Here is a 110,535-nt window from a genome sequence, read left to right as displayed (position 1 = left end):
GTGGCGCGCTCTTCAACGCTGAGTTCGGTATAAGACATAGGGGCAGCACCGTACCGGAAAGGTCAGGTGTTGCACTCAGTTTTTGCCGCCGCCGAGTGTTACGGTGACTCCAGCGTATACTGTACCAGGTGTCATTTTCCCGGTACGAATGTAATGAACACCAAAGAGTTTACTGATAGTTCCACCCTGAACCCCCATAGCCCCCAATTCACCTTTGACTGTAGAAGTCGAAGTTTGAGACCCATAGACCACAGGCGTCTCGCCATCAAGCACTTGCAGCGACACACCCGAGGCCGAGTTGACTGCTGAATTCAGCGTTAGGTTTGAAGTCGTATTGCCCGGAGCGTTCACATCCACCAACGAATAAAGAATTTTGTACGGCGCGTAGGAGGCGGCACACGTTACGCCAAGCGAGAAATTTACTCTTCCAGCCGTATCACCGACTAACGAGAGCGACGATAAGTTAGTCTTTTTTAGACTCACCTCGGACGGCGCGCTTAGCGTGCAGGACGTATTATTCACGGAAAGACTAACTGAAGCCAAGCCTCCATCACTGTCCATAATTTGAGTTGAATGTTCAAACATTCGATTATGAAAAAAAGACCTACTAGCAGGCACTACTAGCTGACCAACTGGCAATCGAGCTAGAGAAACATAACGAAATCGATATTTGTAACCTTTTTTCAAAACCCCACCAACACCTAAACCAACACCCAATAAGTCAATGACCCCATTAGTAGAATAGATTACGGGAGTGTAATCCCCATCGAAAAAAGCATGCTCGTAAATCACACCAATATTGGGATCACTTGTAGGCTGCAGATCATAAGCCTTCCCATCAAAATTATACACACCAACTCTAGACTTATAAAAAATCATAGCCATATGAATATGGCTCATCGAGAGTAGTGTTGGTGCAACTTACATAATCAGCAATAGATCTTTCATGCCACACATCTGAAATCATCTGTGTCCCAGCCTGCCCCTTGGCTTGCTGCACCTTTAAAGTCACACTCGTTCCTGACGCCACATAAGGAGTACGACACACACTACTAGCCCAAACATGACCATTTACAAGAAAAAGAATGAACAGACACCCCCACTTCAAAAATACGATCACCTGTCAACCCCTCTCACAGACAGCATCAAAAGCCTCATACATTAGCTCTTTTTTTGCAGGCGGCACATCATAACTAAAACTACATTTCCCACCATTCCACACAACATCGAACACGCCTTTATCCTTGACTCCAAAAACCAGTAATCTTGATACATTATCAACCACGCCTAGCACACTTCCGTTTTCCCCATAAACTTGAGCACCAAACGGAATTTTTTCACCATTACTCAACTGCAATGAAAACTGCAACCTGCGCCCCGACTCAACCTCAAACCGACGCTTAACCACAGCGCCACGCGTCGGCACCACCCGCTGCGAACTTTCTGCGACTTCAATATCGCTACCAAAGGTATTGGTATCCAGGTTGATCCAGTTGTAACGATAGGGTTGCGCATAGGGGACCACCGCATAGCCTTTTTTATCGGTACGCACCGCAGTCCCACTTTCGACGCCGACGCCCTTGGTATCGGGTACTTCAACCAATGCGAAGGTCTCACCGACCGGTTGCCCCAACGTCAACCCGCCGCTATGCACCACTACCGATCCACTTGCCCCGACGTCAAAATGCTTGTTATCCCGACCCTGCCCATAGTTGCCACTGACTTTCGCGTTCGGCGTGTCCCAGTTCATACCGACGCTGCCGGAGGCACCGCTGGTTTTGCTTTTGCTGCCTTGTACCGAATAACTCAAGGTGTTCTGTTCGTCGATGTTGCCGGACAGGCCCGTTTGAATCGACGTCTCGCCCTGAGACGACGAAGTAGCGCTGGTATACAGGCGCTGCGCGCGACGATTGTCACCGAACGGAATGCTGAAGGATGCGGACACCTGGTTATCGATCCGTTGGCTGCCCCCCTGCCCCTCTGTACGGGACACGGCAAAGCTGTAGCTGGTGTCGGCATAGCTGCCGTTGTAGCCGAACTGCCAACGCCGCGTGCTGCCCTGGCCGTTCCAGTAACTGGTTTCGCCCAAACTCAGAAACAGCGACCCACGCCCTTCCAGGGACTGGTTGACGTTCATGTCAAACCGGCTTTTTTGTCGACCGTAATAAGGGGTGGCGAAGTAATCCTGCTCATCCACATGCTGGCTGAACGTGCGATAGGACTCGGTGGAATAGCGATAGCCGACCATGGTGAAGGTGGTATCGGTGCTGCTCAATGTTTTGGAATACAAAAAACGCGCACTTTGGCCCACGTTCTTGCGCCCGGATACATCCTTGGAGTTGCTGTTGGTGACGTCAAACGACACGCCACCCCACGGCGAGTTAACTCCCACGCCCAGGTTCAACGCGTTATAGCCTTGGGACGCGAGCAACCCGCCGTAGCCGGTGAAGTTGTCGGTCACGCCATACACCAGCGTGCCTTGGGTAAACTTCGGCGCAGCCTGCCCTTCAGTCTGGTATTGGCCAGCGGCCAGGCTGTAGCGAGTGCTACCTCGACGTGTCATCACCGGCAGGTAGGAGTAGGCCTGGGTGTATTGACGCTCGCGCCCATCGGCCTCGATGATCTTGACGCTCAAGTCACCGTTGGAACCACTGGGGTAGATGTCGCTGATCTCGAAGGCGCCCGCAGGCACGCTAGCCGAATAGATCACATAGTTGTTCTGGCTGATCTCCACCGTTGCGTTGGTTTCAGCGATACCGCGCACCACGGGTGCGAAACCGACTTCATCATCGGTCAGCATGCCGAGCTCCGACGTCAATTGCGCGCCGCGAAAACGCACACTGTCGAAGATATCGCCCTGGGTGTACAACTCGCCTCCGGCCAGTTTGCTCTTTAGGCTGACGATGTCACGCTCGGCATAGGTACGGTTGCTGTTGAATGTATCGCGCATACCGGTACCCCCGGAAATCGACGACTCGTTGCGAAAGCGCCAGGCTCCCAGATTGAAGCCGTTACGCAAACCTATGTAGCGGTAGTCGCTACTGTAACCACGGCTGATATTGCGACTGAAGTTAGTCTGGTAATTGGTGTACAGGGCGGTGATGCCGTTATCCCATAACGACGGATCGACATAACCACTGGACTGTCGCTTTATGTAAGCTTGAGGCATGCTGATCTGCAACGCCAGCGCGGTTACATCAAACTCGATATCGGCACCTGGTACCAGAGCCGGCAGATCGATCAGGGTATCGTCGGCACTGCCCGCAGTAATGACACCTTCTTGTTCCAGCCGTGCAGTGTTCACCCCAATCGCCTTGAGCAGGCCCAGGTGTATGATCGGTTTGACTTCCGATCCGTCCTGCACGGCGAACTTGATGGTTTCACGCAGTATCAAGACTTGATTGAGGTATATATCGACATTGTAAGTGCCAGGGGCGATAGTACTTCCTTGTTCAAAGTACTTCAGTTCGGCCGTGGCGCCATGCTTATTCAAGAAGGCATCATTGAATTCAACAGCATAAGCGGCCAAAGGCAAAGAGGCGCTCGCCAGCACTAAACCAGAGGCGCCAATACGACCAAACAGACGGGTACCAGAGTAACTCCTAAAACAAAGCGCCCACATAAAAATCTTGCCTCATTACTCGATCGTTTACTACACAGCTTATTTCAGAGACAGTATTACCTGCTTTCTTTAAAAGGCCGTTAGTTTGAAATATTGACGAGGTGCTTGACCGGAACGCCATAATCATTGATCGCATTAAACTCAATGACGGCTTGAGCATTGGCAGGTACTGCCCCCGCGCCTTCTACTAAAAACTTAGCGGTCGTACCAGGCGCCACCATTTCCGCTTTGGCTGGATGACGCCCCCCTTTATACTCAAGAAAAACAGAGCCAAAGGATGCGTAATAAACGGATTCATTGGAGACCAACAACCACTGCTTGCCGGCCTCACTCACTAACTTCCACTTCAACGACTTAACAGATTCTTCAGGCGTACCTGACAAACCTGTCGGCCGATAAAACAACTTGATCCGTTGGCGCACTGCAATTTGCAACGTGTTATCGGTTTCGGACTTTTGCGGAATCTCTTGCACGCTCAGCCAGAACACCGATTCTTTGTCTGGAGGCAAGCCTTTCCCTGCATAAAAGATGCGCAGACTTTGTTGCTTGTTGCCGCCCAGACGACTTAACGAAGGGGTCAATGCAAAAGGCACATCCTGCCCCGGATTTTTAAGGTCCGGCTCCAACCAGGACTGAATCATGATGTCCCTGTCGGCGTCATTCTTGACCATGATCGACGCCTCCTTGAGCTTCTGCGGATAGATAACCCGCGTACCGCCCAATGTAATTCCGGCGTGCGCAATACCACTGAAGAGCAATACGATCCCCACCAGCCAATACCTGGAGTACACGTTCTTCATTTAATTACCTGCGGTAAAGTAGAGAAGCATGAATATGCTTCTCTAAGGAGAGACTTATTGGTAAGTCAGGGTAAATGGCAACGTACCATTGGCCGGGCCCGGCACAATTGGGGTAACACCGTTAGCCACATAGGAGGCACGCATATTCAAATTGGCGGTATAAGTGAAGGCTGGGTCAGTACCGGCCTTGACCAACGGCGCATCAAAAGAGCCGTTACCTGCCAGATTGATCAGGTTGTTGCTGCTGTCGTAAATACCAATACCCACGCCCACTGCCGCACCGGTGGTTTTGAGCAAGTTATTATTCGACCCATCCACACCCGAACCAGAGCTTGGGTCGAACATTACTTTAACAGTGGTCAATCCAGCAGCGGTATTACCACAGTCCAGATTAATATTAATCGCCGCACCCGAAACAATCCCGGGATTTTTGGTGCTCAGGGAGTCGATACTGACCTTACCCATCGGCACTTCAATTATCTGTGCACCGGCGACACCACCAACACTAGTACCTGCACCGGAAGAGGCTTTGCAGGAAGCGGCAGTAATTTCACCGGTAAAGTTGATAGTGCCGTCTGCCGCCAAAGCGGAAGTTGTAATCAATGCGGTGATAGCCGCTGCCAGAATATGCCTTTTTTGGATAGCCACAATCAATTTCCTTTAGGTTGTTTAGGTTGCACAGGAGGTTAACGCTTGTAATCGACCCTATAAAAAGAGTCGACAAAGTTTACCCAATACACCCTCAGCAACAATCACAGGAATCCATACCTAGCTCTAGACGAATCCGTACAAGTCATCAGATAAATCCTACAAAGTTGACGAGTACTCAAATAACGTTTGATACAACGGCGAATACGGTCTGTAGACTGGCCCTTCTTACACGAGATATACGCACGTGACACGAGCCAGCGGCGCACGGCCAAGGGCAAGCAGTAACGTCGAAAGGAGCCCCGATGGGCAGTGAAACGAACCTGACATTGCAGGATGTAGCGTGGCATGACGCGGTCGGCAAGCTGATCGAGGCCCTGGACCACCAGGACTTCTGGCGATCGTTGACGCGTTTGCTGGGGCGCTACGTACCGGTGGATAACTGGGTGGTGCTGATATTCAGCACGGGCAGGCCACAGGTGCTCGCCGAGTCTGCCGCAGAGGGTAACGAGTCCGACTCACTCTTCCAAGATTACCTCAGGGCTCTGTACCTGCTAGACCCGTTCTACCTGGCCAACCGCGAGTTACCACAAAGCGGCCTGTTCCAGTTGGACGACGTCGCCCCAGAGTGCTTTGAGCAGACAGAGTATTACCAGCGCTACTTTCGATTGAATGTCGTCGCCGACGAGATTCATATCAATGTGCAACTGGATACCAGCCGCACTTTGAGCTTGTCGCTAGGCAGTAGTAGCCGCTTCAGCCAGCAGCAGATCGCGTTGCTGGGTCTGGTACAGCCATGGATCGCCGGCTTGATGCGCCAACGGTGCACGTTCGAACAGAGTTTGAAGGACACACCGGAGCAGGCACCTGACTGGCAGGAGCGCCTCCACGCAACCACGCGACAGATCAGCGCGTCATTGTCTGCCCGTGAAATGGAAGTGGGCCAACTGATGCTCAGCGGCTGCTCAAACAAAGAGATCGCCCGCAAGCTGGCGATCTCTGCCGAGACGGTTAAGGTTCACCGCAAGCATATGTACAACAAGCTGGGGATCAAATCCCAGTCCGAGCTGTTTCTGTTGTTCCTTCAAGCTCAGGAGTGAACCGAGGCCGTCCAACCCACCTTTGCCATCGCTGCCAGCAGTTGTTCCGGCCTGAGCGCCAGCGCTTGTCGACCGCGGCCCTGAAGGTCGTTGGCGGCCACCAGAGCGTTGAGGATTGCCTCTTCGACGGCGTCCGCTGCGGCCACAAACAATGCGGAGATGTAGTCGTTGTTGACCATCTGCAAGACCGTGGTCGGCGAGCCGGGTTGCCCGAGATTGGCAACCGGCAAGCCGGTATTGCCCACCGAAAACGCGATAAAGATGTCACCGCTGTCGTCCTCGGTGCCGCCACCGACCCGTGCCAAGCCGATACTCGCGCGCTGTGCCAGACGTGTGCATTGATGGGGCAGCAAGGGCGCATCGGTGGCGATGGTGATCACGATGGAACCCATGCCTGGCACGCCGACATTCACCGACCCGTCATAAGGTGAAGGCGTGTCCTGCAATACGCTGCCCACCGGGTAACCCGCCACGCGCAAGGCGCTGCGTACGCCGTAGTTGGCCTGCACCAATGCACCTACGGTCCAGCCGCCCTCCTCTGCAGTCAAGACGCGAGACGACGTACCAATCCCACCTTTGAACTCATGGCAGATCATGCCGTTGCCACCGCCCACACAACCTTCCTGCACGGGGCCGCTGCGTGCATCCGCCAGCGCTGCGTGTACATGCTTGGCTGTGACGTGCTGGTCCCAGATATCGCTCAAAATGCCGTCGTAGGTTTCCAGCACTACCGGCATGCACCAGTAAGTGTGCTGCTTACCCATTTCACGCTCGGCGGTCACCAGCGCATCACGCACAACGCCAACGCTATGGGTGTTGGTGTAGGCGATGGGTGTGGTCAGCAAACCGGCTTCGCGAATCCACTCCAGACCGGTGGCGTCACCGTTGCCGTTGAGTACGTGAACGCCGGCAAAACACGGCGCCAGATGAGCTGCGACCGCCCGCGGTTCGATGATGGTCACGCCGGTATGCATCGAGCCGTCGGTGCTTTCGGCATTGAGGGTGTGATGGCCGACGCGTACGCCGGGCACGTCGGTGATGGCGTTGAACATTCCGGGGGTGCCAGTGCCAATGGTGATGCCCAGGTCTCGTAAGCGCATGTTTTAACTCTCAATAGTCGAGTGAAGAACGTGCGTGAAGTTTAGGTTGGCGGCGGATGCGTGACGATAACCTCCTGTGGTTACCCTCGGGACGTTAGGCTATTCGTACGATTTATCGCAGAACTTATACGATCGCACCCGCCCCTTTGTGCGCAATCTCCTTGAACCGCCGAGCTTCATCTTATTTTTTCTTGCGCTCGGCCTTCTTAGCATAGGCGGATGAAATCAACGCCCGGCAAGCTCGGCCTCCACGCCTGTATCACAACCATCCTGTATGTAACGACGCTATGGCTGTTTACGGCGATTCAGGTCGTGCGCGCGGCCAGCTCGATCGATACCGTCACCAGCACTCAACGCCTGCAAGACCACCAACTGAAAAACTTACAAGCTCAGGCACTTGGAAAGCCGGATGCACTGACCGCAACGCCCCTGCCCTTCGCCAATGCGCTTAAGCTGCCGGAAGAATCACCCTGTTTCGTTATCCGCACTGTGGAGTGGAAAGGTGCAGATGATTTCGACTGGCTGGAGCGCGCGCCAGCGATCCTGGGGCACTGTGTGGGTGGCGAAGGGTTGACGGTTTATCGCCGTTGGTTAGCAGCACAACTGATGGCGCGCGGATACATCACTACCCAGGTGTTGATACCGGCTCAAGACCTGAGCAGCGGGCACTTGATCGTCCAACTTATCCCTGGGCGCATGGGCAAGATTGATCAGCAACCGGAATCGCTTGGCTGGCCAGGCATGGCCTTTCCCGCAGCCAAAGGCGAACTACTGAACGTACGTGACCTGGACCAGGCGTTGGAAAATGTGCGCCGTCTGCCAGGCCAGGCAGCGACGGCGCTGAATCTGATTCCGGGCGCCGACGTGGGTGAAAGCGATGTGATCATCCAGCAACCGCCGCAGGCACGTCGGGTGTTTGGCTTGCTGACCGTCGATAACAGCGGTATCGACGCCACGGGCCGTCACCAACTCGGTGGGATTGTGGCCATCGACTCGCCGGCCGGGCTTTACGACCAGCTGTTGCTGACCTACAGCACCGACACCGACCTCAATAACCACACCCGTGGGTCTTCGGCTAAAAGCCTGGCCTGGAACGTACCCGCAGGCTATGCCCTGCTGTCGTTCGGTGCCAGCGAGTGGACCAGCAAGCAAGCCATATTCAAAGACCCCGGCGAACGAAGCATTACATTCAGCTCCCGCACCCGACGTATAGATGCCGGGCTGGACTACGTGGTGAGTCGCTCCAATCACAGCAAAAGTGTGCTCAACGCTCGCCTGGTCAATCGTGAGGATCGCGCCTGGGTAGCCTCCACCGAACTGCAGCAATTGCACCGGCAGATCACCAGCTATGAACTTGGCCTGACCCACCGATCCAACCTGCGCTTTGGCAAGTCAACGGTGCAGGCTGGTGTGCGCGGCTCACTGCCCGGACTCAGCAAAACGCCCGGCGCGCTCTATGAGCAACAGGACTGGAACGGTCGCTATCACCTGTTCACTGCCAAGGCGGCGTTTGAGATTCCGTTTGACCTGGGCGCAATGCGTTTGGGCTATCGCAACGCGCTGGTCTACCAATATGCGCCGGTGCCAGTGCCGTCGACCGAATACATGCAGATCGGCGGCCGCTACAGCGTGCGCGGCTTTGACGGTAACACCACCCTCGCCGGCCCCACTGGCTGGACCCTGCGTAATGAGCTGTCCATCACCGCCTTCAGTGGCAGCCAGGCGTATGCGGCACTCGATGCCGGTGCGGTGTCGCCGGTGGGCGGCCAGCGGCGAGGTCGGCAGCCATTGATCGGCGCAGCTGTCGGCTTGCGCGGCAATGTCAGTCGCTTTGGTTACGACCTGGCCCTGGGCATGCCGATCAAGAGCACCGACGAGATGAACACCGCCACGCCCACCGTCGATTTCTCTCTGAGCAGCCGTTTCTAGGCGAACGCTTTTTCCCAGGGATGGGAATCCGAGTGCCACCCAGTGCACTCACCCGGCGCCCGCAGTCACTGCTGCGGGACGCCTCTTTAACCTTCAACCCTCGAGGTTTGTATGAACCCAATGATTCAACCCACTCGGCGCCCGTCCAAGCGCACGCTGCTGGCCCTCGCCCTAATGGGCAGCCTGCCGCTGCTGCAACATAATGCGCAAGCGCAACCCGCCCTGACGTTGGACCCGAGCGCTGCACGTAATGCAGCACTGTCGCAGATCAAAGACACCCCAGTGGTCAACATTGCCGCGCCGAATGCCGCAGGTGTTTCCCACAACCGCTTCACCGAGTTCAATGTCGGCCCTGCCGGGCTGATCCTCAACAACAGCACCGCAGGCGCCCAAACCACGCTGGGCGGCGCCATTGCCGGTAACAGCCTGCTCAACGGAACCTCGGCCGGCGTCATTCTCAATGAAGTCACCGGTAAAACCGCCTCAAGTCTCAATGGCTTGATTGAAGTCGCAGGGCCGAGCGCCCGCGTGATCATCGCCAACCCCAATGGCATCACCGCCAGCGGCGCTGGCTTTATCAACGCCAATCGCGTGTCGTTGGTAGCGGGCACGGCGGTATTGGACGCCAACGGCCAAGTGGCTCGATTGCAAACCGACCACGGCCAGATCCGCGTGGAAGGTGCTGGCCTTGACGCGTCCGGTGCCAACGAAGTCGACCTGGTCGCACGTACCCTGCAGATCAATGCGCAGTTGCAAGCCAAAAAGCTCAACGCCGTGGCCTTGAAAGGCGAAGTCGACGCGATGGACCCAACCACTGTGCTCAAGCACCTGGGTTCGGATGGCAAAGCCGACATCGCCATCGATGTGGCCCAGCTGGGGAGCATGCACGCCGACTCGATTCGCCTGGTCGGCAAGTCGACTGGCGTAGGCGTGAACGTTCAAGGCAACGTCAAAGCGCTGACCGGCGACTTGAAAGTCACGGCCGACGGCAAGGTACAAATCGCTTCCACAGGCGTGTTGGACGCCAAGCAGGCATTGTCGATCGCTGGCGATCTGAACAATCAGGGCGTTCTGCGTAATGGAGGCCCGTTGAGTCTGGTCGGCAATATCGACATCCAGGGCCCGATCCACTTCGGCGGTACGGCTGGGTCTGGTAGCAGCCTCAAGCCTGGCACCATTGTGACGGGTGGAGCCGCCGCAAGCGCTCAAAATAGTGTGGGTGTGGTGATCAATCGCCCGGTCACTTCGCGCCCTTCCTATGTCGTCGCGCCGCCAGTATGGAGCAGGCCGGTAGTGAGCTACCCAGCGTTCAACTGGAGCGCCTATCCGTCGTTCGCCTTTAACACTGCAACAAGCCTGAAACAACCGACCCGCATCCTCCCGCAACCACGCTACTGGTAAACCGCTCCAGCCGGGCGCGGTGGTCCACACCCGCCCGGTCACTTCTCAAGCGTTGCTGACGCTGCTCCCTGGACGATGACGAATGAAGCCTGGGGTTTCGGGCATGGTGCCAATCGCACCGGTCCGTATCATTTGCCAATGGGCAAAGCCCTCTAAACCGCATTCACATCCCGCTTGCAACCATTCACTCGGCAAAAGCCCTGAGCGCTGGGCTGGGAGACTCATGTCCGTCGATATCACTAAACACAGCTCAAAAGGCTTGTTGTTTTTTCTCGCGCTGTCACTGACTGCAGCGCTCATGAACAGCAGCGCACCCACGCCGCTGTACCCGTTTTACCAAGAACATCTGCAGATCAACGCTGTGGACCTGACGTTTATATTCGGCGCCTACGGTGCCGGTGTTTTGCTGGCTTTGATGACCCTGGCGCGCATCGCCGGCCATGTCAAAGACCAGCGTTTTTTGCTGCTCCCAGCCATTGCACTGGTGCTGATCGGCGCCTGGTTGTGCGCCGAATGCGATTCGTTGTGGGCCCTATGTGCGGCCCGCGCCATCTCGGGGCTTGGCGCAGGGATCATGACCACCGCGGTGAACGTGACGTTGGTGCGGTTCGGTCCGCTCGACAACGGCAAGCTGGCGGCGACGCTGGCCACCTTGGCAATGATCCTGGGGTTGGCCCTCGGCCCAGTGCTCAGCGGCGTGGCACTGCAACTGAACCTGTATCCGGCCAGCCTGCCTTTCTGGTCGATCATGGCCCTGGTCATTATCGCCGCCCTCGGCGTACTGACGCTCTGGCCGCGCCACGCCCTTCAGGCCCACATCGCCGCTCACACTGCACAAGCGTCCCTACGTGAAGGCCTGCGCGGTATTGGTCGGCCCTTCCACTTGTGCGCGTGGTCGGTGTTTTTCAGTTGGTCGTTCACGGCCTGCGTTTTCGTGATTGGCCCTGGCGCAGCCGAACAGCAACTGGGCTTGAGTAACCGTGGGATGTTTGGCTACAGCATGGCGGTGTACCTGTTGATCGCCGGGGCCAGCCAGCTGTATTGCAAACGCCTGGATGCAGCGCGTGCATTGCGTTCTGGGCTGCTCGCCCAGTGTGCGGCCTTCCTGCTCCTGCTGACGGCCTTCTCGGTCCATTCGCTGACACTTGCCGCGTTGGCCTTGGTAATCGGCGGCTACGCCTATGGCGCCATTTTTGTCGGCAGTGCGCGGCTGATCAATCAGCTGGCTCCCGCCAACTGCCACGCCAAGTTGGTGGCGTATTTCTATATGACCATCTACCTGTTCAACGCTGTGCCTATTCCGCTTGGGCTACTGGTGGATTCGATTGGGCTCTCCCCGAGCGTGCTCGCCGCCTTGGTCTTTTTTCTGGGGTTCGGTGCCGTGCTGGCGATTCTGGCTACACGGGTCCGACTCCCTCATGCGCATCAACAACCCGGTTGAGCGCTCGTCACCGTTGAACCCTCAGGGTTCTTAACTTTTTGCCTTACGTCAGTACCGGAATCATGCATAAAAAACTCAAAGTGTGCGTCACGATTGCCGCGGTGCTCGCCATTGGCGGCGCCGTCGGCCTGTATCGGCAGTCCAGCTCCGTCCGACCTGCCCAAACGTCGGCCGGAACAGCCGCGCCGGCGATCCAGGTGGCCGTCGCCACCGCTACGCAAGCCGATATGCCCAACACCTTGGCGGGTATCGGCGAGCTGGAAGCCACCCGCCAAGTCATGGTCACCGCCGAAAGCGGCGGCCTGGTACGTTCCATTGCATTCCAGCCCGGCAAGCGGGTGAAAGCCGGGCAAACCCTGGTGCAGCTCAACGATGCGCCGGAACAAGGCGAACTGGCCAGGCTTCAGGCCCAGGCCGCCAACGCCAAGGCCCAGTTACTGCGAACCCAGCGTTTGCTGCCTCAGCAGGCGGCGACGCAAGAGGAACTGGATCAAGTGCAGTCCGCCTACTCCCAGGCGCTGGCCGATATCGTGCGGATCAAGGCGCTGATCGATCAAAAACGCATCAAGGCGCCCTTCACCGGCGTGCTGGGTGTACGCAAGGTCAACCTGGGTCAGTTCGTGCAGGCCGGCGATGCCATGGTGTCGCTGACCGACGCACAGACGCTGTACGCCAACATCACCCTGCCCGAACGTGCCCTGGCACAGCTCAAAACGGGCCAGGAGATGAGCGTCAGCGTAGACGCGTACCCACAGCGCTTGTTCAAGGGCCACGTCAGTACCCTCGAACCGCGTATCGACCCGGGCACCCGCACGATGCTGGTCCAGGCCACGGTTCCGAATCCGGACAACCTGTTGTCACCCGGCATGTACGCCAATGGCGAAGTCCATCTGTCAGCCAAAAAAGATGTCATCAGCGTGCCCGAAACGGCTGTGAGCTACAGCGCCTACGGTGACTTTGTGTACGTGGTCGAGGGCGCCGATACGCAGCTGACCAACACGGTACGCCAGGTCTACGTGAAGACCGGCGAACGCTCCGAAGGCCGGGTCGTGCTGCTTGACGGCGTGAAGGCCGGTGATCGCGTGGTCACCTCCGGTCAGTTGCGCTTGAGCAGCGGCGCCCTGGTACGCATCGCGCTCAAGGACACCGTCGGGCTCGATCAGGCCGCAAGCCGCTGATACATCAAGGATCTGAAAAATGAAATTCACCGACTTGTTCGTGCGGCGCCCGGTGTTGGCGCTGGTGGTCAGCACCCTGATTTTATTGATGGGGCTGCTGGCCATAAACAACCTGCCGATTCGTCAGTACCCCCTGACGGAAAGCTCCACGCTGACGATCACCACCCAGTACCCCGGTGCTTCGCCGCAACTGATGCAGGGTTTCGTCACCCAGGCCATCGCTCAATCTGTCGCTACGGTGGAAGACGTCGATTACATGAGCTCGACGTCGACCCAGGGCAAAAGCGTGATCACCGTGCGCATGAAGCTCAACGCCGACTCCAACAAGGCCATGACCCAGGTGATGGCCAAGGTCAACGAGGTCAAATACCGCTTGCCGGAGCAGGCTTACGACCCGGTGATTGTGAAATCCTCCGGTGAAGCTACAGCCGTGGCCTATGTGGGTTTTTCCAGCCCGACCCTGTCCACTGCAGCCCTCTCGGACTACCTGCAGCGCGTGGTGCAACCGCAACTGTCTTCCATCGAAGGGGTCGGCAGCATTGACCTCAACGGCGGGCAGAAAATGGCCATGCGTATCTGGCTGGATGCCAATCGCATGGCCGCCCATGGCGTTTCCGGCAGCGATGTGGCCCAGGCCCTGTTGAATAACAACGTGCAGGCTGCGCCCGGCCAGGCCAAGGGTTTGTATGTGGTATCGGATATCCAGATCAACACCGACCTGGTGGATGTCGCCGAGTTTCGCCAATTGGTGGTCAAGTCCAGCGCTGCCGGGGTGGTGCACCTGAACGATATCGCCACGGTGGAACTGGGCGCGGCGTCGACCGACACCAGCGCCACCATGGATGGCGTGCAAGCGGTGTTTTTCGGTTTGAATGCCGCACCTAATGCCAACCCGCTGGTGATCGTTAAAAAGCTCAACGAACTGTTGCCGGGCATTCGCGCCAACCTGCCGCCGGACGTGAAAGTCGCTGTGCCGTTTGAGCTGGCACGTTTTATCAGCGCATCGATTGATGAGGTACTCGGTACGCTGGGCGAAGCCATCGCCATCGTAGTGCTGGTGATTTTCTTAAGCCTCGGCTCGGCGCGGGCAGTGATCATTCCGGTGGTCACCATTCCCCTGTCGATGTTGGGTGCAGCCGCGTTCATGTCGATGTTCGGGTTCAGCATCAACTTGCTGACCTTGCTGGCGATGGTATTGGCCATCGGCCTGGTGGTGGATGACGCGATCATTGTGGTGGAGAACGTGCACCGCCATATCGAAGAAGGCAAGTCACCGACGTACGCTGCGCTGCTGGGGGCGCGTGAAGTGGCAGCGCCGGTGATTGCGATGACCCTGACGCTGGCGGCGGTGTATGCCCCCATCGGCCTCATGGGCGGGCTGACCGGCTCGCTGTTCAAGGAGTTTGCCTTCACCCTGGCTGGCTCGGTGGTAGTCTCCGGCATCATCGCGCTGACGCTGTCGCCGGTCATGAGCTCACTGCTGCTTAACAGCCAGATGAACGAAGGCTGGATGGCGCGCAAGGCCGAGAGCTTCTTCCATCGCCTCGGCAGCGCTTACGGACGCGTGCTGGATCTGTCGCTGCATCACCGTTGGGTCACGTTCACCATTGCGATCGTCGTGCTGATCAGCGTGCCCTGGCTGTACAGCCGTGCCCAAACCGAACTTGCGCCCACCGAAGACCAGTCCACCGTGCTGACCGCAATCAAGTCACCACAGAACGCCAACATTGATTACGTCGAGAAGTTCGGCAAGCAATGGAACGACGTCATGGTGACCTTGCCCGAGCAGAGCAACCTGTGGCTGATCAACGGCAGCAACGGCGTATCCAATAGCATTGGCGGGGTCAACTTCGTCGACTGGGAACAACGCGAACGCAATGCCGACCAGATCCAGGGCGATATGCAGAACCGCGCCAACACCATCGAGGGCAGCAACGTCTTTGCCTTCCAGTTGCCTTCATTGCCAGGCTCGACCGGTGGCCTGCCGGTACAGATGGTGATCAAGAGCGCCGGTGACTACAGCGTGGTCTATGAGGCGATGGAAGCACTCAAGCACGCTGCACGTGAAAGCGGCTTGTTCATGGTGGTCGACAGTGACCTGGACTACAACAACTCGGTGATCAAGATCAAAGTCGACCGCACCAAAGCCAATAGCCTAGGCGTGACCATGAAGGATCTGGGCGACACCCTGGCGGTGCTGGTGGGCGAAAACTACGTCAACCGCTTTGCCATGGACGGTCGCTCCTATGATGTGATCCCGCAGAGCCTGCGTGGTGAACGGCTTACGCCAGAAGCACTGTCGCGCTTTTATGTGACCAGCGCCACGGGTGGGCAAGTACCGCTGTCCAACCTGGTCAGCGTCTCGACCGGGGTCGAGCCCAATCAATTGACCCAGTTCGACCAGCTCAATTCGGCGATCTTCCAGGCGATTCCTGCCCCAGGCGTGGCCATGGGCGACGCGGTGAAGTTCCTCGAGGCGCGAGCCAAACTGCTGCCGCCGGGTTTCACCTACGACTGGCTTTCGGATGCTCGCCAATACCATCAGGAAAGTGGCGCGTTGGTCATGGCGTTCCTGTTCGCAATCATCGTGATCTACCTGGTACTCGCTGCGCAGTATGAAAGCCTGCGTGACCCGTTGATCATTCTGATCAGCGTGCCGATGTCGATATGCGGTGCATTGATTCCACTGGCCCTGGGCATGGCGACCATCAATATCTACACGCAGATCGGCCTGGTGACCCTGATCGGCCTGATCAGCAAGCACGGCATCCTGATGGTGGAGTTTGCCAATGAGATGCAGGTCAAGCAGGGCCTGGACCGGCGTGAGGCGATTCTGCACTCGGCGAAGATGCGCTTGCGGCCGATCCTGATGACCACGGCGGCGATGGTGGCGGGCTTGATTCCCCTGCTGTTCGCCTCCGGTGCCGGTGCCCATAGCCGTTATGACCTGGGCCTGGTGATCGTGGTGGGCATGTTGGTGGGTACGCTGTTCACTTTGCTGGTTTTGCCGACCATGTATTCGTTCATTGCCGTCGACCATCGTACGGCGGCCACCACACCGCGCGCCCGTGCGCTGGCCGCTGCCGATGCAGCCGACGCCGCCACGGCTCAGTCGGTGTAAGGAGACACACATGCACCCCTTTAATACCTTCGTGATTCGTCCGCTCGCGCTGCTGGTCTGCTCGGCCTGGATGACGGGCTGTACCGTCGGCCCAGACTACCGGGCCAGTAACGAGCCCGCAGTAGAGCTGACTCAAAGCCCCGACACCGCGCTGTATAGCAGCACCCGCGTGCAACAGGATTGGTGGCGACAATTCCAGGACCCACAACTGGATGCGCTGATCGATCAAGCGCTGGCACGCAACCATGACCTGCGCATCGCCCAGGCCCGGCTGCTGGAGGCACGTGCGGTGCTGGATCAGCGTCAGTTGGACCAACTGCCAACGGTGACCGCCAGCGGGGCTTATTCCCGTAGCCTGTCCCAGGCCAACCCCGGTCCGAGCAGTGAGCGCAACCTGGCCAAGACCTATCAGGCAGGCCTGGATGCGCAGTGGGAGCTGGACCTGTTCGGCAGGCTGCAGCGCCTGTCGCAGGCCTCTTCGGCACGCGCCGAGGCCGTCGCGGCAGACCTGGCGCAAACCCGCATCGTAGTGACCGCCGACGTGGCGCGTCACTACTTCGAACTGCGCGGCGCACAACGGCAGTTAGCGGTGGCCCAGGCCAACCTGAGTAATCAGGAAAAAACCGTGGTGCTGGTCCAGGGCCGCGTGGATGCCGGGCGCGGCACCGCCGACGAGCTGGCCAGCGCCCTGGCCGAGCGCGCACGGGTGCAAGCCACACTGCCGAGTTTGGAAACCCGTCAAGCGCTCAGCCGTTATCGGCTCGCCGTACTCACGGGCTCGCGGCCCAATGAGCTGCAAGCGCTGACCGACCTGAAAGCACTGCCGGCATTGGTCACGCGCTTGCCGATTGGCCAGGTCAGCGACTTGCTGCGACAGCGTCCCGATGTCGCCAGCGCCGAACGCGATTTGGCGGCCTCGAATGCCGACATTGGTGCAGTGACGGCCGAGCTTTACCCACGGATCGACCTGGGCGGCTTTCTCGGCTTTGTGGCCTTGCGCGGTGGGGATTTGGGCAACAGCGGCAGCCGCGCGTTCAGCGTAATGCCCTCGGTCAGTTGGCCGGCGCTGCATTTGGCCAGTGTCAAGGCTAGGCAGCGAGAGGCGCAGGCGCGTGAGGTGGGTAGCCGAGCGCGCTATGAGCAAGTGGTGTTGAATGCGATTGAGGAAACCGAGGGTGCGCTGACGACCTATAGCCTGTCGCAGCAACGGGTTCGCAGCCTGGCTGAGGCTGCCGCGCAAAGTGAGCGTGCGGCTCGACTGGCACATGCGCGTTATGAAGCAGGTAGCGCGGCGTATCTGGTAGAGCTGGATGCTCAACGTACGCAACTGAATGCGCAGGATGCGCTGACGCAGGCGGAGACCGCGTCGTATCTCGATGTGGTGCAACTCTACAAAGCGTTGGGTGGGGGATGGCGTGCGCAGGAGCCGCTTGTATCCAAGTAACCCAGGCCGCCCCAAGCGGGGCGGCATATCAGCTTATAAGCCCGCAATAGCGCGTTCGACGCGCTGGATAAACGCTGCAACGTCTGCATGGGTGTGGTCAATCCCATCCCGTGCGACAGCGGCCTCCAATTCGCGACACTGTTGGATCAAGCTCTTAGCCTTGCCTACCGCCAACGCGCCGCGAATACGGTGCAGCAAACGCGTCGCCTCGTGAGCGCCTAGCCCAGCGCTCAACGTTTTGAGCTCACCCAAATCCTGGGCAATAGTCTCAAGGAAAAGCTCCAGCATGCGCTCTGGCACGTTTATCTCGTCTACATCGTTTACCTGTACAGCGCCCTCGGAAGCCTGGACCAGTGCAGGATCAAGCACACTGCGCAGACACAGATAAAGCCCCTGAATGTCCATCGGCTTGGATAACCAACTGTTCATGCCCACACGGATGCAATGCTCGCCCTCCTCGCGCAACGCATTAGCGGTGACGCCGATAATCGGCATATCCACGTCACGCTGGCGCAGTGTGTCAGCCAACTCATAGCCATCCATGAGCGGCATGTTCACGTCGGTCAGCAGCACGTCATAGACTTTCAGTTCCAACTGCTGCAACGCCTGCACCCCATTAGCCACTACATCCACCGTACAGCCGATACGCTCCAGTTGCTCCTTGATCAGCGCTTGATTGACCGGGTTGTCTTCGGCCACCAGCACATTCAGGCCCAGGTGCAGCTGCGTCACCGGTGTTTGCTGCAACGGTGTCTCCGGTTCACCACTGATCGCCATCACCACTGCACGGCAGATGGACCCGACACTGTTCTGGTTCACCATCAGGTCTTGGCCGATGAACTGCGGCGTGCTGCTGAAATCATGCTGGGCAAAGACGTTGGTCGCGCCTGAGCGTCCCACCTCCACCTGTTGCGGCATGACCGTCAAGATGGCATCAGGTTCTGCGCCAGCGTCATCGCCCATGACGGTAGTGTGTGCACCGTGCCATTCCAGCCAGTCGCACAGGTTATCGGTCAAGGTTGCATAGGGCGTACGAACATCGATGCACTTGCCTGATAACTGGGGCAATAAAGATCGGGGGGCCTCTAGCGTTTCAAGGCTCAACTCAAATATGAATGTACTGCCCTCACCCGGCGCACTGTCCACGGTCAACGCACCTCCCATCATCTGGCTGAGGTGGGCGCAGATAGGCAGCCCAAGCCCGGTGCCTGCGACGGTGTGATGTTTGCTGTCGGCCTGGTAAAAACGCTCGAACAGTTGCGCCTGCACCGCTTCGCACATCCCTGGGCCGCTATCGATCACGCGCCATTGCAGGCTCACCTCGCCTGCGCAGACTCCGATAGGCGACAGGAAGACTGCGACATGCCCGCTCTGGGTGAACTTGATCGCATTATTGAGCAGGTTGCCGACGATCTGCTGAATACGCAGGCGGTCGCCCTGCACCAGGTTCGGCACGCGAGGGCCAACACAGCAGTAAAGCGCCAGCCCTTTATTCGCAGCCATCGCCGAGAACCCGCGCACAGTTTCTTCGAGCATTTCCAGTGGCTGGAACACGACGGACTCCAGGACCAACTGGCCCGCCTCGATCTTGGACAGGTCCAGCACATCGCTGATCAAGTGCATCAACACCGCAGAAGAGCTATCGATAGTGCGCAGATAGCCACGTTGGCGTTCATCCAGAGAGGTCATGCCCAACAGCTCAAGCGTGCCCAGCACACCGTACAACGGCGTGCGTAGCTCGTGGCTCAGGGTGGCGACGAAGTTGCTTTTCTGCTCATTAGCCGCATCCGCCGCCTGGCGGGCGAGGAGCAACGATGCGGATGCTTCTCGGTGGGAAGAAATGTCAGTGAAGGTACAAAGCAACACGCTGTCGCCAAGATACTCGGTGGGTGTATAGCGCACATGCAAGACCCGCTGATCGACCAGCAGGCAGCCTTCACCGGTAAGGGGTTTATTTTGCTCAAACAGCGGCCATAGCGCCATCATTGGTGCAAACTCGCTCGGCTCGCCCAACCATTGCGTATACAGACTGTTTTGCGTCACCAGTTCTATCTGCGGTCCTTTGACCACACACAACGCCAGTGGCACCGTCTGCAGCAAAGACAGATTGAAATCATGGTTGACCAATAACTCCCGAAAGTCATTGCTCGCTGGTACCACAATACGCCGGCGGTACCATCGGATGACCGACCAGCCGCTGATGACGCATAACCCCAGCAAGCCGACCAGTCCGAGTAACTGCCAACGGGCGTCCAGGATCAGTTGTTTATAGGGGATACGATACAGGGCCTGCCAGGCGCCCATGTCCCCGGTACTGCGCTTGATCAACAGCCCCGATGAGGTGAAATGGAAGCCGCTTTCATACTGGTAGATTTGCGGTGACTTGCCACCCACCACGCGCGTGCCATCCGGCGCGACGATGTCTACGGTGCTGTACAGCGGCAGATCAAAAAACTGCTTTTCTATCCTTACCCCGGGGGCATCGAACTCATCCCAATACAGCAAGGTGGCGGCAATAAGCTCTCTGGGAGGCCCCTTTCGTTCCCACTGGCGCTCTTCGACGCGACCGGAGACATAACCCAGAATTTGCTGAATGTCCTCACCGCCCAAAAAGAAATGACTGGGCCGCCAGCGCACCAACAAGTCGCTGCTCAAGGGAGGAAGCTGACGCGCGGATTGCTTGACCTCATCCAAAACCTGTGAAAAGTTCCGCTGGCCTGGATGAGATTGAGGGCTGATCGCAGGAATGGCGATGTCGAAATCGCTGGACAGGTCAAACAGGAACATTTGCGGGGACGTGAAGGTTGAACCGCTCCAGAAGTCGCCATACACATTGGCCAAAGCAACCCCTAGTTGCAGTTGTTGACCCAGTACACCGTCATTCGCATCGGCAGCCTTGGTGGGTAGTGCCGCGGAAAACGTTGTGGCGACCTGGGACGCCTGGCCTTCATAAATGCGCATGTTGCCCTGTGTCGTTTGGTTGACCACGTAGGCTTCAGGGTTGAATACCGGCTTGTACTCCAACTGGCTGCTGGCCTTGATCGCACGCAGCAGAAAAATTTCATGATCGTAGGCGCGGCCCACGAAACGCATGAAGTGATAATCGACTTTGAGCACTTCGCCGCGAATGACCTTGTAGGTCACCCAATAGCCAGTCACCGCGAAAAAAACCAGTAACAACAAGGACATCAGCAGGCCAAAACTCAGGCGTAGCGAAACTTTCTCAAGCTTGCCGACGCTCGATTGCCTATAGCGCATACGCGGTGCCATTTGCAGCGTTCATAAGGGTGCTTTGAGCCTTTGAAAGTTCATGTGCGGTTACCGGACGACCTTCCGCTCGGATGAGTCTATAGGCTTTTCATGAGCTGGTAAGATTAGTCCTACGCACCCACTCGAAAGAGCTGACGTTTATGGTTACGCACATCCTGCAAAATTGACTCATGGTCATCCCTTGCAGGGCACTACATGAAAACCTCAGCCGCACTCAGCCTAAGTCAGATTCCAGCCGCCCCCAAAGTTCAAGAGCCCGACGCCCAGGAGCTGCGCCAAGGGTTGGCGGATCACGCGTTTGTGGGTTTTTACCAACCTCAGCTTTCGTTGAAAACGGGTACGATTAGCGGCTTGGAGGTTCTCGCCCGCTGGCGGCACCCGCACAAAGGCCTGTTGACGCCCGGTTATTTCCTGCAAGCACTGGAGCGCCATGACCTGATGGATGAGCTGTTCCTGCGCCTTTTCGAGCAAGGGCTGATCCTGCGCCAGAAACTGACCAGCCTGAACCTGCCATTGACGATCTCATTCAACCTTCAGCCGTCTCAACTCAGCAACCCCATACTGAGCGAGGCGATTAAAGTGCTGCTGCGCGCGCATAAGTGCCCTGCCCAAAGCATCATCTTCGAGATCACCGAAACCGGCACGCTCAATCCGTGCAGTGTTGCCATGAACAACCTGCTGCAGCTCAAGCTGTTGGGCTGCGACTTGTCCATGGATGACTTCGGCACTGGCTTTTCTTCACTGGAGCGCCTGTGTGATGTGCCTTTCAGCGAGCTCAAACTCGACGCCGGCTTCGTACACAAACTCGACACGCACTCGGCCTGCACCGCCATCGTCACTAACACCGTCAGCCTGGCAGCCAGCCTGGGCGTGTCGTTGGTAATCGAGGGTGTCGAGACCCCGGCCCAGCTCAAGCGGCTCAAAGCCCTGGGCGTATCCATCGTACAGGGATATGCCATCGCACCGCCAATGGCGGATACCGCGCTTCTGCCTTACATCCTTGAACACATTGCAGGCTCGCAGGTGATGCTGACGTCAGTCTGAACTCCCATTCACATCGCTCTAACTCCCCCCCCACCCGCCACGTCCGTGGTCGACCTTGAGCCGGCCAGCGCGGCGTACTTGGCATTTTGCAGTCAGGTAACCGTTTCATGTCCACGCTCAAAGCCCTTGTGGCTTTTTTCACCGTACTGCTGCCAGTTCTATCCTACGGCGCTGCGGCAGCGATACCCATGCCGCAACAACCCTTGCACTTGCTCAGCCAAGTGAGTCAGGAACCGCAGAAGCTGCAATTACCCGAAAGCGACTGGGCCTGGCTGCGCGAGCGGCGTGGCCTCACCCTAGGCGTGGTCGCGCCGTTCACCCTGCCGTTCGACATGGTCTACGGCAACGGTGACTACGAAGGTATCAGCGCCGATGTGGCGACGATGCTCAAGCAGCAACTGGGCCTGGATATCACAGTCGTAGGGTTCGCTGATCGTGCGCAGGCGATGGCCGCCTTGCGAACTGGCGAAATCGACTTGATCAGCCGGTCCAGCGACTATGACCGCGAGTCCTTTGACACGGTGGTGACTCTGCCCTACAGCGTCAATGCACCGGTACTCTATCAACGCCAGGACAGCGACATTGCAGTGCCCTCAAATCTCAAGGGGCTTACCGTAGCGGTCTCCAAGGATTACCTGCCATACGCGCTACTGACCGAACGCTATCCCCACGCGCAGTTTTTTACCTACGGCACCACCGCGCAAGCCTTGGCTGCCGTAGCCTTTCAAAACGTTGACGTGTTTTTGGGCGACTCGGTAACCACCCACTACCTGGTCAACCATAGCTTTTTCAGCTACCTCAAGTTTATCCAGTTTCTGAAAATCGACTCAGGCGGTTATGGATTTCTGCTCAAGCAGGAAGATCAACGCCTGCTGCGTATCCTCAATGCCTCGCTGAACACATTCGGCCAGCTGCGCATGAGCTACCTGATCAAGCGCTGGACCGGCGGCGGCACAGTGATGCCGGACGATAATGTGCATCTGAACGCCCAGGAAAAACGCTGGCTCGCCCAGCACCCGGTCGCGCGTTTCATGATCAACGATGACATGGCCCCCTCGGCATTTTTCGACGCCAAGGGCCGCTTCAACGGAGTGATTTCCGACCTGTTCGAGATCATCACCCAGCGCACCGGGCTTAAGTTCGATATTCAACGGGCCTCCAGTTTTGAAGGCATTCAGGACGCTTTGCGCGATGGTGAAACCGATTTGGCCGTGCTGACGTCCAGCCCGGGGCGTATGAACCACTTCCGTTTCAGCCACCCATTCGCAACCAGCTCATTTGCCCTGGTCGCGTCTACCGCCGAATCGAGCCGTGAACGCTCAAGCCTCAACGCGCTGGCCGGCAAGCGCCTGGCAATTGTCCAGGGGCATGTACTGATCGACAGCATTCGCCAGGACTTTCCCACAGTGCAGTTAATCACCCCGACGAACAACCTTGAAGCCATGCGCATGGTGGTCAATGGCGACGCCGAAGCCGTCTTGATGACCTTGTCCATGGCTCGTTACTACACCGCCCGCCTCTATGAAAAAGAACTGCGCGTGGCCGGTATCGTCGACGGTCAAACGGCCACCGCCAACTTCGCCATGCGCCGTGGCGAAACCGAGCTGCAGTCGATCATGGATAAAGCCTTGCTGAGCATCCCGCCTGACGAGCTTAACGCGATCACCATTCGCTGGCGCGCCAATGCGGCCATGAGCGGGCAGACCTGGAGAGACTACAAACTGGTGATCCTGCAGATCATCTGCTGTGCATTGCTGGTGCTGCTGGTTTCAATCATTCGAATCGTACAACTGCGCCGTCAGATTCGTCGCCGAGTCGCAGCTGAAAAAGCCCTGAATGATCAATTGGAGTTTCTGCAAACCTTGAACCATGCCATGCCCGTGCCAGTGTATGTGCGCGACCGCGCAGGATGCCTGCTGTCATGCAGCCGCAGCTATGAAAACGTCATGAAGCTATGTCAATCCCAACTGCTGGGTAAAACCGCCTTGCAAACCCAGTATGGTGATATCGAACTGGCGCCTACGCTCCACCAGAGTTACCTGCAGGCCATGGAGGACGGCAACCCCATCGAACAGCAACTGCAGATCACTATCGACGGGCAATCCCACTTTATCGAGCATTGGATTCAGCCCTTTCGTGATTCCAACGGCCTGATTGCCGGGGTGATCTGCGGCTGGCAGGACGTTTCGCAACATCATCAACTGATCGAACAACTGCAACAGGCAAAAACCCAGGCTGACGAGGCCAGCCATGCCAAAACCCAGTTTCTGGCGACGATGAGTCACGAGATCCGCACGCCCATGAGCGCGGTGATCGGCACATTGGAGTTGGCGCTCAAACGCGCCGACCACGGCGTACTGGATCGGGTGAATATCGACGTGGCCTACACCGCCGCCAAGAACCTGCTTGAGCTATTGGGCAATACGCTGGATATCGTACGCATTGAATCCGGGCATTTGAGCTTCTCCCCACGCCGGGCCAACCTCAAGGATCTGGTGGAGATGGTGGCGCGGGTATTCGAAGGGCTGGCGAGAAAGAAGAACCTGGACCTGATCCTGGAAATCGACGCGGGCACCACCCTGGACGTCTCCATCGACCCTCTGCGCTTCAAGCAAGTACTGTCGAACCTGGTGAGCAATGCGATCAAGTTCACCGAGCGTGGCCGAATCGTCATCCGATTGGTGTGCCGCGTGGTGAATGGGCAGACACTCTACATGCATCTGCAAGTGCAGGACACGGGCATGGGCATCAGTGAGGCAGACCGGCAAACGCTGTTTCGCCCCTTTGCGCAAGTGACTCAGTCGGACCTCTCGGTCCATGGCGGCAGCGGCCTCGGGCTGGTGGTATCGCGTTCGCTGTGTGAAATGATGGGTGGCCGTCTGGAACTGACCAGCACGCTGGGGCAAGGCACTACGGTCAATGTAACCCTCAAACTCAAGCTTCTGGAACCGCTGCCTGAAGAAGAACCGTCGCTGCCCGCGTGTTGCGAGGCCACTCCAAGCTGGGCCATGCGAGTGCTGATCGCAGACGACAATACCTTGAACCGTCAAATGCTGCGCGCGCAGCTGGAGTACCTGGGCTGCAAGGTGATTGAAGCCAGCAATGGGCTGGAGGCGTTGGAGGCCTGGCGTGCCTTTCCGGTTGACTGGCTTATCACGGATTACCACATGCCGGTCATGGACGGAGTAGAACTGACACTGGCGATCCGCCAGGAAGAACAGCAACGCAACGGCGGTGCATTGACGATTCTGGGGCTGACAGCCGACGCCCAGCAGGAAGAAATGGACCGCTGTCTTAATGCTGGCATGGGCGACTGTCTGATCAAGCCCATCAGCCTGGCCATCCTCGAACAGCGCCTGGCATCACTGGAGCCTGCGGATAAGCCCGCCTATAAAGGCGCCAGACCGACGCTGCGTCGGCCTGAATTCGACATGAATTTGCTCCAGCCGATTACCGGTGGCAACCCGGCAATCATTCAACAACTGCAAGCTGAATTGATGCGCAGCAACCAACAGGATATTGAGCAATTGCGTGACTTTAGTGAGACACGAGACCTCGCCGGTATAGCGGAGCTGGCTCACCGCTTGAGGGGCAGCGCGGCATTGATGCGCAATGACTATCTGCTTGGGCTGTGCAAAGAACTGGAGCATGGCTGCCGAACCGGCGCTGAGGACGTACCAGCGCAGGTCAGGCAGGTGAAGAAAGAGTTACGGCGCATTCAAAACATGCTCGAGCCCTAGGCTGTGAGCGACTACGCCAAGCCATTGCGCTTGGCCAACTCACCCAGGGCAATCAGGTTTTCCACACTCAGCTTGCGTTGCAGACGGATTTTATAAGTGCTAACCGTCTTGTGATTGATCATCAACTCATCGGCGATGGCCTGGTTACCCATTCCGCGTGCCAGCAGTTTCAACACGGTGATCTCACGATCGGACAGTTGCGCAATCAGCTGGCTTTCCTCGCTGGCAGCCTGGGTATTGTCGCGTAACTGGTGAATGGTATTGGCCGGGAAATAGCTGTAACCCGATAGCACTGCCTTCACCGCACCGACCAGTTCGTCCAGGTTGTCATCCTTGCAGACAAAACCTGCCGCACCAGCCTGCAACGAACGCATGGCGAAGTTGCGAGTGTCGCCGGAGGTCAGGATCAGCACGCGGGTAGAAATACCGATAGCTTTGAGGTGTGCAATGACTGACAGGCCGTCCATTCTCGGGATACTCAAGTCAAGAACGATCATGTCAGGAAGCAGTTTGCGGATGACTTCCACTGCATCCACACCGTTGTCGACCTCAGCGACAATCGAATGCCCTTCCTGCTCGAGCATCACGCGTACTGCCATGCGCATCAGGGGGTGGTCGTCGACGATGACTATGGTGCCCATGGTTAATTTTTCCTGGATTTCGATTTGAGTAGCAACGACGGGATCGTCTAAGCAAGGAAACAACTGAGCAGCTAATCGTAACTCAACGTATTTGAGCGCAATCATGCGCTGCGCGACATGATGTACAGAAGACGCATAAGTTAACGCGAACACTCGGCAAACTGTTGTTGAAGTGCCGTCGCCGAGAACGCTGGCAAGACGCGGCAATCATACTCAACTTATTCGCAGTGCAAACCGCAAGAATCCTCACCAAACCACGGATATATCCTTCGAGCAAGCAGGATAATTCCTACATCAATCTAACTGACCAGAAAACTTTCTAGCGTCAGGCGCTGTTTACAACCTCACCTTTGTGAATAAATGCCTCCACCAAATGAACAAAAAAATATCGTTAACATCAGGCTATAGGGTCCGCGTGCATCCTCCGACTGCACGCGGCAACCGCCTATCTACACGTCTGCAAACCAGCTCAGCGGTACACGTGCCTGCATCGTGATGGTTTTTATCTGTGTGTAAGCATTAAGCGTCTCCCGACAAAACTCACGCCCTATCCCACTGTTTTTATACCCGCCAAACGCCGTCCCGTCGGTAATGTTCGAGTAACGATTGATCCACACCGACCCAGCCTCCAGCCGCGCGGCGGTCTCCATGGCGTGCTGCAAGCTGCTCGTATAGATCCCGGCGGCCAAACCGTATTCAGTGTCGTTGGCCTGGGCGATCATCGTTTCATAGTCGTCCCACACGATCAGCGAAAGCACCGGACCAAAAATTTCCTCCTGGCAAATGCTCATATCGTTACGTGCAAGCAATAACGTTGGCTGGATAAAGTAACCGTGCTCGCAACCGGAAACCGCCGCCCGACCGCCCCCTGCGAGCAACTCGGCGCCCTCTTCCAGGCCCATGATGATGTAGCTCAACACGCGCTCACCTTGTTGCGCGTTGACCAGGCAACTGATCCGTGAGTCGTCAGCCAAGGGGGACCCGACTCTCACACGCTTGAACGCGGCGATGAGTTTTTCCTGAAACGCCTCGGCAATCGACGCATGCACGAACAAACGCGTACCCGCCAGGCAAGACTGCCCGTTGTTATGGATGGCGGCGAAGGTGGCGTTATCGACCACCGCATCGATGTCATCGATGTCCGGGAACACGATATTGGCGCTCTTGCCACCCAGCTCAAGGGTTGAAGGCACGAGGCGCCGGGCTGCAACGCCGGCTACCGTGCGGCCGACTTCGGTACTGCCAGTGAATGACAGCTTCCTGACCAGAGGATGTTCGCTCAATGCTGCACCGACGATGTCGCCCGGCCCAGTGACCATGTTCACCACGCCAGCAGGAAAGATCTTTGTGATCAACTTGCCCAGTTCCAGCGTCGACAACGAAGCATTTTCATCAGGTTTGAGCACGACGGTATTACCGGCGACCAGTGCCGGTGCGAGCTTGAACGCAGCCATGATCGCTGGCGCGTTCCAGGGAATGATCTGCCCGCAAACTCCCAGTGGTTCACGCTTGGCAATGGCATAACCGCCTTCAATTTCACGCCCGGTGTCTTCATGAGCCATGATCACCGAAGCGAAATAGCGGTAGTGTCGGACAGCAGTCAGGTAGTCCTTGCGTACTTCGCTGATGCAGCGCCCCACGTCATGGGCATCGATCATGGCCAGGCGCTCGCTGTGCTTTTCGATCTCGTCCGCCAGCAGATTCACAAGACGTGCACGCATCTGCTGACCCAGAGCACGCCAGGCTGGAAATGCTGCATGCGCTGCCCTCACAGCGCGATCGACATCCTTGGCGTCACAATAACGGATGTAGGCCAAGTGCCTGCCCGTGGCAGGGTCGACCGCAGCGAACGAGCGCGCTTTATCGTCAGTTTCAAACACACCGTCGATCAGCGGGCCGTAGGACTTATCGAAGTTGACTTGCATGGGGAACCTCATATTTAACAATAAAATCTGGATGATCTCTGATATAAAATGGTGATTAATTTATTTTTCGTCCAACCAGGTGATATATGGATCCTCTGTCCGACGTCCTTTCATTGTTAAGAATCCGCAATTACCACTCCGCGACGCTTTCCTTGGGCGGTGATTGGGCCTTCACCTTCCCTGAACGCGACGGCATCAAGTTCACGGCGGTGGTCAAAGGCAGTTGCTGGGTGAAAGTTGATGGCGAACAGCAGCCACAGCATTTGCAACAGGGCGATTGTTTCCTGATGACGCGTGGCATGCCTTTTTCGCTCTACAGTGATCTGTCCCAACCGGTGATGAACTCCGACGGTCACTTCCAAACTCTCGCGGCGGACGAACTGGCCCTGCATTACGGCGGCGACGATACGCAGCTGGTCGGTGGCCGCTTTGACTTCAGCGGCGTGCCCACCCAGTTACTACTTAGCAGCCTGCCCTCGCTGGTTCATGTGCAAGGCGATGAACCGCAGGCCTCGCTCCTGCGCTGGGCGCTGGCGCGATTCACTTCGGAGCTGCAGCAGAAACGCCCTGGCCGCTCGCTGATGAATGAGCACTTAGCCCATCTGATGCTGGTCGAAGTTCTGCGCACCCACTTGGCAACGTTGGAAAACAATGGCATTGGTTGGTTTTACGGCTTGGCCGACCGTAACCTGAGCGTCGCCCTGAGTGCGATGCATGCTGACCCTTCTCATCGCTGGAGCGTCCAGGAACTGGCACAACTGGCTAACATGTCGCGCTCGGCGTTCGCGCTGCGCTTCAAGCAAGTAGTCGGCGCAGCTCCAATGGAATACCTGACGTACTGGCGTATGTTGCTGGCCAGTGATCGGCTGAAAAACTCCGATGACTCGGTTTCCACCATCGCGTTTTCATTGGGATATGAGTCAGAAAGCGCATTCAGCACAGCATTCAAGCGCGTCATGTCGCAATCGCCTCGCCTCTATGTGCGCGAGCACGCCTAGGCTCAATGCAGGCCACCACCGATTATCAGGGTTTCTCCGGTGATCCAGCTTGCATCCGGCGACGCCAGAAAGGCGACGGCGGGTGCAATGTCTTGGGGTACGCCGATGCGCCCCAGCGGGGTGATAGCTTCTATCTTCTGGCGGAACGCATCTTCGAAGAAACCGCTGGCATGCACGCCTTCGGTGACCACCAGCCCAGGGTTGACGGAGTTGACGCGAATATTTCTCGGCCCCAGTTCGTTGGCCAGAGTGCGGGTAATTGCGTCAACCGCAGCCTTGGAAGCGGTATACACCGTCGAATTGGCCGGTGTGAATGAAGTCACGCTGGAGCTGATATTGACGATGCTGCCGCCTAGCTCGTTGAACACCTCAACGGCTGCTTGGGTGCACTGGATCAGCCCAAGAACATTGAGGTTGAATTGACGGTGAAATTCTTTTTCGGTGATGTCAGCCAGCGGGTTAGTCGAATAGACGCCCGCATTGTTGACCAGAATGTCGAGGTGGCCATGCTCATGCACAATGGTCTTGAACAGCGCCCTGAGATCGACGCTATTGGACACGTCAGCCTGCACCGCGTAAGCCCTGGCGCCGGTTTGCAGAATCTGTTCAACAATGCGGTCGGCATCCTCGCGACTGTTTGCATAATTGACGATGACAGTGGCGCCATCCTGGGCCAATTGCCTGGCAATCGCCGCGCCGATGCCCTTAGAGGCGCCGGTAACCAGTGCGATTTTCTTATGCAGCTTTTTCATGCCCACTTCCTTCAGTTGCTGGCTTAAATCAGTCGTTCCAGATTAAGAGCAACACTGCGAGCGGTTAATATTCAGTACTCCAGAAAAGCTTCGCGAGCGTCCAAGAATGCCGCAGCGCACTGCGCACCAACGCCGACTCAATGACCTTAAATCACCGGCACTCACTCAGACACACGGGAACTATAACTGAGTGATGACAACCTACTAGAAGGTTACTGAGCTCTGTTCAATCGTAAGACAAAATAAGTGCTACTTCACCAGAGACAGACCCTGGGGATGGGCTGGTCATTGCACGACGCACGTAACTGACCTGCAGTGTCTTTGATAGAGTCCCACCTGCTGCGGGCACTTGCCCAAGCGAATAAACAGTACCCATCAGCATCGCGGCAGCACCATCTGTTAGTTGCAAACCGACCGACTCAAGCCCCTTACCGTCAACAGAGCGAAGCGTTACATAATCCGCGCCCGCTACCGAAGCGTTCATGTCAACCATGGAATATTTAACAGAATAGGCAGAGCTTGCCCCCCCACAAGTTGCAGAGAAACTAACCCCTGTTGTTCCAGCTGTCGAACTCACTTTGGAAATCTCGGAGAGATCGATTTTTGGAAGTGCGTACTTAGCAGCCATGGAAAGTTTGCAGGTAGGGCTTTTTGAAGTAATGATCGTGGCGGTGGTTCTAGTAATACCTGAGTCCGTATAAAGCTCGGCTTGGGTAACACCTGTGTTGATCAAATCACCTGCCGGAAGTGCATAAGAACCCGGCTCCAATCTCCCTGTGGCTATCAGTCGAACCCTCACTTTAATTCCAAAGGTACTGCTCATACTGCCGGTATTCTCGTAGGTTGTTACCGGTTGTCCTTGGTAGGGTTTCCACCCCCCTTTGGTGTCCGCAATTTCCATAATAAATGAAATATTAGAAACCGAACTTTGCAACGGCGTATAGGACGTTCCGCCAAAAGAGTAAACCCCAGAAGCCACAAGCGGGCTCTTATTGGTAATCTCGAACTTCCCGGCTCCCGTCACATCACAATTCAGTAATGACGCGTCGCTTGCCTCATGCCAGCTTGTAGACATCATCCCCGCGCTGGCCTCTTGATAAATAAAAGTTTTGGGCAAGGTCACACTCAAGCTGCCATAAATACATTTTGTAGCGTGCACCTCCAAGCTTGAAAAAATCAAAATAAGAAATACTACTATCTTTTTAATACCCACCCTTTACCCCATAAAACCTATGACAAGAGAACATTTCTTCAGCTTATTCAGACCACACAAGTCACACACTTGTATTGTCTGCCGCCGTCACCAAACACCCCCCCTCCCAGTCAGCGTAAAAAACAAGAAACACCTGATATAAAGGCGCTACTCGCTGCACTGAGTTAAAGGAATACAAAAAAGCTCGACAAGATTAATTCAGCGCCGCAGAGGCGACTATCGCAGCAATCTGATATTACCTATCAGATATAACCACCTAACAAGTAAGATAATTCCTACAGTGCGTACCAAAGAACGCCGGCAGTGATCACGTCCTGCGCGTTCATCGAAGCAGCCGGCAACCCCAGTGCGGTCGGTTGCCCGATCGGTCCGGCGCCTTGCGCCAGCGTCACAAATTGCCCGTATCGATCGTCGCCCACCACGCAGTACAAACTGGTAGATGCCACGCAGTGTCGCCTTTGGTAACCGCTTGGGGTAAACCAGCATCAGGACCTTGAGTTTGCTGTCGATAGTGTCGACATCGGGCGCCACTTCATGCACATCAAACGCATTGCCGATCGCCTGCATGATCCGCCAAGGTTGCCGGGTTCGCCCTGACTGAACGTCGAAGCAACCGCCAACGGCAATGAGGACATCTGGCCGATCACGGGCCGCTCGGTTTGAGCCAACGTTTGTAATGCGAGGCTGATGTGATACTCAAGGAGCATTTGCTGCCCAAGCGCAAATTCGGCGGTACCCACCGCCAGGCGCAGAACTCGATCGAGCCCGCCTGCCGTTCGATGGACCACATGCGCACCGCCAAGATCGGCAGCAGCAGCGCGAATAGCCATGGCACGTAGTCGAAAAGTGGTGCCAGGTCAGCTTGGTTGCGCTGGTAAAAGTCACCCAAATAAAAGGTGCTGATGCCGCTGAGTATCAGCAACAACAGGGTGAACGCGTAGGCGACAGGAGCGAGGAAGTAACTACACAGTTCGCGCTTGAACACCTGCCATAATGTCCCCATGCGCGTTGCTCCCGGGTCAGCAGCCGTAAGACTTCGCCCAGCGAACCCCGCTCGACCTCCTGGCGAGGCACATCCCAACCGCGACACACAATCAACGAGTTGATTGCCGGCAATATCACCGTTCCAGCACGTGCCAACACCCGCACGCTGTAGGATTCAGGCCTTGCCTCGATCCCTGCGACGCCTGGCAGCAAGCCTAGTGTCATCACATCCAGAGGCCGCGTGGCGTACAACGTCACTGCCTGGTGATGACGCGAGCGGCTTTCCAGCTCAAGCGGAGTGCTATCGGCCAGCACACGACCTTTATCCATCACCAGCACCCGACTGCACAACGCAGTGACCTCCTCCAGGATATGCGTGGAAATGATCACGACTTTGTCACGAGCCAAGCCCTTGATCTGCTCACGCACGCGGTATTTCTGATTCGGATCAAGACCATCCGTAGGTTCATCGAGGATCAGTATTTTCGGGTCATGCACAATCGCCTGCGCCAAACCAATACGGCGCTGAAAGCCCTTGGTAAGGGCGTCGATCGTCTGGCCTCGTACCTCCATCAGCTCAAATTGCTCAAGCATGGCTGTGACCCGCGACTTCTTTTCGCGCCCGCGGTAGCCGCGCACTTCGGCTATAAAGCTCAAAAACTGGACAACGGACATCTCGTTATAGCAGGCGGCTGTTTCTGTAACGTAACCGATCACTACTGAGCATGACGCGCCTGGCGGCGGATATCAAAACCACACAGGTTGGCGGTACCCGAAGTAGACGGTATAAAACCGGTGAGCATACGTAACGTGGTGGACTTGCCGACCCCATTAGGCCCCAGCATCCCCAACACCTCTCCGCACGTTGCACTGAAAGACACATCGTCCACTGCAAAAGTTTTGCCGAGCCGTTTGGTTAAATGAGCTATTTCAATCATGACTATCGAATTACGTGCGCAAACGCGTTAAAGCGCTCGAGAGTGCACGCTTCGTTTCGCCACGCACTTTAACCACAGGCTAAGCGCCCTGAAAGGTCATGAGCGGTAAATCAGACCAATCCTTGGCGCACGCCGAAACCCCTGACGGCAAGTACGATTTATCCGACAACAACATCAAAGTCAACCAGCTATTCTGGCCTCGATCACCCATCGCTCAATCTGATTTAGCTGGAATTCATATGTTATTGCGAACCCTCGAAATAGCCGACGCTCATGGCCAATTTCTCAACGCAGTGGTGCTGTGCTGTTTTACCGCGCCCCTCATCGAGGGGACGTTCCTGGTTTATAGCCTCAATGAAAAAGCGAGCGATGAACTGGTCAAGATTTGCCTGGCATCTCTTGAAGGTGACAACCTCACAATGAATATGTGCGACGCTCCGTCCGAGACGCTTGCAGCAGCGGCTCAAGTACTCAAGGATATTCTCCGCGATGCCTGCTCGCCCAATGCAAGGCAGACCGTCGAAACCTATAAGCTGACAGACCTGACTGATACAGACATTTTGTGCAGTGCTGCGAATACCCATTACAGCTTGAAGATCAGTGACGCATGGCTCATGAGCCTGCTGCACTACGACCCATAGCCTTCTTCTGATGCACTGCCCTTACCGCCGGAACAATCCATTAATTCGACGACACCTATAGCCCCCGCCGTGAACAGCTTGACGGAGGGAGTATTGAGAGATATCGAGGAGCGAACCACTTCAGAAAAAATTGAAGCGAACCTTAGATCGCTAATAACCAGCGTAACCAATCACAAACAAAAACTACTCGAAAAACATGTGTACATGGATGAACTGAACCTGCAGCTGGAACAGCGAGAATAGTTATTGGCGAGCCGAGAATCAAAACTGATAGAGCGGGAGAAAAGCTTAGCCGCCAGCATTCAGTTAATGCAGGATACTGAAGAGCAACTTAATGGAATTATGAAATTTTAAACCCACCTCTATGGGACCCAACGTCACATTGTGAAACCAACAATATCCACCCCAACAGACATTGATCACACATCATGAAAATACATAATTCAGCAATCAAAAAATATACATTTCTTGCGTTGTTATGGGCTGGTAGCGTATCTGCGGACTGCATCCTCAATGGAACTGGTGCGTCGGGAAACACCTTTACAGTCACCCTACCTTCCTCACTTAATATTCCCCGAGACACCCCCATAGGTACAACGATATTTGAAACCCCCCTCTATACCACTGGACCGTCGACTACTTTCCTCTGCTACGGAGGAGGCACGTCCATGGGCGTAGTAAACAATCTAGGCGCTACTTTATCGACGTCGGATACACACCCCATAGGTGACTCAGGGTTGTCATTTCTTATGTTTAGCCTAGACGCGGCCGAAAAAGGCTTTGGTTCAAGTACACTTAAGGACCAAGGCTACCACTTTGCCAATATACCAATGAAACTGCGGCTCATTAAAACAGGTGACACACCAAATGGCGAAGTTATTCCGGCAGGCCAAATAGCGAGCTTCAATGCCGGAACGCTTCAGCTTGTGAAATTCTTACTATCTAACAGCACAACCATAACCGCACCCTCCTGCCAGACAAAAGACATTAACGTCAAGATGGGACAATATAAGCTTAATGACTTCCCAAACGACGGCTCCCCTTCAAAAAGAACAGTGCCGTTCAGCATCGAAATCTATAACTGCCCAGCCGGTATAAACAAGGTCATGTATTCACTCATTCCGAGTTCATCTTCGCCCGTATGGAACACAACCCAAGGTATCATCAAGCTCAACCAGAGCTCGACCGCAAAGGGTATAGGCCTGCAAATCATAGATGACCAGCTGACGCCCATAATTCTTGATCAACCTAAACTATTGAGTCAATACTCAGCCGACGGAGGCAATTTCACTATCCCTCTCAATGCACGCTACTTGAAGATACCCGATGACCCCAGCATTGTGCCTGGTACGGCGAATGCCGAAATGACGTTCGTTATGAGCTATCTTTAATGGTTAGCTCTTAGTAACTCGCCGGTTCGTCGCCACAATATAAACCACCGCGAGTCAGGGAAACGTGAATGTAAACTCTGCTGCTCCGTTGGCCGCACCGGCTTTCAACAGCTCACCACTATCCAACCGAATATACTGAGCACTCAAGGGTATTCTCGCCCCTTCCCCGACCCGCTTCATTACCTGACTTACACCGTCGTAACGCACCACCTGGCGGGTAAGTTCATTCGTCATGACGATCCCGAAACCCTGGGCGCTGGCCGGGGTTGGCTCAAGGGTCAACACAGCGGGGTCGGCAGGTGGCCCGTACTTGTCAGTGAAGGTGATCTCCGGCTTGGCATTGACTGCGCACTCACTCAACTCGATGGCAAAGTGCGTCGGTGCAGAGGTTGAGCCAACCTGCGGGAACTCATTCAGGCTCATACGCCCCAGTTTTACAGGTATCGTCTGATAGGTTTGCACATTGCAGGTATTGGGGACTTCGATCGGCCCACCGCCATCCCCCATGTTGATAATGGCCGGTCCCATCAACAAATAGGGTACGCGGCAGACGCCGTTGGGCCTGTTATCCAACGGTATTTCCACGCTGCTGCCAAAACCCACTTGGCCTTTGAGCAAATCTATAGCGTAGAGCGTAAGTTGCGAGCTGCCAGCGACCCGGTCGACGATCAGTTTTCCGGCAGGCAACTGGCTGGGTGCAACTGTAAGGATCAACTGTTGCACATAGTTGGTTGTCATCGCTGAACCACGCGCTTGAGAGGCGGCGGAATCATATTGCACAGGCTCCTTTTCAACCGCGACGGGCAACGGCGTTTGCAGCAGCGTTCGGCGTTGACCGTCCGACGACCCTACACCTACTTTCAGACCGATACCGTCAATGTTGGTAGGGGCAACCCCATCCGACACGGGTGTGCCCGGCCCCCAGTGACCTGCTGAGACCAGTTCATGAGCAGTACCGGCAGGTCCGGTATACGCATAGTTGATATTAAGCCCCACCCCGCGCTCCCATAAGACCGAGCCTACCGGCGTGGTACTGGTTAGCGGAGTGACTTGAGCCCAAGGCCTGCCCGTGCCATTGGTGAACGTGCAAAAGGTTGCCACGCTGTTGACTGCGGCCCTGGCCTCGATTGCAACCCACAACATCAGCAGACAGGCTGCACCCCGCAGGAGCATTAAGCAGAACCGCCATACGTTGAATAAATTCATATCAATCGCCCTGTAGAAGCCAACAGACTGCATGACCAAGTCAGCGCCCTGCAGTCTGTTGCTACTTCATAGAGAGGAAGAAAGGTTAACGATCAACGAAATGAGCCGAAATTGACGCCATATGACGGCACCAACGCTGCTTCTCCGTAAACCCCATTAAACGCCATATCGCCGAAATTTGACCCAACCAGTCCACCAGATACCTGGCGGTAGGCGGGTGCCATCGTGGTGATTTTGCCTGAGGCAACAGAATGGCGAACCGTGCCGAAATTCGTCCCAATCAAACCGCCCAACGTAGCGCCGACGCCACCACTGACCCCACCTGTCGCCGAGGAGTTAGTGATCTGACTTTGGTTCATGCCCACCAAGCCACCTACGCTGGCGCGTGGGCCACCTTGAACGGCGCCGCTGGCCTTGGCTGACTCAATATAGCCGGAGAAATTGCCGCCCTGAGTGCCCACTAGGCCACCCACATGACTGCTCTCTCCACCAACAACCACACCACTGGCCTCGACTGATTGCAGTGCGCCATCATTCGCCCCTACCAGGCCACCTACTTTGCTTGAAATAGCGCCACTAACCTTGCCTCGGGCCACAGAGTGGCTGATGGCACCTTGGTAGTTATTCCCCACCAGACCGCCAACGCGAGCGTTGCGACCGCCCGTTACTGTCCCCAGTGCTTCAGCGGTATCGATACTACCGGCAGTGTTATTCCCCACTAACCCGCCGACATTCGCGCCAAGGTTATCCAGAACATTACCGCCCGCTTTTACTTCTTTGAGGCGGCTGTTTCGGCTGGTCCCCACCAGGCCACCGGTACCAGTTGCACCGTAACCTGTCACTTTGCTGGTCGACGTCGACTGGGTGATATCGCTGTAAATGTTATACCCCACCAGGCCGCCCACATTCCCGGCGCCAGAGCCACGCACCTCGCCAGACGAGGTGGTGCGCTCCAGCACACCGTTAACGTTGAACCCAACCAAGCCACCGACATTGGTACCCGCGCCAGTACTGATGGTCGATCCTGTACTGCTGGCGTCAGTGATATAGCCGCCCTGATTGACACCCGCCAGCCCACCTATACCGCCAGTGGTATCGCGCTGCATTCCGCCACCCACCAAGGCGTTGGAAACTACATGGTCCAGCGTTGCCAGCCCGACGGAGGTAGTAATATTTTCGCCGACTATACCGCCGACAGCACGCGTGTAGGTGTTACCGGTCACACGCCCACCGGAAACAGCGTTCTTGATGGTACCGCCTAAGTTTTGCCCTACCAGCCCACCAACACTGTTCTCACCACTGGCACCCGCTAATACTGTGACCTTGCTGGTAGTCACGTTAGACAATGAGCCAACATTCAGACCGACCAAGCCACCGATTGCAGCGAAGCCAGGGGCTCGCGGCCCGGCATTGTTGATCGTGGCGCTGTCCAGTGTCAGGTTGCTGATCGCGCCTGAGGAAACCGCGAATAGCCCGCTGTGGCTGCCAGTGCTTGAGATCCACAAGTTAGTCACCGTGTTGCCCAACCCGTCAAAAATCCCGTTGAACCCGGCACCGTCACCAATCGCCTTGAAACGCCCCGCACGGCCATTGATGCTGTTACCCAGCACGTAGTATCCGTTGAGGTTGGCGTTGATGTTCTGCAGTTGCGCCAGGTTCTGGATAACCGCGTATTGGTTGCCGTTCGAGGTGTAAGCCGCCCCTGCCCCGGACAAGGTCAGTTGCCCGCCATTGCCCAATATCGATTCGCCAACATGGTTGAGAGTGAGGCTGCTGGAGAGCCCGGTCAGCCCAACTTTGCTATTGAGATTGATATCACCACCGGCATTCACCGTAAGACGTGAGCCAATGCCACTTGCCGTCACGTTACCGTCGAGGTTGACGTTACCGGCCGAGCTCAAGGTCAGACCATTGGCACTGTTCCAGGTAACTGGCCCGGCCAGGTTAAGATCGCCTTCGGTACTGGCCAGCTCGATGTTGGTGCTGGCCAGACTGCGCGACAGGGTGTCGGCGTAGGCCGTCTCGCCTGCTGATGCGGCAGTCGGCTGGATCTGGACATTCTTGGCGCTGACTTTGAACGTACCGGTCTGGCCGTTACTGGCCAATGTGTTGAGCTGAGTGCCCAACTGCGTTTCGACCGTGGCGCCCTTGGCCTCGATCACACCACCACTACCGTAGGTATTCTGGGCGTGAGCCTGCAACGACCCACCGACCTTTACCGTGCCCACGTCACCACCGTCCAGCGTGATGCGGCCGGCTTTGCCGTTCAAGGTCCTCGCTTCAATGGCGCCTTGGTTATTCACCACTGCGTGCAACATCGCACTGGCGCTTTTACCGGTCATCAGCACCTGGCCACCGTCGGCCTTGAGCAAGCCGCCGTTTTGCGCCAAAGCATTGATCGAGTCGCCGTTAACCTGGAGGTTGAGCAATTGGTTACCGTCGAAATTGACTGTGAAATCATTCCCCGCACCCAATGCAACCTGGCCCATCTGGGCCTGGATAACGCCATCGTTGCGTACCTGATTACCAAGCAGTGCGATGCTGCCGCCCTGTGCAGCGCTGATCGTACCGTTGTTGATGATTTCGGCATTGGAGTTGCCGCTGAAGGTGTATTTGCCCGCCAGGAAGTCCGCGTCCTTGATGTCCTTGGTGCTAGCAATCAGGCTGCCGACGTTGATCTGCGCACCTTGACCGACCACGATCCCATTAGGGTTGACCAGGAACACACGCCCATTGGCATCCATCTGGCCCTTGATGCTGCTGACATTGGTGCCGATCACTCGGTTGAGCGCAACGGAAGTGGCGCTCGGTTGATTGAACACTACCTTTTGCCCCACGGGAACGCTGAAGTCCGTCCAATTGGTGATCAACTTATCGCTGTGCTGGTTGATCGACATTTGCGAGTTGGTTTCGTACCCCAAAATATCAGCCTTGCCGGAGACCACCGTACCGCCTACCGGCAAGGCAAATGCCGGTGAAGCGCTCAACAACGCCAATGCGCCGATGGCTGAACATTTGGCGCCAGTCTTGCAATGCCGGCGAGCCCCTTCGTGAGCAACCTTCCAGCAGTTCATCGCGTGGTTCCAGACCAGTGAGTAAACCTTGTTCACATGAATTTCCTCTTCCTTAATGACGCCTTGCATAGCGTTGCAAGGCGGTACTGCTTCCAGGCACGAATGTGCTTAGAAATACTGAATGGCGCTGAACCACACGCGCGGATCCTGATGCGGTGCGTCGTTCTGCTCAGTGCCGTGGATGGGCCATGCTGCGGTGACGCTGAGCTGTTGCCCGGCTCCGCGCCAACTGGCGCTAACCCCTGCGGCCGTGAGTGATCGCTGATTGCTTTGCGCGGTCCAGGGCCGCTTGCTGACCGTGATGACGCCCCGGTCGGCGAAGCCGCTCAATTGCACACCCGGCGCCGCCAGATAGCGCAGCTCGGTGCTGGCCTGCCAGCCCTGGTCACCACTGCCGGCACCCAACGCGTAGGCACGAACACCATTGGGGCCACCAAGGCCAAACTTCTCGGAGCTGTCGAGGTTGTTACCCGCCCACTGCGCATTCAATTGGCTGTACAGCTGCCAGCGCGGGCTCAGGTACTGCAAGCGGCCGAGGCTCAGATTGGCGCGTGTGAAATGCCCCGCGGCGCCGGCGCTGAGCCTATCCATGGTGCGGTCGACGGCTCCGCCGATACCCAGGCGCCCGGCGCTGTAGCTGAGCGAGACAAAACTTTGCCCGCCGCCCAGCCAGCGATCCTGGCCACTGGCGTTGATGCCCAGGGTCCACAGCTCCACATGCTTGGGGCTGCGCAGGTCGAACAGGTCGATATCGTCTTGCAGTTGCTTGTCGTCGAACTGCAATTGCGCGGTGAGGTTGAAAGTGCGGCTGCGAATCAAGGGCTGCAAAGCGAAGAAGCTGCGCACAGTGGCTTGGCCTTTTGCCTCCAGCACTTCTACGTCCTTGCCCAGTTGGTAGCTCATGCGCGAATAGGAAGTGCCAAGGGTGGTCGACCACGGGCCCACGGGCAGGCTGTAGCCGAAGCGGTAGTAACGTTGGTGCTGATCGCTTTGCAGCAGGCGCATGTTGAGGGCATCACCCAAGCGCAGCGGGTTGTTTAAAACCAGGCTGGCGCCAAGGCGATATTCGCCGGTGTAGCGGTCGCCGTAGTTGTCGGCTTCCAGGGTGCCGGCGTACCAGGGGCCAGGCTCGGCATCGACCACCAGGTCGGTGCTACCGGGCAATGAGCCTGGGCGCAATGTGCCTTTCACCGCAACGCCTGGAAGATCACTGAGCAACAACAGGCTTTGCTCCAGGTCTGCGTCGTAGACCGCCTCACCCGGACGCAATGCCGACAACGGTTGCTGCAATACAGCATCGATCACGCGGGAGCGATTGTTCAACTCGATACGGCCGTAATGCCCCTCCAGCACCTGGATACGCACGATGCCTTGATCAATGTCCTGGGCGGGCAAAAACGCCCGCGCCAGTGCATACCCGTGAGCCTGGTAATACTCGGTGATGCGTTGTGCAGCGGCGCGTAACCCGGCGAGGTCCAACGACTGGCCCGGCAAATCGGCCAGCAGTTCAAGCAATTGCTCGCGACCGAAGACCTGGTTGCCAGCGATCTCGAAACCTTTCACTTGCATCTGCATACCGCCGCCAGGCGTTGCCTGAGACGGTGCTGAAGGCGGGGGCATGTCCACCTGCACCGGCGCAGAAGGCAGGGGTGCCGGTGCCAGGGATTCGATGTCACGCATTACCTGACCCGCACTGGGTACCTGGGCCCAGACGGAGGGCACGCCAGAGAGCGCCAGCGCAACACCGACGGCGAGCAAAGGCCTCGTCGCGAAATCGTTAATCATGGTGAACCGGCGCCCGTGCATCGATCATTTCTCCCCTGTCTGCAACAAATTGGTAATGGATAAAAGTGGGTGTCGCCGACGCCCCTGTCAGGGGGAAATCCGCACAGGTAAATGGTGCAATCGTGGCGCTGTCAGCGGTTCCCGGTTCCAGGTGCAGCGCCGTGAGCGAGACAAAAAACGGTGCCTTATTGCAGGCTTCAAGGGCTTTGCGGTGTGCTCGCCAGGTCAACTGTCGACCCGCCTCTTCCGCGCTACCTAACAGCCCCGCCGGCCGGAAAAGCAGCTTCATACGCAACCGATATGAAAGCCGCAGCAGATGCGTACTGCTTGGCGGCAGCGGGGGCACTTCAAGGAAGTTCAGCCAGAACAGCGACTCGCGGTCGGCGGGCAGCGCTTCGCCGGTGTAGCGGACTTCAAGCGCACTGCGCTGCCCAGGGTCCAAGCGCAACAAAGGACGGCTGACCACGAACGGTACGGACAGGCCTGAGGGGTCTTGATTGATCTGGCCACGGTCCAACCAGCTCTGGGCCAGGATCGGCGCTTCGCCGCCATTACTGATTCGTACCGTCAGCGCACGTGCATCGGCTGCGTAGACGAAGCGTGTTCCCGTCACCGTCAACGCTGCCTGGCTGCTACTGGCATGGGCGCAAATCAGCAGGCACACGGCATAAAGCGACCTCACAACACACGCTCCTTGCCTGCAGGCCGGGCGTCTATGTCGTGACACTCCAGATTGAGTAACTCGAACGCGCTGCCTTCGCGGGCCTGGCGCTCGGGGAGCGCATAATCCACTTGGCATTGCTGGTCGGCATCGCTGCCCCACTCCACGCGAATCGAGCCCCGCGCCCGTTCGCTGCGTACCACCAGCCGGCTGCCCTGCCCCACCGCACCAATGACTTGGCCGCTCTGCACATCAATGGCTGAGGCGGCGAACGGCAGGCGCTGACCATTGCTGCGCCGGCTGTCGATCAACAACGGGCGGGATCTACGCGTCGGGAAATCCAGCATCACCACGGCGCCGGCACGGGGGGCGACACTGCGTGAAATGACCTGTAGCTCTATGTCATTGGGTACGCCTTGCGGATCGACATCAACCTGGTTGAGTTGATAAGGGCTCAGGCTAGAGATGATCGCGTAGCCATCTTTACCAACGCTCGCCCCGGCGTAACCGACCCTTGCGCCTTCAGCGTCAAGCGCCTTGACCACACCTACCGTTTCGCCAAGGGTTTGCGCAAGCGTCGCGCCACCCGGGTGCAGGACTACGGCACCCGATGCACTGAGTGACTGCTGGTGATAATCCGGCCCCTGAGAAAGACTTGCACCGAACGCACCTTGAGGCAGGCGGTAGTTGACGCTGGCATTGCTGGAGGCACCGCGCTGCCGGTCGGAATGGGCGACCGAAACGGCATAGGACGCATCACCGCGCTCACTGAAGGCGCCGGATATACCGGTAGACATCTGCCGGCCTGAGCGACGGTCATGGCTGGCATAACTGTTGATCACCGCACCGCCATGCCCATTTCGGCCCAAGGGAATCGACAGCGTGAAGGTGAGCTGCGTATCGTCTTGATCCCTTGCATGTCGCAGCCCACCTGGCGATGCGCTATGACTACGCTGGGCCGCGATCGAGTAGAAATTACCGCGCCACTGATTGCTGTAGCCCATGGAGAAACTGAGGGTTCGCCCCGCTTGCTGCCAGTACTGGCTTGAGGAAGTGTTGAGATATACGTTGCCTCCATCGGCGCCCAGCCCCTGGCTGATATTGGCGTCGAACCGAGCGCGTACGCGGGCGAAGTCGATGGCACGCCCAGACTCGTTGCGCATCCGATCCTGAAGCGCAACCGCATCGTGAAGCCCCAAGTAACCGGACGTTGAATATCGATAGGCGAGCAACGAGAAATTCGTGCGGCTATTGGGAAGGTTCTTGCTGTACGACAGGCGCAGGCTGGAGCCCTGCTGAGTCTGCCCTGCGGGGAGTTCGGTGCTGGCTGCGGTGAGGTCGGCGGCGAAACCGCCGAACCGGGTATTAAGCGCCATGCCTGCCAGGCCGGATACATAGCCGGGGGTCAGTGCGGTGCCGCCGTAACCGGTCAGGTTGTTGTCCAGCCCGCGTTGCAGCGTGCCTTGCAAGACAACTGGCGGTCGGCCATGCAAGCCGGGATCGACCAACTGACCGGCCACCAGGCTGTAGCGCGTTGAGCCTGGGCGGAGTAATTGCACGGTCGTGGCAAAGGGCACGACGAACCCATGTTCGCGACCATCGGCTTCGGTGACTGTTACCCGCAGGTCGCCACCAAAACTCGCTGCTTGCAGGTCGGCGATCTCGAAGGAGCCCGGCGCTACAGTTGTTTCGTAGACCAGGTACCCACGCTGATAGATCGAAACCTTGGCGTTGGAGGCCGCAGTACCACGCACCACCGGGGCGTAGTAGCGCTGCGTATCAGGCAACATGCGGTCGTCACTTTCGAGCTGGACGCCGCGAAACGACACCGCATCGAACAACTCACCACTGGTAGTGCTCTCGCCGACCAGCAACTGCGACTTCCAGTCCGTCAAGTCGACCTGACCATAGGCGTAACCGCGCTGGTAGCGCCCACCCAATGTGGGTGACCAGGTCAGGCTGGCGTTATGCCGCAGCCTGACAACGCCCAGGTTCAGCCCCATGTTCAACCCTGAATAGGCATGCGTGTCGCGGCGCCCTTGGCTCTGAACGCTGAACAGATTGGCGTCGTAGTTCAGCAAACCCGCTGTTACGCCACTGTCCCAACTGGACGGGTCGACATAGTTGCTTGTGGCGGGCCGTTGCAGGTAGTACTGCGCAACGGTGATGTGCAGTTTCTGTTCGGGCAGGTCAACACGGATGGCAGCGCCCGGCACGAAACGCTCAAGCTTGTCGCACGCCAGTCCTTGCGGGAGGACCGCGCTCTGTTGATCGCTGCCACGTCCTCTGCGACTACGCTTAAGGTCTATGCCAAGACGCGTGAGTAATTCGCCGCTATAGCACGGTTGTGCATCCGCCAGCCCGGCGACCGCCCGTAACTCAATCTCCTGGGTCGCACGCCATTGGCCATTGACCAGGATATCCAAGCGATAGGTCCCCGGAACATTGTGGTCCAGCTGTTCAAAACGGGTGGTATCAATGGCCATGCCGGACGCTCCTTGCATTAACATCTGTGAATCGAAAATGATCGGCTCATCAAGCTGGCTGGGCGTGACAGGCTTTGCCTCTGGTGCATCCTGAGCCCACGCCTGACATTGCCCGCCCAACAGGACGGCAATAATTAAAAACAGTGCCCAAGGACGACTTTCATTCGCCCATGGCATAGCCAGACCACCGAATGCTCTCGGTCGAAATCGAACAAGTAAAAACATAGTCAGCCCCATGCCACGGCTGTGCGCCGCAACCGGAAAGAAGCGCGAGGCCTGTGGCGTTATTTGCCTACGGGCTGCTCGAACATCCGCCTTGCGCCATAGTCATTGATGGCTTCGTAACGCACTTTTAGTCGAGCCGCGTGGAGGTCAAGGCGGGTTGAAGTTGTGAGCACCGTCTTGCCGAACGGGGCAACCATTCCGGTTTTGACGGGAAACGCCTGGCCATCGCAGTCAACTTCGATATGGCCGAAGGACACGTAATACGGCGTCGGATTCGCTACTTCGAGGTTAGTCGCACCCGTGCTTTTGGGCGTCGCCACAACCGTCCATTTGAGCTGCTCGGGAGCAACATCTACACCAGATGCAAGCGCGGTCGGGCGGTAAAGCAGCTTGAGTCGTGTCCTGAAGGCAAACTGCAACACCGCATCATCCGATGCCCTACGTGGCGGGGTTTCAAGCACATTGAGCCAGAACAGCGATTCGCGGTCGGCGACAGCAATGGATTGGGTTCGACTGATCCTTAATACCGAGCCACTACTGGGGTCAACCCTGCTGACCGCAGGCGCGACAACAAAGGGAACCTGAACATCCTCAGGGGCCATTTCTGCATGCCCATCATCCACCCAGCTTTGCACCAGTACCGGCTCACTACTGGAATTCTCCAACCTGACCGTCACGTCATCCATATTGGCAGGGAAAATCACTCGGGTACCTTGCACCACAATGGCTGCCTGGGACGCCTGCATAAACAGCCCAAGGAACACAGCGCCGATGGCGAGAGAAAACGTACGCGCTATCGGCGCCATGAACCACCTCCTGCATCGTCAGCGGTTATTGATAGGCCAGCGTGTAGCGCACGAACGAAATGCCAGAACCCGGAGTGACAGCAGGCGCGGTCGATACGTAAGACGCTTTGTAGGACAAGGTCGCAGTATTGCCTTTGACCACTGCCACCTGAGGCGTTGTTTCCTTTTGGCCCAGCTGGATTTTCTTGCCAGTGGCCGTATCGTTGAATACTTGAATCTGCACGCCTGTTGCCGGTGCACTGCCAATCAGCTTGAGATTACCGGTGACCGAATCGATGTTCTCAACTTGATCGAAATCGATCGAAACCTTGGCGTCGTTTGTGCATTGCGCACCCGATAATTGCAGCTTGAACGGCACAAACGGTGAGGCGTTGCCAATCGCGGCAAATGTTCCTGGTGCGATCCGACCAAGCTCCACATTGGTCACGTTACCCTCGCCTGGCGCCTGGCCGTTAATGTCACAGGTCACATCTGTGATGCTGCCTGAAAAGTTCACAACCCCATCCGCAGCGTAGGAAAGAGAAGGCGCAACTAATGCACAAAGAAAACCGGATGCAACCAGACCTTTCAATGAAACACTTTTCATATCATATCCTTATTAATTTAAGTTCGCGATCACGCAACTAGCAGGTGCAACCCACAAGGGTGAAACCACCTCGCCACATGCCTACCGACATCAATATCGGCAAGCCAGAACAAAGATACAGTACGCACATGCGATTTTTTTATAGATTATTCGCACAAGGACTAAGGAAGTTTCGCTTTGACGAAAATTTTTCACCAGCATTTCTAAAACCGTATTTAACTTAGTGGTGCCTTCATCGCATAAGGCCTGCATTATTTGCGATGGGCTTGGCCCTGTGTAAGCAGCAGGTAACGTTACCCGGAAAGGGATTTTACGGATGAGCACCATTGTAATAGCCGATAACCATGCCTTGATGCGTTATTCGATCAAGAGGCTACTGGAACAAAACGGCCACACCGTCGTCGCCGAAACAGAGAATGGGCAGGAAACCCTACACATGGTAAATATGCTTGAGCCACACCTACTAATTATGGAACTAGACCTGCCAGAAATACACGGATTGGACGTCATTTCGGTACTGACCCTGGGTAAATGCTCAAGTAAAATACTCGCATTCACTGCCTATGACGCCGAGAATTATTTAATTCGTTGCTTAAAAGCTGGCGCCTCCGGATTCATCTCCAAAACTGCCGAACTGAGTGAAATACAACTTGCTATAAGAGCACTACTAAGAGGCAATAATTACTTCCCCAACGTCACGTTAAAAATGGCAAAATCCCTCAAGCGTACGTACTTGTCTCGTGAACAGAAGCCGATAAAATTGACCAGACGCGAAACAGATATATTAAAGCTTTTAGCCAACGGCCATAATAACCAAGAGATCGCCAAGCTGCTAATGATCAGCCATAAAACTGCGAGCGCTTACAAACTCCGATTGCTATATAAATTCAATACCTCACATCTGCTTGGCATGATTGACGCTGCGCGTCGAGAAGGGCATATAACCGAAGGAAACGCGGCCTTATGACTACGGACGCGCCCGGTACGCCTTGCTAACTAAGGGGCCTATGCATGTGTCGACTAGACTCTTGATCAATAATGGTATTTCAAGCCGGAACCTACGAAGGTTCCGGCTTATACACTTTATTTGACTAAACCAGCAACCAAAGAACATTTACTGTCTCTGCAGGCGTCCAGCCCGCGTTAGAGATATGTGCCTGGAAACACGCGTACTTAACCCCCTGATAGATGACTTTATCGCCCACCCTGTAGGACTCACCTAGCTTCCACTCCGGTGTCTCGCCCCCTTCACCGATAGAGGTAGTGACACTTAGCACGTTGCTAGGCACCGACAGCTGCCCATGAGTATCTTCGGCGGCCACAAAAAAACGGTACATTGTTGCGGGAGTCAGGCCGCTGTCGGTATAGCTGGTTTGTGAAGCGGGGATCGTCGTAACCTGCTTCCCATCGCGGTAAAAATTATAATGCTTCAGCGGATAGCCGCCTGTCGATGCTCCCCACATCAATGACACCGTATTTGAGGTGGTATTCATAGAGTGCAGGTTGACCGGTGCCGTTGGAGGGGCCGTACCACCACCTTCAGCTTGAGTTCTAACCTGAATCGCCATACTTGGAAGTGACTGGTTGCCTCTATCATCAATAGCGGTCACAAAATAACTATAGCTGGTCCCCGGTAATACGCTGTTATCAGTCCAGCTCAGCAACGGAACATAGACATCTACCGTCGTGGAGCCATCACGGGTAATACGGTACAACGCGACAGTAGAAGAGCTGATTGAAGCGTTCCAGGTTAACTGAACCTGTTTATCGGTGATGCTACTGGCTTTTAGGCAGGTTGGCGTGGTTGGCCGCCCACCGCCGCCCTCCCGTCCTACAAAATCAAGATCTACTACCTGATAGAATGCTGCGGCGGTATCCGCAACCTCCCAAACCGCCAGCAACACATGGTATCCCTCACGGATTGGCAGTGGCATTTGATGAACGGTGGGTGAAGGCGGCTTCATCGCATTACCATGAGACCAGTAAGGTTTCAGATTAATCTGGACGGTGTAAAAAGGCTCCGCCTCGAACTGATCACGGGACAGTACCTGGCTCGGGTCCCAAGCCTCTTTAGTGATGAAGTAGTTCCAGCGGCGGGTTACATGGTTAGCTGTAAAGTGCCATGAAATATCCAGCACCTCGCCTCCCCGCACCTCATGTTTTTGCCAGTGGCTACCGGGCTGATCGAGAAACAGGCCGGTCGCCTGACTGGCACTGGCAATTTTTCCGTCCGGCGGCGGCGGCGAATTGGCCACATCTTCAGGGGCATACACGTCCAGCAATCCTCCAGCAACGGCGGGGAAAAACTTGCCCGACTCACGCTGGTTGAGTGCCCCCTCATCCAAGTCACCTGCCTGCCAAGCAAAGTAGGCACGAGAGGCGGGAGAAAAAATATGACCGTGACGTGGAGTTATGTTTTGACTGATAGGGTTCGTGATGTGCTTTGCCATGATGAATCTCCATTTCGTTATTTTTCAGCCATGTAATTTGAGGATTAAGTTATGCGCGCTGCCAAAGGGACATGGCCTTGTCTGGCGCCCACCAAGAAGTCGAGGTGTGTACCATCAGGCAAATGTAGGTAACTCCCCTATACGTGACGAGGTCATCGTCCTTGTATAAAGAGCCTGCTACCCATTCCGGCGCGGTTCCACCTGCTGACAAGGTACGCACGGTTAATGTTTTACTCAGGCCTGAGTTGTTACCGTGGCGATCTTTCGCACTCACCTGATAGTGATAGTCGGTATCAGGCCGTAACCCGCTGTCGCTAAAGGGGGGTGTAGTCGTCACGCCGATTGACATACCATTCCTATACACTTGGTAGCTTTGGATCGGATGAGTACCTGAAGCAAGTTGCCAGCCAAGCAATATTGAAGACGATGTTTGGGAGATAGAGTTTAAACCGGTCGGTACCGACGGCCCTTCTGGCACCGGGGTCTCTCCACCAGTAAGATAACCATAGCGATTGAGAAACTCCCAATTATAGGGCTTGCCGTGTTTGTCTCTGCCATTATCCCAGTTAACTGACCATGTCATTAGACCCCGAACAGGGTTGCCGGCTTTTTCCAGATCGGACAAGGCATCAATAACACTTCGCGGGTTTACGACATACCCTGTGGCCGCAGCATCATTATTGGAAGGTAAACCTATTACCAGTCGATCAGCCGCAATTGTGGTAAATCCGCGTGTGCCGTGGATCAAACTATCAGTCAGATAGTAAAGAAACTCTTTTTTGTGAGCATCGCTGTTCTGAGTAACCCACAAATTAAGTTCATCCACCCAAATACCATCACCGCCCTGATTGTAATACTGCGGCGCGATAAAGTCATAAAGGTCGTCCAGTGCCTTAATATAATCAAGGTAGATTCCGTCAGTGCGCAAATGAGGGAACTCGGGGGCCATACTGATTATAAAATACCTTCCCTCTTTTTTGTAATACTCGCGCACCCTTCGTAGTGCAGCCGGTATTACCGTTCGGTTATCCGCATGCGTAATCGCCAATTGTTCAAGATCGATATCCAGGCCGTCAAAACCGTAGGTCTCTACCAATCGAATTATCTCGTAGGCCAGCGCTTCCTCCTGCCCGGCATAAAGCTCGATATGGGCGTCAGCTCCCCCCAAGGAGATCAGTACAGCACGCCCTTGTGCGTTCAATACTCCAACCTGCTGGCGAAACTCCAGGTCACTGTAGGCATAGGGTTTAAAGGTGGGAATACCGCTGCCTTTCATAAACGCAACGGCAATCACGTTATAGTTTTCCGGGATATCTGTTAGGGCCATCTCAGCAAACAAGCCCTGCTGATAACCCTGCCCGCCCTCAGACTTCCAGTTATGCCAAAAACCCATCAGGATATTTTTAGCAGAAATATCAGGCATTACTGAAGCGGCATCAAGAGCACGGCCTTCATATTGATTAACAACTGTTTGTTTCAGCATGACTTCTTACTCCCTTAATAGCGTAGGTGCAGACATCTAAACTGAATTGCCGCAAATCGCGCTAACGAAGGTATCGTTGCTCACCCGCATAGTGCGAATCAATCAAGCTTTATCACACACGACGTGATCTACTTCAAACAGAAGTAGACTTCGACAAGCCTGCTTGTGTTAGCCAGCATACTCAGTGTCGATCAGGGGACATAGGCTGCATTGAGTTCAGCCGTATAGCTTGTTCAAGCAGCCATTGATAAAACCAAAAGGATTTACTAGTGCATTCCTAAGGATGCACTAGTGGTATAGACAGCTCACTGCGAAAAATATTTTTTGGATCAAACCTAATCTTGGTTCTGATGAGCATCTGCCGTTTATCACCATAATAAAGCTCCAGCCATCGCGTATCGACTATCTCATGGCTATCGTCTGTATATTTCATATCAATATCTGGGTAGTTTATATAACACCCTTGATATCGTTGATTATCTTGAAAAGGTTTGCCGCCTTGCTGCTCGAAAAAAGCCTTGTAAAACCCTCGACACCATTCAACGCAGTGACGCTCGTGCCTCGGGTCACTCCAGTAAACCTGAAGCTGTGACTTCAGAATCGAGCGCCTCTGATAAATGGAAGTTGGGTGCGCCTGTTCATTATTAGCATTGATACAGCCGCCATAGGAGTCAATTTGTAACAACGCCTGATTAAGCAGAGCATCGTCTGCTTGATTAAAGTATTGCCATATAGCATTAATTTCAAAATCAGCAAAATCACCAACCTGATAAAACGATTTATACTTACCAGATTGATTATTACCCGAACCATTCAACATCTGGGCCAGATGCAGCCAGTCCATCAACCTGGCATCCTGCAAGACATTCCTTAGCTTGGGCTCGCTTGAGTGATGTTTTCTTATCGGGCCAAATAAAGCATCTTGCGTGGTGACAAATGCATTCCTGCCGGCAGCTTGATTCATGTGGGTGACAAAATCTATCAGGGGATCGGCTTGCCGCTCACCATCGACTCGGCCATCCATTCCAGTATAGTGAACCAACAAGTTGATATCGCCGGTTGAGCGGTGTTGCAACTTAAGCAATGCAAACAGGCCGCCATTAGCTTTGGACAGGTCATCGCTATTCCAATACTCATCATTTTTATTGAACCAGCGCCAGTACTCATTTAGAAAATGACCAAGCTTATCTTTGTTATCAAATGCACTCCATGGCCATGCTAACGAGAGCAGATAAGCTTGCTGCGGTGCCTGCGGCAGTTCTTTGAAGTAGTAGTTAATAATAATTCCAAAGTTTCCGCCTCCCGCTCCACGGCAGGCTATAAATAGGTCACGCTCTCCATCCGCCTCGTCACTACCTTCGTGAACATGTCTGACTTCAAGTGAGTCTCCGGTTTTGCTCGGCACTAAAATATCCACGCCGCTTAACCAGTCCACTGTCAGCCCATGCAAACGCGATAGTAAACCGTAACCGCCCCCGCTGATATGCCCTCCTGCACCTACCGAATAGCACGAACCACCCGGAATTGTACGATTAGCTGTTTTATAAAGCGCTGCGAAGCCATCCCAGTTCTGATTTCCAGATGATATGCGAACCTTATATTTTACGCTTTTATCATAGTGAGACCGCAAACGCCGTTGTTCATTAAACTCAATGCCTGCCATCAAACCAAGATCGATAATAGCCAGCTTCTGACTTTTTTGAGACGCTAACTTATTCGCCACAAATCCTTCGTAGCAATGGCCACCGCTACGCACTGTAATCCGGTAATTTTTCTTCAGCGCATCGTTAGCCGCCGCCCATACCGAGTCCGGACTATTACAGACATAGATAAAGTCGGCGCCCTGCCCATTACCGGGCCAGCGTAAGTTAAAGCCTTTTTTTAGCGTCTCATAACGACGATCATTACGATCAATAAGGATATATTTTGACATACCCCCTCCCTGAAAGACTTAAGAGCATTAAATATTGGTTCGCACTCAAAGCTAACGACACGCCTTGCCACTCCACCAAAGCGAAACTCCAGCAGCCATTCAACTCTTTCTCAGACAACAAAAAAGTCATTCCCGCAACTTAAAATGATTTAATCAGCAATATGTAACACCCGTCTCCATGTCGCATCATGTTTACTAAACTGCTCCATGTAAAAAATATCATAGCCCCTACTTTTCTAATGTCCAGTCGAAAAACTTTCCAGAACAATGCCTTTTTTGTAAATCACTGGAACGCGCTTGGGGGGCAACTTACTTTAATTAGAGATAGTTCTTACATAAAAGGAAATTTCTTTCCTATCGTACCGCTGCGCTTTTTAAGGACGACGCGCATCGACGCTTCATAAATATTCTTATTTATCAATCTTATTGGATACTCAAGAGCACTCGCATCGATCGTTTCTCGCATCCCATGGGCACGTATCACGCCCTCGCCACCCCGTATCGACGGATATGCATCCGGAAATTTAAAAGTGTGAACAACATCACACAATGACGGTATTTTCAGCCAACACAGCTGCAGCTTATCGTCAGCCTTGCCCCCTGGAAAGCACTGGCATCGGGTGTTTTACGGCCTGGCCGAGCGTAACCTCAGTGTTGCCTCGAGCGCGATTTACGCCGAACCAGCCCACCGCTGGAGCGTCCAGGAACAGGCGCAACGGGCAACCATGACGCGCTCGGCCTTCGCATTGCGCTTCAAACAGGTGGTCGACGCAGCACCTATGGAGTATCTGACGTACTGGCGCATGTTACTGGCCAGTGATCGGCTGAAGAATTCCGATAAATCGGTGCTCAACATGGCGTTCTCATTGGGATATGAGTCCGAAAGCGCATTCAGCATCGCATTCAAGCGTGTTATGTCTCAATCGCCTCGCCACTATGTGCGCGAGCACGCCCTCAAGGTTTAGTGCAGGCCGCCGCCGATAATCAGCGTTTCCCCGGCGATCCAGCTTGCATCCGACGACGTCAGAAATGCGACCGCGGTTGCAATATCTTCGGGCTGGCCGATACGCCCCTGCGGTGTAATGGCTTCTTTTTTGGCGGCAGTTTATTCAGGAACACTTTAAATATGCCTGAGGTGACGGCACGTCATTGTAGGTTCACCGACCTCTATTCAATCTGACCTTCCCATCAGATATAACCATCCAAAAAGCAAGTTAGTTTCTACAGTGCGCATCGAAGGAGTACGGCGCAAGCGTCCTGACCACCCTAGGCCTGCGTGCGCCGACGCCATAGAAAAGCACCAAAAACGACCAGGGAAAGCAATGACGGAATTAGAACGATATTGATCAACTTAAGCCTTGTCCCGAGCCCCTCAACCTGTAAATCCAGTTGACGCGCTAAGAGGCGCATCGACTTTTCGATAACAGCTTTCTCAGCAGAAAATTGATCGAAGGAGGATTGCTGCTCAACGGTCAGTTGCTTATTCAGTTCACGCCCCGCAGCCAATTCGGCCAAGCCCTTTTCGGTCATGTCCAACCTGCCTTGCAGCTCAACTCTCATATCGCGCAAGCGTGCGCGCGCTTGTTGCTGTGCGTGTTCCACCACGGTGAAGGTGCGGCTGTAATGACCGCGCGAGCGCAAGCTGATCAACGCATCCGACCCCGACAGGCTGTCCAGCGCGTTAAGCACCAACACCGCATTGTCAGCCCATGGCACTGTGACCAGTTGATCACCTTGGCGCTGCACATCGGCCCACAGGTTGTTGCTCAGTACATCTGTGTCCGCCACAACCACGACGTTGATATTCTGCGCCTCGGTCAATGCTCCGGGTGAGTCCATGAAAGCCGAGCGCGCCAGGCCTTGCAGGCGTACCGCGATCAGGTAACGCTCGCCTGTAGCCTTGAGGCTCCGGGCAAGCGTATCGGGGTTTTCCAGATGATCCAGGCTCGCCGTCTTGTAGGGCATGGCCTGCTCCGAACTGTGCAACAGCGGTGTCAGAGTAGTTGTTGCACCCGGCAAGGCGCTCAAGATACCGGCGGTGGTCAGGTTAAGGCTGCCAATACCAGCAGTAATCACATCCTGTTCATTCATCGCAGAGGGTGACAACCCCAGGGCAGTCGGTTGCCAGACCGGCTCTGCGCCTTGGGCCATTGCCACAAACTGACCGTAGCGGCCGTCGCCCAACACGCGATCAGGTAGAAGCTTGATGCCCCACGCTTTGAACAAAGGCGCGAGGTCAGAAGACTTGTCTTTGCTGGGTATCCCAAAATAGTAATCGCCACGATCCTGCTCGCTATAGGGGTCGACGAACACCAGCAAACGCCCGCCACGCAGCACAAACTGATCAATAGCGCGCAGTGTCGTCACAGGTAAACGTTTGGGATGCACGAGCATCAAGACATTGAGTGCACTGTCGATGGTGTCGACATCGGACGCCAGTTCGCGTACTTCAAACGCATTGTCGATCTCCTGCATGATCCGCCAAGGCTGTCGCGTTCGCCCCGACTGCACATCGAAGCCACCTGCCAACGGCAACGAAGACATCAGGCCGATCACTTGCCGCGCGGGCCGAGTCAACGTCTGCAATGTACGGCTGATGTCGTATTCAAGGAACGTTTGTTGTTCTAGCGCAAAGAAACCGATGCTGGCGTGGTGCGCCTGTGCGTCGACGATGGCCAAGCCAAAGTAAACCGCCGCACCCGCCTTGCCGATGGGGGCCTGTTGCAGGCCAAGCTCGACTGCGCGGGCTTCGTCTGTTGAAAACGGCGCAGGGTCAATAATGTGCACCCGTAGTCGGCCATTTGACACACGCTCGTATTCACGCAGCAATGCTTTGATGCGCACCGCGTAACCGCGCATGACCGTAAGGTCCCTGGCGGCCTGGCTGGAAAAGTAAAAGTACAGGTCGGTGGGTTCCACCACGGCTTGAATGATCTGGCGCGACCCTGGGCTCAGGGTGTAAAGCTGCTGCTCGGTAAAGTCCAACCGCATCGACGCCAAACGTGGCGCCAACTCGAAGTTGACCGCCACGAACCCAGCGATAATAAACATTAGGCGCAAACAGGTGCGCGTCACCGATTTGAATGACATGGCGTCACACTGCCTTTTTCAATTCAACCGCAATCACGGTGACGGCGAGCCAGCCAATGATCTGGCTGAAAAAATACAGCACGTCCTGTGGGTCGACTACGCCTCGGCATAGTCCTTCGAAATGCGTGAGAAAACTCAACGAAGCCACCCCATCGAGCCACGACAAACTTGACCAATCACGCAAGACATCCAATACCACCGGGAAGCCACAGGCCATGAATGCCAGACATAACGCCATTGCAGTAAGGAAGGCAATCAGTGGGTTCTTGGTCAGTGCCGACAGGCACCCGCCAATAGCCAGGCAACTGCCAGCCAGTAGCCAACTGGCCAGGTAACCACAAAGGATGACGCCGTTGTCTGGCGCCCCCAGGTAGTTGACTGTAATCACCAGTGGAAACGTCAACGCCAGCGCCAACCCGCTGACCACCCAGGCGGCGAGGAACTTGGCTACCACCGCCTCAGCCGTACCCACTGCCAGGCACATCAACAACTCGATGGATCCGCTCTGCCGCTCGATGGACCACATGCGCATGGCAAGGGCCGGCAGCAGCAACGCATATAGCCACGGCAGATAGTCGAAGAACGGTGCCAGGTCGGCCTGGTTACGCTGGTAGAAGTCGCCCAGGTAAAACGTGCTGATACCGCTGAGCAGCAGTAGCAAGAGGGTAAACACATACGCGACGGGAGTGACGAAATAACTGCACAGTTCGCGCTTGAACACCGGCCAGAACGTCCTCATGGTTGTTGCTCCCGCGTCAGCAGCCGGAAGACTTCCCCCAGCGAGCCCCGCTCGACTTCCTGGCGTGGTACATCCCAACCGCGACTCAGAATCAGCGAATTGATAGCCGGTAGTATCACCGTTCCAGTGCGCGCCAGCACCCGCACGCTGTAGGGTTCAGGCCCCACCTCTATGCCTGCAACGCCTGGCAGCATGCCAAGGGTCATGACATCCAGAGGCCGCGTGGCGTACAACGTCACCGCCTGGTGATAGCGCGAACGACCTTCCAGTTCCAGCGGCGTGCTGTCGACCAACAGCCGACCTTTATCCATGACCAGCACACGACTGCACAATGCGGTGACCTCTTCAAGGATGTGGGTAGAAATGATGACGATTTTGTCGCGAGCCAACTCCTTGAGTTGCTCGCGCACGCGGTACTTCTGATTCGGATCCAGACCATCGGTGGGCTCATCGAGAATCAGTATCTTGGGATCATGCAGAATCGCTTGCGCCAACCCGACGCGGCGCTGGAAACCCTTGGACAGGGTATCGATGGTCTGGCCACGTACTTCCATCAGCTCGAATTGCTCAAGTATGGCCGTGACCCGCAACGTCTTTTCGCGTCCACGCAAGCCGCGCACTTGAGCAATAAAGCCCAAAAAACTCGCGACGGACATTTCGTTATAGCAAGCCGCTGTTTCGGGGACGTAGCCGATCAGACGTTGAGCGTGGCGCGTCTGACGGCGTATATCAAAACCGAAAAGGTTGGCGGTGCCTGAGGTGGGCGACATGAACCCGGTGAGCATACGCAGGGTGGTGGACTTTCCCGCGCCGTTGGGGCCGAGCATCCCCAGTACCTCACCCGAGGCGGCCTTGAAAGACACATCGTCTACTGCCAGGGCTTTGCCGAAACGTTTGGTCAAATGCGTTATATCGATCATGGTTGCCTAGTTACCTGCTCAGACGCGGCGAAGCGTCTGAGAGTGCACGCTTCGTTTCGCGACGCACCTTATCGATAGGGTACTGATCCTGAAACCTCATAAGCGGTGAATCCGATTGTTCCTTGGCGCGAATCGAACCGTCTATTGGCGAGTAGGATTTATCTGACAACGCTATTGGATCCAGCTGGCTATTCTGCCCACCTCACCGCCACCCCCTTCAGCCTCACGGAGCCGGATTACTCATGTTATTGCGAACGCTTGAAATACCCGATGCCCATGGTCAATTGCTCAACGCCGTGGTCCTGTGCGGTTTCACCGCGACCAGTCTCAACCAGCAGTTCCTGGTTTATAGCCTTAATGAAAAATCGGGCGATGAGTTGGTCAAGATTTACCTGACGAACATTGAGGGGGAGGGCCAAAAACTGCATATGTGTGATGTGCCGGCCGAGATCCTTACGACGGCCGTTCAAGTGCTCAGGCATATTTTCCGCGACGCCTGTGCGCCTGACCCAATACAAACCGACGATACCTATGCACTGATGGACCTGACCGATACCGACATTCAGTGCAGCGCTGTAAGTACTCATTACAACTTGAAGATCAGTGACGCGTGGCTAACAAGTCTGCTGAGATACGAACCCCAGAAAAAAGCAAGCAGCTTTTCTTTGCAGTCAGATACCAATGTTGGTTCCACGGCAATTGCAGCCCCAGCAACCGATGAACTTCTGGTGACACCGGCCGAACAGACCACGTCAGAAAGAATTGAGGCTAACCTCAAATCACTAATCGCCAGTATCACCCACCACAAGCAAATACTATTGAGTCAATATGTGTTGCTGGATGAGCGTCAACGACAACTGGACCAATTCGATCAGACATTAAAGCATCGGGAAGCAGCATTAAAGCTTAGCGAGCAAGAAGCACTAACCAATACTCAATTAATACAGGAGGCCGAAAAGATGCTTAACGAAATAATGAAAGCCGAGATCACCCCCTAACTTGAGGTTTTACATCGAGCACCGAACGCTACGCACTCTGTCGTTTTTTGAAAATTCCTCATCATCGCCACCTGTAGATCAACTAATGAAAGCCAGACATTTAACAGTAATCCTATACGCAGCCCCTGCATTTTTTCTGCCTTTCGGGGATTGCTTCAGCAGACTGTACGTATTCCAACGGACCAAGTGCCGATACATTCTCAACCAGCATGCCACGCTTACTTATTATTCCTCGAGACACACCAATAGGCTCAACCGTTTTTGAATCAGCGGTGTTTACTCATAGCTCATCCAATACTGGAATCAGCTGCTCTGGCGCCAACACATGGGGCGCAATAAATAATTTGGGAACTACACCCGCTGACTCTACCTTTCACGTCATAAACAACTCAGGACTGTCATTCCAGCTACTCTATAAAGGCCTCCCAATCAAGGAGGCGAGCCAAATTCCACTTCCTGCTAAAAATTACGACATGAGCAACACTACCCTTCAACTAAAAATTATAAAAACAGGCGACACCATAAGCGGCGCGATCATCCCAGCCGGCGAAATTTCGGGCATAAAGTTAGGCAGTCTTAAAGTTTCATCAATAAAACTGTCGAACAGCGTGACCCTGACTGCCCCCCGCTTGTCAAACGGCGAATATCAATGCCTCCATGGGGCAACACCGTCTGAGTGACTTCCCCAAAGATGGCGCACCGTCAAATAAAGCCATCCCGTTCAACATAAAAGTTTATAATTGCCCAGCCGGGATAAACAAAGTCATGTACTCGCTCGTACCAACGTCCTCTTCAGCTTCGTTAAACGACAACCAAGGCATCATCAAGCTAAACCCTGGTTCGACAGCAATGGGAGTTGGTCTGCAAATCACTGACGACAGTATGGTCCCGGTCCTCCTAAATACGTCCTTGCCGCTCAAGGACTACTCAAGCGCTGGTGGAAATTTCACAGTCGCCCTCAACGCACGCTATTTCAAAATAGCCGGTGGCTCAGGCATCACCCCGGGTGCAGCAAATACCGAAATGACGTTTGTCATGAGCTACCTGTAGTCGCCAGCGCTCACCACTTCGTCCAACCAATGTCGTTATAAATGCCGCCCTCCCTCAAGGAAACGTAAACGTGAACTCCGCCGCCCCATAAGCGGCGCCTGCCCTCAACGCCTCCTCACTGCTCAACCGAATATAGTGCACACTTAAAGGTATTTTCGCGCCCTCACCTGCCCGCTTCATTACATACCCTGCTCCGTCATATCGAATGACCTGCCGGGTCAGTTCGTTATTCATGACAATCCCGAAACCTTGCGCGCTGGCTGCTGTCGGCTCAAGTGTTAGAACAGTGGGGTTTGCAGACGGTCCATACTTGTCATTAAACGTAATCACCGGCTTGGCATTGGCCGCGCATTGGCTCAACTCGATGGCGAAGTGCACAGGCATTGAAGTCGCACCCACCTGCGGAAAATCGTTCAGGCTCAAGCGCCCCAATTGCACAGGTTTGGTCTTATAGGTTTGCACGTTGCAGGTATTGGGAATTTCAATCGGCCCACCGCCGTCCCCCATATTGATGATCGCCGGCCCCATTAGCAGGTAGGGCACGCGACAGACTCCACTGGGTCTGTTATCCATCGGTATATCCACGCTGCTGCCAAAACCCACTTGGCCTTTTAGTAAGTCGATGGCATAGAGCGTGAGTTGAGAGCTCCCGGCGACGCGCTCGACGATCAGTTTCCCGGCAGGCAACTGGCTGGGTTCGACCGTCAGGATCAACTGTTGCACATAGTTGGTAGTCAGTGTCGAACCACACGCCTGGGCAGCGGCTGAATCATACTGCACTGGCTCCTTCTCAACTGCGACGGGCAAAGGCGTTTGCAGCAAGGTCCGGTTTTGTCCGTCCGAGGAACGCACGTTAATTTTCAGGCCAATACCGTCAATGTTTGTGGGAGCGATGCCCTCCGATAAAGGCGTCCCTGGCCCCCAATGGCCCGTAGAAACCAGCTCATGTCCGTATCTGCAGCTCGTCATCACAAACAAGCAGTAGGAAATTACACACAACGATTGCCGAACAATCCGTCAACACGCAGTGCCGCTTCTGGATTGACCGGTCAACCTATCACTTTCACATTTGCAGGTGTGCCTGGCTGATTTGCTCAGCCACATAACCAGCAGCCCGGATCTTCAGGTTGCGCTGCGGTTTACCGCAGAGATCCCGCCCATGATCGCCGCACTTCCGGTGGCGCGATCAATCGATCTTGATCGATGGAAGCCGTTTATCTCCCAACCCCCTACGGGCCTTCCCGTACGGGGTCGGCCTTTGTTACTTTGGAGGTCATATGAAACTCGAAATTGCTCTGTACCAGGCGTTAATGGCAATTAACGTCCCCGAGCAAAAAATCAACGCGGTAATCGAAGCGATGGAGTCAGACTTGAATACGTATCTCGCTACCAAGGTTGATATCGCAAACCTGCACAATCAACTGCAGTCGGAAATTTCACAGCTAGAGGTCAAGTTGACCATTCGCATGGGCGTCATGCTTTCTGCAGCCGTCGGCGTCATGATGGCCTTCATGAAACTCATGCAGTAACGACTTCAAGCGTTGTCTTCTCTGCGGGGGTCACCAGCCATCAAAGGATGGTAATTCCCCGCGTCACCTCGACTTTCCAGAATCAGCCGTTAGCCATCTGCATCAATGCATCTGCAGTGATTTGAATATACTCACGCATCCATACCCTGCCCAACCAATCACCCGGAATACCTTGCACGCCATAATACGCACCGGCTACCTGCCCAACGATTGCCGCCGTAGTGTCCGCATCATCCCCCAGATTCGCAGCCATCAGCACGGCCTCGGCAAAGCTATCTATCTGATGGAAACACCACAGAGCTGCTTCCAATGAAGCAACTGCATAACCTGAGCCTACAATGTCAGCGCGTACCTTTTCCCGATAAGTCCCTTGAGCAATCGCTACCACTTTTGGCTCGATCAAATCGGAGCTGTCCACCTGCAGCACCTGAGCTTTCGCCTCTCCACGTAATGCATTGGCGATCACCTTCGAAAGTACCAAACAGCACTCTACCGCCTCTTGAGCGGCGTGTGTCGTACGGGAGCTAGCGACAGAAAAGTTATGAATTCGATTGGTATCAGGGAAGTAGAACAGCACGACCGGGGCCAGACGCATGATAGAGCCATTGCCGGCCGAGTAACGGTCCGTCGAGCCCGCGTAGGGATCACCTTTACTTTGAAAGTCAGCCAATGCCTGGCGCACCGTCAGACCTATATCGAAGCACACCCCGGTAGAACTCAAATATCCCGATGTCCACCAGTTCAGATAGCGCTCCATCTGATCGACAGCGTCAAAGCAGCCCTTTTTCAATAGGCTTTCCGCCAAGCACAGCGCCATGGACGTGTCATCGGTCCACTTGCCAGGCTGAAGATTGAAAGGACCGCCACCTATCATGTCCATGACAGGAAGAAACGAGCCACGCGGCATAAACTCAACAGAGGTCCCAACGGCATCACCACAGGCCAGGCCTAGCAGGCAGCCCCGAAAACGATCCAACGCAGAGATAGGCATTTGTGATCAGCTCATAGACATCCTAGGTCGCAGCACTATTCCAGCTCTGCCCTACTTGGTATATAGGAAGCGACTGACTGTGGCAGTGAGAATGGGCCCGAGCCATAGCTCATCAGCACAAACAATAATTGCTATGAGGAATAGTGTGATGTTCCGGGCCTAGAACATGTGTCTCGATAAAGCATGGTCATGGTCTTATCGTTGCGCAGAAACCAATACCATCATGGGGCGCTCCGTTTCTTCGGCTAGCGCCGGGTTTGTTTCGATCTGATCCGATGCTGGTCCCCATTCATTGACATGCCGAATAGTAAAACCAGCAGCCATCAGCGCGTTCAGTGTGGTGCCCAAGGTCCGGTGGTACTTGACCACCCCGTCAGCCAGCCAGTTGCTGACGCGCTTACCTTCGTTTTGATAATTGTTGACAGCCCATGACCGTTGACCTTGATCATCAATGAGCCAGCCCTGACGGGCCGGACAGGTGTAGATCGGGTGTTCAGTCGTAAAGACAAACCATCCGCCAAGTTGCAACGCCTGATAGATGGCGGCCAATAACGGAGCGAGGTCAGGAAGGTAATGCAGAGTCAATTGGCTGTACACCAGGTCGAACGCTTGGCTCGGCAGTGTGAGCTGTTCGAGGTCGCGGCGTTGGTAGCTTATGCCGTTGTCATTGGTGAGTTCCCGTGCCCGGGTCAGCATTTTTTCAGACAAGTCCACGCCAAGCACCTCGGCGGCTCCTGCTGCTCGCGCACTGCGGCAAAACCAACCGTATCCACAGCCTAGATCGATGATCCGCTTTCCAGAAAGATCCGGAAGCATAGTCTGGATAGAGGCCCACTCCGGGGCAGCTTCTAAACCGAACTGAGAACGTGGTAGTTGAGCATAACCGTCGAAAAAGGCCTGATTGTCGTAGATATTTTGAGACATATTGAACTCCGAAAGTAATTGAGATCACCTCAAGCAACGGTGTCAGGAAGGCGTGTTGCCCGCTTACGTTTTTTGAATAAATAGACAAATAATTTGGAAACGACATCAGCGATGCCAGATTGAAGATACCGTAACGGCGAAAATGACCTACTAAAAAAACTGGGGCAACTGTCATATTGGATGAGCGCCAGTTACCTGCAGCCTTTTGTCCATTGGACAACAGGCCACAGGTGACCGTGTGGTGTCGGGTTATAACACGTCATCCTAGCCCTGCATTTTATGCCTGCGCGGGCTGCATGAGCCACAGCGAATATTCAACTGTCCCTCGACGTTCAACAGCCCGACTCACGTATTAATCGAGCTCTTATTGAACACGGAGTGGATGATGGATCTACTCAGTAACCCAATTTATTCAGGTCTTCGCGAAAGCATTTGGTTGCCAACTGCCGCGATACCCGAACGAAAAGAATGGGGACTATGACCAGCAACCCAACAAACACAGCAGGGACTTTCGGGCGTAGCCATGTCGCGCTAGCATCCAAGAAATCGTAAGCGCCTGGAATCATTTTTTCTATCATTTGATAGGGTGCTGGAAAGGACCACTGGAACTGCATCGCCGTAGCCGCGGCAATAATTGCAAGCACAATGGCGAGAAGGGTCAGTTCCAATACCAGCACAAGAATGACCTTGGCACGCTGCCACGCTTTGCGCCCGGGGTCATTGATGGGCACGATCTGCACATCCTTGATACGTAAGACATCACCTTCACGAACGGTATCGCTCTGTTTCCACACTACATCACCGAATTCCTTGGAGCGGTATTGGCCGAGAAATCGCTTGTAAAAGGATAACGTCCAACAGGTGTGAGGCGAAAATTTGGTGAGCGCTGCATCGGTAAACAAAAGAGCGCTACGAGGCGTGAGAGCTTTGGTAATACCGACCTTTAGCGGATTGTTCACCCCAATGGCATACAATCGCCCCTGGGTTTTAACCTTGAAATGCCCATTGGGGATATCAAACGCATCAGCCTCAGCTGTTGAATAGTGGATTAATGCTCGCGGGGTTTTAGGTGTGCTCATCTGTCTGCCAATCGTAGATTCACGGGACGCAGTGCTCGTAACGAACAACTGCGACATGGCGAATTAATCGGCCAAGCAACACAAAACTTTATCCAGCGAAGCAACCAGCTAAGACTTAGTCGGCCTAACAGAAAGGTAAACCAGCCCCCCGCATTAACACGGTTCCTCTAACGCAGATAACGCTTATCGAACCAGAATGGCTCGATATGCTCAACAAGGTGTGTCTGCGCCTGTGGGTGGCCCGCATTGATCAAGTAATTGGTCGCATGTGGAATCAACGCAGACGGCACCGGCACCGGCAACAGCAGCTCCCCTCTTCCGTCCAACCAACGATTGCCAACCATCTGCGAAGTCGGCTCGTTAGCCTGCCAAGCAACGGGTAACCCCCATCGACGCCCCTGGCGCAACGTCGATGCGGATCAACTGCAATGTAGAAGGAATATTCGCCAGGCTCAGGCGCATATGCGCCAGCACCTCCACCATTGCCAACGCAGGATGTTCAGCGGCGTAGATGACCGAACGTGCCAAGGTGTGCCAGCGACCGTCAGTATGATGACCACCCAAACCGCTCAATCCTGGGAAAGCTGAAATACGCCACAACTGCATCAGAAGATGCCGTGCGCAGTGCGTCGGATGTGGGATTCTATCAAGCGTGCGCCAGAGTCCATCACCGACAACTGCATGGGCGAAATTGCAGGTTGGTCGGGCAAGTAATCAGCCGGAGTGTTCAACCATAACAACGCTGCAGCTTCGTCGCCACCGAACAACTCGACTGCCTCGGCGTACACCCGCGTCAAGCGCACCACTCGCTCGGATTCGGCTTCGCTGAAGCGTGTATTGCTGCTCAGTCGGCGCCGGATGGTGCTCTCTGGCGCTACCAGTGAGGACGATAACTTCAGCTTACTGGCGACACGTTTGTAGCTGTGGGTGGAAATACCATTGACTACGATACGAACGGCATCAGACTCTGAGGTGAGCTTGATATCCAGCAGGCGCGCCATTCGCCCGAAGACGGTGTCCGCAGAGGTTTTGGGTTGCAATACGGCACTCATGAAAACCCCTCCATTTGATCGAATTTATACGCCAAATGGCGGTTATCGTACAGGGGCAAACCCAGGTAGCGCTCCCAGCAGGACGAGCGGTTTGACGCTGCCCGAATCAATGCTAGTCACGACGCTGAGAGGCTCCAAAAGGCGTCCCAAGGCCCCTTAGCTGTCGCCAGAACCGTTTGCGCTTGTGCCAGCCTCACAGCATCCAACTGCCAATCCGGCACTCTCAACCCCCGGTTCCCCAACCCTATCGCCAACAACCGCCCCGCCTTGATCTCCCGACTGACCTGCTCCCGCGACTTACCCGCCAATCGCGCAAACTCTGGCACCGTCAAGTTCGTCGGCGCCTCATATGCCGCCAGCATCGCCAGACGCTCACGCTGAATATTCGAAACCACAGATTCAGCTTCCTTCACCGCCCCCTCCTCCACCGCAACCAGGCCCGCAGCAGCAACCGTGGCATCAGAGGACGCCACGACCTCTTTCGGTACAGCAGCTATGTCATAGACCAACGAAGCGCTAGCCGCACCTACCGCCTCCGGCAGTGAAGCCGTCCCCTCTAGCCGAATCGTCAGCGGTGAACTCGCTGCCTCATGCTTACTCTGTGCCCACAGATCCAACCGATTCGCCCAATCCTGCATCATAGTGCGGCGCTGCTCGATATATCTGGCGTGGTTATAGGTTGCACTGACCTGGTCTGGATCCGCATGGGAAAGCTGCGCATCAATCCAGTTTTTGGGGTAACCAATTTCATGCAGCGCTGTAGAAATGGTGGCGCGCATACCATGCCCTGTTAGCTGGTCAGCGTAGCCCATTCGGTGCAGGGCATTGTTCAAGGTGTTTTCGCTGATTCGCAGTTTTAAGTTGCTGCGATGCGAGAACAGAAACTTCTGTGCGGGCACGACCTGGTCAAGTAGATAGCGGACGATTTCAAGCGCCTGCACGGAGAGCGGGACGACGTAGGGCGGGATATCCCCGGCTGGGGTATTTCGCTTACGCATCTTTAGCTGGAGCTGCTTGACGACTTCCGGTGGAATGACCCACAGCTGTTTCTCCATGTCGAATTGGTCAGGGGTGGCGTAACGCAGTTCGCCTGTGCGAACACCGGTCAGCAGTAGCAGGCGCAAGCCCAGCTTGGTTTGAAGGTGGCCACCGTATTGCCGAATCGCCTTTAGCAGCTCAGGCAGTTGCTCCATCAGTAGATAAGGGTTGTTCGTCACCGGGGGTTTGGGCTGCGCGACAACGTCCAGGTCCGAGGCAGGATTGAGTTCCATACCTTCTACTTTCACCAGGGCATAACGAAAAAGTTGGTTGAACCAAGTGCGGCATTTTTCAGCCATGGTGAAAGCTCGGCGCTGCTCGATGGCACTAAGGATGGCCAGTAGATCGTGCCGAGTGATGCTTTTGATGGGGCGCTCAGCGAGGGTCGGCAAGATGTCTTTTTTGAAGACCCTGATAATTTGCGAGAGCGTGGTTTGGCGTCCTTCTTTCAAGCTCAGGCGACGGAAGTCGATCCAGTCGTTGTAGACCGCTTGAAAAGTGTACTTCTCTTTGGTCTCAACTTCACGGCGCTGCTGCTTACGGTGCTCGCAGGGGTTGATGTTTTGGGCCAGCAGCTTGCGCGCTTCATCACGACGTTCACGCGCCTGTTTCAGGCTGACTGCTGGGTAGCTGCCAAGGGACATGCTGGATTGCCGGCCAGCCCAGTAAAAACGGAACAACCATCGTTTTTTGCCAGCAGCCGTCACCATCAGGGACAGGCCGTCGAAATCACCGATGGTGTAGTTTTTATCGGCAGGTCGGGCGTGCCGAATTGCGATATCTGAGAGAGGCATGGCGAGCTCCTGTTAGAGAGTCAGCACCCGATGCTCATCTTATGACCTGGGAGAATCCAGCAACAATGCGAATTCGAGTCTGTCCGTTAGACAGTACTTAAAACGATACTTAAACGTACCGGATTACCCTGGATTCCAGTGGCTTTCCGCAGCAACGAAAAAAGACGCCGAAGCGTCTATTTCATGGGTCCCAGCGCCCAGTGGACAGCTGTGGATCAAATTTTGGAGCGGGAAACGAGACTCGAACTCGCGACCCCGACCTTGGCAAGGTCGTGCTCTACCAACTGAGCTATTCCCGCTTGGTGATGCGCATTCTATAGAATCCTCAGCACCCGTCAACCCCTTGATTCAAAAAAGTTTTATTTCTTTTCAACGGTGGTTCGCAGATGGGGCCAGGCCGCACGCAGATATTGCAGCATGGACCACAGGGTCAGGCCGGCCGCGACCAGCAGCAAGGCGTAGCCCGTGAGGACCCAGAACGAGAAGTCCGACGGGTTGGCCAGCAGGATCACCAGCGCGAGCATTTGCGCGGCGGTTTTCCATTTGCCCATGTTGGAGACGGCCACGTGGGCGCGGGCGCCGATTTCGGCCATCCATTCGCGCAGGGCCGAGACGACGATCTCGCGGCCGATGATGACGGCGGCCGGCAGGGTCAGCCACAGGTTGCCGTGTTCCTGTACCAGCAGGACCAGGGCGACGGCCACCATGAGTTTGTCGGCCACGGGGTCGAGGAACGCGCCGAAGGGCGTGCTCTGTTCCAGGCGGCGGGCCAGGTAGCCGTCGAGCCAGTCGGTGGCGGCTGCGAAGGCAAATACCGAACTGGACGCGACGTAGCTCCATTCATACGGCAAATAGAACAACAAAATGAAAATCGGGATAAGCAGGACGCGTAGTACGGTGATCAGATTAGGGATATTCATCGGCACAACTGGCTACGAGGTGAGAAGGCATTCTATTCGCTGTGCAGATTGGCATAAATCAATTCAGCGAGCTTTTTACTGATACCGGGTGCTTTGGCTATCTCGTCAATGCTGGCACGGGAGAGCTCCTGCAAGCCACCAAAATGTTTAAGCAAGTCGCGACGCCGCGTCGGGCCAACCCCTGCCACCCCTTCCAGGGTTGAAGTTCGCCGGGTTTTGCCACGGCGGGCGCGGTGGCCGGTAATGGCGAAACGGTGGGCTTCGTCGCGGATTTGTTGAATCAGATGCAGTGCGGGTGAGTCGCCCTTCAACGTGAACTCATGGGCGGCATCATTCAAGTACAACGTCTCGAAACCGGCCTTGCGCGTGGTGCCCTTGGCCACACCGAGCAGGATCAGGTCGGGCACCGCCAGTTCGTTGAGCACGTCACGGGCCATGGATAACTGGCCCTTGCCGCCGTCTACCAGCAGGATATCGGGGAGCTTGCCCTCCCCGTCCTTCAACTTGCTGAATCGCCGCGTGAGCGCCTGGTGCATGGCGGCATAGTCATCGCCGGCGGTAACGCCTTCGATGTTGTAGCGCCGGTAGTCGGCCTTGATCGGCCCTTCCGGCCCGAATACCACGCAGGAGGCCACCGTGGCCTCACCGCTGGAGTGGCTGATGTCGTAGCACTCCAGGCGCTGGGGCGGCTCGTCCAGGTTGAGGACCTCGGCCAGGGCGTCGAAGCGTGCAGCGACGTGCTGTCGGTTCGCCAGCCGCGCGCCCAGGGCCTGTTCGGCGTTAGTCACGGCCAGCTGCTGCCAGCGAGCACGGGTGCCGCGTACGCGGTGGCTGATGTCCAGCTCGCGGCCGCGCAGCTCGTGGATGGCCTCGATCAAGGTGGGGAAGTCTTCGTGCACCACGTTGACGATCAGTTCAGACGGCAGGTCGCGCTCAGGGCTGCTGACGTAGTATTGGCCAAGGAATGCGGCCATGACCTCCGCCACGTCTTCGTCGATACCGGTCTGCGGGAAGAAGTTCTTGCTGCCTAATACCCGCCCGCCTCGTACGCTGATCAGGTGCACACAGGCGCCGCCCGGGTTGACGAACGCGGCGATCACGTCAACGTCACCGGTGCCGCCTTCCATGCTTTGCTGGTCCTGGACACGGCGCAGCAGGGAGATCTGGTCGCGCAGTTCGGCGGCCTTTTCGAAATCCAGGGTGCTGGCGGCCTGCTCCATGGCCCCGGACAACTCATCGGTGAGTGCGTTGCTGCGCCCTTCGAGGAACATCACCGAATGGCGCACATCCTCGGCGTACTCCGAAGGTTCCACCAGCCCCACGCAGGGCGCCTTGCAGCGCTTGATCTGGTATTGCAGGCACGGCCGGGTGCGGTTCTTGTAGAAGCTGTCTTCGCACTGACGCACAAAAAAGGTTTTTTGCAGCAGGCTCAGGCTTTCACGAATCGCACCGGCGCTGGGGTAAGGCCCGAAGTACTTGCCCTTTTGCTTCTTTGCCCCGCGGTGAATGCTCAGGCGCGGAAAGTTGCCGTCGGATAAAAACACGTAAGGGTAGGATTTATCATCACGCAACAGGATGTTGTAAGGCGGCCGCCATTCCTTGATCAGCGTCTGCTCAAGCAGCAGCGCCTCGGTTTCATTGGCGGTGATGGTGGTTTCGACCTGGGCGATACGCGCCACCAGGGCGGCGGTTTTCGGCGCAAGGCCGGTCTTGCGAAAGTAGCTCGCCAGACGGTTCTTCAGGTTGTTGGCTTTGCCCACGTAAAGCAGGCGCGCCTCGCTGTCGAACATGCGGTACACGCCGGGGCGGCCACTGCAGGTGGAGAGAAAGGCACTCGGATCAAACGGTGTGGTCATGTCAGGCGCTGGCGTCCACCATGCCGTGGCGCACTGCGAGCAGGGTCAATTCAACATCACTGCTGATGGCAAGCTTCTCGAAGATACGATAACGGTAGGTATTGACGGTCTTGGGCGACAGGCACAGCTTGTCAGAGATGGTCTGCACCTTCTGGCAACCGACGATCATCAGGGCGATCTGGATTTCCCGCTCCGACAGCGCATCAAATGGCGAATCGCTGGTGGGCTGGAACGACTTGATCGCCAATTGCTGGGCAATCTGCGGGCTGATGTAACGCTGGCCGGCAAATACCAGGCGAATGGCTTGCACCATCTCGGCCAGGCCTGCGCCCTTGGTGAGGTAGCCGGCGGCACCGGCTTGCAGCAAACGGGTGGGAAACGGGTCTTCCTCGCACACCGTGACCACCACGACCTTGATGTCCGGATGGCTGCGCAATAACTTGGTCGTGGCACCAAGACCGCCAATCCCAGGCATCTTGACGTCCATCAGTACCACATCGGGCTTCAACTCCCGGGCCTTGATCAGGGATTCCTCCCCCGACTCCGCCTGGCCGACTACTTGCAGGCCGTCGATGTCAGCCAGCATTCGTGTAATGCCTGTACGAACGAGATCATGGTCATCGACTACTAGCACCCTAATCAAGCAGACACCTCGCGATATGGTCTTATAGGTTGCTGAACACCTTAGCAAAAAACCAAGGCGCAGACCTAGTTGCAAGTGTCATATATATAGAGATTAAACGTGCTGCGGCTGTTCGCCGGCTGGCGAACAGCCCTGTTTCCTGGGCTAAAGGTCAGGATTCCTGGGGGGGCGACTTGGCTTTTCCGTTCACCACGGATGAATGCTCAGCCAAGGTACTGGTCAAGCGACGGATTGCGTCCTGGTCTTCCTTGAACATCGCTCGGTAATTGCCCAGCACTTTCTCTTCGATCTTGCTCAGGTTATCCAGCTGGATCGGCGTTGGGCTGCCGGTCAACACGTACAGGATATCCACACCTTTTTCGGCGACGCGAGACAAATAGTCGGCCTTGGGTGCACGACCACCGCTTTCATATTTGCCTTGGGCGTTCGCTTCAACGCCTCCAATTTCTCCAAAAACTTTCTGCGACAGGCCAAGTCGCTCTCTTTCTTGCCTTAAGCGCGAACCGATTCCACTCATTTGGATGTATGATCCTAAATTGGCACACCCCAAGAGGTGTCACACCATCACTTCGTTAAACAAACTTGAACGGTTTTGAACTATGCCCGGAATCCGTACTGCTGCACAAGCCAAGGCCTGGCTGGAACATCAAGGAAAGTCAGTTCAAGCGTTCGCCCGGGAACATGGCGTAGACCCGGCAACCACGTATCAAGTGCTCTCCGGGCGCAAAAAGGGACGGCGTGGAGAAGCCCATAAAGTGGCGGTACTTCTGGGCATGAAAGAGGGCGTTATCGTGGATGAGCCAAGAGCTCAATCCCACGACGAACAAAGCACTAACTGACAGCAGTATGCGCTTATTTGTAGGACGTGCATGTTTTAGTCCGATGTGAGTGCGCGACACTCACGCTCCATCCGCCAGAAGCCATCCTCTTCACCGACAATGCTCAACCCCAAGCGCTGATACAGCCTTCTTGCCGGGTTGGTCTTGAACACCGTCAAACGTAGAAAGCCCAGGCCTTCGACGCGTGCCTTGAGCGCCATTTGCTCCAGCACCCATGTGCCCGCGCCCTGCTTGCGCCAGCATTCCAGCACGTGCAGCTCGCGGATATACAGGGCCTTGCCATCGCGGCTCAGGCTGATAAAGCCCATGACGACGTCATCGTTGCAGATCAGCCAGTTCTCGCGGCCCGCCCAGGCCACGTCGAAGCCGTCGCTGGACCACAACAAGCCGTTCTGACGGTAGTAATGGCTCATGGCCTGCTGGGTCAGGGTGCGGGCAAACGGCAGGTCCTGCTCGATGGCCCGGCGCAAATGAAACCTCATTCAGAGGGCGACCACTTGGCCGGTCCACTGCCCGCCGTCGCGACGGGCGATCACCAACGCGTCGCCGACACCGGGGGCGGCAACAAGCAAGTTGCCATCGGCGGTCCAGATCGCACTGCGACCGGCACAAGCCCAGCCTCCAGATGGGCCACCGTGGTTAGCCATCAGTACCAACAGGCCATGCTGGGACGCATAGCCTTCAAGCAAAGCACTGTCCGCCGCGTAGCCTGCCTCGCTGATCAGTACACTTGCGGCATAGACTGTGGCGCCCGCTGCCGCCGCTTGGCGTGGATGGCTGGCCTGGGAAAAGTCCGCACACACCGCCAGCGCGATGCGCTCCTCTGCCAATTCCAGAGGCTCGCCGCCCTGCCCCGCAGCAAATGCCAGCTCTTCGCCGGGGTGCAGATGCTGCTTAGTGTAGACGCCTACTGAACCGTCCGCCTCACGCACCAGCGCGCCGATCAGCACACCTGTTTTTGGCGCCAAGCGCACCGGCATGCCCACCACGGCCGTCAACTGCAGCTCCCGCGCCAGTTCACGCAACGGCGTCAACACGGCGTCTTGCGGGTCGATGGCCAAATCGGCCGCCAGGAACGGCTCGTAGCCTGTCAGTGACAGTTCTGGAAACACCAGGCATTGCACACCCTGTTCAGCCGCGGCCCGCATCAACGCCAGGTGCCGCTGGATATTGGCAGCGATATCGCCCGGGATGGAAACGGTTTGCGCCGCAGCAAGGGTCAAGGCAGTCATGGTCGCGTCCTGGCAATCACTGGTTGAGAGTTATCAGCATATCCACACTTACCCCATAGCGGTAAGTACTGCCACGCGATAGAAATTACTGATTGAATCCACCCGCACGCCTCTAGTAAGCTCCCCCCATCATTTGGAGAGCCCCATGTTGCCACTCACCCACACTCAGGTTTGCCCTGCTGCCAGCGCCTTGCGCTCGGTGTCGGCTACCCGCGTGAATGGTTCGAGCGCACTGGCCGGCTTTTATTTTGGGTATTGGTTTAGCCACTGGCGCGCCTGATACCTGAAATCGGCGCCCACTACTCAAGGGGTCGCCTACCAGAGAAATCTAAACCCCCGGTCGGCTCCCCGACCGGGGGTTTTGTTTTTTCAGCGCCTGACAATTTGTTTTTCACGCTCACTTAAAGGAATCACCCATGAACTACGCCACCTATTACCGCTACGACACTTGCACTGCATGGCGATTTAGCCAGCTCCGTTCGGGACAGCCTGCCGCCTCCGACCGGTCACCCCGTGGTGGCAAGCCAACACACGTAGCCGATACGGCCAATTGTCGAACACCCCAGTAGGCCAAGCGTGCGGGAATCGCCCGCCGCTTGCCCAGGAAGCCTTGAATATGAACTCCTCCGTCGCCGCTTTGCCCGTCTCTGCCCTCAACAGCGCCAATGAAGCCCTGACCCAGCGTTTGCCCAGCGCTCTTGAACTCAAGCACCAACTCCCGCTCAGCCCGTTCCTCAACGAACAAGTCCACGCCCATCGCCAAGCCGTGCGCGCCATCCTCAATGGCGAAGATTCACGCTTGCTGGTGATTGTCGGCCCGTGCTCGATCCACGACCCGGAATCGGCCATGGAATACGCGCGCAATCTGAAGAAGCTTGCGCTTGAAGTCAGCGACCAGATGCTGCTGGTGATCCGTGCCTACGTCGAGAAACCGCGCACCACTGTGGGCTGGAAAGGCTTGGCCTACGATCCGCACTTGGACGGCAGCGATGACATGGCCGCCGGCCTGACCCTGTCCCGCGAACTGATGCGTGAAATGCTGCGCCTGGGCCTGCCGGTGGCCACCGAGTTGCTGCAACCCATGGCCGCCGGCTACTTCGATGACCTGCTCACTTGGGTCGCCATTGGCGCACGCACGACCGAATCGCAGATTCACCGCGAATTGGCCAGCGGGCTGGGCATGCCCGTGGGCTTCAAAAACGGCACCGACGGTGGCGTCGCCATTGCCTGCGATGCAATGCGCTCAGCCTCTCACCCGCATCGTCATTTCGGCGTCGACAGCCAGGGCCACCCGGCGATCATCCAGACGCCCGGCAACCCCGACACTCATTTGGTGCTGCGCGGCGGCCATCGTGGGCCCAACTACGATGCGCAAAGCGTGGCCGACGTAAAGCATGACCTGGCCAAGTCCAAAGTAGCGCCACGAATCATGGTCGATTGCAGCCATGCCAACAGCGGCAAGAACCCGCTGCGCCAACCGGCGGTATTCAATGACGTGCTTGAGCAGCGCTTGCAAGGTGATACCTCGCTGGTCGGCATGATGCTTGAGAGTCACCTGTTCGAAGGCTGCCAGCCGCTGAGCGCGTCGATGAAATACGGCGTTTCGGTGACCGATGGTTGCCTGGGTTGGGACGGGACCGAGCAGTTGTTACGCAGTGCCGCCGAGCGTTTGCGGGAACACGGCAAAGCCGACTGATCGGTGAAAAACATTAGATCGGCCTGGAATTTCTGTTTGGCAAACTCCTGCAGTGGGCGAGCATGGGCCGGTAGTGGCGTGTGCTCGATGCCTTCTCTTGCCTGCTTCTGCGAAGATTGAACTGGCCCGTAGATTTCGTGGCATACGGTAAACACGATGCACCCTTGAATCGCCTTCGTGCAGGAGCGAGCTTGCTCGCAAAAAAACGTCAACGATAACGCGTGCTTCCTGAATAAACGCAGCGCCTGCGAGTTTTTCGCGAGCGAGCTCCTACAAACAATGGCTGTGGACTAGGCCCGGGCCACCGGCATGCGGGACAGCTCTCGAAGCCACGGCAATACCCGCAGGCCGTTGGCAGTCTCGCAGGGGTCGACGATGTCCATGAAGTGTTCGAGGTTGACGTGGTCCGGCACACCCGGCAATCGCACTCGCACAGCCGGCGTTACGCCGCAAGGGGCGCCCAGGTCCAGATGCTCGTAGACGAGTACATGACGCACCTGGGGCAGAGGCTCATGGGCTTGGGCCATCAGCCCCGCATTGATTATCAGCACGTCGAAGGGTTCGGCAGGAATGGCAGTGAGAATCCGCACCTCTTCGAATGTTTGCACCGGCACGATCCGGTAATAACCCAACTGGTTGAGCATTTTCTCGATGTACAAGCGTTGCAGATGCTGTTCATCGGCAATCAGGATGGTCAGTGCTTTGTTCGGCATGGCAAACCCCTGGGCAGGCAGTGCTCGGCAGTGAGCGCAGCCCATTCTCCAGACATATGCCGACGACAAAATCAGGCATGTTCCCGGTTTGTGTAAGAGTTTTCCCAAATTTCCCGAATGGCGATCAACCGCAGTCAGGGCTGATTGCAATAAGCTTTCAAGCCACGATGCAAAACATCAAGCGCTTCGTTCACGCCGTCAACCGCGGGCCCCAATGCCTGACGGTCGCGCTGTTCACATGCGGCCTCCAATGCTTCACACCCACTGATCAATAGGTTTGCCTTGACCATTCGCGCGCCGCCCTTGGCACGGTGGGCCAGGTCGTGCAGCTTGGCAAAATCTGCCTGGCTTGCCAGGCGTGGCAGCAAGGCACGGTCCTCCCCCAGGCTTTTAAGCAACGGCGCCAACAATCCGACAAGCGCTGCGTGATCATCGCCGGTCAGCGCGACGAGTGTGCTCAAGTCGAATGTCGGCACAGGCTGCGGGCCCGCGTCTGCCAAACGCGAGGCCAGCGCCGACCGCAAGTCGTCAAGCCCGGTTGGCTTGAACAGGCACCCATCCATGCCCGCCTGCCGACAGCGCTCAGCTTCCTCCGGCTGGGCGTTGGCGGTGAACCCCAGCAACAGGCAGGGTTCAAGACCCTGTTCACGCTCTTGCGCGCGAATGTCCTTTGCCAGCTGATAGCCGTTCTTGAAGGGCATGTTGCAATCGGTAATGACGCCATCGAACTGCCCCGCTCGCCACTGCTCCAGCCCTTGCACACCGTCTTCGGCCGTGACGATACGGTGGCCCAGAAAGCTCAGCTGTCGAGCCAGCAGCAAGCGATTGGCCGGGTAGTCGTCCACCACCAGAATGCTCAGCGCACGGCCCTCAGGCGCCGCCTCTTGCACAGGCTCAATCGGGGCCGGCAGCGTGGCGGTCATGGCCAGGGCCAACGTCACGTCCACCCGAGTGCCATGCCCCAGCACACTACTCAAGTGCAATTGGCCGCCCATCATTTCGCACAAGCTGCGGCTGATCACCAACCCCAGCCCAGACCCGCTGCGTGCCGACTGCTGATTGTTGCTGCCCTGGATAAACACGCTGAACAGCCGCTGCTGGTCGGCGACGCTAATTCCAATGCCGGTGTCTTGCACCCATAATTGCACGGCCAAGCGATCGCCCTCTACCACCGCCCGTGCAACCAGGCTGACCTGCCCATGGGGAGTGAACTTGATGGCATTGCTCAGCAGGTTCGACACCACTTGCTTGAATCGCAGCGGGTCAACCAGCACTGCCTGGTCAATCAGCGGGTCCAATTCAACCTGCAGCGCCAACCCCTTGGCTCGGGCCAGCCCCTCGAACACCCGTGCGACCGACGCCAACAGCTCATGCAGGTTGGCGGGCTCCAGGGTCAGCGACAAGTGCCCGGACTCGATCCGCGCGATATCGAGAATATCGCCGATCAACTCCAGCATCCCCCGCGAAGCCACCGAGGCCACCTCCAGGGCGTCGCGGTCGACCCGCCCCTGTTCGGCATTTTTCAACGCCAGCTCAATCATGCCGATCACGGCATTCATGGGCGTGCGGATCTCGTGGCTCATGGTCGCCAGGAAGGTAGTCTTGGCGCGATTGGCGGCGTCGGCATCGTCCTTGGCTTCCTGTAGCTGGCCGAGCAAGCGGTGCCGCTCGCTCACGTCGACCCAACCGGCAATCATACCCACCACCTTGTCGTCGCCGTCGCGGTACGGCAGCATCCACTGGTAAATGGTCAGCACATCGCCGTTGGGCACCTTGAGTATTCGATCATGAATCTGCGGCTCGCCCCCAGCCATCAAGCGCAGATAATCCTCATGAAACGACTGGGCCTGTGGCGGGTTTTCGACGTCGGTTTCCACCACCGTCCTGCCGATCACGTCTTCAAGCTTGTAGCCAAACACGTCGAGGTAGGCGTTATTGCAGGCCATCAGCCTCCCTTGGCGATCACGCACATAAATCGGGTGCGGCGTGCCGTCAATCAATACACTCATGAACCGCATCTGATCGCTCAGCGCCCGCTCGGCCTGCAGGCGCTTGCGAATCAGGCTGCGCAGGTAAATGGCCCAGCCCAGCGTGACGGCCAACAACAGCGCCGCCAACCCAAAGCCTTGAAGAATCACGTTGCGATAGCGCAACCAGTAACTGTCCTCGATGATGACCTCGCTGCGCCACTGGCCAATCAACTCGTCCATTTCCTGCGGGGTGATACTCAGCAGTGCCTTGTCGAGGATCGAATACAACTCCAGTTGACTGCGGTTGACCCCAAAGGTCACGCGTGCAGGCTCGGTGCCGACCGTACTGGTGACACGCAAGCGGTCGCGGTAATACCGGTTGATCAGATAGCGTGCGCTGATCAATGAGTTGACCGCGCCATCGGCGTCACCATTGGCCACCAGCGCCATGGCTTGCTGGGGGGTCTCCACGTCGACAAAGATCACGCCTGGAAAATTCTGCGCTATCTCATCGTGCAGCCCATTGCCAACCACCATGGCCAGGCGTTTGCCGACCATGTCCTCCAGCGTGAGCGGGCTGTGCGGACCGTCGCGGGTAACCAGCACAAAGGGGTTGGTCAAGTAGGGCCGGGTAAAGCGCACTTTATCAGCCCGCTCCACGCTAGGCGTGACGACCGCCAGCATGTCCGCCGTGCCCGCGCTGACAATGTTGATCTGGCGCGGCAACGAACTGCCTGGCACCACATCGAACTTCAAGCCGGTACGCAAGCTGATGCGCGACAGCACTTCGGCACTCAGCCCTTCAAATTGGCCTTGATCGCCGATAAACGATAAGGGAAGGAAATCATTGAGCACCGCGACCCTGACCCGTGGATTTTTCTGCACCCAGCGTTGTTCACTGGCGCTCAAGTGCAGCCGGTCAACGCCGATTATGCCCAGGTTACCCCCGCTCCAGCGGCGTAGAATTTCCATCTGCTCGCTGGCGGGAATCGCCTCCAGCGCAGCATTGAGGATGGGCAGTAAACGCGTATTTTCCCGGGTGACGGCAAACGCAAACGGATTGACTTCCAGGCCGGAAAAATCCGCCATGCGTACATTGTTGAGGTGGTTGCGATTGATCAGGTAGTTGCTACTGATGGCATCCCCCAGGTAGACGTCGGCACGACCAAACGCCACGGCACCAATGGCTTCGAAGGTCGAGGCAAACAGTTCCAGCTGGGCCTGGGGGTAAAACGCCCGTACGGCGTCGGGCTGCATATAGTGATACAGCATCGCCACGCGCTTGCCGGCCAGGTCATCATTCAACACCTGGCTGTCACCGCTGCGGGTCACCAGGGTCGGTTGATCGTTGGCATAAGAGCGAGACAACAGCAGTTGCGGATCGGCCGCTTCATAGCCATTGGCGGAACCGAGGAAATCCACCGCTCCCTGCTTCAGGGCCTCGATCACTTCATCGCGTGTGTCGTAACGCCGAACCTCGATGGAGATATGCAGGGCCTGGCCGACCAATGCGGCAAAATCGGCCGTGATACCTTCGAGCTCGTCGTTGTTGTTAGTCAAGTCAAAAGGTACGTAATCGGGCGCCGAGACGCCCATCAGTAATGAGCGCCGCTCACGCAGCCAACGCCAGTCGGCCTCGTCCAGCGTCACTTGCGGGGTTTCGATATGAGAGTGCCCCAACAGCCGCAAAGCGTGAGGCTCTTCGAGGGCCACCGCGATCAGGGGTAACAGGCTCATCCAAAGGACCGTGGCGAACCTCATCAACGCGGTGGTGACCATTTCAGTTCGGATCAGATCAGATGGTTGCGCTGGGCAAACTTGGATAAGTGCACTACCGAGGACATTCGTAACTTCTCCTTGAGTCGAGTCTTGTAGGTACTGATGGTCTTGTGGCTCAGCAGCATTTGCTCGGCGATTTCCTTGTTACCCAGCCCCAGGGCCAGCATCTGCAACACGGTCAATTCACGATCCGACAGGCAGTCGATCATCTGCCGTTCCGTTTCTTGCAGATCGTCGCGACGCACCGAACTGGTCGGCAAACTGGGGAAGCAACTGTAGCCCGACATGATGGCTTTGATAGCCTTTTGCAGCTCATCCAGTTCACCGGTCTTGGCGACGAACCCCATGGCACCGGAACGCATGCAGCGGGTAGAAAAAAACACCGCCAGGTAGGAGGTCAGTACCAGAATCTTGCATGGCAGGCCCAACGCCTTGATGCGGCTGATAACCTCCAACCCGCCTAATTTAGGCATCGCCAGGTCGAGGATAATCAGCTCGGGACGTTGCTCCCTCGCCAACTGCATGGCATCTGCGCCATCCCCTGCCTGAAAAATCTCATCAAACCCCTCCACTTTCAGGAGATATTTGACCGTCGCCCGGATAAACGGATGGTCATCCACAATTAATGCTTTGCTCATAAAACTTCCCTATGTGGACAAAATACCCTTACACATCACACCGGACCTGGGTACCTGTGAGAACTGACAGTTCCGACGAGCGGCGCTGCCCTCTGAGGACGCTAACGAGGCGGTGTCTGGCGCCTTCAATTAACTCAGCATAACCACGGACGCCGGACCTCAACGACCCAACAGCCGCAAGTGCCCAACCTTAGCAACGCAATGATGTTTCAACTGAAGGGATAATCCGGACTACATGTAGGATTTTTCCACAAACAAGCTTAGCCAATCCTGGCCAGCCCAAAGGAGATCAATCGGTGGTACTCGGGCTCCAGAAAGCCTGTACCACCAGGGTTGATGTTGAGAGGCGCGCCACCAGTGCATCCAGCTCTTCGCCATCCACCGACGTGGCGGCCAGGATGGCCTCGATTTCCACTTCGTCGCTGCCGAACGGCCGCACATCGACATCACTGGCCGGGTAGTTGCAGCGGGCCAACTCGGCTTCTAGCAATGCCATCACCGCCTGTTGCTGACTGCGGCGCGCAATGACATAGAGGATATTGGTGACCTCTGCCGACACCACGTCCAAGGGTTGGCGGTTGATGTTATTGACGATCGGCCGCAGCAAGGTGTTGGCCGCCAGCACAAACAGCGTGCCCAGCAAAGCCTCGAGGATCAGATCGGCCCCGGCGCAGGCGCCCACCGCCGCCGAAGCCCAGAGGGTGGCGGCAGTGTTAAGCCCGCGTACATTGCCCTCCTCCCGCATGATCACACCCGCCCCCAAAAAGCCGATGCCCGACACCACGTAAGCGACCACGCGCACCGCGCCTTCCGCACCGCCCAGGCGGTTGGCCATGTCGACAAAGATCGCCGCGCCTACCGCCACTAGCACATTGGTACGTAAGCCGGCGGTGCGTTGGCGGTACTGGCGCTCGAACCCGATCAGGCCACCGAGAATAAACGCAGCGCTGAGGCTGACCACGGTGTCGACCAAGGAGTTGAGGTTGATGTTGTTGATTGCCTGCATAAAAAATCTCCATGAATGCAGCGACAAATTGAAAAACACCGCAGGTCCCTGTGGGAGCTGGCTTGCCTGCGATAGCGGTACACCGACCCATGAGCCTGGCGACTGATACACCGCCATCACGGGCAAGCCCGGCTCCCACAGGGTTTGGCGATGTTGCATGGGACCTGTTACTGCCAGCCAAACCTGCGGATGTAGTAGCCCTTCACCGCCTGTGTCAGCGCCATGTACGCCAGCAAAATCACCGGCAGGAACACGAAGTACAGCGACGGCAGCGCCTGCAATTTGAAGTAGTGCGCCAAAGGCCCCATCGGCAGGAATATCCCCACGGCCATGATCACGCCGGTCATCAGCATCAACGGCAGCGCTGCACGGCTTTGCAGGAACGGGATTTTCGGCGTGCGGATCATGTGCACGATCAGGGTCTGGGTCAGCAGCCCCACCACGAACCAGCCGGACTGGAACAGCGTCTGGTGGTCTGGAGTGTTGGCATCGAACACATACCACATGAGTGCGAACGTGGTGATGTCGAAGATCGAACTGATCGGCCCGAAGAACAACATGAAACGTCCCACTTCCCCGGGCTGCCAGCGTTGCGGCGTAGCAAGCATCTCGTCATCGACGTTGTCGAACGGAATCGCAATTTGCGAGATGTCATACAGCAGGTTTTGCACCAGCAGGTGCATCGGCAGCATCGGCAGATACGGAATGAAGGCACTGGCTACCAACACCGAAAACACGTTGCCGAAGTTGGAACTGGCGGTCATCTTGATGTACTTGAGCATGTTGGCGAAGGTGCGCCGGCCTTCCAGCACGCCCTCCTCCAGGATCATCAGGCTCTTCTCCAGCAGGATGATGTCAGCCGCTTCCTTGGCGATGTCCACCGCACTGTCCACCGAAATCCCGATATCCGCCGTGCGCAACGCCGGAGCGTCGTTGATGCCATCGCCCATAAAGCCCACCACATGTCCGTTGGCCTTGAGCAGCCGTACGATGCGTTCCTTGTGGCTGGGGGTGAGCTTGGCAAACACATTGGTGGTTTCCACCGCCAGGGCCAGTTCGGCGTCGCTCATCGCCTCGATGTCGTTACCCATCAGCAAGCCTTGTTGCGCAAGACCCACTTCGCGGCAGATCTTCGCCGTGACCAGTTCGTTGTCGCCGGTCAACACTTTCACCGCCACGCCGTGGGCCTTCAGGGCCTTGAGGGCGGGGGCGGTGCTTTCCTTGGGTGGGTCGAGAAATGCCACATAGCCGATCAGCGTCAGGTTGTTTTCATCCGCCAGGCTGTAGGTATCACGCCCTGCCGGCATCGGCTGCGCCGCTACCGCCACTACCCGCAGCCCTTCTTCGTTAAAAGCCGCCGTCACCTGGCGAATGCGCGCCAGCAATTCGTCGGTCAGCGCTTCATCGACGTCGCCATGGCGCACGCGGTTGCACACCGACAAAATTTCCTCCACCGCCCCTTTGCAGATCAACAAGTGCGGTTGATGCTGCTCGGCCACCACCACCGACATGCGGCGGCGGTTGAAGTCGAAGGGAATCTCGTCAACCTTGTTGAACGCGGTGCCGACTTTCAACTCGCGATGGATATCCACATGCTCGAGCACGGCCACATCCAACAGGTTTTTCAAGCCGGTCTGGTAGTAGCTGTTGAGGTAGGCCATTTCCAGCACGTCGTCCGACTCCTGGCCCCACACGTCCACATGGCGCGCCAGGAAAATCTTGTCCTGGGTGAGCGTGCCGGTCTTGTCGGTGCACAGCACGTCCATGGCGCCAAAGTTCTGGATCGCGTCCAGGCGCTTGACGATGACCTTTTTGCGCGACAGAAACACTGCGCCCTTGGCCAAGGTCGAGGTGACGATCATGGGCAGCATTTCCGGGGTCAGGCCAACCGCAATCGACAGCGCGAACAGCAACGCCTCGGTCCAGTCGCCCTTGGTGAAGCCGTTGATGAACAGCACCAGCGGCGCCATCACGAACATAAAGCGAATCAGCAACCAACTGACCTTGTTAACCCCCTGCTGGAACGAGGTGGTCGCACGGTTTGTCGCCGTGACGCGTTGCGCCAAGGCACCAAAATACGTGCTGTTGCCGGTGGCCAGGACCACCGCCGTGGCGGCGCCGGACACCACGTTGGTGCCCATGAACAGAATATTTTCCAGCTCCAGCGGGTTGCGCGTGTGGGCGTCCTGCTGGTGGGCAAACTTCTCCACCGGCATGGATTCACCGGTCATCGCCGCCTGGCTGACGAACAGGTCCTTGGCGCTGAGCACGCGGCAGTCCGCGGGGATCATGTCGCCGGCCGACAATACAATCAGATCGCCTGGCACCAGTTGTTTGATCGGCAGTTCAATGCGCTTGGCAGCATCGCGGCGCAGCACCGTCGCGGTGTTGCTCACCATGGCCTTCAAGGCGTCGGCGGCCTTGTTCGACTTGGCCTCCTGCCAGAAGCGCAACAGGGTCGAGAGCACCACCATGGAGAAAATCACCGTGGCGGCCTTCATGTCTTCGGTCAGCCAGGAGATCACCGCCAACAGAGTCAGCAGCAGGTTGAACGGGTTCTTGTAGCAATGCCACAGGTGCACCCACCACGGCAGCGGCTGCTCGTGCTCGACTTCATTGAGGCCGTACTGCACGCGCAGGGCGTCGGCCTCCTGAGTGTTCAGCCCCTCGGTGTGGCTGCCCAGCACGCCCAGCAATTGCACAGTGCTGCGGTTGGCAGACGCCACCAGTGTCTGCGCCAGGCTGGGCGGTACTTCGCGGCTGACACTGGCATCGGTCACGGTCTCCAGCATCGCCAGGCGGCGAAAATGCCGGGCGATATGCCGGGTCCGCAGGAAACCGGCGAAGAACTCTTTGAGCAAAGTGAGGTTCATGGTGTAACTCCTGCGCGAGGAAAAACCGTCGTGCAGGTACTGCCCGTCCACACCGCGCCCGTCACACAGGCACAGCCGAACCTGGCCCGCCCGCCGTAACAGGCAGGCGCGTCCGTAGCATCCAGGCGTTACCCAGGTGCTGGTCAGCGTCGATGAGAGGGAATCAGGCGGGTGCCAGGACTGGTCACCGCCGGGATGCCGCTTCTCGCTTTGTGAGGCGAGACAACGGCATCTGGAAAATGCGCGTTACCTTGCCAAGAGGCCGGTTACCGAAACCGGCCGACGACTGTCACTCGAACAAGTACCCACTGAGGGTCTCCGCTATTGATGAAAACGCGCGAAGCTTACGCCCCGATGTTGGCGGAGTAAACCGTAGGAAAGTGGCAGCCTGGTGAATAAGAAGATTCTTCAGGATGGGTTCAGGAACGCCTTTCTCAACCCCACGTTGGGCAATCCCGTTCGACCAGCGCCAGGTAGTTTTCAATGCTCGCGCTAGCCACAACCTTCACTTGGATAGACACCCTATTCACCTGCCGGCCCATCGTGATCCCCTCACGGGTGCGCACCTGTACATAGCCAAGCCTGGGCCAAAAACGCTCGGCTCTGGTATTGCCCACCACTACCGTCAGCCGTAGCCACTGAGCGCCCTTTGCCACCGCCCACGCCTCAAGGTCGGTGTGCAAACGCTGCGCCAGCCCGCTGCCGTGCCAGCGCGCATGCACCAGCAGTAACCCGATGTGCCACACCCCGGTGGCGAGCAAATCAGCGGCTATATTCACCACGGCGACCAAGTGGCCCTGCGCATCGCGGTAACCCAGCCAGTACAGGCGACTGCAATGCCAGCCAGCGGGCAATTGGCCGCGTAACTCTTCCCGTGCTTCGGTCGGGGTAGCCGGTTCGCCATTCACCGCGATGAAGTAATCGGGTGCCTGTTCAAAAAACTGCTGCAACTCAGCCTCATCGCAACCCAAAAGCTCAACCACCCGAATGCCTTCCAAGGAGCTGCCAGGCAACAGATGTAGATCAACGTCCATGTTCAACCTCTTCAATCCCGCGTCAGCACTTCCAGCAATTCAATCTCGAAGCGCAGGTTACTGTTGGGTTTGATATGCGCGCCCATCGAGCGCTCGCCATAGGCCAGGTGCGCGGGTACATACAACGTGCGCACGCCGCCAACCTGCATGCCCATCAAGCCCTGGTCCCACCCCTTGATCACGCGGCCAGTGCCGATCACGCACTGAAACGGTTTGCCCCGCTCCCAGGAGGAATCGAACACCGTGCCATCTTCCAGGGTGCCGGTGTATTGGGTGGTGATCAGCGCGCCCTTGACCACGGCTTTGCCGTCGCCCAGGCGGATGTCGGTGACCTGCAGTTCGTCGTTGCTCATGGGGTTCTCATTGAAGGGGCCAAAGGCTGGGGTTTTCCCAGAATCGGATGGGTTTGGCAAGTGCAGGGGAATGGCCAGCGTGATGGTAGATCGTTCGCTGGAATGCATACAGCCGCGTTAACGCAATCCAATGTGGGAGCTGGCTTGCCTGCGAAGGCGGTGTGTCAGTCAATGCATCTGTGACTGCACGACCGCTTTCGCAGGCAAGCCAGCTCCCACAATTGGATCTGCGTGCATCCAAAAGCCTTTACAACCAATGCCAGAACCGGCTCCAGAACCCACGCCCCAACTCATCCTTGCACCCGGCATATTGGCGCGCATACATCTGCGAACGCGCCTGTACCTTGCTCGCTACCGGCGGCAGCCAGGCTTTGCTGGCGTAGGTGCGCTGGCGGTAGCCGCCCCAGCCTTCGTGGTAGTTCAGGTATTGGCCATAGGCGTCGTACTTGTAAACGCCATTGATGGTGTAGGTCTTGTCCATGTACCAGCCGATGAAATCGATGGCGTCGTCGAAGTCTTCGCGATCAGCGCCGCTGCGGCCGGTGGCTTTGCGGTAGTCGTTCCATACTTCATCCTTGGCCTGGGCATAGCCGGAAGCCGTGGAGACGCGGCCCCAAGGGATGATCCACAGCAGGTATTTACGCGGGGTCTTGGCGTCGTGGCGAAAGCCCGACTCCTGATACATGATGGCAAACGGCACCTGGATCGGTACGCCCCAGCGCTTTTGTGTGACCTTGGCGGCGTCGTACCAGTCGTCTTTTTCGCGCAAGATACCGCAGAGGTCGTTGGGCGTGCGTGGCGGCGAGGTGCCGCACGCCGCCAACAGGGAAGTGAGTAATAACAGTCCGACGGCTTTGCCTGCGCTCAAGGGTCACCTTTGTGGGATAAGGGTAAAATGCCAGCATTTTACCCCTTCACACAGGCGGCGTCCTTGCCGCAGACATCTTTAAGCCAAAGGCACGCGACGGGTAGTCAGCGCGATACGACCAATAAAGAAGCTCAACGCCGCACCCAACAGCAGCATGGCCAAGGTGCTCCAGGCGGCGCGGGACAGTTGCTTGGCAGCGACTTCACCGGCTTCACGGGCTTTCTGTTCAGCCTGTTTTTTCAGCTCATCGACTTTTCGCATGGCTTGCTGATAAGCCTGGGCATAGTTGTCGACGATCTGGGTGGCTTCTTCTTTGCTCTTGCCAGTGCGGGCCGCGACGATGTTGACCAGCGCCTCTTTATCCGCTGCATTCAATGCTGGCTCGCCGGACGCTTTCACACGTTCGAACCATTGCTTGAGCTCATCACCGGCCTGGGCAGGATTGGTCGCTGCATCGGTAGCCGACTGCTTGCCATCGGCAGCTGCCTGATCGGCTTTCTGCTCGACATTGGCAGGGTCCAGTTCAGCCTTGCCGCTCTGCTTGAGCAACGTATCCAGTTGGCCTTGCAGGCTGTTCCAGTCCAGCTCGATGCCCTGCTCATTCAACTGTTGCTTGATGCTATTGCCAATCCCCGGCGCGGCGGCAGCAATGCCACTGCCCGCAGCAGACAGACCTTTACCCACCACGTTGCCGGCCGTACCGACTACGCTGGAAGCCAGGCCCGCCAACAGCCAAGTGGTGAGCAAGGTGGTCAAGGTCCAGGTCAGCACCCCATGCAGACCGCCACGATCCGGCGCGGTGCGGCCGGCCACGAAGGCGCCCAACGCGATGGCGACCAGTGTCGATACAAACAGCCAGATACCCGCACCCGTGCCAAAACCGCTCAACGGGTTGCCCGCTTCCATCGGGTCAACGGCACTGGCGCCAATGGCGGTGCCCAACACGCTCAAAACCAGGTAGGTGACCAGTGCGATTGCACTACCGGCCAATACCGAGCTCCACGACACTCGAAACAGCGATCGATTGGTTTCATAGACAGTGGTCATACAAAGGTCCTTTTCAAATTGAGGAGCAAGGCAATGCGCCTTGATGGGTGTGAGTGTGGCGAAACGACATACGTTCAGTCCTGGCCCATATGCACCAGGCGCCCTGGTGCATTCGCACTGCCCCGTGGGCAATAACTCTGCACTATCCTGACGCCAGGATGTCGTAACCCAATGTGCCTTGCCCTGCCCTAATCGGAGACGTTATGACCCAGGATGTTCTCGCCAAAGAAACCAACCGCCGCCAACTGCAGACCATCATCTCGGGACTGTCCGACGGTGTGATTCTGGCCGAGGTCGACCAGACCATTCTGTGGGCCAATGAAGCGGCGTTGACCATGCATGGGGTCAGCGAGGTCAAGGAACTGGGCGCCAATACCGAGGCGTACGCCAAGCGCTTTGCCCTGCGCTATCGCAACAACCATCCCTTGCCACTGGACAGCTACCCCCTCAGCCGCGTGGCTGCCGGTGAAGAGTTCAGCGATGTGGTGGTGGAAGTCACGCCCGCCGACGACGAACACCGCAGTTGGGTACATCGCCTGCGCAGCCTGGTGCTGACCGATGCCCAGGGTGAGCCGGAGTTGCTGGTGCTGATCCTCAGCGACGCCACCGAATGGGCCAGCGCCGAGCAACGTTTTGAGAAAACCTTCAACGCCAACCCGGCGCCCGCCGTGATCTGTCGCCTCAGCGACCTGCGCTACATCAAGGTCAACCAGGGTTTTTTGGAGATGACCGGCTACAACTGCGACCAGGTCATCGGCAAATCCGTGTATGAACTGGATGTGCTGGAACAGGCCGAGCGCAAGGACCTGGCGATCCAGCGCCTGGGCGAAGGCGCGACCATCCCGCAGATGCAGGCCGAACTGAGACTGCCCGAAGGTGGCAGCAAACTGGTGATCGTCGCCGGCCAACCGTTGGACATGAACGAGGAAGACTGCATGCTGTTTTCCTTCACCGACCTGGAGCCACGGCGCAAAGCCGAGATCGCCCTGCGCCAGAGCGAAGAACGCTTCGCCAAATCCTTCCGCCTGACGCCCGTGCCGACCCTGGTATGCAGTGCCGACAATCGCCAGGTGGTAGACATCAACGAAGCCTTCATGAGCATCACCGGCTATATCAGCGAGGAACTGATCGGCAAATCCATCGAAGACATCAACTTCATCGACAGCCCCCAGGCCGGCGCGCAGTTGTTCGCCACCCTGGAAAAAGCCGGCAACCTTGAAGGCCAGGACCTCAAGGTGCGCAAGAAAGGCAACGAGGTGATCGACTGCGTGGTATCCGCCGACACCGTGATTATCCAGGACGTGCCCTGCTACCTGATGGTGCTGATGAACATCACCGAGCGCAAACGCTCGGAGCTGGAACTGGTGGCGGCCATCGAGGAAGTCATGCAGGACGCGTCCTGGTTCAGCCAGACCCTGATCGAGAAGCTGGCCAACGCCAAGAGCGTCAACAGCCCCAACCTGCCGAATGTTTCCTTCACCGACCTCACCGCCCGCGAGCGCGATGTATTGGGCCTGATCTGCGAGGGCCTGGCGGACAAAGAGATCGCCTCGCGCCTGAAACTGGCGCCCAACACCGTGCGTAACCATGTGGCCACGGTGTATTCCAAGCTGGGGGTGCACAGCCGTAGTGCAGCGATCGTCTGGGCTCGTGAACGCGGGCTGTTTGCCGGTGATTTGCGCCTGAAAAACAAGCCCTGACCCTGCAAATGCACTAGTGCGTCTAGTGCGAATTCGCCTTATTGAGCGGCGGTGCAAGCAATAACCTTCAAGGGATCGTATTTATGCCTAGAAGGAACCCGCATGTTTACCCTCTCTCAGCTGCGCAACTGCATCGAAGAAGGCCTGTCACCGCTGACGTGCGAATTCACCCTGTGCCGGGACGCGTCCTTGACCCTCAAGGTCTATGATGCCGAGACCGGCCGCGTCGACCTGGTGGTCACTGGCATCAGCACCAACCGCCTGCAGACCCCGCAGGAAGTAGCGAAAATGGTGGATGAATTGCGCTACGAACTGCAAAGCAACAACGTCGGCAAGCTCACGCTGGATGATTTGCCTTTATCGCCGCTCCCATGAAATAAAACACCCCACCTGCGACGATAAACGCCCCCAGCATGTAGAACATGTAATGGGCCGGCAGGCTGGCCAACACCAGCCCACACAGCACCGGCCCCAGCGCGGCACCAAGGTTGGACAGGTTTTGCGCCCCGTAATACATGCCCCGCAGGTGGTCCGGGGCAATTCGGTCGATAAACATGTACTCGGCCGGGAACACGATGATCTCCCCGACGGTGAACACCGCCATCGCCAGCACCCAGCCCACCACGCTGGTGGACAGCCCGAAGCCGATCAACCCCAGCATGAACATGCTCAAGCCAGCGCTCAGCCACTGGCTCAGGTAACGGTGCGAGATGCGCCGGCCAATCAGGTACTGCAAGGCAATCACTAGCACGGCGTTGGTGGTCAGCACCGCGCTGATCACCGTGTAGGTGTATTCGGCGGTCGTGGTGGTCACCAGGTATTGCGACAGGTAGGCCGTGAACTGGCCGAACACCACCGCGCTGAGTAAACCGCCGAGGGTGAAGCACACCAGGCGACGGTCCTGCAGCAAAACGCGGGCGACGGCAAGGAACGGCAGCGGCTTTTGCGTGGCGTCCACCGTGGCCAAGTTACGGTCACCCCAGCGCCCATACAGCAGAAAAAACCCCAGCCCCAACAGCGCCGACAGAACAAACGGCAAGCTGATATCCAGCTTGGCCACCATCGCGCCAAAGAACGGCCCTACGGCATAGCCGATATTGGTGAGGGTGTACTTGATGGAAAACACTTCGCTGCGCGCGTCTTCGGGCAGCAGGCTGGCGAAGCCGGCTTTCACCGCAATATCAATGACGGCGTAGGCCAGGTTGATCAGGATCAGGCAGCCATAGAACGCCCAGATATTCTGCGCCAGCACCGTACCGATAAACCCCAGCACAAACACCAGGCTCAAGCCGAGCAACAGGCGATAGCTGTTGATGCGGTCGACCAGGAAACCGCCGTAGACACTGAGTAGTGAACCGACGATCAGCGAACTGCCGATTACCAGGCCGACCTGGGTAATGTCCAAGGCGAAATGGCTGGTGAGGTAGATCACGAGATAAGGAAAGGTGATGGCCTTGGCCAGCGTCAGCAGCAACGTGGCGCACAGCAACAGGTTCACAGTGCGGGGGTAGTTTCTGATGGTGGCAAGCATCCTGCTCTCGTTCTTCAAAGGTAACGCGACCATTGCGGTCGGTTACCTTAACGCAAGAAACATGAAGCGAGCAGGTGCCCCGGCGGAATTATTTCTTGACTGGCGTAATCTCGAGGATGGTGCCGTTGGTGGTCTTGAGCAGGACGTACTTGTCACCTACACGCGCCCATTGGCTTTCTTCTTCGGGCTGTTTGAGCCCGCGTTTTTTCCAGTCTTTAATCGCTGACTCCTCGCGCATCAAGATGTCCGGGGCGCGATCACCCTCTTTCAAGTCACGGGCGTTGATGTTTGAAGGTTGCACGGTTTCCTGAGGGGTATCGCCGGCCTGCACGACAGCGCTGACGGAGGAAAAGCTGGCAGCGACCAGCAGGCAAGCGGCTAAGGTTTTCGACTTCATGGGTGCTCCTTCAATTAATGGTGCGTACCCAGGTTCCGACCGCGGCGGCGCGCAATCATTCAGCCGGGTTTCCCTGTGGCCAGAGATTGCCTTCGTGAAATTTATCATGTAATTTTTCATGAAATTATTCGATATAAATTTCATGACCCCACAAGAAGAACTCGCCACCCTCGCGGCGCTGATCCACGACCTGCGCAAGCACAAGAAGCTCACCCTGGCCCAACTTGCGCAAAAAATCGAACGATCGGTGGGATTTCTGTCCCAGGTCGAACGTGGCCTGTCGCGCCCGACCGTGGCCGATTTAACCGCCATCAGCCACGCCCTCGATGTGCCCACCACGTATTTCTACAGCCTGCCCAAACCCAAGGCGGTGGATTGGGTGACCCGCCCCAACGAGCGGCGCACGGTGTATTACGCCAACGGCATCACCGACATCCTGGTGTCGCCGAGCATGAACGGTGCGTTCTCGATGCTTGACAGCCTGTTGGCCCCCGGTGCCAACAGCGGCGAACAGAGCATGAGCGACCGTGCCGAACAGGCCGGATTTGTGCTCGAAGGCGAGTTGACCCTGTGGGTGGATGACGAAGCCGAGCCAGTCACCCTCGGCCCCGGCGACAGCTTCCACCTCGCCAGTTTCGCCCACTGCCGCTACGCCAACCTGACCGACCTGCCCGCCCGCGTCTTGTGGGTTTACAACTAGGAGCTGCACCCGTGAAAAGCCATTCCTCCACGTTGCTGGCCGAAGTACGGAGCTTTCGCCAGAACCACCCCGACGTGCGCTATGTCGACCTGATCGCCCTGGACATTCCCGGGCATTTCTACGGCAAGCGCTACCCAGTGGAGATGCTTGAAAAAATCGCCGCCGGCAGCCCGCTGAAGCTGCCGCAGAATGCGGTGCTACTGGGGGCCCAGGGTGGGCTGTTCAAGATTGGCGACTACTGCTTCAACGATGGCGACCCGGACGCCAATCGCCGATTGGTGCCCGGCACGCTCAAACCGGTGAACTGGGAGTCGCAGCCATTGGGGCAAATGCTCATCACCTCGGACGGCACCGAAGCGCCCATCGAGTTCGAACCCCGCGAAGTCCTGGCCAAGGTGCTGGAACGCTTGCAGCATCAGGGCATTCATCCCGTGGTGGCGTTTGAGCTGGAGTTCTACTTGTTCGATAAACAGCTGGAAAACGGCCTGCCGCAATTTGCCCGCGACCCGCTCAGTGGGGATGCCGACGACCAGCCCAACCTGCATATCGAACGGCTGTCGCGTTTCAGCGACGTGCTCGACGACATGGCGCAAACCGCCAAGGACCAAGGCATCGACATCACGGTGATCACCGCCGAGATCGGCCCCGGCCAGTTCGAGATCAACTTCGGCCACTGCGATGACGGCCTGCGCGCCGCCGACTGGGCCGCCCTGTTCTGCCGTAGCACCCGTGGCGTCGCGCTCAAGCATGGTTACCGCGCCAGCTTCATGGCCAAACCCTACCTGCAATTTCCCGGCAGCGGCATGCACGTGCATGTCAGCCTTTACGACGCAGCGGGCAATAACTTGCTAGCGGCCCATCAGCAGCGGCCATTGCGCCACGCCGTAGCCGGTTGCCTGGAATTACTGCCCCACTGCATGCCGATTTTCTCGCCCAACCACAATGCCTTCCGCCGCCTGGGCGGCACGGTTAACGCTGCGACGCGGGCGAGCTGGGGCTTTGAAGACCGCGATGCCTGTGTGCGCATCCCCGAGTCCGACCCGCGCAACCTGCGGATCGAGCACCGCCTGGCCAGCGCCGATGCCAACCCTTACCTGGTGCTGGCGGCGATCCTGGTGGGCCTGGAGCATGGGCTTGAGGCCAAGCGCGAACCCATCGCGCCACTGAACGAGGACCGCAACAGCGGCGCCGATTTCCCGGTGGAAATGCTCGACGCCGTGCGTGCCATGCAGCAACAACCAGTACTGCGCGACAAGCTGGGCGCGGAATTTGTCGAGGTGTATTGCGAGAACAAACGCCAGGACCACCTGGCTTTCCAGCAGGAGATCCAGGCGCGGGAATATCGCTGGTTCCTCTAAGCGCGTGACGCGCTCGCGGCATAAAAACCTTGATCCAAATCAAAGAAAGGCTCTAGCACGGGCCTTTCAGCCCGATAAATTGTCGAACAATCCTGGCCTTTGCCGTTGAGATCCATTATCATCCGGCGCCTTCTCGCTACCCGCCGGGTAGCTGTTTCAATGTGTCACCCGAGGCGCCCATGTACCGTTTTCCGTTTCACCGCCCTTTGATTGTCATCAGTCTGGGGCTGGTTTCCCATTCCGTCAGCGCGGCCCTGCAACCCATAGCCGAAGCCCCGCTGGCCAGTGACACCGAGCTGCACTGCCACTTCAACCGCGACGCCAGCACTGACTGCACCACCACCTACCACTACACAATTCTCAAGGCCAACGGCCGCGAAATGCTCTCGCGCATCGACTTCGACTACTCCGAAGCCGACACCTTTGAAGTGGTCAGTGCACAGTCCACTCAGCCTGGCGCCAAGCCGGTCGCCCTGGCTGCCACGCAAATCGATACCCGCAGCGCACCCAACCCGGACCAAGGCTTCAGCCGCGACAAGCAAACCTCCCTGGCCTTCCCCAACCTGCGCGTGGGCACGCAGATCCGCTACACGGTACGCCAGCATTACCCGGCCAAACCGCTGATGACTCAGTTCCACTATGTGCTCAAATTCGGGCCCAGCTCAGCCCGCCGCGATCGCTTCAAGGCGCGCTTTACCGCCGAACGGCCGATCCAGTGGCGAAGTGAATTGTTCGACGGTTTCAAGGTAACGCCTTCGAGCAACGGCAAGACCCTGGACGTGGTGCAAAAAGCCCCGACCTACCTCAACTACATCAATGAATCCTCCGCCGCCGCACTGCTGCGCGTCCCACGCCTTGAAGTGGGCAGCGCCGTGGACCGCCAGGCGTACTTCGGTGATTTCGCCCAGCGTTACAACCAGATCCTCGGCGCCACCCTGCCGGCGCAAGCCGCCACCGCGGTGGCCGCCGCACGCAGCCTGGCGCCGGCTGAGCAAGTGGCCGCGCTGATGCAGCACATCAATGATCACTACCGCTACCTGGGTGACTGGCGGGCGACCGAGCGCGGCTATGTGCCGTTCAGCCTGGCGGAAATCGAGCAGCACGGCTACGGCGATTGCAAGGACCTGGCGACCCTGCTGACGGCCATGCTCAAGGCCAGCGGCATCAAGGCTGAGACCGCGTGGGTCAGCCGTGGCGACGTGGTCGATGCCTTGCTGATCCCCGGCACCCAGGCGCCGAACCATGCCATCGTGCGTGCCGAAGTGAATGGACAGGTGTGGTGGCTTGACCCGACCAACCCGGTCTTCGCCCCTGGCCAAACCATGCCCGACATTCAGGACCGCTGGGTATTGGTCAACGATGCGCAGGGCCAGGTGCGCGAAGAACACATCCCACTGGAGCGCCCCGAAGTCTCGATACGCCTGGACAAACAGGTGCAGTACGGCAAAGAGGGAGATGGCGCGGTCAAGGCGACTATTACCTTCAGCCGCCTGCCGCTGATGCAACTGAGCGTCGCAGACCGCCAGCAAGGCACCACCGCCACCGACCAGAACATCTGCGCCAACTTCGGCAACGATATTAGCGACTGCCAGATCACCCGCGAACCCACCCGCTTTGTGGTACATGACGGCTACAGCGTCACCGCCCGCATGAACGATCAGCGCGCCCTGGAAAAACTGGCCAATGACTATGTCTACACCGACCCGTCCTTGAAAGACCGCTGGGAGGGCTACATCAACTATCGCCGCCAGGGGCAACAGGCTGACCTCTACCTGGGCAACCCAGAGACCTACGACTACACCTACACCCTGGCTGGCGGGAAGATGGAAAAAGCCATCCCCGGCTGCAAGGTGCGCTCGCCCTGGTACGACCTTGACCTGGACGGCAAACTGGAGAACGGCTCGCTGCGCTACCACTATCGCCTGAGCCAGAAAAAGCGCTGGCTGACCCATGCCGAAGTCACCAGCGATGCGTTCGGAAAGATGATTGAAGAGGCTCGGGCCTGTGCCGAGCAGGTGCATCAGGTAGTAAAGTTCTAGACTGCCCCTGACACACCCCGATCCAAATGTGGGAGCTGGCTTGCCTGCGATGGCGGTGTATCAGCCACTCATGTGCAAGCTGACACGCCGCCATCGCAGGCAAGCCAGCTCCCACCGTTTAATCCGTGTGCGTCAGCGGGATTCACCGAGCAACAAGCCCTGCTCCCGCGCGCACAACCCCACTACATAATCCCACAACACCCGCAACCGCACCGACTTGTGCAGCTCCCGGCGCGAGCTGATCCAATAGCTGCGCTGAATGCCCTCTGCCGGCAACAACGGCACCAACGCCTCATCGCCAGCTGCCATGAAACACGGCAACACCGCAATGCCCAACCCCGAACGCGCCGCCTGGTGCTGGGCGATCACGCTGGTGCTGTGGAACACCACCTTGGGGCTACGGCAGAAGCTGTTGAGGAACTTCAGTTCCTGGCTGAACAGCAAGTCGTCGACATAATCGATCCAGGCATGGGCAGCGAGGTCTTCACGTTTTTCGATGGGCGGGTTACGCGCCAGATAGGCACGGCTGGCGTACAGCGCCAGGCGATAATCGGTGAGTTTGCGCGTCACCAGTTGGTCGGCGCTGGGGCGTTCCAAGTGAATGCTGATCTCCGCCTCGCGGTTGAGGATGCTGACAAAGCGCGGCACCGCGACCAGCTCCACCTCCAACCCTGGGTAGCGTTCAAATAGCCCGCCCATGCGTGCGGCCAGAAACATCACGCCCAGGCCTTCGGCTACGCCGAGGCGGATCTTGCCCAGGGGCGCAGCAGAATGGGTGAGTTCATCTTCAGCCAGCAGTGCCACATTTTCCATAGCCTCGGCATGCTTGAGCAGCGCTTCGCCGGCGGGCGTCAGTTCATAGCCCTGGGCGTGCTGCACAAACAGCGCCGTGCCGAGGCTTTTCTCGATGGCGTCGATGTGCCGCGCCACGGTGGCATGCGTGGTTTTCAGGCGTTGGGCGGCGGTGAGCAGGCGGCCACTGCGCTGCAACTCGAGAAAAAACCGCAGGTCATTCCAGTCGAACATATCGCCTCCAGAGCCTGGGCCAGCCGGCGTTGTTTAAAAACGCACAGCGGGTGGGTAAAAACTAACATTTTTAAGACGAAAACTAACAACTAGGATGGGCCCAATAAGAAAAACAAGCGAGACCCCAGATGCCCAATGCAACTGCTGAATACGATTACATCGTCGTCGGCGCCGGCCCTGCCGGATGCCTGCTGGCCAATCGTCTGTCCGCCAACCCGGCTCACCGTGTCCTGCTGCTGGAAGCCGGTGGCCGCGACAACTACCCCTGGATCCATATCCCCGTCGGCTACCTGTTCTGCATCGGCAACCCACGCACCGATTGGTGCTTCAAGACCCAACCCCAAGCCGGCCTGCAGGGACGCGCCTTGAGTTACCCTCGGGGCAAAGTGCTGGGCGGCTGCTCGTCCATCAACGGCATGATCTACATGCGCGGCCAGGCCCAGGACTACGATGGCTGGGCGGCGGCGGGCAACGCGGGCTGGGCTTGGAAAGACGTACTGCCGCTGTTCAAACAGAGCGAAAACCATTTTGCCGGCGGCTCTGAATTCCACAGCGAGGGCGGCGAGTGGCGCGTCGAGCAACAGCGCCTGTCGTGGCCGATCCTCGATGCGTTTCGTGAGGCGGCGGCTCAAAGCGGCATCGCCAATATCAATGACTTCAACCAGGGCGACAACGAGGGCTGCGGTTACTTCCAGGTCAACCAGAAAGCCGGTGTGCGCTGGAATGCGGCCAAGGCGTTTCTCAAGCCGATCCGCCAGCGCCCTAACCTCACCGTGCTGACTGAGGTAGAGGTTGAGCGTGTGCTACTGGAGAACGGGCGTGCTTGCCAGGTACTGGGGCGTCAACACGGCCAGTCGATGAGCTGGAAGGCGCGCAAGGAGATTGTGCTGTGCGCCGGTTCCGTGGGTTCACCGGGGATTCTGCAACGCTCAGGGATCGGCCCTTCCCATGTGCTCAAGCCGCTGGGTATCAACGTGGTGCACGAGCTGCCAGGGGTTGGTGGCAACCTGCAAGATCACCTGCAACTGCGCCTGATCTACAAGCTGGAAAATGCCCGCACCCTGAACCAGATCGCCGGTACCTTGTGGGGCAAGATGGGCATGGGCCTGCGCTACCTGTACGACCGCAGCGGCCCGCTGTCGATGGCGCCCAGCCAGCTTGGCGCGTTTGCCCGCTCCGGCCCGGAGCAGACCTCGGCCAACCTGCAATACCATGTGCAGCCACTGTCCCTGGAACGCTTTGGCGAACCGTTGCACGGCTTCCCGGCATTTACCGCGTCGGTCTGCGACCTGCGCCCGCAAAGTCGCGGCCGGGTGGATATCCGTTCGACCAACCCGGCGGATGCGCCGCTGATACAGCCTAATTACCTCAGCCACCCCGAAGACTTGCGTGTAGCGGCCGACGCTATTCGCCTGACCCGGCGCATCGTCGCCGCTCCGGCCCTGAGCCAGTTCAAACCGGTGGAATACCTGCCCGGCGAAGCCCTGCAAACTGAAGAACAACTGCACGAGGCCGCTGCACGGATCGGCACCACGATTTTCCATCCGGTGGGCACCTGCCGCATGGGCGATGACAAAGACGCCGTGGTCGACAGCCAGCTGCGCGTACACGGCATTCCCGGCCTGCGCATTGCCGATGCGTCGATCATGCCGCGCATCACCTCCGGCAATACCTGCTCACCCACGCTGATGATCGCGGAGAAGGCCGCACAGCTGATTCTGTCACCCAACACTGCAGGAGCGAGCTTGCTCGCGAAAAACCCACCAGCACCGCGCACCACAGGGCACCCCGCGTAACCATTAACGCTATATGAAGTTGAAAAACACCGGCGCCGAGGTTGGCGCCGACAGTGGAAAAACAATAAATAATCACTGTGAGGGACACCCGATGTCAGAACATGCTCAACCCCTGGGCTCGGCGGCCAGTGCAAGTACCGCCAACGAATCAAGAAAGGTCATCTTCGCCTCCTCTTTGGGGACGGTGTTCGAGTGGTATGACTTTTTCCTCTACGGCGCCCTGGCGGCGGTGATCAGCAAGCAGTTTTTTGCCGGGGTCAACGACACCACGGCGTTTATCTTTGCCTTGATGGCTTTCGCCGCAGGCTTTGTGGTGCGGCCATTCGGTGCGCTGGTGTTCGGCCGGCTGGGCGATATGATCGGGCGCAAGTACACCTTCCTCGTGACCATCATCCTGATGGGCGTGGCAACCTTCTGCGTCGGGTTGCTGCCGACCTACGCCAGCATCGGCATTGCCGCACCGATCATCCTCATTGTGCTGCGCATGCTGCAGGGCCTGGCGCTGGGCGGTGAGTACGGCGGCGCCGCTACCTACGTGGCCGAGCATGCGCCACCGGGCAAGCGCGGCCTGCACACCAGCTGGATTCAGTCCACCGCCACCCTCGGCTTGCTGCTGTCGCTGCTGGTGGTGCTGGCCTGCCGTTACTTCACCGGCGATCAGTTCGAAGTGTGGGGCTGGCGCATTCCGTTCCTGTTTTCCATCGTGCTGCTGGGCATCTCGACCTGGATCCGCATGAGCCTGCACGAATCGCCCGCCTTCTTGAAGATGAAAGAGGAAGGCAAGGCCTGCAAGGCGCCGATTCGCGAGTCCTTCGGCAAGTGGGAAAACCTCAAGGTGGTGCTGATCGCGCTGTTCAGCATCAACGGCGGGCAGGCGGTGACCTTCTACGCAGCGCAGTTTTATGTGCTGTTCTTCCTCACCCAGTTCCTGCGCATGGACCCAGCCCTGGCCAATATGCTGTTGATCATCAGCGTGGTGATCGGCGCACCGTTCTTTATCCTGTTTGGCTGGCTATCGGACAAGGTCGGGCGCAAGCCGGTGCTGATGCTCGGCCTGCTGTTGGCGACCGCGCTGTACTTCCCGATCTTCAAGGGCCTGGCGCACTACACCAACCCCGCAATGGACCAGGCCAGCCAACAGGCGCCGATCACCGTACTGGCCGACCCGGCCACCTGCACCTTCCAGTTCGACCCGGTGGGCAAGGCACGTTTTGACAGCCCCTGCGACAAGGTCAAGACCTTCCTGGTCAAACAGGGGCTGCCCTACAGCAGCGCCGCCGCCCCTGCGGGCAGCCCGGTGCAAGTGAGCGTCGGCGATGTGCGTATCGACGGTTTTGATGAAGCGGCCCTGCGTGGCGCCGTGGCCCTGGCCGGTTACCCGTCATCGGCGGATGTGGCCCAGGTCAACAAGGTGATGGTGGTGGTGCTGATCGTGGTGCTGATCTTCATCGCCGCCATGTGCTACGGGCCCTTGGCGGCGCTGATGGTGGAGCTGTTTCCGACGCGCATCCGCTACACCTCGATGTCCCTGCCCTACCACATCGGTAACGGCTGGTTTGGCGGGTTCCTGCCCACTGTGTCGTTTGCCCTGGTGGTGTACACCGGCGATATCTTCTATGGGTTGTGGTACCCGGTGGTGGTGACGGGCGTGAGCCTGATCGTCGGGTTGTTCTGCCTCAAGGAAACCCGGCATGTGGATATCGAAAAAAACTGATACCTCTCCCTTGTAGGAGCTCGCTCGCGAAGAACCTGAGAGCAACGCGGGGCACCAGGCGCCCCGCGTCATCGTTAACGACCTTCGCGAGCAAGCTCGCTCCTACAGCGACGTATGGCACCCACACAAATTGCTGTACATCCATACAGATAATGGTTGCTCAAACCCCTTCAAATAAGCATCCTGCAAGGCATCAACCCGATCTGATGTGATGACCATGCGGCTGTACCTCTGTGAAAAACCCTCCCAGGCCAAGGATATCGCGGCTGTGCTTGGCGCCAGCCGCCGGGGCGATGGGTGCTGGCTGGGTAATGGAGTCACGGTCACCTGGTGCATCGGCCACCTGCTGGAAACCGCCCCGCCCGACGCCTACGACGCCAAATACAAACGCTGGGTGCTGGCCGACCTGCCGATCGTCCCGGAAAAATGGAAGATGCTGGTCAAGCCCAAGACCGCCAGCCAATACAAGGCCGTCAAGCGCTTGCTGGGCGAAGCCCAGGAACTGGTGATCGCCACCGACGCCGACCGTGAAGGCGAGATGATCGCCCGTGAACTGGTAGAACACTGCCGCTACCGCGGGCCGATCCAGCGGCTGTGGTTGTCGGCGCTCGACGACGCCTCCATTCGCAAGGCCCTGGCGGCGCTCAAACCCGGTGCAGAAACCTTCAGCCTGTATCATTCGGCCCTGGGGCGCTCGCGTGCCGACTGGCTGATCGGCATGAACATGAGTCGCCTGTTTACCCTGCTGGGGCGCCAATCCGGTTACCAGGGCGTGCTGCCGGTAGGCCGCGTGCAAACCCCGACCCTGCGCCTGGTGGTGGACCGTGATCGCAGCATTGCCGACTTCGTGCCGGTGGCCTATTGGGCCATTGATGTCGACCTGCGTCACGAGCACATGACCTTCACCGCCCAATGGCGCGCCCCTGACGATGCCTGTGACGACCAGGGCCGTTGCCTCAACCCGCAACTGGCGCGGGACGCCGCCGACGCCATGCTCAACGCCGCCACGGCGCGGCTGGTGAAACTGCGTACCGAGCGCATGCGCGAAGTGGCGCCCCTGCCCTTCGACCTCGGCACCTTGCAGGAGATCTGTTCGAAGAAGCTCGGCCTGGGCGCCCAGGAAACCCTGGACATCGCTCAATCCCTGTACGAAACCCACAAGGCCATCACCTACCCGCGCAGCGATTGCGGCTACCTGCCGTTGAGCCAGCACAGTGAAGCGCCGAAGATTCTTGCGGCGCTGGGCCGTGCGGACACGGCGGTCAACGAGCTGATGTCGCACATCGACCCTCGGCGCCGTTCGCGGGCCTGGAACGACGCGAAAGTCAGCGCCCACCACGGCATCATCCCCACCGGAGCCGGTAAGGAGGTCAGCCAACTGACCGGCAAGCACCGTGCGGTCTATACGCTGATTCGTGCGCGCTACCTGGCGCAGTTCCTGCCCAACCATGAATACGACCGCACCCAGGCCGATTTCGACTGTGCCGGCCAAGCGTTGCGCGCGGTGGGCAAAGTCATTATTGAACCGGGCTGGAAACGCGCCTTGCCCGAAGCGCTGGCACCCGCCAAAGGTCGCGAAGCCCCTGCGCCCCAAGCGTTGCCGACGCTGGTGCAGGGCCACGACTACGCCGTGGCCAAGGTCAACCTCAAGGACCTGTGGACCCAGCCGCCCAAGCCCTTTACTGAAGGCGACCTGATCAAGGCCATGAAAAACGTCGCCAAGCTGGTGGAGGACCCGTTGCTTAAGCAAAAACTCAAGGACACCACTGGCATCGGCACCGAGGCCACCCGCGCCGGGATCATCCAGGGCTTGCTGGACCGCGGTTATCTGGTGAAAAACGGCAAGGCCCTGTCGGCAACCCCGGCCGCGTTCAGCCTGATTGACGCAGTGCCCCGCGCCATCGCCGACCCCGGCACCACCGCCATCTGGGAACAGGCGCTGGACATGGTGCAAAGCGGCGAAATGAGCCTGGAGGAATTCGTCGCCAAGCAAGCGGCGTGGATGAGCAAGCAGGTGGCACGCTGTAACGGCATGCGCATGACTATCACTGGCCCCGCCAGCCCGGCTGGACGAGGTGCAACGCCCTGGAAAAAGAAACGCAAGGCCGCCCCGCGCAAGGCCGGCGCCAGCCCCAAACGCGGGAAAAAGCCGGTAAATGCGGGATAGATACCGAAAAAAACCGGCACATGACGTTTTTCGACAGGTTTAACGCCGCATTGGCCCTTGCTCCGGCGAGTTCGGTCTAGGATTCTGTAGGGGATCTGGACTACCAACAACAACACCGGAGTGGCCGCCATGAAGACCGTTGCACAACTGCTGAAAGCCAAGGATCAGAAAAACCAGGACGTCCACACGATCAAATGGGACCACACCGTGTTTGAAGCGCTGGTGCGGATGTCCGAGAAAAACGACGGTGCCTTGCCAGTGGTCAAGGATGACGTGGTGGTCGGCATCATCAGTGAACGGGATTACGCGCGCAAAATCATGCTCAAGGGCCTCTCGTCGGTCACCACCAAGGTCCATGAGGTGATGAGCTCGCCGGTGATCACGGTGGATACTCACAAGAGTGTCGAGGCATGCATGAACATCATGACCGACAGTCACCTGCGCCACCTGCCGGTGGTCGAAGACGGCAAACTGCTGGGCCTGCTGTCCATCGGTGACCTGGTCAAGGAAGCGATTGCCGAACAAGCGGCCTTGATCCAGCAACTGGAACAATACATCCGCGGCGAATAGGGGGAACCCATGCTCGACACGCTGGACCATCAGGAAGATCACCTCGACACCCTGCACCGGGCCATGACCGGCCGGCGTTTCCTGGTGCTGACCGGCGCAGGGATCAGTACATCTTCAGGTATCCCGGATTACCGGGACGGGGAAGGTGTACGCCGGGGCAAGCCACCGATGATGTACCAGGAATTCCTCGCCACTCCCGAGGCGCGGCGCCGCTACTGGGCGCGGGCGATGCTGGGGTGGCCACGGGTGCGCATTGCCCAGCCGAACAAGGCCCACCTGGCGCTCGCGACGCTGCAGCACCGTGGCCACATCAGCGGGCTGATTACGCAGAACGTCGACACCCTGCATGACCAGGCCGGCAGCCAGGGTGTGATCGAGCTGCATGGCAGCTTGCATCGGGTGCTGTGCCTGGATTGCCAATTGCGTAGCGAGCGCGACGTGATCCAGCGGCAGATGGAGGTCGATAACCCGCACATGGCACAGGTTCATGCGGTGCAAGCGCCGGATGGCGACACCTTGCTCGATCCGGCCTTTGAACAGCGCTTCCAGGTACCCCGCTGCCCACATTGCAATGGCGAACGGCTGAAACCGGATGTGGTGTTCTTTGGCGAGAACGTCGCACCAGCGACGGCGCTCAAGGCAATGACGGCGGTAGAGCATGCCGAAGGACTGTTGGTGGTGGGGTCATCGCTGATGGCCTATTCGGCGTTTCGCCTGTGCAAGGCGATGGTCGATCAGGGTAAGCCGGTGATCGCCATCAACCTGGGCAAGACTCGGGGTGATGAGCTGTTGCAGGTGAAGATCCAGGCCTCGTGCGAGCGGCTATTACCCTTACTGTCCGAGAGATTGAGATAGCGACGCATCAACATGTGGGAGCTGGCTTGCCTGCGATAGCAGTGTGTCAGGCGAACATGTACTCACTGACACATCGCCATCGCAGGCAAGCCAGCTCCCACAGGGGATCTGCGTAAACTCGCCACCAAAACCCTGCGACCCACCGCACAGAAAATGACGCCCAAGTCACGTTTTCGCGCATTCCCCCGTCCCCGCGGCAATTTATGTAGTGAGCAAAAATAATCACTACATAACCGTTGACGTAACCTTTTTGTCCTTGCATGATCTAGACGTCTCTCGGATCGAGAGCGTTGGTAACAAGCGTTTTGAACAGGCTCGTCTGACCGCCGAGCTGTTTTTCCGGATGTGCACTGCCCACAAGGCAGATTGATGAAGCTGACCGGCCCCGGAAGGGACAGGTACAAGGCGCTCAAACGCGGCTTGTCTTCGTGATCAGAGCATTGCGTAGCAGTCCATCAGCAAGACTACATGCATCAGCTTCAAGACCCTGCCCGTATTCGGCAGCCCGTCGCTGACGCCCGGTTTTAGTGACCGGAGACAACTTACTGGTATTAACGAATCAACTGATAGATCGCCAACTGGTCAAGGGGCTTACACATGAATCTGAACAACCAACCCACTATCGATGAATTGGCTGAGATGTTCGCAGCGCAGAAAGACACACTCGACGACCATATCCTGTGGATTGGCAAATCCGGCGAAGTGCAAATTGACTGCCTGGCGCCCCATACCGAAGAAGCCGAGTTTGACCGTAACAACCGTGAGCTGGCGGCGCGCCTGAAGATGTACCGCCGTGGCCAGGGTTATGTCGGCAAGAAGGCCGCCGCTGATCGCAACTTTATCGAGCAAGTGTTCGACACACTTAACAATGCCTGGGCGTCTTTCAAAGACAGCTCGCAAGTTAAAGTGATCGACCGTTACTACTAAGTAGTACTCAATCAATGTGGGAGTTGGCTTGCCAGCTCCCACAGGTGTATTTACTGGTTTAGAAAGTTGGAAACCTGCCCTTCCTCGCCTCATCCCGAAAGATATCAAACAACACCTGCGCCGCCGCCGACAGTTCATGCCCCGGCTTGGTCAGCACCCCAATCGGCCGCTCGATCACCGGGCCAGTCAAGGTAATGCAATGGGCTCCCGCCTCCTCCATCTGCCTGGCGCATAACGCTGGCACCGCGCTAACCCCCAAACCGCTGGCAACCATTTTGCCCACCGTCGCCAATTGATGGCTTTCCAAGGCAACGGGCAATTTCATCTGCAAGACACCGAGGTGTTCTTCCAGCATCACCCGCACAGTGGAAGGCCGTTGCAGGGTGATGAACGGCTGTTCCAACAAGGCTTCCCAGTCGATTTCAGCACACTGTGCCAAGGCTGAATCGCCTGGGACCACGGCGACAAAGCGATCCAGATACAACGGCGTGAACGCCAATGACGAGCCCTCAGACGGCTCGAAGGCCACCCCCAGCTCCACTTGACGGTCGCGCACCATCTCCAGCACTTGCTCATTGATCAGGTCATGCACCGTCACGTTCACCTGAGGGTAACGGGCGCGGAATATCTTCAGGATGGGGGGCAGCAGGTTGCCAGCAAACGATGGCATCGCTGCCACCGTGACACGCCCCCGTTGCAAGGTAAAACGCTGGCGCAGTTCGTCCTCAGCGTTGTCCCAGTCGGCAATCAACCGGCGGGCCAGGGGTAACAGCGACTCACCTTCAGGGGTCAGCGCGACGTTACGGGTATTACGGCTGAACAGGCGCCCGCCCAAGCCTTCTTCGAGGCCCTTGATGGTCAAGCTCAACGCCGACTGGGAGAGGTGCAAACGCTCGCAGGCAGCGGCAAAACTCAGACTCTGAGCAACAGCGAGAAAGGCACGCATCTGTTTAACGGTCATGACGCAGCTCCGGACCACGATTGGACTATGCTGTTTTTTAAATCAATCAACCTTAAAAAACAACTTAACAAATCAATACGCTGGCGCAACACTCAACTCACTGGCTGGACCACAAACAATAAAAGAGGTGCATATGGCAGGTTTCGATAAACGCGTGTCGTCCTATGAAGAAGCGCTGGCAGGCCTGGAAGACGGCATGACCGTGCTCTCCGGTGGTTTTGGCCTGTGTGGCATTCCGGAAAACCTCATTGCCGAAATCAAGCGCAAAGGTACCCGCGACCTGACGGTGGTCTCCAACAACTGTGGCGTCGATGGCTTCGGCCTGGGTGTGCTGCTGGAACAGAAGCAGATCAGCAAAGTGATCGCTTCCTACGTGGGTGAAAACGCCCTCTTCGAGAAACAACTGCTCAGCGGCGAGATTGAGGTGGTGCTTACCCCTCAAGGCACCCTGGCAGAAAAAATGCGCGCAGGCGGTGCCGGCATTCCGGCCTTCTTTACCGCCACTGGCGTCGGCACCCCCGTTGCCGAAGGCAAGGAAACCCGCGAATTCAAGGGCCGCCCGTATCTGATGGAAGAGTCCATCACCGGCGACTTTGCCATCGTCAAAGGCTGGAAAGCCGACCACTTCGGTAACGTTATCTACCGTCACACCGCCCAGAACTTCAACCCGCTGGCCGCCACCGCCGGCAAGATCACCGTGGTCGAAGTCGAGGAAATCGTCGAACCGGGCGAGCTGGACCCGGCGCAGATCCACACCCCTGGCATCTACGTCGACCGGATCATCTGCGGCACCTTCGAAAAGCGCATTGAACAGCGCACCGTCCGCAAATAATCCCCGTCCAGAACAATAAGAGGAAACAATCATGGCGCTTACCCGCGAACAAATGGCTCAACGCGTTGCCCGCGAGATGCAGGACGGTTACTACGTCAACCTCGGTATCGGCATTCCGACCCTGGTGGCCAACTACATCCCCGACGGCATGGAAGTGATGCTGCAATCGGAAAACGGCCTGCTTGGCATGGGCCCGTTCCCGACCGAAGAAACCATCGACGCCGACATGATCAACGCCGGCAAGCAGACCGTCACCGCACGCATCGGCGCCTCGATCTTCTCCTCCGCCGAGTCGTTCGCGATGATTCGCGGTGGGCATGTCGACCTCACCGTACTGGGCGCATTCGAAGTGGACGTACAGGGCAACATCGCTTCGTGGATGATCCCCGGCAAACTGGTCAAGGGCATGGGCGGTGCCATGGACCTGGTGGCCGGCGCAGAAAACATCATTGTGATCATGACTCACGCATCCAAAGACGGTGAGTCCAAGTTGCTCAGCCAATGCAGCCTGCCGCTGACCGGTGCCAACTGCATCAAGCGTGTGCTCACGGACCTGGCGTACCTGGAAATCGAAAATGGCGCTTTTGTCCTCAAGGAACGCGCACCTGGCGTCAGCGTTGAAGAGATTGTGAGCAAGACCGCCGGTAAACTGATCGTCCCGGACCACGTTCCAGAAATGCACTTCCAGTGAGGACAGATTCCATGCAAGACGTCGTGATTGTTGCTGCCACCCGCACCGCCGTGGGCAGCTTCCAAGGTTCGCTGGCGAACATTCCGGCCCCGGAACTGGGCGCCGCCGTAATCCGTCGCCTGCTGCAGCAGACCGGCCTGGACCCGGCGCAAGTGGATGAAGTGATCCTCGGCCAGGTGCTCACTGCAGGCAGCGGCCAGAACCCGGCGCGCCAGGCTTCGATCCTCGCCGGCCTGCCCCACGCGGTGCCGAGCCTGACCCTGAACAAGGTCTGCGGTTCGGGCCTCAAGGCTTTGCACCTGGGCGCACAGGCCATTCGTTGCGGCGACGCCGAGGTGATCATTGCCGGTGGCATGGAGAACATGAGCCTGGCCCCGTACGTATTACCTGCCGCACGCACTGGGTTGCGCATGGGCCACGCGAAGATGATCGACAGCATGATCACCGACGGCCTGTGGGATGCGTTCAACGATTACCACATGGGCATCACCGCCGAGAACCTGGTGGACAAGTACGGCATCAGCCGCGAAGCCCAGGACGCCTTTGCCGCCGCCTCCCAGCAAAAAGCCGCGGCCGCTATCGAAGCCGGACGCTTTGCCGATGAGATCACGCCAATCCTGATTCCCCAGCGCAAAGGCGACCCGGTGGCCTTCGCGGTGGACGAACAACCCCGCGCTGGCACCACCGCCGAATCCCTGGCCAAGCTCAAGCCTGCGTTCAAGAAAGACGGCAGCGTCACCGCCGGCAACGCCTCCAGCCTGAACGACGGCGCTGCGGCCGTGCTGCTGATGAGCGCCGACAAAGCCAAGGCTCTCGGCCTGCCCGTACTGGCGCGTATCGCCAGCTACGCCAACGCGGGCGTCGACCCGGCCATAATGGGCATCGGCCCGGTCTCGGCCACCCGCCGCTGCCTGGACAAGGCCGGCTGGCAGTTGGCTGATCTAGACCTGATCGAAGCCAACGAAGCCTTCGCCGCGCAATCCCTGGCGGTGGGCAAAGAGCTGGAATGGGACGCGCAGAAGGTCAACGTCAACGGCGGCGCCATCGCCATCGGCCACCCGATCGGTGCTTCAGGCTGCCGCGTACTGGTGACCCTGCTGCACGAAATGATCAAGCGCGATGCCAAGAAAGGCTTGGCAACGCTGTGCATCGGCGGCGGCCAAGGCGTGGCCCTGGCGCTCGAACGCAACTGAACCGGATCGCGGTTGTGGCGAGGGAGCTTGCTCCCGTTGGGCTGCGTAGCGGCCCCCATGCCAATAAGAGCAACACAGAAAAGGCCCGGCTCCACGAAAAGCCAGGCCTTTTCTTTTATCGATATCCCCTGAATGAACTCGATAAAAATGTGGGAGCTGGCTTGCCTGCGATAGCGGTCTATCAGTCAGATCATTGCTAACTGACACACCCCTATCGCAGGCAAGCCAGCTCCCACATTTGATCTCACTGCCTGTCAGCTTGCGGCACCGCAAACACCGCGCTCGCCCGCAGCACCACGCGCTCCTCCACTTGCAAACTCAGCGTGGCGAACGCCATCTGCCGTCCGCGCTTATGGCTTTCCAGACGCACCACCATCCACTCCCCTACCTGCACGGCGCCCAGGTAATCCACGGTCATGCTGGCGGTAATCAACGGCAACGGCGGCTCACTGGAAAACGCCATGGCGTACCCCATGCCGATATCGGCCAGCGTCGCCAGCACCCCGCCGTGCACCGTACCTCGCCCATTGGCGTGGCGATGATCGGCGCGCAGGCCGACTTCCAATTGCAAACCTTCGCCACGGCAATACGCCGGGCCGAGCAGTTCCAGCAACGGGCTGCTGCGCGGCAATGGGACAAAGCCTTGGGGGACGGTCTGAGCGTTCATGGCGGATGCTTCCCTGGTGTGAGGCTTGAGGTGTACGCCAGCCTCGACCCGGCAGCCACCACCATCAGCCGGGCAAATCCCGGGCAATGCTTTGCGTTAATGGGCCAGACCCGCTTTAATCTCGGCCAATTTCTCCTGCACATTTCAAGGAAACGCCATGCGCCACCTGGACGGCAACTCCCACCCGCTACGCGCGCCGCTGTTGATCTTGCTTGCTGGCCTGGCCTTGGCCGGTTGTTCCCCCAAGGACCACTCTCGCGCCACGGTCATCAATGGCGAACAGGGCAAGGCCGGGGCGCAACTGGCCTATGAGCATGAATTGACCCTGGCCCTGCCCGGCGGCCTGCTTGCGCCGCGTATGCAGGCCACTCGTGAGGCGTGTGAAACGGCGCGCTTTGGTGCCTGCAATATCCTTGGCATTACCGAAGACGGCCAAGGTGGCCAGATCATCCTGCGGATCGCGCCCACGGGTGTGGAGCCGATGGTCGCCCTGGCGGCCGAAGGCGGTAAGCTCGGCCAGCGCATCACCACTGCCGAAGACCTGGCCGATGCCGTGGCGGATGTACGCCGCCGCCAGGACCGCCTGCAAGCTCAGCAGCAACGCCTCGATGAACTGGCCAAGCGCAAGGACATCACCGTCAGCGATCTGATCGTCCTGAGCAAAGAGCAAGCCGGCATTGAAAACGAGCTGCAGGAACTGGCTCAGGTTGCCGCCGGCCAGCAACGCCGCCTCGACACCAACCGCGTGACCTTGAACTTCCGCTCCTCCGACGGCGCCAACCAGGTGTCAAGGTTCACCCGGATGTTCAGCAACCTGGGAGACAACCTGGTGAACGGCACCGCAGACGCCCTGGAACGTGCCAGCTATGTGCTGCCCTTCGTGATCCTGGCGTTCCCGGTGGTGTGGTTGTGGGTGGGCTTGTGGCGCCGGTTCGTCAAGCGTCGCGGTTGATCAGCGCTTCATGCAGCGCTGGTAACGCTCATCCACGCGCTTGGCAAACCAGGCCGTGGTCAGGTTGCGGGTGATCTTCGGGCTCTTGAGCACAATACCCGGCAGGATCGCCCGAGGCAGCGGCTTGCCGGCCGCCTGGTCGGCCAGGCTGAAAACGCGCTTGTACAAGGTGGTGTCCTCGAAATCCAACTGCTCGCCCTGCTCCAGTTGGCTGCGGATGCTCGGGTTGCGCATATCTAATTTCGCCCCCAGTGAACGCACCGCCAGCTCGGTGGTGCCGGGCAGCAATGAGCCATAGCGGATCAAATCCCCATCCAGCGCCAGCTCTTTGCCTGAAACACGACTGACTGCAGCCTGGAACGCGGCATTGCGGCTGGCGTACCAACCGGCGTTGAAATCGGCAAAGCGGTACAGCGGCTGGTCGTAGCTCACCGGGTAGCCGAGCAAGTGGGCGATGCCGAAGTACATGCCGCCGCGACGGGTAAACACTTCGCGGCGAATCGTACCGTCCACCGTGTAGGGATAACCCCGCGCCTGTTTCTGCGCAAAGTCGATACTGACCTGCATGGGGCCTGCAGTGTGTACCGGGTTGAACCCGCCAAACAGGGTGTTGCCCAGGGGCACCATGCTGATGAAGTCGTCGAAGATGCCGCTCAAATCCCTTTCCGTACGGGCGGCATTCAAACGATCGGCGTAGGTTTTGCCGGTGGGCGAGCGCAGTTGCAAGGTGCTGCGCACCACGAATGCCGGCACATGCACCTTGGCGGCGCGGCGCAGGATTTCATCCTGGGCGATCTTGCCCATGCCCGGCACCGGCGGGTCGACCTGATAGGTGGACTCCTGCTCGGTCACCGCCAATACCGCACAGATGTTTTCGCTGCTTGGGTAGATTTTCTGGGTGTCGAAGGCGGTGTAGATGTCCTGGGCCCAACCGTTGCGGTCCGACACCTTGGCCGGCAGCAGGCGCACGATCTGCGCCTTGACCTCGGCTTCACTGCGCTCGGGCTGCTGGGGGCCACGGGAGGTGGAGCAACCGGCCAGTACCCACAACGGAATAAGGCAGAACAGCAGACGGGTTGAATACATGAGGCTTCCTTGGTTAACGACAGGCCGGGCAGTGCTGATATCGACAGGTAAGTCTAACCGGGGTTCGTCGGCATGCCGAACCCAGTGCCTGGCAGTAACTGAAACATCCCACACCACTGCCGGATAAGCTCTACTCCTCACCCCGGCAAACCTCTGCAAAGTCCCTCGCCTGATCAAACAGTGCGAGGGAATGCAGATGGTTTTTTTCGTGACGCGTGCGGTTGACGGGGCCGCCACTTGAACCCGGCCATTGGCAGGCTGGCGCTGACGCCAATGAACGTGGAAACGGTCGACGTTGAGGGCGTCTTCCGTGACTTTCGCGATTGCTTGAACACCTTTGACGAGTGGGCCAAAAGCTTTTGGAGCTTCTCCGCGCTGGACGTCGAACAGGTGTTCAAGGTCGGGGAAGACGTCGCGCTGGTTGCCCCGGTCAATCGCTCCCTGTTTCCCAGCAGCACCGTCGCCACCTGCCAGGCCACGGGTACCTTGACCCTGGTGCATATGTTCCAGAGCACGAGGTTCGTACCCATCGGCAACACCCCGGTGATCGTGCAACGCGTTGATCCAAACGGCGGCCCGCTGGGCGAGCCCCTCCATAAGACCATCGGCCCGAGTGGCATCCTCGAAGTCACCGAGTGTGATCGCAACCAGCAATACCGGGTGAGTTTCTACCCCAACGTTTCCCAGGATCACCTCAAAGCACTGTATGCGTCCTATCAGTCAGTGATCGCAGCGTTGGAAGCCCGGCTGCGCAAAGAGTGGACCGACACCTTCCAGGCCCAGTGGAAAAATTATGCAGACGCCCGCCCGCTTGAGCGGCGCCGCTTGCTGGAAGCGGCTTTTGCCAGTGGGTTAGGCAAAGCGCTTTACAGCCTGTGGGACAACATTGGCGAGCTGTCTGCGCTGCTGGCGGACCTCAAGCCCAACAGCGAAAAACTGCTGCAATACCTTTCTCAAACCGAGCTCGATGAACTGCTGACACTGGGCAGTGATGCGATAGCCCAAGGCTTGTTGGTGCTCAGTGATGAGCCGCTGCTGTTTGTCTACCTGTCGGCGCTGGTCAGTTGGATGCGCATGCTCCCGCCACCGGAGATGGCGGAACTGTGGGGTGAAATCACCGGTGAGGTGCTGATCAATCTGCTGCTGATTCGCGTCTTGGGTGCGATGGGCGTGGTGGTGCGATTGGGGGCTCGTGTGCTCAGTCAGGTCAAGTCCGGGCGGGCGCGGGTGTTGTTGGAATTGCTGGCCAAGCAAGTAGTGGGGCCTCGGCTGGAAACCCATGTGGAGGCCGCCAAGCCGGTGTTGCTGAGCAGTGCGGCGACGCCGATTAAGACGGTGCCGGCTGTGCCGTTGAAGGCGGGCGATACGCTGGTTTCGAACCCGGTGCCGATGGTGCGCGACAAGACCCAGCGCACGACGTTGGTCCGTCAGGAGCCTGTCGATGATGTGCCAACTGTGGCGTCGAATCCGAAGGGCGATGCGGCGGCGCCTGCGGATAAAACAGTCACTCACGGCTGCCCGGTGTCGATGGTCACCGGCGAGGAATTGCTCACCCTCACCGACGGCGCGCTGGACGGGATTTTGCCGTTTGAGTGGACACGGCTGTATCGCACTAGCGCGGTGGAGGTCGATTGTGGGCTGGGGTTGGGTTGGAGCCATGCGCTGGCTCATCGGCTGGTGGTGTCG

Annotated in this window: 88 protein-coding genes, 1 tRNA gene and 4 pseudogenes; 36 read left to right on the top strand and 57 right to left on the bottom strand. The window is 57.4% G+C overall.

Annotated features, from left to right (window positions below; translation table 11 throughout):
- Nucleotides 1-75: 75 nt before the first annotated feature.
- From BOP96_RS29275 to BOP96_RS18305, 4 genes are all read right to left on the bottom strand, one after another.
- Nucleotides 76-885, bottom strand: coding sequence for a fimbrial protein (locus tag BOP96_RS29275; protein ID WP_175562995.1), 810 nt, complete (start codon nucleotides 883-885; stop codon nucleotides 76-78).
- 238 nt (nucleotides 886-1,123) lie between these two features.
- Entirely contained in the window at nucleotides 1,124-3,622 is a 2,499-nt protein-coding gene (locus BOP96_RS18315; RefSeq protein ID WP_073453599.1) for a fimbria/pilus outer membrane usher protein, read from the bottom strand.
- A gap of 80 nt (nucleotides 3,623-3,702) precedes the next feature.
- The gene (locus tag BOP96_RS18310) at nucleotides 3,703-4,422 is read right to left on the bottom strand and encodes a fimbrial biogenesis chaperone (RefSeq protein WP_073453597.1); all 720 of its coding nucleotides are present in this window, start codon (nucleotides 4,420-4,422) and stop codon (nucleotides 3,703-3,705) included.
- A 54-nt stretch (nucleotides 4,423-4,476) separates the two neighbouring features.
- Nucleotides 4,477-5,070 (bottom strand): fimbrial protein, encoded by a 594-nt coding sequence (locus BOP96_RS18305; protein ID WP_073453595.1) that lies wholly within the window; start codon nucleotides 5,068-5,070, stop codon nucleotides 4,477-4,479.
- Between the two features lie 305 nt (nucleotides 5,071-5,375).
- On the opposite strand from BOP96_RS18305, the gene BOP96_RS18300 reads away from it, so the two are divergent.
- The gene (locus BOP96_RS18300; RefSeq protein ID WP_073453593.1) at nucleotides 5,376-6,170 is read left to right on the top strand and encodes a helix-turn-helix transcriptional regulator; all 795 of its coding nucleotides are present in this window, start codon (nucleotides 5,376-5,378) and stop codon (nucleotides 6,168-6,170) included.
- Here BOP96_RS18300 and BOP96_RS18295 read toward each other — a convergent pair.
- A complete protein-coding gene (locus tag BOP96_RS18295) occupies nucleotides 6,161-7,270 on the bottom strand; it encodes a DmpA family aminopeptidase (protein WP_073453592.1) in 1,110 nt (369 codons plus the stop codon). The genes BOP96_RS18300 and BOP96_RS18295 overlap by 10 nt on opposite strands.
- Before the next feature lie 219 nt (nucleotides 7,271-7,489).
- Here BOP96_RS18295 and BOP96_RS18290 point away from each other — a divergent pair, with 219 nt between their 5' ends.
- From BOP96_RS18290 to BOP96_RS18265, 6 genes are all read left to right on the top strand, one after another.
- A complete protein-coding gene (locus BOP96_RS18290; RefSeq protein ID WP_073453590.1) occupies nucleotides 7,490-9,199 on the top strand; it encodes a ShlB/FhaC/HecB family hemolysin secretion/activation protein in 1,710 nt (569 codons plus the stop codon).
- Between the two features lie 111 nt (nucleotides 9,200-9,310).
- Entirely contained in the window at nucleotides 9,311-10,600 is a 1,290-nt protein-coding gene (locus BOP96_RS18285; RefSeq protein WP_083609846.1) for a filamentous hemagglutinin N-terminal domain-containing protein, read from the top strand.
- Between the two features lie 223 nt (nucleotides 10,601-10,823).
- Nucleotides 10,824-12,041 (top strand): MFS transporter, encoded by a 1,218-nt coding sequence (locus tag BOP96_RS18280; RefSeq protein WP_073453586.1) that lies wholly within the window; start codon nucleotides 10,824-10,826, stop codon nucleotides 12,039-12,041.
- A 62-nt stretch (nucleotides 12,042-12,103) separates the two neighbouring features.
- On the top strand, nucleotides 12,104-13,219 hold the full coding sequence (locus BOP96_RS18275) for an efflux RND transporter periplasmic adaptor subunit (protein WP_073453584.1): 1,116 nt from the start codon (nucleotides 12,104-12,106) through the stop codon (nucleotides 13,217-13,219).
- 19 nt (nucleotides 13,220-13,238) lie between these two features.
- Nucleotides 13,239-16,340 (top strand): MexW/MexI family multidrug efflux RND transporter permease subunit, encoded by a 3,102-nt coding sequence (locus BOP96_RS18270; protein ID WP_073453582.1) that lies wholly within the window; start codon nucleotides 13,239-13,241, stop codon nucleotides 16,338-16,340.
- 10 nt (nucleotides 16,341-16,350) lie between these two features.
- Nucleotides 16,351-17,784 (top strand): efflux transporter outer membrane subunit, encoded by a 1,434-nt coding sequence (locus BOP96_RS18265; RefSeq protein WP_073453580.1) that lies wholly within the window; start codon nucleotides 16,351-16,353, stop codon nucleotides 17,782-17,784.
- A 33-nt stretch (nucleotides 17,785-17,817) separates the two neighbouring features.
- On the opposite strand, the gene BOP96_RS18260 is transcribed toward BOP96_RS18265, so the two are convergent.
- Nucleotides 17,818-21,042, bottom strand: coding sequence for a hybrid sensor histidine kinase/response regulator (locus BOP96_RS18260; protein WP_175562994.1), 3,225 nt, complete (start codon nucleotides 21,040-21,042; stop codon nucleotides 17,818-17,820).
- A 207-nt stretch (nucleotides 21,043-21,249) separates the two neighbouring features.
- On the opposite strand from BOP96_RS18260, the gene BOP96_RS18255 reads away from it, so the two are divergent.
- Nucleotides 21,250-22,098, top strand: a complete 849-nt coding sequence (locus tag BOP96_RS18255) for an EAL domain-containing protein (RefSeq protein WP_073453577.1) — start codon at nucleotides 21,250-21,252, stop codon at nucleotides 22,096-22,098.
- A gap of 107 nt (nucleotides 22,099-22,205) precedes the next feature.
- Complete coding sequence (locus BOP96_RS18250) at nucleotides 22,206-25,838, top strand: transporter substrate-binding domain-containing protein (RefSeq protein ID WP_073453575.1); 3,633 nt, start codon at nucleotides 22,206-22,208, stop codon at nucleotides 25,836-25,838.
- A gap of 11 nt (nucleotides 25,839-25,849) precedes the next feature.
- Here the strand turns inward: BOP96_RS18250 and BOP96_RS18245 are convergent, their stop codons facing one another.
- The gene (locus tag BOP96_RS18245; RefSeq protein WP_073453573.1) at nucleotides 25,850-26,479 is read right to left on the bottom strand and encodes a response regulator transcription factor; all 630 of its coding nucleotides are present in this window, start codon (nucleotides 26,477-26,479) and stop codon (nucleotides 25,850-25,852) included.
- 449 nt (nucleotides 26,480-26,928) lie between these two features.
- On the bottom strand, nucleotides 26,929-28,404 hold the full coding sequence (locus BOP96_RS18240; protein WP_073453571.1) for an aldehyde dehydrogenase family protein: 1,476 nt from the start codon (nucleotides 28,402-28,404) through the stop codon (nucleotides 26,929-26,931).
- Between the two features lie 86 nt (nucleotides 28,405-28,490).
- Here BOP96_RS18240 and BOP96_RS18235 point away from each other — a divergent pair, with 86 nt between their 5' ends.
- Nucleotides 28,491-29,402, top strand: a complete 912-nt coding sequence (locus BOP96_RS18235) for an AraC family transcriptional regulator (protein WP_073453569.1) — start codon at nucleotides 28,491-28,493, stop codon at nucleotides 29,400-29,402.
- Nucleotides 29,403-29,404: 2 nt separating this feature from the next.
- Here BOP96_RS18235 and BOP96_RS18230 read toward each other — a convergent pair whose 3' ends face one another.
- From BOP96_RS18230 to BOP96_RS31090, 4 genes and pseudogenes are all read right to left on the bottom strand, one after another.
- Entirely contained in the window at nucleotides 29,405-30,154 is a 750-nt protein-coding gene (locus BOP96_RS18230) for an SDR family NAD(P)-dependent oxidoreductase (protein WP_073453567.1), read from the bottom strand.
- A gap of 226 nt (nucleotides 30,155-30,380) precedes the next feature.
- Complete coding sequence (locus BOP96_RS18225; protein WP_073453565.1) at nucleotides 30,381-31,367, bottom strand: fimbrial protein; 987 nt, start codon at nucleotides 31,365-31,367, stop codon at nucleotides 30,381-30,383.
- Between the two features lie 275 nt (nucleotides 31,368-31,642).
- Nucleotides 31,643-31,813 (bottom strand): hypothetical protein, encoded by a 171-nt coding sequence (locus BOP96_RS30110; RefSeq protein ID WP_175562993.1) that lies wholly within the window; start codon nucleotides 31,811-31,813, stop codon nucleotides 31,643-31,645.
- A gap of 25 nt (nucleotides 31,814-31,838) precedes the next feature.
- Nucleotides 31,839-31,934 (bottom strand): annotated as a pseudogene (locus tag BOP96_RS31090) (hypothetical protein); the annotation flags it as partial.
- A gap of 122 nt (nucleotides 31,935-32,056) precedes the next feature.
- Between BOP96_RS31090 and BOP96_RS30105 the strand changes: the two are divergent.
- Nucleotides 32,057-32,206: a hypothetical protein gene (locus tag BOP96_RS30105; protein WP_175562992.1), complete on the top strand. Its 150-nt coding sequence runs from the start codon at nucleotides 32,057-32,059 to the stop codon at nucleotides 32,204-32,206.
- A 166-nt stretch (nucleotides 32,207-32,372) separates the two neighbouring features.
- On the opposite strand, the pseudogene BOP96_RS18210 reads toward BOP96_RS30105, so the two are convergent.
- Nucleotides 32,373-33,289: pseudogene (locus BOP96_RS18210) on the bottom strand (ABC transporter ATP-binding protein); the annotation flags it as partial.
- A 98-nt stretch (nucleotides 33,290-33,387) separates the two neighbouring features.
- Between BOP96_RS18210 and BOP96_RS18200 the strand changes: the two are divergent.
- Nucleotides 33,388-33,930, top strand: coding sequence for a hypothetical protein (locus tag BOP96_RS18200; protein WP_138726230.1), 543 nt, complete (start codon nucleotides 33,388-33,390; stop codon nucleotides 33,928-33,930).
- Nucleotides 33,931-34,598: 668 nt separating this feature from the next.
- A complete protein-coding gene (locus tag BOP96_RS18195) occupies nucleotides 34,599-35,321 on the top strand; it encodes a fimbrial protein (RefSeq protein WP_073453554.1) in 723 nt (240 codons plus the stop codon).
- Nucleotides 35,322-35,375: 54 nt separating this feature from the next.
- On the opposite strand, the gene BOP96_RS18190 is transcribed toward BOP96_RS18195, so the two are convergent.
- The 7 genes from BOP96_RS18190 to BOP96_RS18160 form a co-directional block, all read right to left on the bottom strand.
- Nucleotides 35,376-36,527: a fimbrial protein gene (locus BOP96_RS18190; protein WP_238346851.1), complete on the bottom strand. Its 1,152-nt coding sequence runs from the start codon at nucleotides 36,525-36,527 to the stop codon at nucleotides 35,376-35,378.
- Nucleotides 36,528-36,619: 92 nt separating this feature from the next.
- A complete protein-coding gene (locus BOP96_RS18185) occupies nucleotides 36,620-39,637 on the bottom strand; it encodes a two-partner secretion domain-containing protein (RefSeq protein WP_073453605.1) in 3,018 nt (1,005 codons plus the stop codon).
- A 72-nt stretch (nucleotides 39,638-39,709) separates the two neighbouring features.
- A complete protein-coding gene (locus BOP96_RS18180) occupies nucleotides 39,710-41,386 on the bottom strand; it encodes a ShlB/FhaC/HecB family hemolysin secretion/activation protein (protein WP_083609851.1) in 1,677 nt (558 codons plus the stop codon).
- Entirely contained in the window at nucleotides 41,379-42,068 is a 690-nt protein-coding gene (locus tag BOP96_RS18175) for a fimbrial biogenesis chaperone (RefSeq protein WP_073453552.1), read from the bottom strand. Before BOP96_RS18175 ends, BOP96_RS18180 begins: the two co-directional genes overlap by 8 nt.
- Entirely contained in the window at nucleotides 42,065-44,557 is a 2,493-nt protein-coding gene (locus BOP96_RS18170; protein WP_073453551.1) for a fimbria/pilus outer membrane usher protein, read from the bottom strand. The genes BOP96_RS18175 and BOP96_RS18170 overlap by 4 nt, the downstream gene beginning before the upstream one ends.
- A 260-nt stretch (nucleotides 44,558-44,817) precedes the next feature.
- Complete coding sequence (locus BOP96_RS18165; protein ID WP_073453549.1) at nucleotides 44,818-45,564, bottom strand: fimbrial biogenesis chaperone; 747 nt, start codon at nucleotides 45,562-45,564, stop codon at nucleotides 44,818-44,820.
- A gap of 25 nt (nucleotides 45,565-45,589) precedes the next feature.
- The gene (locus BOP96_RS18160) at nucleotides 45,590-46,150 is read right to left on the bottom strand and encodes a fimbrial protein (protein WP_073453547.1); all 561 of its coding nucleotides are present in this window, start codon (nucleotides 46,148-46,150) and stop codon (nucleotides 45,590-45,592) included.
- 316 nt (nucleotides 46,151-46,466) lie between these two features.
- Here BOP96_RS18160 and BOP96_RS18155 point away from each other — a divergent pair, with 316 nt between their 5' ends.
- Nucleotides 46,467-47,117 carry a response regulator transcription factor gene (locus BOP96_RS18155; protein WP_073453545.1) on the top strand — a complete coding sequence of 217 codons (651 nt, stop codon included), beginning with the start codon at nucleotides 46,467-46,469 and terminating at the stop codon, nucleotides 47,115-47,117.
- A gap of 124 nt (nucleotides 47,118-47,241) precedes the next feature.
- On the opposite strand, the gene BOP96_RS18150 is transcribed toward BOP96_RS18155, so the two are convergent.
- The 3 genes from BOP96_RS18150 to BOP96_RS18140 all read right to left on the bottom strand — a co-directional run bounded on the left by BOP96_RS18150 (nucleotide 47,242) and on the right by BOP96_RS18140 (nucleotide 52,016).
- Complete coding sequence (locus BOP96_RS18150; protein ID WP_073453543.1) at nucleotides 47,242-48,600, bottom strand: lytic polysaccharide monooxygenase; 1,359 nt, start codon at nucleotides 48,598-48,600, stop codon at nucleotides 47,242-47,244.
- 49 nt (nucleotides 48,601-48,649) lie between these two features.
- Entirely contained in the window at nucleotides 48,650-50,083 is a 1,434-nt protein-coding gene (locus BOP96_RS18145) for a carbohydrate-binding protein (protein ID WP_073453541.1), read from the bottom strand.
- Nucleotides 50,084-50,360: 277 nt separating this feature from the next.
- Complete coding sequence (locus BOP96_RS18140) at nucleotides 50,361-52,016, bottom strand: BBE domain-containing protein (RefSeq protein WP_073453539.1); 1,656 nt, start codon at nucleotides 52,014-52,016, stop codon at nucleotides 50,361-50,363.
- A 600-nt stretch (nucleotides 52,017-52,616) separates the two neighbouring features.
- Here BOP96_RS18140 and BOP96_RS18135 point away from each other — a divergent pair.
- Nucleotides 52,617-52,981: pseudogene (locus BOP96_RS18135) on the top strand (helix-turn-helix transcriptional regulator); the annotation flags it as partial.
- Here the strand turns inward: BOP96_RS18135 and BOP96_RS18130 are convergent.
- From BOP96_RS18130 to BOP96_RS18115, 4 genes and pseudogenes are all read right to left on the bottom strand, one after another.
- Nucleotides 52,978-53,103: pseudogene (locus tag BOP96_RS18130) on the bottom strand (SDR family oxidoreductase); the annotation flags it as partial. The pseudogenes BOP96_RS18135 and BOP96_RS18130 overlap by 4 nt on opposite strands.
- Before the next feature lie 179 nt (nucleotides 53,104-53,282).
- On the bottom strand, nucleotides 53,283-55,067 hold the full coding sequence (locus tag BOP96_RS18125; protein WP_166405770.1) for a Gldg family protein: 1,785 nt from the start codon (nucleotides 55,065-55,067) through the stop codon (nucleotides 53,283-53,285).
- A 43-nt stretch (nucleotides 55,068-55,110) separates the two neighbouring features.
- Nucleotides 55,111-55,845 carry an ABC transporter permease subunit gene (locus BOP96_RS18120; protein ID WP_073453535.1) on the bottom strand — a complete coding sequence of 245 codons (735 nt, stop codon included), beginning with the start codon at nucleotides 55,843-55,845 and terminating at the stop codon, nucleotides 55,111-55,113.
- The gene (locus tag BOP96_RS18115) at nucleotides 55,842-56,765 is read right to left on the bottom strand and encodes an ABC transporter ATP-binding protein (protein WP_073453533.1); all 924 of its coding nucleotides are present in this window, start codon (nucleotides 56,763-56,765) and stop codon (nucleotides 55,842-55,844) included. Before BOP96_RS18115 ends, BOP96_RS18120 begins: the two co-directional genes overlap by 4 nt.
- A gap of 242 nt (nucleotides 56,766-57,007) precedes the next feature.
- On the opposite strand from BOP96_RS18115, the gene BOP96_RS18110 reads away from it, so the two are divergent.
- Nucleotides 57,008-57,763, top strand: a complete 756-nt coding sequence (locus BOP96_RS18110) for a hypothetical protein (protein WP_060767491.1) — start codon at nucleotides 57,008-57,010, stop codon at nucleotides 57,761-57,763.
- A 618-nt stretch (nucleotides 57,764-58,381) separates the two neighbouring features.
- Nucleotides 58,382-58,813: a fimbrial protein gene (locus BOP96_RS18105; protein WP_256575447.1), complete on the top strand. Its 432-nt coding sequence runs from the start codon at nucleotides 58,382-58,384 to the stop codon at nucleotides 58,811-58,813.
- Between the two features lie 54 nt (nucleotides 58,814-58,867).
- On the opposite strand, the gene BOP96_RS18100 is transcribed toward BOP96_RS18105, so the two are convergent.
- Complete coding sequence (locus BOP96_RS18100) at nucleotides 58,868-59,665, bottom strand: fimbrial protein (protein ID WP_230957557.1); 798 nt, start codon at nucleotides 59,663-59,665, stop codon at nucleotides 58,868-58,870.
- A gap of 425 nt (nucleotides 59,666-60,090) precedes the next feature.
- Here BOP96_RS18100 and BOP96_RS18095 point away from each other — a divergent pair, with 425 nt between their 5' ends.
- The gene (locus BOP96_RS18095; protein WP_060767493.1) at nucleotides 60,091-60,342 is read left to right on the top strand and encodes a hypothetical protein; all 252 of its coding nucleotides are present in this window, start codon (nucleotides 60,091-60,093) and stop codon (nucleotides 60,340-60,342) included.
- A gap of 82 nt (nucleotides 60,343-60,424) precedes the next feature.
- Here BOP96_RS18095 and BOP96_RS18090 read toward each other — a convergent pair whose 3' ends face one another.
- The 12 genes from BOP96_RS18090 to BOP96_RS18040 all read right to left on the bottom strand — a co-directional run bounded on the left by BOP96_RS18090 (nucleotide 60,425) and on the right by BOP96_RS18040 (nucleotide 70,156).
- Nucleotides 60,425-61,333 (bottom strand): ADP-ribosylglycohydrolase family protein, encoded by a 909-nt coding sequence (locus BOP96_RS18090; RefSeq protein ID WP_060767494.1) that lies wholly within the window; start codon nucleotides 61,331-61,333, stop codon nucleotides 60,425-60,427.
- 195 nt (nucleotides 61,334-61,528) lie between these two features.
- Nucleotides 61,529-62,257 (bottom strand): class I SAM-dependent methyltransferase, encoded by a 729-nt coding sequence (locus tag BOP96_RS18085; RefSeq protein WP_073453529.1) that lies wholly within the window; start codon nucleotides 62,255-62,257, stop codon nucleotides 61,529-61,531.
- A gap of 395 nt (nucleotides 62,258-62,652) precedes the next feature.
- Nucleotides 62,653-63,336 carry a hypothetical protein gene (locus BOP96_RS18080; RefSeq protein WP_138726229.1) on the bottom strand — a complete coding sequence of 228 codons (684 nt, stop codon included), beginning with the start codon at nucleotides 63,334-63,336 and terminating at the stop codon, nucleotides 62,653-62,655.
- A gap of 167 nt (nucleotides 63,337-63,503) precedes the next feature.
- Nucleotides 63,504-63,680, bottom strand: a complete 177-nt coding sequence (locus BOP96_RS30920; RefSeq protein ID WP_371929119.1) for a hypothetical protein — start codon at nucleotides 63,678-63,680, stop codon at nucleotides 63,504-63,506.
- Between the two features lie 16 nt (nucleotides 63,681-63,696).
- Entirely contained in the window at nucleotides 63,697-63,942 is a 246-nt protein-coding gene (locus BOP96_RS30570; RefSeq protein ID WP_371929118.1) for an RES family NAD+ phosphorylase, read from the bottom strand.
- Nucleotides 63,942-64,388, bottom strand: coding sequence for an antitoxin Xre/MbcA/ParS toxin-binding domain-containing protein (locus BOP96_RS18070; RefSeq protein WP_060767499.1), 447 nt, complete (start codon nucleotides 64,386-64,388; stop codon nucleotides 63,942-63,944). The genes BOP96_RS30570 and BOP96_RS18070 overlap by 1 nt, the downstream gene beginning before the upstream one ends.
- 116 nt (nucleotides 64,389-64,504) lie before the next feature.
- Nucleotides 64,505-66,220 (bottom strand): tyrosine-type recombinase/integrase, encoded by a 1,716-nt coding sequence (locus tag BOP96_RS18065; protein WP_060767500.1) that lies wholly within the window; start codon nucleotides 66,218-66,220, stop codon nucleotides 64,505-64,507.
- Nucleotides 66,221-66,443: 223 nt separating this feature from the next.
- Nucleotides 66,444-66,519 (bottom strand) — tRNA-Gly (locus BOP96_RS18060).
- 60 nt (nucleotides 66,520-66,579) lie between these two features.
- Nucleotides 66,580-67,140 carry a CDP-diacylglycerol--glycerol-3-phosphate 3-phosphatidyltransferase gene (gene pgsA, locus BOP96_RS18055; protein WP_003190391.1) on the bottom strand — a complete coding sequence of 187 codons (561 nt, stop codon included), beginning with the start codon at nucleotides 67,138-67,140 and terminating at the stop codon, nucleotides 66,580-66,582.
- Nucleotides 67,141-67,172: 32 nt separating this feature from the next.
- On the bottom strand, nucleotides 67,173-68,996 hold the full coding sequence (gene uvrC / locus BOP96_RS18050; protein ID WP_073453527.1) for an excinuclease ABC subunit UvrC: 1,824 nt from the start codon (nucleotides 68,994-68,996) through the stop codon (nucleotides 67,173-67,175).
- Nucleotide 68,997: 1 nt separating this feature from the next.
- Nucleotides 68,998-69,639, bottom strand: coding sequence for a response regulator transcription factor GacA (gene gacA / locus BOP96_RS18045; protein ID WP_003190387.1), 642 nt, complete (start codon nucleotides 69,637-69,639; stop codon nucleotides 68,998-69,000).
- 151 nt (nucleotides 69,640-69,790) lie between these two features.
- Nucleotides 69,791-70,156 (bottom strand): helix-turn-helix domain-containing protein, encoded by a 366-nt coding sequence (locus BOP96_RS18040; protein ID WP_003190384.1) that lies wholly within the window; start codon nucleotides 70,154-70,156, stop codon nucleotides 69,791-69,793.
- A gap of 82 nt (nucleotides 70,157-70,238) precedes the next feature.
- On the opposite strand from BOP96_RS18040, the gene BOP96_RS18035 reads away from it, so the two are divergent.
- A complete protein-coding gene (locus tag BOP96_RS18035) occupies nucleotides 70,239-70,478 on the top strand; it encodes a DNA-binding protein (RefSeq protein ID WP_003190382.1) in 240 nt (79 codons plus the stop codon).
- Between the two features lie 35 nt (nucleotides 70,479-70,513).
- Here the strand turns inward: BOP96_RS18035 and BOP96_RS18030 are convergent, their stop codons facing one another.
- Nucleotides 70,514-70,960, bottom strand: coding sequence for a GNAT family N-acetyltransferase (locus tag BOP96_RS18030; protein WP_073453525.1), 447 nt, complete (start codon nucleotides 70,958-70,960; stop codon nucleotides 70,514-70,516).
- Nucleotides 70,961-71,710: a carbon-nitrogen hydrolase family protein gene (locus tag BOP96_RS18025; RefSeq protein ID WP_073453523.1), complete on the bottom strand. Its 750-nt coding sequence runs from the start codon at nucleotides 71,708-71,710 to the stop codon at nucleotides 70,961-70,963.
- A gap of 616 nt (nucleotides 71,711-72,326) precedes the next feature.
- On the opposite strand from BOP96_RS18025, the gene BOP96_RS18020 reads away from it, so the two are divergent.
- Nucleotides 72,327-73,406, top strand: coding sequence for a 3-deoxy-7-phosphoheptulonate synthase (locus BOP96_RS18020; protein WP_014717995.1), 1,080 nt, complete (start codon nucleotides 72,327-72,329; stop codon nucleotides 73,404-73,406).
- Between the two features lie 290 nt (nucleotides 73,407-73,696).
- On the opposite strand, the gene BOP96_RS18015 is transcribed toward BOP96_RS18020, so the two are convergent.
- The 9 genes from BOP96_RS18015 to BOP96_RS17975 all read right to left on the bottom strand — a co-directional run bounded on the left by BOP96_RS18015 (nucleotide 73,697) and on the right by BOP96_RS17975 (nucleotide 85,687).
- Nucleotides 73,697-74,119 (bottom strand): hypothetical protein, encoded by a 423-nt coding sequence (locus BOP96_RS18015; protein ID WP_032903477.1) that lies wholly within the window; start codon nucleotides 74,117-74,119, stop codon nucleotides 73,697-73,699.
- A gap of 134 nt (nucleotides 74,120-74,253) precedes the next feature.
- Nucleotides 74,254-77,826, bottom strand: a complete 3,573-nt coding sequence (locus BOP96_RS18010) for a transporter substrate-binding domain-containing protein (protein WP_373420029.1) — start codon at nucleotides 77,824-77,826, stop codon at nucleotides 74,254-74,256.
- A gap of 53 nt (nucleotides 77,827-77,879) precedes the next feature.
- Nucleotides 77,880-78,506 carry a response regulator transcription factor gene (locus BOP96_RS18005; RefSeq protein ID WP_014717992.1) on the bottom strand — a complete coding sequence of 209 codons (627 nt, stop codon included), beginning with the start codon at nucleotides 78,504-78,506 and terminating at the stop codon, nucleotides 77,880-77,882.
- 289 nt (nucleotides 78,507-78,795) lie between these two features.
- Nucleotides 78,796-79,512, bottom strand: coding sequence for an MgtC/SapB family protein (locus BOP96_RS18000; protein WP_073453519.1), 717 nt, complete (start codon nucleotides 79,510-79,512; stop codon nucleotides 78,796-78,798).
- Nucleotides 79,513-79,679: 167 nt separating this feature from the next.
- Nucleotides 79,680-82,385 (bottom strand): magnesium-translocating P-type ATPase, encoded by a 2,706-nt coding sequence (mgtA, locus tag BOP96_RS17995; protein ID WP_073453518.1) that lies wholly within the window; start codon nucleotides 82,383-82,385, stop codon nucleotides 79,680-79,682.
- Nucleotides 82,386-82,819: 434 nt separating this feature from the next.
- Nucleotides 82,820-83,419: a GNAT family N-acetyltransferase gene (locus BOP96_RS17990; RefSeq protein WP_019821432.1), complete on the bottom strand. Its 600-nt coding sequence runs from the start codon at nucleotides 83,417-83,419 to the stop codon at nucleotides 82,820-82,822.
- 11 nt (nucleotides 83,420-83,430) lie between these two features.
- A complete protein-coding gene (locus BOP96_RS17985) occupies nucleotides 83,431-83,772 on the bottom strand; it encodes an FKBP-type peptidyl-prolyl cis-trans isomerase (protein WP_032903474.1) in 342 nt (113 codons plus the stop codon).
- A gap of 247 nt (nucleotides 83,773-84,019) precedes the next feature.
- On the bottom strand, nucleotides 84,020-84,640 hold the full coding sequence (locus BOP96_RS17980; RefSeq protein ID WP_003190361.1) for a transglycosylase SLT domain-containing protein: 621 nt from the start codon (nucleotides 84,638-84,640) through the stop codon (nucleotides 84,020-84,022).
- A 78-nt stretch (nucleotides 84,641-84,718) separates the two neighbouring features.
- A complete protein-coding gene (locus BOP96_RS17975) occupies nucleotides 84,719-85,687 on the bottom strand; it encodes a hypothetical protein (protein WP_073453516.1) in 969 nt (322 codons plus the stop codon).
- Nucleotides 85,688-85,890: 203 nt separating this feature from the next.
- On the opposite strand from BOP96_RS17975, the gene BOP96_RS17970 reads away from it, so the two are divergent.
- Together BOP96_RS17970 and BOP96_RS17965 are read left to right on the top strand one after the other, a co-directional pair.
- Nucleotides 85,891-87,387, top strand: a complete 1,497-nt coding sequence (locus BOP96_RS17970; protein ID WP_073453514.1) for a PAS domain S-box protein — start codon at nucleotides 85,891-85,893, stop codon at nucleotides 87,385-87,387.
- Between the two features lie 102 nt (nucleotides 87,388-87,489).
- Nucleotides 87,490-87,762, top strand: a complete 273-nt coding sequence (locus BOP96_RS17965) for a DUF1652 domain-containing protein (protein ID WP_003190355.1) — start codon at nucleotides 87,490-87,492, stop codon at nucleotides 87,760-87,762.
- On the opposite strand, the gene BOP96_RS17960 is transcribed toward BOP96_RS17965, so the two are convergent.
- On the bottom strand, nucleotides 87,725-88,918 hold the full coding sequence (locus tag BOP96_RS17960) for an MFS transporter (protein ID WP_019821426.1): 1,194 nt from the start codon (nucleotides 88,916-88,918) through the stop codon (nucleotides 87,725-87,727). The genes BOP96_RS17965 and BOP96_RS17960 overlap by 38 nt on opposite strands.
- An 88-nt stretch (nucleotides 88,919-89,006) precedes the next feature.
- The gene (locus BOP96_RS17955) at nucleotides 89,007-89,315 is read right to left on the bottom strand and encodes an RcnB family protein (RefSeq protein ID WP_014717981.1); all 309 of its coding nucleotides are present in this window, start codon (nucleotides 89,313-89,315) and stop codon (nucleotides 89,007-89,009) included.
- 142 nt (nucleotides 89,316-89,457) lie between these two features.
- Between BOP96_RS17955 and BOP96_RS17950 the strand changes: the two genes are divergently transcribed.
- The 3 genes from BOP96_RS17950 (at nucleotide 89,458) to BOP96_RS17940 (ending at nucleotide 93,412) form a co-directional block, all read left to right on the top strand.
- Nucleotides 89,458-90,015, top strand: coding sequence for a helix-turn-helix domain-containing protein (locus tag BOP96_RS17950; protein WP_044483173.1), 558 nt, complete (start codon nucleotides 89,458-89,460; stop codon nucleotides 90,013-90,015).
- 11 nt (nucleotides 90,016-90,026) lie between these two features.
- The gene (locus BOP96_RS17945) at nucleotides 90,027-91,373 is read left to right on the top strand and encodes a glutamine synthetase family protein (RefSeq protein WP_058410174.1); all 1,347 of its coding nucleotides are present in this window, start codon (nucleotides 90,027-90,029) and stop codon (nucleotides 91,371-91,373) included.
- Nucleotides 91,374-91,552: 179 nt separating this feature from the next.
- On the top strand, nucleotides 91,553-93,412 hold the full coding sequence (locus tag BOP96_RS17940; RefSeq protein ID WP_073453512.1) for a DUF3857 domain-containing transglutaminase family protein: 1,860 nt from the start codon (nucleotides 91,553-91,555) through the stop codon (nucleotides 93,410-93,412).
- A gap of 132 nt (nucleotides 93,413-93,544) precedes the next feature.
- Here the strand turns inward: BOP96_RS17940 and BOP96_RS17935 are convergent, their stop codons facing one another.
- Nucleotides 93,545-94,438, bottom strand: a complete 894-nt coding sequence (locus BOP96_RS17935; protein WP_014717977.1) for a LysR family transcriptional regulator — start codon at nucleotides 94,436-94,438, stop codon at nucleotides 93,545-93,547.
- Nucleotides 94,439-94,566: 128 nt separating this feature from the next.
- Here BOP96_RS17935 and BOP96_RS17930 point away from each other — a divergent pair, with 128 nt between their 5' ends.
- The 6 genes from BOP96_RS17930 (at nucleotide 94,567) to BOP96_RS17905 (ending at nucleotide 102,467) form a co-directional block, all read left to right on the top strand.
- Nucleotides 94,567-96,234, top strand: coding sequence for a GMC family oxidoreductase (locus BOP96_RS17930; protein WP_014717976.1), 1,668 nt, complete (start codon nucleotides 94,567-94,569; stop codon nucleotides 96,232-96,234).
- 91 nt (nucleotides 96,235-96,325) lie between these two features.
- Complete coding sequence (locus BOP96_RS17925; RefSeq protein ID WP_020303184.1) at nucleotides 96,326-97,948, top strand: MFS transporter; 1,623 nt, start codon at nucleotides 96,326-96,328, stop codon at nucleotides 97,946-97,948.
- 217 nt (nucleotides 97,949-98,165) lie between these two features.
- Nucleotides 98,166-100,115, top strand: a complete 1,950-nt coding sequence (locus tag BOP96_RS17920) for a DNA topoisomerase III (protein ID WP_032905030.1) — start codon at nucleotides 98,166-98,168, stop codon at nucleotides 100,113-100,115.
- 129 nt (nucleotides 100,116-100,244) lie between these two features.
- Nucleotides 100,245-100,685, top strand: a complete 441-nt coding sequence (locus BOP96_RS17915; protein WP_073453510.1) for a CBS domain-containing protein — start codon at nucleotides 100,245-100,247, stop codon at nucleotides 100,683-100,685.
- Nucleotides 100,686-100,694: 9 nt separating this feature from the next.
- Nucleotides 100,695-101,540, top strand: coding sequence for an NAD-dependent protein deacetylase (locus tag BOP96_RS17910; RefSeq protein WP_020303181.1), 846 nt, complete (start codon nucleotides 100,695-100,697; stop codon nucleotides 101,538-101,540).
- 597 nt (nucleotides 101,541-102,137) lie between these two features.
- On the top strand, nucleotides 102,138-102,467 hold the full coding sequence (locus tag BOP96_RS17905) for a hypothetical protein (RefSeq protein WP_003190335.1): 330 nt from the start codon (nucleotides 102,138-102,140) through the stop codon (nucleotides 102,465-102,467).
- A 58-nt stretch (nucleotides 102,468-102,525) separates the two neighbouring features.
- Here BOP96_RS17905 and BOP96_RS17900 read toward each other — a convergent pair whose 3' ends face one another.
- The gene (locus tag BOP96_RS17900) at nucleotides 102,526-103,428 is read right to left on the bottom strand and encodes a LysR family transcriptional regulator (protein ID WP_073453508.1); all 903 of its coding nucleotides are present in this window, start codon (nucleotides 103,426-103,428) and stop codon (nucleotides 102,526-102,528) included.
- Nucleotides 103,429-103,561: 133 nt separating this feature from the next.
- Here BOP96_RS17900 and BOP96_RS17895 point away from each other — a divergent pair, with 133 nt between their 5' ends.
- Genes BOP96_RS17895 through BOP96_RS17885 form a run of 3 tightly spaced genes read left to right on the top strand, consistent with a single transcriptional unit; the run spans nucleotide 103,562 to nucleotide 106,144 of the window.
- Entirely contained in the window at nucleotides 103,562-104,260 is a 699-nt protein-coding gene (locus tag BOP96_RS17895; protein WP_073453506.1) for a CoA transferase subunit A, read from the top strand.
- 31 nt (nucleotides 104,261-104,291) lie between these two features.
- The gene (locus BOP96_RS17890; RefSeq protein ID WP_005786928.1) at nucleotides 104,292-104,951 is read left to right on the top strand and encodes a CoA transferase subunit B; all 660 of its coding nucleotides are present in this window, start codon (nucleotides 104,292-104,294) and stop codon (nucleotides 104,949-104,951) included.
- An 11-nt stretch (nucleotides 104,952-104,962) separates the two neighbouring features.
- Nucleotides 104,963-106,144, top strand: coding sequence for an acetyl-CoA C-acetyltransferase (locus tag BOP96_RS17885; RefSeq protein WP_019821410.1), 1,182 nt, complete (start codon nucleotides 104,963-104,965; stop codon nucleotides 106,142-106,144).
- Nucleotides 106,145-106,388: 244 nt separating this feature from the next.
- On the opposite strand, the gene BOP96_RS17880 is transcribed toward BOP96_RS17885, so the two are convergent.
- Complete coding sequence (locus tag BOP96_RS17880) at nucleotides 106,389-106,811, bottom strand: PaaI family thioesterase (RefSeq protein WP_014717969.1); 423 nt, start codon at nucleotides 106,809-106,811, stop codon at nucleotides 106,389-106,391.
- Nucleotides 106,812-106,968: 157 nt separating this feature from the next.
- Here BOP96_RS17880 and BOP96_RS17875 point away from each other — a divergent pair, with 157 nt between their 5' ends.
- Nucleotides 106,969-107,763 carry a DUF4349 domain-containing protein gene (locus tag BOP96_RS17875; protein WP_014717968.1) on the top strand — a complete coding sequence of 265 codons (795 nt, stop codon included), beginning with the start codon at nucleotides 106,969-106,971 and terminating at the stop codon, nucleotides 107,761-107,763.
- Here the strand turns inward: BOP96_RS17875 and BOP96_RS17870 are convergent, their stop codons facing one another.
- A complete protein-coding gene (locus BOP96_RS17870) occupies nucleotides 107,764-108,849 on the bottom strand; it encodes a DUF1615 domain-containing protein (protein WP_073453504.1) in 1,086 nt (361 codons plus the stop codon).
- 273 nt (nucleotides 108,850-109,122) lie between these two features.
- Here BOP96_RS17870 and BOP96_RS17865 point away from each other — a divergent pair.
- Nucleotides 109,123-110,535: DUF6531 domain-containing protein (locus BOP96_RS17865; protein WP_238346852.1), on the top strand; the 1,413-nt coding region annotated here is incomplete at its 3' end.

The sequence above is a fragment of the Pseudomonas sp. FSL W5-0203 genome (genome assembly GCF_001896155.1).
In the GTDB taxonomy this organism is placed as follows: Bacteria; Pseudomonadota; Gammaproteobacteria; order Pseudomonadales; family Pseudomonadaceae; genus Aquipseudomonas; species Aquipseudomonas paracarnis.
This window is presented reverse-complemented; position numbering and strand designations above follow the sequence as displayed.

Bases quoted from the DNA above. Each gene is read 5' to 3' on its own strand.
- BOP96_RS29275 (WP_175562995.1), bottom strand. From the start codon at position 885: ATGGCTATGATTTTTTATAAGTCTAGAGTTGGTGTGTATAATTTTGAT.
- BOP96_RS18315 (WP_073453599.1), bottom strand. From the start codon at position 3,622: ATGTGGGCGCTTTGTTTTAGGAGTTACTCTGGTACCCGTCTGTTTGGT.
- BOP96_RS18310 (WP_073453597.1), bottom strand. From the start codon at position 4,422: ATGAAGAACGTGTACTCCAGGTATTGGCTGGTGGGGATCGTATTGCTC.
- BOP96_RS18300 (WP_073453593.1), top strand. From the start codon at position 5,376: ATGGGCAGTGAAACGAACCTGACATTGCAGGATGTAGCGTGGCATGAC.
- BOP96_RS18295 (WP_073453592.1), bottom strand. From the start codon at position 7,270: ATGCGCTTACGAGACCTGGGCATCACCATTGGCACTGGCACCCCCGGA.
- BOP96_RS18290 (WP_073453590.1), top strand. From the start codon at position 7,490: ATGAAATCAACGCCCGGCAAGCTCGGCCTCCACGCCTGTATCACAACC.
- BOP96_RS18285 (WP_083609846.1), top strand. From the start codon at position 9,311: ATGAACCCAATGATTCAACCCACTCGGCGCCCGTCCAAGCGCACGCTG.
- BOP96_RS18280 (WP_073453586.1), top strand. From the start codon at position 10,824: ATGTCCGTCGATATCACTAAACACAGCTCAAAAGGCTTGTTGTTTTTT.
- BOP96_RS18275 (WP_073453584.1), top strand. From the start codon at position 12,104: ATGCATAAAAAACTCAAAGTGTGCGTCACGATTGCCGCGGTGCTCGCC.
- BOP96_RS18270 (WP_073453582.1), top strand. From the start codon at position 13,239: ATGAAATTCACCGACTTGTTCGTGCGGCGCCCGGTGTTGGCGCTGGTG.
- BOP96_RS18265 (WP_073453580.1), top strand. From the start codon at position 16,351: ATGCACCCCTTTAATACCTTCGTGATTCGTCCGCTCGCGCTGCTGGTC.
- BOP96_RS18260 (WP_175562994.1), bottom strand. From the start codon at position 21,042: ATGCGCTATAGGCAATCGAGCGTCGGCAAGCTTGAGAAAGTTTCGCTA.
- BOP96_RS18255 (WP_073453577.1), top strand. From the start codon at position 21,250: ATGAAAACCTCAGCCGCACTCAGCCTAAGTCAGATTCCAGCCGCCCCC.
- BOP96_RS18250 (WP_073453575.1), top strand. From the start codon at position 22,206: ATGTCCACGCTCAAAGCCCTTGTGGCTTTTTTCACCGTACTGCTGCCA.
- BOP96_RS18245 (WP_073453573.1), bottom strand. From the start codon at position 26,479: ATGGGCACCATAGTCATCGTCGACGACCACCCCCTGATGCGCATGGCA.
- BOP96_RS18240 (WP_073453571.1), bottom strand. From the start codon at position 28,404: ATGCAAGTCAACTTCGATAAGTCCTACGGCCCGCTGATCGACGGTGTG.
- BOP96_RS18235 (WP_073453569.1), top strand. From the start codon at position 28,491: ATGGATCCTCTGTCCGACGTCCTTTCATTGTTAAGAATCCGCAATTAC.
- BOP96_RS18230 (WP_073453567.1), bottom strand. From the start codon at position 30,154: ATGAAAAAGCTGCATAAGAAAATCGCACTGGTTACCGGCGCCTCTAAG.
- BOP96_RS18200 (WP_138726230.1), top strand. From the start codon at position 33,388: ATGAGCGGTAAATCAGACCAATCCTTGGCGCACGCCGAAACCCCTGAC.
- BOP96_RS18195 (WP_073453554.1), top strand. From the start codon at position 34,599: ATGGGCGTAGTAAACAATCTAGGCGCTACTTTATCGACGTCGGATACA.
- BOP96_RS18190 (WP_238346851.1), bottom strand. From the start codon at position 36,527: ATGAATTTATTCAACGTATGGCGGTTCTGCTTAATGCTCCTGCGGGGT.
- BOP96_RS18180 (WP_083609851.1), bottom strand. From the start codon at position 41,386: ATGATTAACGATTTCGCGACGAGGCCTTTGCTCGCCGTCGGTGTTGCG.
- BOP96_RS18170 (WP_073453551.1), bottom strand. From the start codon at position 44,557: ATGTTAATGCAAGGAGCGTCCGGCATGGCCATTGATACCACCCGTTTT.
- BOP96_RS18165 (WP_073453549.1), bottom strand. From the start codon at position 45,564: ATGGCGCCGATAGCGCGTACGTTTTCTCTCGCCATCGGCGCTGTGTTC.
- BOP96_RS18160 (WP_073453547.1), bottom strand. From the start codon at position 46,150: ATGAAAAGTGTTTCATTGAAAGGTCTGGTTGCATCCGGTTTTCTTTGT.
- BOP96_RS18155 (WP_073453545.1), top strand. From the start codon at position 46,467: ATGAGCACCATTGTAATAGCCGATAACCATGCCTTGATGCGTTATTCG.
- BOP96_RS18150 (WP_073453543.1), bottom strand. From the start codon at position 48,600: ATGGCAAAGCACATCACGAACCCTATCAGTCAAAACATAACTCCACGT.
- BOP96_RS18145 (WP_073453541.1), bottom strand. From the start codon at position 50,083: ATGCTGAAACAAACAGTTGTTAATCAATATGAAGGCCGTGCTCTTGAT.
- BOP96_RS18140 (WP_073453539.1), bottom strand. From the start codon at position 52,016: ATGTCAAAATATATCCTTATTGATCGTAATGATCGTCGTTATGAGACG.
- BOP96_RS18125 (WP_166405770.1), bottom strand. From the start codon at position 55,067: ATGTTTATTATCGCTGGGTTCGTGGCGGTCAACTTCGAGTTGGCGCCA.
- BOP96_RS18120 (WP_073453535.1), bottom strand. From the start codon at position 55,845: ATGAGGACGTTCTGGCCGGTGTTCAAGCGCGAACTGTGCAGTTATTTC.
- BOP96_RS18115 (WP_073453533.1), bottom strand. From the start codon at position 56,765: ATGATCGATATAACGCATTTGACCAAACGTTTCGGCAAAGCCCTGGCA.
- BOP96_RS18110 (WP_060767491.1), top strand. From the start codon at position 57,008: ATGTTATTGCGAACGCTTGAAATACCCGATGCCCATGGTCAATTGCTC.
- BOP96_RS18095 (WP_060767493.1), top strand. From the start codon at position 60,091: ATGAAACTCGAAATTGCTCTGTACCAGGCGTTAATGGCAATTAACGTC.
- BOP96_RS18090 (WP_060767494.1), bottom strand. From the start codon at position 61,333: ATGCCTATCTCTGCGTTGGATCGTTTTCGGGGCTGCCTGCTAGGCCTG.
- BOP96_RS18085 (WP_073453529.1), bottom strand. From the start codon at position 62,257: ATGTCTCAAAATATCTACGACAATCAGGCCTTTTTCGACGGTTATGCT.
- BOP96_RS18080 (WP_138726229.1), bottom strand. From the start codon at position 63,336: ATGAGCACACCTAAAACCCCGCGAGCATTAATCCACTATTCAACAGCT.
- BOP96_RS30920 (WP_371929119.1), bottom strand. From the start codon at position 63,680: ATGGTTGGCAATCGTTGGTTGGACGGAAGAGGGGAGCTGCTGTTGCCG.
- BOP96_RS30570 (WP_371929118.1), bottom strand. From the start codon at position 63,942: ATGCAGTTGTGGCGTATTTCAGCTTTCCCAGGATTGAGCGGTTTGGGT.
- BOP96_RS18070 (WP_060767499.1), bottom strand. From the start codon at position 64,388: ATGAGTGCCGTATTGCAACCCAAAACCTCTGCGGACACCGTCTTCGGG.
- BOP96_RS18065 (WP_060767500.1), bottom strand. From the start codon at position 66,220: ATGCCTCTCTCAGATATCGCAATTCGGCACGCCCGACCTGCCGATAAA.
- pgsA (WP_003190391.1), bottom strand. From the start codon at position 67,140: ATGAATATCCCTAATCTGATCACCGTACTACGCGTCCTGCTTATCCCG.
- uvrC (WP_073453527.1), bottom strand. From the start codon at position 68,996: ATGACCACACCGTTTGATCCGAGTGCCTTTCTCTCCACCTGCAGTGGC.
- BOP96_RS18040 (WP_003190384.1), bottom strand. From the start codon at position 70,156: ATGAGTGGAATCGGTTCGCGCTTAAGGCAAGAAAGAGAGCGACTTGGC.
- BOP96_RS18035 (WP_003190382.1), top strand. From the start codon at position 70,239: ATGCCCGGAATCCGTACTGCTGCACAAGCCAAGGCCTGGCTGGAACAT.
- BOP96_RS18030 (WP_073453525.1), bottom strand. From the start codon at position 70,960: ATGAGGTTTCATTTGCGCCGGGCCATCGAGCAGGACCTGCCGTTTGCC.
- BOP96_RS18025 (WP_073453523.1), bottom strand. From the start codon at position 71,710: ATGACTGCCTTGACCCTTGCTGCGGCGCAAACCGTTTCCATCCCGGGC.
- BOP96_RS18020 (WP_014717995.1), top strand. From the start codon at position 72,327: ATGAACTCCTCCGTCGCCGCTTTGCCCGTCTCTGCCCTCAACAGCGCC.
- BOP96_RS18015 (WP_032903477.1), bottom strand. From the start codon at position 74,119: ATGCCGAACAAAGCACTGACCATCCTGATTGCCGATGAACAGCATCTG.
- BOP96_RS18010 (WP_373420029.1), bottom strand. From the start codon at position 77,826: ATGAGCCTGTTACCCCTGATCGCGGTGGCCCTCGAAGAGCCTCACGCT.
- BOP96_RS18005 (WP_014717992.1), bottom strand. From the start codon at position 78,506: ATGAGCAAAGCATTAATTGTGGATGACCATCCGTTTATCCGGGCGACG.
- BOP96_RS18000 (WP_073453519.1), bottom strand. From the start codon at position 79,512: ATGCAGGCAATCAACAACATCAACCTCAACTCCTTGGTCGACACCGTG.
- mgtA (WP_073453518.1), bottom strand. From the start codon at position 82,385: ATGAACCTCACTTTGCTCAAAGAGTTCTTCGCCGGTTTCCTGCGGACC.
- BOP96_RS17990 (WP_019821432.1), bottom strand. From the start codon at position 83,419: ATGGACGTTGATCTACATCTGTTGCCTGGCAGCTCCTTGGAAGGCATT.
- BOP96_RS17985 (WP_032903474.1), bottom strand. From the start codon at position 83,772: ATGAGCAACGACGAACTGCAGGTCACCGACATCCGCCTGGGCGACGGC.
- BOP96_RS17975 (WP_073453516.1), bottom strand. From the start codon at position 85,687: ATGACCACTGTCTATGAAACCAATCGATCGCTGTTTCGAGTGTCGTGG.
- BOP96_RS17970 (WP_073453514.1), top strand. From the start codon at position 85,891: ATGACCCAGGATGTTCTCGCCAAAGAAACCAACCGCCGCCAACTGCAG.
- BOP96_RS17965 (WP_003190355.1), top strand. From the start codon at position 87,490: ATGTTTACCCTCTCTCAGCTGCGCAACTGCATCGAAGAAGGCCTGTCA.
- BOP96_RS17960 (WP_019821426.1), bottom strand. From the start codon at position 88,918: ATGCTTGCCACCATCAGAAACTACCCCCGCACTGTGAACCTGTTGCTG.
- BOP96_RS17955 (WP_014717981.1), bottom strand. From the start codon at position 89,315: ATGAAGTCGAAAACCTTAGCCGCTTGCCTGCTGGTCGCTGCCAGCTTT.
- BOP96_RS17950 (WP_044483173.1), top strand. From the start codon at position 89,458: ATGACCCCACAAGAAGAACTCGCCACCCTCGCGGCGCTGATCCACGAC.
- BOP96_RS17940 (WP_073453512.1), top strand. From the start codon at position 91,553: ATGTACCGTTTTCCGTTTCACCGCCCTTTGATTGTCATCAGTCTGGGG.
- BOP96_RS17935 (WP_014717977.1), bottom strand. From the start codon at position 94,438: ATGTTCGACTGGAATGACCTGCGGTTTTTTCTCGAGTTGCAGCGCAGT.
- BOP96_RS17930 (WP_014717976.1), top strand. From the start codon at position 94,567: ATGCCCAATGCAACTGCTGAATACGATTACATCGTCGTCGGCGCCGGC.
- BOP96_RS17925 (WP_020303184.1), top strand. From the start codon at position 96,326: ATGTCAGAACATGCTCAACCCCTGGGCTCGGCGGCCAGTGCAAGTACC.
- BOP96_RS17920 (WP_032905030.1), top strand. From the start codon at position 98,166: ATGCGGCTGTACCTCTGTGAAAAACCCTCCCAGGCCAAGGATATCGCG.
- BOP96_RS17915 (WP_073453510.1), top strand. From the start codon at position 100,245: ATGAAGACCGTTGCACAACTGCTGAAAGCCAAGGATCAGAAAAACCAG.
- BOP96_RS17910 (WP_020303181.1), top strand. From the start codon at position 100,695: ATGCTCGACACGCTGGACCATCAGGAAGATCACCTCGACACCCTGCAC.
- BOP96_RS17905 (WP_003190335.1), top strand. From the start codon at position 102,138: ATGAATCTGAACAACCAACCCACTATCGATGAATTGGCTGAGATGTTC.
- BOP96_RS17900 (WP_073453508.1), bottom strand. From the start codon at position 103,428: ATGACCGTTAAACAGATGCGTGCCTTTCTCGCTGTTGCTCAGAGTCTG.
- BOP96_RS17895 (WP_073453506.1), top strand. From the start codon at position 103,562: ATGGCAGGTTTCGATAAACGCGTGTCGTCCTATGAAGAAGCGCTGGCA.
- BOP96_RS17890 (WP_005786928.1), top strand. From the start codon at position 104,292: ATGGCGCTTACCCGCGAACAAATGGCTCAACGCGTTGCCCGCGAGATG.
- BOP96_RS17885 (WP_019821410.1), top strand. From the start codon at position 104,963: ATGCAAGACGTCGTGATTGTTGCTGCCACCCGCACCGCCGTGGGCAGC.
- BOP96_RS17880 (WP_014717969.1), bottom strand. From the start codon at position 106,811: ATGAACGCTCAGACCGTCCCCCAAGGCTTTGTCCCATTGCCGCGCAGC.
- BOP96_RS17875 (WP_014717968.1), top strand. From the start codon at position 106,969: ATGCGCCACCTGGACGGCAACTCCCACCCGCTACGCGCGCCGCTGTTG.
- BOP96_RS17870 (WP_073453504.1), bottom strand. From the start codon at position 108,849: ATGTATTCAACCCGTCTGCTGTTCTGCCTTATTCCGTTGTGGGTACTG.